General features: G+C 71.1%; 97 protein-coding genes, 2 tRNA genes, 1 pseudogene and 1 riboswitch (1 of these 101 running past the window's edge). Of the genes and pseudogenes, 41 read left to right on the top strand and 59 right to left on the bottom strand.

Going from position 1 to position 113,740, the window contains the following annotated elements; all coding sequences use genetic code 11:
- The 4 genes from ACFVQ0_RS12785 to ACFVQ0_RS12770 form a co-directional block, all read right to left on the bottom strand.
- Positions 1–139 carry the beginning of a DUF952 domain-containing protein gene (locus tag ACFVQ0_RS12785; protein WP_390087202.1) on the bottom strand. 218 nt of this gene lie to the left of the window's left edge, so the window shows 139 of its 357 coding nt (coding positions 1–139); it begins with the start codon at positions 137–139; its stop codon lies off the left edge, out of view.
- Between the two features lie 30 nt (positions 140–169).
- The gene (locus ACFVQ0_RS12780; RefSeq protein WP_390087200.1) at positions 170–1,516 is read right to left on the bottom strand and encodes a choice-of-anchor A family protein; all 1,347 of its coding nucleotides are present in this window, start codon (positions 1,514–1,516) and stop codon (positions 170–172) included.
- Between the two features lie 192 nt (positions 1,517–1,708).
- The gene (locus ACFVQ0_RS12775) at positions 1,709–2,710 is read right to left on the bottom strand and encodes an NAD-dependent epimerase/dehydratase family protein (RefSeq protein WP_390087805.1); all 1,002 of its coding nucleotides are present in this window, start codon (positions 2,708–2,710) and stop codon (positions 1,709–1,711) included.
- 121 nt (positions 2,711–2,831) lie between these two features.
- Positions 2,832–3,785 (bottom strand): LysR family transcriptional regulator, encoded by a 954-nt coding sequence (locus ACFVQ0_RS12770; protein WP_390087198.1) that lies wholly within the window; start codon positions 3,783–3,785, stop codon positions 2,832–2,834.
- Between the two features lie 278 nt (positions 3,786–4,063).
- On the opposite strand from ACFVQ0_RS12770, the gene snpA reads away from it, so the two are divergent.
- On the top strand, positions 4,064–4,735 hold the full coding sequence (snpA, locus tag ACFVQ0_RS12765; protein WP_390087196.1) for a snapalysin: 672 nt from the start codon (positions 4,064–4,066) through the stop codon (positions 4,733–4,735).
- 69 nt (positions 4,736–4,804) lie between these two features.
- Here the strand turns inward: snpA and ACFVQ0_RS12760 are convergent, their stop codons facing one another.
- The 5 genes from ACFVQ0_RS12760 to ACFVQ0_RS12740 all read right to left on the bottom strand — a co-directional run bounded on the left by ACFVQ0_RS12760 (position 4,805) and on the right by ACFVQ0_RS12740 (position 9,687).
- Positions 4,805–5,161, bottom strand: coding sequence for a GntR family transcriptional regulator (locus ACFVQ0_RS12760; RefSeq protein WP_390087803.1), 357 nt, complete (start codon positions 5,159–5,161; stop codon positions 4,805–4,807).
- A gap of 2 nt (positions 5,162–5,163) precedes the next feature.
- On the bottom strand, positions 5,164–6,147 hold the full coding sequence (locus ACFVQ0_RS12755; protein WP_390087194.1) for a DUF1648 domain-containing protein: 984 nt from the start codon (positions 6,145–6,147) through the stop codon (positions 5,164–5,166).
- 164 nt (positions 6,148–6,311) lie between these two features.
- Complete coding sequence (locus ACFVQ0_RS12750) at positions 6,312–6,980, bottom strand: DUF6304 family protein (RefSeq protein ID WP_390087192.1); 669 nt, start codon at positions 6,978–6,980, stop codon at positions 6,312–6,314.
- 160 nt (positions 6,981–7,140) lie between these two features.
- Positions 7,141–8,184: a family 2 encapsulin nanocompartment cargo protein polyprenyl transferase gene (locus ACFVQ0_RS12745; RefSeq protein WP_390087190.1), complete on the bottom strand. Its 1,044-nt coding sequence runs from the start codon at positions 8,182–8,184 to the stop codon at positions 7,141–7,143.
- A gap of 96 nt (positions 8,185–8,280) precedes the next feature.
- Positions 8,281–9,687 (bottom strand): family 2B encapsulin nanocompartment shell protein, encoded by a 1,407-nt coding sequence (locus tag ACFVQ0_RS12740; protein WP_390087188.1) that lies wholly within the window; start codon positions 9,685–9,687, stop codon positions 8,281–8,283.
- 175 nt (positions 9,688–9,862) lie between these two features.
- On the opposite strand from ACFVQ0_RS12740, the gene ACFVQ0_RS12735 reads away from it, so the two are divergent.
- From ACFVQ0_RS12735 to ACFVQ0_RS12720, 4 genes and pseudogenes are all read left to right on the top strand, one after another.
- Entirely contained in the window at positions 9,863–10,312 is a 450-nt protein-coding gene (locus ACFVQ0_RS12735; protein WP_390087186.1) for an RrF2 family transcriptional regulator, read from the top strand.
- 109 nt (positions 10,313–10,421) lie between these two features.
- Positions 10,422–11,617, top strand: a pseudogene (locus ACFVQ0_RS12730) (globin domain-containing protein).
- A 148-nt stretch (positions 11,618–11,765) separates the two neighbouring features.
- A complete protein-coding gene (locus ACFVQ0_RS12725) occupies positions 11,766–12,356 on the top strand; it encodes an N-acetylmuramoyl-L-alanine amidase (protein WP_390087184.1) in 591 nt (196 codons plus the stop codon).
- 60 nt (positions 12,357–12,416) lie between these two features.
- A complete protein-coding gene (locus ACFVQ0_RS12720; protein ID WP_390087182.1) occupies positions 12,417–13,382 on the top strand; it encodes a 1-aminocyclopropane-1-carboxylate deaminase/D-cysteine desulfhydrase in 966 nt (321 codons plus the stop codon).
- On the opposite strand, the gene ACFVQ0_RS12715 is transcribed toward ACFVQ0_RS12720, so the two are convergent.
- Positions 13,361–14,959 carry a Na+/H+ antiporter gene (locus ACFVQ0_RS12715; RefSeq protein WP_390087180.1) on the bottom strand — a complete coding sequence of 533 codons (1,599 nt, stop codon included), beginning with the start codon at positions 14,957–14,959 and terminating at the stop codon, positions 13,361–13,363. The two genes, ACFVQ0_RS12720 and ACFVQ0_RS12715, sit on opposite strands and share 22 nt — an antisense overlap.
- A gap of 35 nt (positions 14,960–14,994) precedes the next feature.
- Between ACFVQ0_RS12715 and ACFVQ0_RS12710 the strand changes: the two genes are divergently transcribed.
- The 3 genes from ACFVQ0_RS12710 (at position 14,995) to ACFVQ0_RS12700 (ending at position 16,878) form a co-directional block, all read left to right on the top strand.
- The gene (locus ACFVQ0_RS12710; protein WP_390087178.1) at positions 14,995–15,255 is read left to right on the top strand and encodes a UBP-type zinc finger domain-containing protein; all 261 of its coding nucleotides are present in this window, start codon (positions 14,995–14,997) and stop codon (positions 15,253–15,255) included.
- A 232-nt stretch (positions 15,256–15,487) separates the two neighbouring features.
- Complete coding sequence (locus ACFVQ0_RS12705) at positions 15,488–15,901, top strand: anti-sigma regulatory factor (protein WP_014048265.1); 414 nt, start codon at positions 15,488–15,490, stop codon at positions 15,899–15,901.
- Positions 15,898–16,878: an RNA polymerase sigma factor SigF gene (locus ACFVQ0_RS12700; RefSeq protein ID WP_371630524.1), complete on the top strand. Its 981-nt coding sequence runs from the start codon at positions 15,898–15,900 to the stop codon at positions 16,876–16,878. The genes ACFVQ0_RS12705 and ACFVQ0_RS12700 overlap by 4 nt, the downstream gene beginning before the upstream one ends.
- 14 nt (positions 16,879–16,892) lie before the next feature.
- On the opposite strand, the gene ACFVQ0_RS12695 is transcribed toward ACFVQ0_RS12700, so the two are convergent.
- Complete coding sequence (locus ACFVQ0_RS12695; RefSeq protein ID WP_390087801.1) at positions 16,893–17,306, bottom strand: hypothetical protein; 414 nt, start codon at positions 17,304–17,306, stop codon at positions 16,893–16,895.
- 235 nt (positions 17,307–17,541) lie between these two features.
- Here ACFVQ0_RS12695 and ACFVQ0_RS12690 point away from each other — a divergent pair, with 235 nt between their 5' ends.
- Together ACFVQ0_RS12690 and ACFVQ0_RS12685 are read left to right on the top strand one after the other, a co-directional pair.
- Entirely contained in the window at positions 17,542–18,510 is a 969-nt protein-coding gene (locus ACFVQ0_RS12690; protein ID WP_390087176.1) for a diacylglycerol/lipid kinase family protein, read from the top strand.
- 318 nt (positions 18,511–18,828) lie between these two features.
- Positions 18,829–19,086, top strand: coding sequence for a WhiB family transcriptional regulator (locus ACFVQ0_RS12685; protein ID WP_003953983.1), 258 nt, complete (start codon positions 18,829–18,831; stop codon positions 19,084–19,086).
- A gap of 176 nt (positions 19,087–19,262) precedes the next feature.
- Here ACFVQ0_RS12685 and ACFVQ0_RS12680 read toward each other — a convergent pair whose 3' ends face one another.
- The gene (locus tag ACFVQ0_RS12680; RefSeq protein ID WP_390087800.1) at positions 19,263–20,729 is read right to left on the bottom strand and encodes a sensor histidine kinase; all 1,467 of its coding nucleotides are present in this window, start codon (positions 20,727–20,729) and stop codon (positions 19,263–19,265) included.
- Between the two features lie 355 nt (positions 20,730–21,084).
- Positions 21,085–22,155, bottom strand: a complete 1,071-nt coding sequence (locus ACFVQ0_RS12675; RefSeq protein WP_390087174.1) for an SIS domain-containing protein — start codon at positions 22,153–22,155, stop codon at positions 21,085–21,087.
- A gap of 226 nt (positions 22,156–22,381) precedes the next feature.
- Between ACFVQ0_RS12675 and nagB the strand changes: the two genes are divergently transcribed.
- Positions 22,382–23,167, top strand: coding sequence for a glucosamine-6-phosphate deaminase (gene nagB / locus ACFVQ0_RS12670; RefSeq protein WP_390087172.1), 786 nt, complete (start codon positions 22,382–22,384; stop codon positions 23,165–23,167).
- 130 nt (positions 23,168–23,297) lie between these two features.
- On the opposite strand, the gene ACFVQ0_RS12665 is transcribed toward nagB, so the two are convergent.
- The 4 genes from ACFVQ0_RS12665 to ACFVQ0_RS12650 form a co-directional block, all read right to left on the bottom strand.
- The gene (locus ACFVQ0_RS12665) at positions 23,298–24,854 is read right to left on the bottom strand and encodes a glycoside hydrolase family 3 protein (RefSeq protein ID WP_390087170.1); all 1,557 of its coding nucleotides are present in this window, start codon (positions 24,852–24,854) and stop codon (positions 23,298–23,300) included.
- A gap of 6 nt (positions 24,855–24,860) precedes the next feature.
- Positions 24,861–25,691, bottom strand: a complete 831-nt coding sequence (locus tag ACFVQ0_RS12660; RefSeq protein ID WP_390087168.1) for a carbohydrate ABC transporter permease — start codon at positions 25,689–25,691, stop codon at positions 24,861–24,863.
- Positions 25,688–26,680 carry a carbohydrate ABC transporter permease gene (locus ACFVQ0_RS12655; RefSeq protein WP_390087166.1) on the bottom strand — a complete coding sequence of 331 codons (993 nt, stop codon included), beginning with the start codon at positions 26,678–26,680 and terminating at the stop codon, positions 25,688–25,690. The genes ACFVQ0_RS12660 and ACFVQ0_RS12655 overlap by 4 nt, the downstream gene beginning before the upstream one ends.
- Before the next feature lie 98 nt (positions 26,681–26,778).
- On the bottom strand, positions 26,779–28,062 hold the full coding sequence (locus ACFVQ0_RS12650; protein WP_390087164.1) for an extracellular solute-binding protein: 1,284 nt from the start codon (positions 28,060–28,062) through the stop codon (positions 26,779–26,781).
- Between the two features lie 281 nt (positions 28,063–28,343).
- On the opposite strand from ACFVQ0_RS12650, the gene ACFVQ0_RS12645 reads away from it, so the two are divergent.
- The 6 genes from ACFVQ0_RS12645 (at position 28,344) to ACFVQ0_RS12620 (ending at position 35,607) form a co-directional block, all read left to right on the top strand.
- Positions 28,344–29,114 carry a GntR family transcriptional regulator gene (locus tag ACFVQ0_RS12645; RefSeq protein ID WP_328698124.1) on the top strand — a complete coding sequence of 257 codons (771 nt, stop codon included), beginning with the start codon at positions 28,344–28,346 and terminating at the stop codon, positions 29,112–29,114.
- A 310-nt stretch (positions 29,115–29,424) separates the two neighbouring features.
- The gene (locus ACFVQ0_RS12640) at positions 29,425–29,631 is read left to right on the top strand and encodes a DUF3311 domain-containing protein (protein WP_037787228.1); all 207 of its coding nucleotides are present in this window, start codon (positions 29,425–29,427) and stop codon (positions 29,629–29,631) included.
- Entirely contained in the window at positions 29,628–31,256 is a 1,629-nt protein-coding gene (gene mctP, locus ACFVQ0_RS12635; protein ID WP_390087163.1) for a monocarboxylate uptake permease MctP, read from the top strand. Before ACFVQ0_RS12640 ends, mctP begins: the two co-directional genes overlap by 4 nt.
- A gap of 107 nt (positions 31,257–31,363) precedes the next feature.
- A complete protein-coding gene (locus tag ACFVQ0_RS12630) occupies positions 31,364–31,876 on the top strand; it encodes a GNAT family N-acetyltransferase (RefSeq protein WP_390087161.1) in 513 nt (170 codons plus the stop codon).
- A 40-nt stretch (positions 31,877–31,916) separates the two neighbouring features.
- A riboswitch (cobalamin riboswitch) is annotated at positions 31,917–32,054 on the top strand.
- 140 nt (positions 32,055–32,194) lie between these two features.
- A complete protein-coding gene (locus ACFVQ0_RS12625) occupies positions 32,195–34,591 on the top strand; it encodes a ribonucleoside-diphosphate reductase subunit alpha (protein ID WP_390087159.1) in 2,397 nt (798 codons plus the stop codon).
- Positions 34,591–35,607: a ribonucleotide-diphosphate reductase subunit beta gene (locus ACFVQ0_RS12620; protein ID WP_390087157.1), complete on the top strand. Its 1,017-nt coding sequence runs from the start codon at positions 34,591–34,593 to the stop codon at positions 35,605–35,607. Before ACFVQ0_RS12625 ends, ACFVQ0_RS12620 begins: the two co-directional genes overlap by 1 nt.
- A 5-nt stretch (positions 35,608–35,612) precedes the next feature.
- Here the strand turns inward: ACFVQ0_RS12620 and ACFVQ0_RS12615 are convergent, their stop codons facing one another.
- Positions 35,613–35,825, bottom strand: coding sequence for a hypothetical protein (locus tag ACFVQ0_RS12615; protein ID WP_390087155.1), 213 nt, complete (start codon positions 35,823–35,825; stop codon positions 35,613–35,615).
- 81 nt (positions 35,826–35,906) lie between these two features.
- On the opposite strand from ACFVQ0_RS12615, the gene ACFVQ0_RS12610 reads away from it, so the two are divergent.
- Together ACFVQ0_RS12610 and ACFVQ0_RS12605 are read left to right on the top strand one after the other, a co-directional pair.
- On the top strand, positions 35,907–36,881 hold the full coding sequence (locus ACFVQ0_RS12610; RefSeq protein ID WP_390087153.1) for a helix-turn-helix domain-containing protein: 975 nt from the start codon (positions 35,907–35,909) through the stop codon (positions 36,879–36,881).
- 90 nt (positions 36,882–36,971) lie between these two features.
- A complete protein-coding gene (locus ACFVQ0_RS12605; RefSeq protein ID WP_390087152.1) occupies positions 36,972–38,888 on the top strand; it encodes a family 20 glycosylhydrolase in 1,917 nt (638 codons plus the stop codon).
- Between the two features lie 52 nt (positions 38,889–38,940).
- Here the strand turns inward: ACFVQ0_RS12605 and ACFVQ0_RS12600 are convergent, their stop codons facing one another.
- The 9 genes from ACFVQ0_RS12600 to ACFVQ0_RS12560 form a co-directional block, all read right to left on the bottom strand.
- Complete coding sequence (locus ACFVQ0_RS12600) at positions 38,941–39,672, bottom strand: D-Ala-D-Ala carboxypeptidase family metallohydrolase (protein WP_390087150.1); 732 nt, start codon at positions 39,670–39,672, stop codon at positions 38,941–38,943.
- A 161-nt stretch (positions 39,673–39,833) separates the two neighbouring features.
- On the bottom strand, positions 39,834–40,481 hold the full coding sequence (gene def / locus ACFVQ0_RS12595; protein ID WP_390087148.1) for a peptide deformylase: 648 nt from the start codon (positions 40,479–40,481) through the stop codon (positions 39,834–39,836).
- A gap of 106 nt (positions 40,482–40,587) precedes the next feature.
- Entirely contained in the window at positions 40,588–41,580 is a 993-nt protein-coding gene (locus tag ACFVQ0_RS12590; RefSeq protein ID WP_328695642.1) for a hypothetical protein, read from the bottom strand.
- A 90-nt stretch (positions 41,581–41,670) separates the two neighbouring features.
- Positions 41,671–42,906 (bottom strand): HD-GYP domain-containing protein, encoded by a 1,236-nt coding sequence (locus tag ACFVQ0_RS12585; RefSeq protein ID WP_390087146.1) that lies wholly within the window; start codon positions 42,904–42,906, stop codon positions 41,671–41,673.
- Entirely contained in the window at positions 42,903–44,315 is a 1,413-nt protein-coding gene (locus ACFVQ0_RS12580; RefSeq protein WP_390087144.1) for an HD-GYP domain-containing protein, read from the bottom strand. Before ACFVQ0_RS12580 ends, ACFVQ0_RS12585 begins: the two co-directional genes overlap by 4 nt.
- A gap of 146 nt (positions 44,316–44,461) precedes the next feature.
- Complete coding sequence (rsrA, locus tag ACFVQ0_RS12575) at positions 44,462–44,782, bottom strand: mycothiol system anti-sigma-R factor (protein ID WP_073737027.1); 321 nt, start codon at positions 44,780–44,782, stop codon at positions 44,462–44,464.
- On the bottom strand, positions 44,779–45,435 hold the full coding sequence (locus ACFVQ0_RS12570; RefSeq protein ID WP_018105559.1) for a sigma-70 family RNA polymerase sigma factor: 657 nt from the start codon (positions 45,433–45,435) through the stop codon (positions 44,779–44,781). The genes rsrA and ACFVQ0_RS12570 overlap by 4 nt, the downstream gene beginning before the upstream one ends.
- Positions 45,436–45,708: 273 nt before the next feature.
- On the bottom strand, positions 45,709–46,296 hold the full coding sequence (locus ACFVQ0_RS12565) for an alpha/beta family hydrolase (RefSeq protein WP_390087798.1): 588 nt from the start codon (positions 46,294–46,296) through the stop codon (positions 45,709–45,711).
- Between the two features lie 167 nt (positions 46,297–46,463).
- Complete coding sequence (locus ACFVQ0_RS12560; protein WP_390087142.1) at positions 46,464–47,279, bottom strand: SOS response-associated peptidase; 816 nt, start codon at positions 47,277–47,279, stop codon at positions 46,464–46,466.
- A gap of 65 nt (positions 47,280–47,344) precedes the next feature.
- Here ACFVQ0_RS12560 and ACFVQ0_RS12555 point away from each other — a divergent pair, with 65 nt between their 5' ends.
- The 4 genes from ACFVQ0_RS12555 to ACFVQ0_RS12540 all read left to right on the top strand — a co-directional run bounded on the left by ACFVQ0_RS12555 (position 47,345) and on the right by ACFVQ0_RS12540 (position 50,950).
- Positions 47,345–48,058, top strand: a complete 714-nt coding sequence (locus tag ACFVQ0_RS12555) for a M50 family metallopeptidase (RefSeq protein ID WP_390087140.1) — start codon at positions 47,345–47,347, stop codon at positions 48,056–48,058.
- Positions 48,059–48,168: 110 nt separating this feature from the next.
- A complete protein-coding gene (gene aroA / locus ACFVQ0_RS12550; RefSeq protein WP_073737032.1) occupies positions 48,169–49,509 on the top strand; it encodes a 3-phosphoshikimate 1-carboxyvinyltransferase in 1,341 nt (446 codons plus the stop codon).
- Positions 49,510–49,512: 3 nt separating this feature from the next.
- Positions 49,513–50,529: a ribosome small subunit-dependent GTPase A gene (gene rsgA, locus ACFVQ0_RS12545; protein ID WP_073737033.1), complete on the top strand. Its 1,017-nt coding sequence runs from the start codon at positions 49,513–49,515 to the stop codon at positions 50,527–50,529.
- Between the two features lie 97 nt (positions 50,530–50,626).
- On the top strand, positions 50,627–50,950 hold the full coding sequence (locus ACFVQ0_RS12540) for a DMT family transporter (RefSeq protein WP_384130565.1): 324 nt from the start codon (positions 50,627–50,629) through the stop codon (positions 50,948–50,950).
- Between the two features lie 82 nt (positions 50,951–51,032).
- Here ACFVQ0_RS12540 and ACFVQ0_RS12535 read toward each other — a convergent pair whose 3' ends face one another.
- The 3 genes from ACFVQ0_RS12535 to ACFVQ0_RS12525 are packed head-to-tail and all read right to left on the bottom strand — an operon-like array spanning position 51,033 to position 55,055.
- Positions 51,033–53,102 (bottom strand): dipeptide ABC transporter ATP-binding protein, encoded by a 2,070-nt coding sequence (locus ACFVQ0_RS12535; RefSeq protein ID WP_390087137.1) that lies wholly within the window; start codon positions 53,100–53,102, stop codon positions 51,033–51,035.
- The gene (locus ACFVQ0_RS12530) at positions 53,099–54,046 is read right to left on the bottom strand and encodes an ABC transporter permease (protein ID WP_390087136.1); all 948 of its coding nucleotides are present in this window, start codon (positions 54,044–54,046) and stop codon (positions 53,099–53,101) included. Before ACFVQ0_RS12530 ends, ACFVQ0_RS12535 begins: the two co-directional genes overlap by 4 nt.
- Before the next feature lie 25 nt (positions 54,047–54,071).
- Positions 54,072–55,055, bottom strand: a complete 984-nt coding sequence (locus ACFVQ0_RS12525; protein WP_390087134.1) for an ABC transporter permease — start codon at positions 55,053–55,055, stop codon at positions 54,072–54,074.
- Between the two features lie 237 nt (positions 55,056–55,292).
- On the opposite strand from ACFVQ0_RS12525, the gene ACFVQ0_RS12520 reads away from it, so the two are divergent.
- Positions 55,293–56,981 carry an ABC transporter family substrate-binding protein gene (locus ACFVQ0_RS12520; protein WP_390087132.1) on the top strand — a complete coding sequence of 563 codons (1,689 nt, stop codon included), beginning with the start codon at positions 55,293–55,295 and terminating at the stop codon, positions 56,979–56,981.
- Here the strand turns inward: ACFVQ0_RS12520 and ACFVQ0_RS12515 are convergent.
- Entirely contained in the window at positions 56,974–57,702 is a 729-nt protein-coding gene (locus ACFVQ0_RS12515; protein ID WP_390087130.1) for a TetR/AcrR family transcriptional regulator, read from the bottom strand. The two genes, ACFVQ0_RS12520 and ACFVQ0_RS12515, sit on opposite strands and share 8 nt — an antisense overlap.
- A gap of 120 nt (positions 57,703–57,822) precedes the next feature.
- On the opposite strand from ACFVQ0_RS12515, the gene hisN reads away from it, so the two are divergent.
- A complete protein-coding gene (gene hisN, locus ACFVQ0_RS12510; RefSeq protein WP_390087129.1) occupies positions 57,823–58,623 on the top strand; it encodes a histidinol-phosphatase in 801 nt (266 codons plus the stop codon).
- Between the two features lie 196 nt (positions 58,624–58,819).
- The gene (locus ACFVQ0_RS12505; protein WP_390087128.1) at positions 58,820–59,221 is read left to right on the top strand and encodes a cyclic nucleotide-binding/CBS domain-containing protein; all 402 of its coding nucleotides are present in this window, start codon (positions 58,820–58,822) and stop codon (positions 59,219–59,221) included.
- 66 nt (positions 59,222–59,287) lie between these two features.
- Here the strand turns inward: ACFVQ0_RS12505 and ACFVQ0_RS12500 are convergent, their stop codons facing one another.
- Positions 59,288–60,757 (bottom strand): catalase, encoded by a 1,470-nt coding sequence (locus tag ACFVQ0_RS12500; protein ID WP_390087126.1) that lies wholly within the window; start codon positions 60,755–60,757, stop codon positions 59,288–59,290.
- A gap of 151 nt (positions 60,758–60,908) precedes the next feature.
- Here ACFVQ0_RS12500 and ACFVQ0_RS12495 point away from each other — a divergent pair, with 151 nt between their 5' ends.
- The 4 genes from ACFVQ0_RS12495 (at position 60,909) to ACFVQ0_RS12480 (ending at position 64,410) form a co-directional block, all read left to right on the top strand.
- Entirely contained in the window at positions 60,909–61,328 is a 420-nt protein-coding gene (locus tag ACFVQ0_RS12495) for a Fur family transcriptional regulator (protein WP_311303346.1), read from the top strand.
- Positions 61,329–61,547: 219 nt separating this feature from the next.
- Positions 61,548–62,366 carry an ABC transporter ATP-binding protein gene (locus tag ACFVQ0_RS12490; RefSeq protein ID WP_390087124.1) on the top strand — a complete coding sequence of 273 codons (819 nt, stop codon included), beginning with the start codon at positions 61,548–61,550 and terminating at the stop codon, positions 62,364–62,366.
- On the top strand, positions 62,363–63,232 hold the full coding sequence (locus ACFVQ0_RS12485; protein WP_390087122.1) for an ABC transporter permease: 870 nt from the start codon (positions 62,363–62,365) through the stop codon (positions 63,230–63,232). The genes ACFVQ0_RS12490 and ACFVQ0_RS12485 overlap by 4 nt, the downstream gene beginning before the upstream one ends.
- A gap of 32 nt (positions 63,233–63,264) precedes the next feature.
- Positions 63,265–64,410, top strand: coding sequence for an ABC transporter substrate-binding protein (locus ACFVQ0_RS12480; RefSeq protein ID WP_390087120.1), 1,146 nt, complete (start codon positions 63,265–63,267; stop codon positions 64,408–64,410).
- Between the two features lie 83 nt (positions 64,411–64,493).
- Here ACFVQ0_RS12480 and ACFVQ0_RS12475 read toward each other — a convergent pair.
- The 4 genes from ACFVQ0_RS12475 to ACFVQ0_RS12460 form a co-directional block, all read right to left on the bottom strand.
- Positions 64,494–64,567, bottom strand: a tRNA-Met gene (locus tag ACFVQ0_RS12475).
- 68 nt (positions 64,568–64,635) lie between these two features.
- The gene (locus tag ACFVQ0_RS12470) at positions 64,636–66,699 is read right to left on the bottom strand and encodes a sel1 repeat family protein (protein WP_390087118.1); all 2,064 of its coding nucleotides are present in this window, start codon (positions 66,697–66,699) and stop codon (positions 64,636–64,638) included.
- Between the two features lie 213 nt (positions 66,700–66,912).
- Positions 66,913–66,986, bottom strand: a tRNA-Met gene (locus tag ACFVQ0_RS12465).
- Between the two features lie 52 nt (positions 66,987–67,038).
- The gene (locus tag ACFVQ0_RS12460; protein ID WP_390087796.1) at positions 67,039–70,017 is read right to left on the bottom strand and encodes a UPF0182 family protein; all 2,979 of its coding nucleotides are present in this window, start codon (positions 70,015–70,017) and stop codon (positions 67,039–67,041) included.
- A gap of 127 nt (positions 70,018–70,144) precedes the next feature.
- Here ACFVQ0_RS12460 and ACFVQ0_RS12455 point away from each other — a divergent pair, with 127 nt between their 5' ends.
- Complete coding sequence (locus ACFVQ0_RS12455) at positions 70,145–70,714, top strand: PPA1309 family protein (RefSeq protein WP_390087116.1); 570 nt, start codon at positions 70,145–70,147, stop codon at positions 70,712–70,714.
- A 24-nt stretch (positions 70,715–70,738) separates the two neighbouring features.
- On the opposite strand, the gene ACFVQ0_RS12450 is transcribed toward ACFVQ0_RS12455, so the two are convergent.
- From ACFVQ0_RS12450 to ACFVQ0_RS12435, 4 genes are all read right to left on the bottom strand, one after another.
- Positions 70,739–71,827: a PDZ domain-containing protein gene (locus ACFVQ0_RS12450; protein WP_390087114.1), complete on the bottom strand. Its 1,089-nt coding sequence runs from the start codon at positions 71,825–71,827 to the stop codon at positions 70,739–70,741.
- Between the two features lie 146 nt (positions 71,828–71,973).
- The gene (locus ACFVQ0_RS12445; protein WP_073737049.1) at positions 71,974–72,162 is read right to left on the bottom strand and encodes a hypothetical protein; all 189 of its coding nucleotides are present in this window, start codon (positions 72,160–72,162) and stop codon (positions 71,974–71,976) included.
- Between the two features lie 128 nt (positions 72,163–72,290).
- Positions 72,291–72,752, bottom strand: a complete 462-nt coding sequence (locus tag ACFVQ0_RS12440) for a molybdenum cofactor biosynthesis protein MoaE (RefSeq protein WP_390087113.1) — start codon at positions 72,750–72,752, stop codon at positions 72,291–72,293.
- Between the two features lie 107 nt (positions 72,753–72,859).
- A complete protein-coding gene (locus ACFVQ0_RS12435; RefSeq protein WP_390087112.1) occupies positions 72,860–74,128 on the bottom strand; it encodes an SDR family oxidoreductase in 1,269 nt (422 codons plus the stop codon).
- Positions 74,129–74,318: 190 nt separating this feature from the next.
- Here ACFVQ0_RS12435 and ACFVQ0_RS12430 point away from each other — a divergent pair, with 190 nt between their 5' ends.
- Together ACFVQ0_RS12430 and ACFVQ0_RS12425 are read left to right on the top strand one after the other, a co-directional pair.
- Complete coding sequence (locus ACFVQ0_RS12430; protein ID WP_390087111.1) at positions 74,319–75,776, top strand: zinc-dependent metalloprotease; 1,458 nt, start codon at positions 74,319–74,321, stop codon at positions 75,774–75,776.
- The gene (locus ACFVQ0_RS12425; protein WP_390087110.1) at positions 75,773–76,324 is read left to right on the top strand and encodes an NUDIX hydrolase; all 552 of its coding nucleotides are present in this window, start codon (positions 75,773–75,775) and stop codon (positions 76,322–76,324) included. Before ACFVQ0_RS12430 ends, ACFVQ0_RS12425 begins: the two co-directional genes overlap by 4 nt.
- A 72-nt stretch (positions 76,325–76,396) precedes the next feature.
- Here ACFVQ0_RS12425 and ACFVQ0_RS12420 read toward each other — a convergent pair whose 3' ends face one another.
- From ACFVQ0_RS12420 to ACFVQ0_RS12405, 4 genes are all read right to left on the bottom strand, one after another.
- Positions 76,397–77,152 (bottom strand): AIM24 family protein, encoded by a 756-nt coding sequence (locus tag ACFVQ0_RS12420; protein ID WP_390087108.1) that lies wholly within the window; start codon positions 77,150–77,152, stop codon positions 76,397–76,399.
- A 19-nt stretch (positions 77,153–77,171) separates the two neighbouring features.
- Complete coding sequence (locus ACFVQ0_RS12415) at positions 77,172–77,852, bottom strand: AIM24 family protein (RefSeq protein WP_024492722.1); 681 nt, start codon at positions 77,850–77,852, stop codon at positions 77,172–77,174.
- Positions 77,853–77,863: 11 nt separating this feature from the next.
- Positions 77,864–79,519, bottom strand: a complete 1,656-nt coding sequence (locus ACFVQ0_RS12410) for a TerD family protein (RefSeq protein WP_390087106.1) — start codon at positions 79,517–79,519, stop codon at positions 77,864–77,866.
- Between the two features lie 107 nt (positions 79,520–79,626).
- Positions 79,627–80,250 carry a M48 family metallopeptidase gene (locus ACFVQ0_RS12405; protein WP_390087104.1) on the bottom strand — a complete coding sequence of 208 codons (624 nt, stop codon included), beginning with the start codon at positions 80,248–80,250 and terminating at the stop codon, positions 79,627–79,629.
- A 187-nt stretch (positions 80,251–80,437) separates the two neighbouring features.
- Here ACFVQ0_RS12405 and ACFVQ0_RS12400 point away from each other — a divergent pair, with 187 nt between their 5' ends.
- On the top strand, positions 80,438–81,583 hold the full coding sequence (locus ACFVQ0_RS12400; protein WP_390087102.1) for a ThiF family adenylyltransferase: 1,146 nt from the start codon (positions 80,438–80,440) through the stop codon (positions 81,581–81,583).
- 41 nt (positions 81,584–81,624) lie between these two features.
- Entirely contained in the window at positions 81,625–83,058 is a 1,434-nt protein-coding gene (locus ACFVQ0_RS12395; RefSeq protein WP_390087100.1) for an ABC1 kinase family protein, read from the top strand.
- A gap of 170 nt (positions 83,059–83,228) precedes the next feature.
- On the opposite strand, the gene ACFVQ0_RS12390 is transcribed toward ACFVQ0_RS12395, so the two are convergent.
- The 4 genes from ACFVQ0_RS12390 to ACFVQ0_RS12375 form a co-directional block, all read right to left on the bottom strand.
- Positions 83,229–83,552 (bottom strand): hypothetical protein, encoded by a 324-nt coding sequence (locus tag ACFVQ0_RS12390; RefSeq protein ID WP_390087794.1) that lies wholly within the window; start codon positions 83,550–83,552, stop codon positions 83,229–83,231.
- A 32-nt stretch (positions 83,553–83,584) separates the two neighbouring features.
- The gene (locus tag ACFVQ0_RS12385; RefSeq protein ID WP_311303362.1) at positions 83,585–83,953 is read right to left on the bottom strand and encodes a WhiB family transcriptional regulator; all 369 of its coding nucleotides are present in this window, start codon (positions 83,951–83,953) and stop codon (positions 83,585–83,587) included.
- A gap of 173 nt (positions 83,954–84,126) precedes the next feature.
- On the bottom strand, positions 84,127–84,462 hold the full coding sequence (locus tag ACFVQ0_RS12380) for a hypothetical protein (protein ID WP_390087098.1): 336 nt from the start codon (positions 84,460–84,462) through the stop codon (positions 84,127–84,129).
- 167 nt (positions 84,463–84,629) lie between these two features.
- Positions 84,630–86,819, bottom strand: a complete 2,190-nt coding sequence (locus tag ACFVQ0_RS12375; RefSeq protein WP_390087096.1) for an ATP-dependent DNA helicase UvrD2 — start codon at positions 86,817–86,819, stop codon at positions 84,630–84,632.
- Between the two features lie 255 nt (positions 86,820–87,074).
- Between ACFVQ0_RS12375 and ACFVQ0_RS12370 the strand changes: the two genes are divergently transcribed.
- Entirely contained in the window at positions 87,075–87,317 is a 243-nt protein-coding gene (locus ACFVQ0_RS12370; RefSeq protein ID WP_024492713.1) for a mycoredoxin, read from the top strand.
- A gap of 151 nt (positions 87,318–87,468) precedes the next feature.
- Positions 87,469–88,293: a phosphotransferase gene (locus ACFVQ0_RS12365; RefSeq protein ID WP_390087094.1), complete on the top strand. Its 825-nt coding sequence runs from the start codon at positions 87,469–87,471 to the stop codon at positions 88,291–88,293.
- Between the two features lie 44 nt (positions 88,294–88,337).
- On the opposite strand, the gene ACFVQ0_RS12360 is transcribed toward ACFVQ0_RS12365, so the two are convergent.
- The 4 genes from ACFVQ0_RS12360 to ACFVQ0_RS12345 form a co-directional block, all read right to left on the bottom strand.
- Positions 88,338–89,171 (bottom strand): bifunctional 5,10-methylenetetrahydrofolate dehydrogenase/5,10-methenyltetrahydrofolate cyclohydrolase, encoded by an 834-nt coding sequence (locus ACFVQ0_RS12360; protein ID WP_390087793.1) that lies wholly within the window; start codon positions 89,169–89,171, stop codon positions 88,338–88,340.
- A 286-nt stretch (positions 89,172–89,457) separates the two neighbouring features.
- Positions 89,458–90,402 carry an NAD(+) diphosphatase gene (gene nudC / locus ACFVQ0_RS12355; protein ID WP_311303367.1) on the bottom strand — a complete coding sequence of 315 codons (945 nt, stop codon included), beginning with the start codon at positions 90,400–90,402 and terminating at the stop codon, positions 89,458–89,460.
- 44 nt (positions 90,403–90,446) lie between these two features.
- Entirely contained in the window at positions 90,447–91,841 is a 1,395-nt protein-coding gene (locus ACFVQ0_RS12350) for a dipeptidase (protein ID WP_390087092.1), read from the bottom strand.
- A gap of 10 nt (positions 91,842–91,851) precedes the next feature.
- Positions 91,852–95,289, bottom strand: coding sequence for a UvrD-helicase domain-containing protein (locus ACFVQ0_RS12345; RefSeq protein WP_390087090.1), 3,438 nt, complete (start codon positions 95,287–95,289; stop codon positions 91,852–91,854).
- Between the two features lie 163 nt (positions 95,290–95,452).
- On the opposite strand from ACFVQ0_RS12345, the gene ACFVQ0_RS12340 reads away from it, so the two are divergent.
- On the top strand, positions 95,453–96,382 hold the full coding sequence (locus ACFVQ0_RS12340) for an SAM-dependent methyltransferase (protein WP_390087088.1): 930 nt from the start codon (positions 95,453–95,455) through the stop codon (positions 96,380–96,382).
- A 24-nt stretch (positions 96,383–96,406) separates the two neighbouring features.
- Here ACFVQ0_RS12340 and ACFVQ0_RS12335 read toward each other — a convergent pair whose 3' ends face one another.
- Positions 96,407–99,787 carry an ATP-dependent helicase gene (locus tag ACFVQ0_RS12335; RefSeq protein WP_390087086.1) on the bottom strand — a complete coding sequence of 1,127 codons (3,381 nt, stop codon included), beginning with the start codon at positions 99,785–99,787 and terminating at the stop codon, positions 96,407–96,409.
- Positions 99,788–100,089: 302 nt separating this feature from the next.
- Positions 100,090–100,506 (bottom strand): MGMT family protein, encoded by a 417-nt coding sequence (locus ACFVQ0_RS12330; protein ID WP_390087084.1) that lies wholly within the window; start codon positions 100,504–100,506, stop codon positions 100,090–100,092.
- A 221-nt stretch (positions 100,507–100,727) separates the two neighbouring features.
- On the opposite strand from ACFVQ0_RS12330, the gene ACFVQ0_RS12325 reads away from it, so the two are divergent.
- From ACFVQ0_RS12325 to ACFVQ0_RS12315, 3 genes are all read left to right on the top strand, one after another.
- On the top strand, positions 100,728–103,457 hold the full coding sequence (locus tag ACFVQ0_RS12325; protein ID WP_390087082.1) for a lysylphosphatidylglycerol synthase domain-containing protein: 2,730 nt from the start codon (positions 100,728–100,730) through the stop codon (positions 103,455–103,457).
- A 77-nt stretch (positions 103,458–103,534) separates the two neighbouring features.
- Positions 103,535–105,139 carry an alpha/beta hydrolase gene (locus ACFVQ0_RS12320; protein ID WP_390087080.1) on the top strand — a complete coding sequence of 535 codons (1,605 nt, stop codon included), beginning with the start codon at positions 103,535–103,537 and terminating at the stop codon, positions 105,137–105,139.
- 81 nt (positions 105,140–105,220) lie between these two features.
- Positions 105,221–106,804 (top strand): alpha/beta hydrolase, encoded by a 1,584-nt coding sequence (locus tag ACFVQ0_RS12315; RefSeq protein WP_390087078.1) that lies wholly within the window; start codon positions 105,221–105,223, stop codon positions 106,802–106,804.
- Between the two features lie 65 nt (positions 106,805–106,869).
- On the opposite strand, the gene moeZ is transcribed toward ACFVQ0_RS12315, so the two are convergent.
- From moeZ to ACFVQ0_RS12290, 5 genes are all read right to left on the bottom strand, one after another.
- Entirely contained in the window at positions 106,870–108,048 is a 1,179-nt protein-coding gene (gene moeZ / locus ACFVQ0_RS12310) for an adenylyltransferase/sulfurtransferase MoeZ (protein WP_311303375.1), read from the bottom strand.
- A gap of 85 nt (positions 108,049–108,133) precedes the next feature.
- Positions 108,134–108,976, bottom strand: coding sequence for a spherulation-specific family 4 protein (locus tag ACFVQ0_RS12305; RefSeq protein ID WP_390087076.1), 843 nt, complete (start codon positions 108,974–108,976; stop codon positions 108,134–108,136).
- Positions 108,964–109,929 carry an NAD-dependent epimerase/dehydratase family protein gene (locus tag ACFVQ0_RS12300; protein ID WP_390087074.1) on the bottom strand — a complete coding sequence of 322 codons (966 nt, stop codon included), beginning with the start codon at positions 109,927–109,929 and terminating at the stop codon, positions 108,964–108,966. Before ACFVQ0_RS12300 ends, ACFVQ0_RS12305 begins: the two co-directional genes overlap by 13 nt.
- Before the next feature lie 177 nt (positions 109,930–110,106).
- Positions 110,107–111,138 carry a hypothetical protein gene (locus ACFVQ0_RS12295; protein WP_390087791.1) on the bottom strand — a complete coding sequence of 344 codons (1,032 nt, stop codon included), beginning with the start codon at positions 111,136–111,138 and terminating at the stop codon, positions 110,107–110,109.
- Between the two features lie 547 nt (positions 111,139–111,685).
- Complete coding sequence (locus ACFVQ0_RS12290) at positions 111,686–113,557, bottom strand: glycosyltransferase (protein WP_390087789.1); 1,872 nt, start codon at positions 113,555–113,557, stop codon at positions 111,686–111,688.
- Positions 113,558–113,740 lie beyond the last annotated feature (183 nt).

The following is a 113,740-nucleotide window of genomic DNA, read 5'->3' as shown; positions in this document are numbered from 1 at the left end:
CGGGGAGCTGGTGGCGGAGCGAGCAGTGGATGAAGCCCTCTTCCTGCAGGGTGCGGCCGCGGGTGGACATCTCGTACGTCCCGATCCCGCGGGCCGCCTCCCACAGCGGGCCTTCGGTGAGGTGCAGAATTTCGGCCATGGAACAAAACTAGGCCAGCCAAGTGGCGTCTCAGCCGCGTCGGCGCGTCCTGCGTGCCATCAGTGTGGCCGCCGATCCCGCGACCAGCAGCGCGGCCGCGATCCCGCCGATCACCCATTCACCGCCGCGCGAACCCGTGTTCGGGAGTTCTCCTCCCGGGTGGGGCCGGTGCGGCCAGGAGTGGGTGGGGGTGGGCCTGGGCGCGGGGGTCGACTCCGACGGCGACGGTCCCGGCGTACCCGTGGGGGTGGGGGTCGGGGTGGGGGTCGGGGTCGGAGAGTCCGTGGGCGTCGGGGTGGGGGTGGGAGTGGGTGAGTCCGTCGGGGTCGGCGAGGGCGACGGCTCCGCGTCGCAGTCCGGCAGATCGCCGTTGAACGGATAGGCGTGCAGCTCCTGGCCGCCCGATTCGCCGGCCGAGGTGTGCGTGAGCGAACCCGCGCTGTAGAAGCGGCCGTTGGTTCCGCTGACGTCCAGCCGCGTCTGGCTCGACTGCTGGCCGATCAGCACGCTGCCCTGGAACTGACCGGTTCCCCCCAGCCCGATCTGCGTGGCGTCGGGGAAGTTCCACAGCAGGTTCTCGCGGAGGCCGGACTGCGGCAGCGACCCCATGTACGTACTGATGCTGCGGGTCGTCCCGTACACGTTGACCAGCACGGTGGCGCCGTCCGGGACACCGTTGAAGACGATGCCCTGGTCGCCGCCCGTGCCGGACGCGATATCGGCGTCCAGCGCGAAGACCTGGAGCGGCGAGGTGCCGTCGCCCGTGAACACGGTCTCCGAACCGTTGTTCACGGTGGTTCCGGTCACCGGGCGGCGGTGGTCGGCGTTGTCGTCGTACGCGTAGCAGTGGCTGGCCTCGGTGAGCTGGCCGCGCAGGTCCGCGTAAGGGGCGATCGCGTCCGGGTCGCTGATCGGGGCCGTGTCCGGTTCGACGGTGCCGCTCAGCGTCTGGGCGTACCGGACGCGTCCGGTGTTCGCCATCTCCTCCGCGAGCAGCCGCTGACCGCTCGCGATCGTCAGGTCGCCGCCGACCGTCAGGTAGTCGCTGCCGTTGGGCGGCGGCACCCGTGAGCCGACGCCCGCGACGCCGACGTCGTAGATCTGCGAGGCGCCCGCCCGCTTGTTCACGTCGAACCGGCCGAGAGTGACGATCTTCCCCTCCGCTTCGGCCGCCGCCTCCCGGACCAGGTAGTCGCCACCCACGTAGATGTTGATGTTGCTGTCGTGGTTGACCACGGGCCCGTTGTTCGGGTCGCTCCAGTCGGTGGGGCAGTCGTCGCCCAGACACGGTCCGAGTCCGCCGGGCAGCGGATCAGCGGCGGCGACGGGCGCGATCGCCCCCACCATGGCCGCCGCTGCCGCCACCGTCACCGCCACGCGGTGAGTTTTACCGCTTCTACGCGCTTTTGTTCCCATACAGCGCAATATGCAGGTTTATTGAGTGCTTATCACCTGTGCCACGCCGGTCGGCCGCCCCCTTCCGCCGACCGCCCGGCCCGGTCGTCCCCGGACGGCGGCCCGGAACGGACCGGCGGGTGCCGGGGGCGACGCCCGGACGATGACGCGCCGTCAGCCCGTCAGCAGCTTCGCCTCGGTCTGCGGATCGAGGCCGACCGCCGGGCGGTCGGGGCGCAGCGGCACGCTGCCGCCCAGTTCGCACAGCCACCTCCAGGTGTCCTCGACCGTCTCCCCGACCGGCCGGCAGCGCAGCCCGGTGGCGTGCGCCCGGCTGACATCGCCCTGGTGCAGGGTGTCGTACAGCTCCCCCGGCGGCAGCCAGACCGGCAGGTCCGACCAGGGCTCGACGCCCGCCGCGAGGATCGTCTCCGCGTCGGTCCAGCGCAGCTCGGCATCGGAACCGGTGACCCTGACACAGGCGTCGAGCAGCTCCCCCATCGTGGTGTGCCCGGGTCGGCTGACCAGGTTGTACGGTCCGTGCAGTCCGCGCCCGGCGGCGTCCAGCAGCCAGCCGGCGAGGTCGCGGGCGTCGATGTACTGAAGGGGCAGGCCGGGTGTCCCCGGAGCCAGTACGGGTCCGCCCCTGGCGATCCGCGTCAGCCACCAGGGCAGCCTGCCGACGTTCTCCCAGGGGCCGATGATCAGCCCCGCGCGGACGAGCAGTGCCCGGTCGCCGAAGGCGTCCAGCGCGGCCAGTTCGCCCCCGCGTTTGGCCAGGGCGTACGAGACGTGGCCACCCGCGTCCGGTGAGGCGCCGTCCACCACCGGACCGTCCTCGGGCAGACCCGCCGGGGCCGGGTAGGCGTAGACGGAGCGGCTGGAGACGTACGCGTACCGCGCGGCCCGGCCCGCGAGCAGCCGGGCCGCGTCCCGTACGGCGGAGGGGGCACCGCTCCAGGTGTCGACGACCAGGTCCCAGGTGTACGGGCCGTCCGCCGGCCCACCGGCGGTTTCGAGCGCGGCCAGGCCGTCCGCCGCGGTGCGGTCACCGAGCAGTTCGGCCGTACCGGGCGGCGGCTCGTGGTGGCCCCGGTGGAAGACCGTGACCTCCCAGCCGCGCGCGAGCGCCTCCTCGGTGACGGCCCGGCCGACGAATTCGGTACCACCCAGCATCAGAAGCCTCATGGGCCCGACTCTGCCTCCCCGCGCCCCCGGACCGGAACCGGCCTCGCTCTGGGCTGAATCGGGCCCGGTCGCAGCGGTAGGCCGGGTCGCGGGGTGTTCCGGTACGCGCTCAGGAGGAGCGGGCGAGCGGGCTCCGGTTGCGCAGGAGCCACTGGTGGTAGCCGTCGACCTGCCGGGCCGCCTCCCGGTAGGCGGCCTCCAGTTCCGCGTACACCGCCGCCATGTCGGCGCCCGGCCGGGAGACCAGCAGCAGCCGGACGGCGAGCGGGTCGTCGCGCAGCGGGCGGATGGCCATGTCGTCGCGCGGGCCCGAGGTCGGCTGGCAGGGGGCGACCGCCTCGCCGAGGACGACGAGGGAGGCCGCGGTGAGGTAGTCACCGTGCAGCACGGTCGGCGCGACACCGGCCGCGCCGAACACCCGTCGCAGGCCGTCCCATTCGCCGTCCACCGTGGGATCGACCATCCACCGGTCGGCCGCCAGGTCGGTCAGGTCGACGACGGGCAGGGCGGCGGCCGGGTGGTCGCGGGCCATCGAGATGAACTGCGGTTCGCGGTCCAGGAGCACCCGTTGCACCAGGCCGTCCGGCACGTACAGCGGGCAGCCCTCCACCTCGTGCACGAAGGCGACGTCGAGCCGGCCCGCCTCGACCGCGCGCAGCAGCGCGTGGGCGGACACGTCGACCCGCAGCGTGATGTCCGTGTCCGGCAGCCGGATGCGCAGCCTGCGCAGCCAGCCGCCGATGACCCGGCTGGCGGTGCAGCCGATCCGCAGCCGGGGGCCGCCGGACCGGGCCGCGTCCGCCTCCGCCTTGGCGTCGGTGACCAGCGCCCGCATGCCGTCCACGAGCGGACGGGCCCGGCTCAGGACGGCGTGGCCGAGCAGGGTGGGGCGGCAGCCGGTGCGTTCGCGGCTGAACAGTTCGGCGCCGAGGGAGTTCTCGATCCGGCGCAGCTGGGTGGTGAGCGAGGGCTGGCTCACGCCCAGCCTGCGGGCCGCCCGGTGCAGGCTGCCGGTGTCGGCGATGGCGCACAGCGCCCTGAGGTGCCTCACCTCAAGCTCCATACCGCCGAGAGTAGGGCGGCGGCGCCGTGCCGCACCAGACGCCCCAACCCCATCAAACTCCTGTAATTCAGCGGTAGGTGGAACGCCCGACACCGTTTGTGCCCGCTCGCTTCATCGCGTCCTCGCCCAGCCTTCGGGGCCGGGTGATAGGGCGGCGCTATCGCCTGTTGGCATCATCCGCCGGGGCTCGGATTCGCCCACACTCTCTCCGTACCGCCCCCGTCCGAGTCCGATCATCGGACGGGTTCCTCGGACAGGTAACTGGTAGGAGACCCCCCATGAGACACCCCAGGACCGTCATGTCGGCCGTGGTCGGCCTCGGCTTCGGCCTCGCCGCCGCGCTGGGAACCGCACCCGCGCTCGCCTCTGCCGCTCCCGCACCTGCCTCTTCCGCGCCGGCCCCCCACGTCGCGTACACCTCCCACTCCGGATCGCACGAGAGCGCCGCCGCCAACAAGGCGTTCTTCGAGGCGGTCACGAAGTCGGTGGCCGAGAAGCGGGCCGCCCACCCGGGCGTCCAGTCGGTCACCATCGTCTACAGCACCGCAAACGCCCCCAGCTTCCGCACCCAGATAGCCAACAGCGCGTCCATCTGGAACAGCTCGGTCTCCAACGTCCGGCTGCAGGAGGGGTCCAACGCGGACTTCACCTACTACGAGGGCAACGACCCGAGCGGCTCGTACGCCAGCACCGACGGACACGGCAACGGCTACATCTTCCTGGACTACGCGCAGAACCAGCAGTACGACTCGACCCGCGTCACGACCCACGAGACCGGGCACGTGCTCGGTCTGCCGGACGACTACTCGGGTCCGTGCAGCGAGCTGATGTCGGGCGGCGGCCCCGGCCCGTCCTGCACCAACCCGTATCCGGACGCCAATGAGCGCAACCAGGTCAACTACCTCTGGCAGAACGGCTTCGCGGCCGCGCTCGCCCGCAGCGGTTCCTGACCGCACCCCGCACGGACAGGGGCCATCCCGCAGGACGGGGGTGGCCCCTCGCGCTTCCGCCCGGAACCGTCACCGGTCCAGTTCGGTACGGACGAGGGCCAGCAGTTCGTCATCCGTCATCCCGAGCTCACGTGCACCACCGACCATCTCGCGTACCCGGTCCAGCAATCTGGCCCGGTGCGGGGAGACGCCAGAGGCGATCATCGCGCCGCGGCCCCGGCGCAGCTCGATCAGCCCCTCTTCGCGCAGTCTCTGGTAGCCGCGCAGCGCCGTGTGCACGTTGATGCCCAGTGTCTCGGCGAGGACCCGGGCGGCGGGCAGCCGCTCACCCGGGCCGACCGTACCGTCGGCGACGGCACGCCGCACGCAGGCGGCGATCTGGTCGCCTAGCGGCACGGTGGAGGTGGGATCGACCCGGAAAAGCATGGTCATTTTTCCGTTCGACGCTGATCGACGAGGGTGTTGAGCAGTGCCGCGGCGGTCGCCGAGTCCTCGACGGTCACCGCGAACTGCCGTCCACCGGACAGGTCCGCCACGATTCCCTCACCGGACCGGATCATGACTCCGGTACGGCCGGGCTGGATCCGGTAGCCCCAGCCGCCGTATTCGGCCAGGGGATTGATCTTACGGCTGTCCGCCGTCTCGATCCGGTCGAGCGGGATCCTTATCCGCGGCCACGGCAGCACCCCGGAGACGGTGAGGCCGCGCCGGTCCACCGTGACGTACGGGCGGGCGAAGACCGCGAGGAGCACGCCGATCACGAGAGCCGGAATCGCCGCGATCGCGTAGCCGGTGAACAGCAGGACGATCCCGCCTCCGATCAGGACGAGCGGGATCAGCGGCAGCCACCAGGCCCCGGCGTTGCGCGCCCACCCCGCGATCTCTCCGTCGGCCAGCTCGATCCGGTCGCCGCCGCCGGCCGGACGACGGGCGGCCGGTGCCTCCTCACGCGGGAGGAGGGCGGCGAGCAGCAGCCCGAGTCCGAAGGCGAGCGCGGCGACTCCCACGCCCGCGGCCAGGTGCCACAGCGGGAACGAGACGTCCTGCGCCCGGCCCCGCGCGTCCTGGGCGGCATCCACGTTGACGAACAGGACGGCCGCCATCAGGTAGCCGAGGCCCCCGGCGACGGCATAACCACTCGCGACGACCTTCCTGGACGAGGGGCCGGTGAACTTCCCCGCGACCGCCATCAGCACCCACAGGGCGCCCATCCCGGCCAACAGCACCACGACGATCGCGATGTACGAGCCCCGGCTCGCATAGTCGTCCACCTTGCCGTCGCCGACGAAGTGGCTGGCCATCTGCGCGGGCAGGCGGTCACGCCAGGTCGCGAACAGGATGAGGTCGACAGCGAGGGCGAGTACGAACGGCAGCGCGGTGAGGGCCACGCGGCCCATGTTTCTACGGTTCATTAAAACCTCCATTGTTTGCATGCTAGTAGAACAATGGAGGTGCGGCAATGGCGTGGGCCGTGGGGAGCGGAATCGGGCAGCGGGCAATGCGGAGCCCGCCTGACGGTGACGCGCTGTCAGGCGGGCTCGGTGTCGATCCGGTGCGGGTTGTGCCGAGGCGTCGGTCAGGCCGGTTCGAGGGGGAACGCTCCGCGGTGTCCGGTGCCCGCGCCGGCCGTCGGCCTGGGCTCGAACTCCGGGCAGCTGTAGGTCTCCTGGACGAATCCGCTGCGCCGGTCCCAGAGGTCGAGGACATCGTCCTCCCCGTCCGCCCCCCGGTAGGCCTCCTTGGCACCCCGGAAGCAGGCGAGGCCGCCGGAGAGACCTCGGCCGGGCGCCGGGAAGTAGTCCGAGAAGGCGCAGGCGATACAGGTCTGGAGCCGGACCCCGGGCGGAAGGGCCCGCTGGATAGTGGCGAGCGCGGAGCCGAAGTCGCTCTCGGCCCGGTGGGACCGGAAGCCCGCTCCGCCGAACCGCAGCTCCAGGTAGAGGTACGGATCCGGCCGGCGCAGCGACAGCAGGCAGCTGAGCCGCGCCTGTTCGGGCACCCCGTCCGCGACGACCGGGAACGGAAGGTCCCATTCCAGGACGCAGTCGTTGAGCACCCCGTCCACCAGGGCGAACTTCTCCCCCTGGTCCGGCGCGCCCGCCGAGGGGCGGAGCCCGTCGAAGCTCTCGCCCTCGAAGTCGACTCCCCTGATACGGATGCGGAGTTGCTGTCCGTCGGTGGTGAGGATGACGGCATCGGATCCCTGCCGGTCCCGGTACCACCCTGCCCACGACTCATCTGTCATGGGCAGGGACTGTAGCCCGTGCCTCGGACACTCCCCCTGCCGCCCTCCACTTCCCCGCACTTCCCCGCACGAGGCCCGTGACCTCGGCCGATCATCGCCCTACCGCGTCACACCCCTCCGCTCCTCCGCTTGTCGGCTCCCCGCTCCTTCGCTCCTTCGCTCAGTGGGTCCGGCGGGTGACGAACTCCGCCAGGGCCAGAAGGTCGCCCGCCGCGGACAGGTCGGGCACCGCGCGGGACAGGTGGTGCACGGCCCGCGCCATCCGGTCCGCCGCGCAGATCTGCGCCCAGTCGCGTCCGCCCGCCCGGTCGACGGCGTCGGACGCGCGGCTCACCTCGCCGACCGTGTTCATCGGCCCGCGGTAGAGCGCGGCCAGCTCCGCGGCGGCCGGGGTGCCGGAGGTGAGCGCGGCGACCACGGGCAGCGACTTCTTGTGGGCGGCGAGATCGGCCCCGACCGGCTTCCCCGTCTGGGACGGGTCGCCCCAGATACCGATGAGGTCGTCGATGAGCTGGAAGGCCAGCCCGGCCTCACGGCCGAAACCGTCCAGGGCGCCGACGGCACGCTCGTCGGCGCCCGCGTAGAGCGCGCCCAGCGCGCAGGCGCAGCCGAGCAGCGCGCCCGTCTTGGCCGTGGCCATGGTGAGGCACTCGTCCAGCGTGACCTCCTCCGGGCCCCGTTCCTCGAAGGCGCAGTCGGCCTGCTGGCCGGCGCACAGTTCGATGACGCAGGTCGAGAGCCGGGCCGAGGCGCGCGGCGAGACCGCTCGGGCGTCCTCGGCCAGCAGCCGCTGGGCCAGGGCCAGCATCGCGTCGCCCGCGATGACGGCGTCCGGGATGCCGAACACCGTCCAGGCGGTGGCGCGGTGACGGCGGGTCCGGTCCTCGTCGATGACGTCGTCGTGGAGCAGGGTGAAGTTGTGCGCCAACTCCACGGCGACGGCCGCCCGCACGGCGTCCCTGGGGTCACCCCCGAGCGCCCGGGTGGCGGCCAGCACGAGCGCCGGCCTGATCGCCTTGCCCGCACCGCCGTCGGCGGTGCTCCCGTCGGCGTGCTGCCAGCCGAAGTGGTACATGGCGACGCGCCGGATGGATCCGGGCAGCGACGCGACCGCTGCCCGCAGGTGGGGGTCGACGAGGGATCGGGTGTACTCCAGCAGAGCCGCGGCCTCGTTGCCCTCGGTCGCGGCGTCGGTACGGGTCATGGTCAATCGGTCACCCCGGTCGTTGCCGTCCCGGCCCGGACGCTGTCGCTCCGGGCCGGGACGTGGGTGGTTGCTGTGACTGCTGAGGGCCGCGGCCTAACGCCAGCGGCTTACCTCGACGTTCTCCAGGACACCGAGGGCGTCCGGTACCAGTACGGCCGCCGAGTAGTAGGCCGTCACGAGGTAGGAGATGATCGCCTGCTCGTCGATCCCCATGAAGCGGACCGACAGGCTGGGCTCGATCTCGTCGGGGATACCTGTCTGCTGGAGCCCGACGACGCCCTGCTCGGCCTCACCGGTCCTCATGCAGATGATCGAGGTGGTGCGGGCGTCACTGACCGGGATCTTGTTGGACGGGAAGATCGGAACCCCGCGCCAGGTCGCGATGCGGTGGCCGCCGACGTCCACGCTCTCCGGGACCAGTCCGCGCTTGCTGCACTCCCGGCCGAAAGCGGCGATGGCGCGGGGGTGGGCCAGGAAGAGCTTCGATCCACGGCGGCGCGAGAGCAGTTCGTCCATGTCGTCCGGGCTCGGCACGCCGTCGTGGGGCTGGAGCCGCTGACCGTAGTCGCAGTTGTTGAGCAGGCCGAACTCGCGGTTGTTGATCAGCTCGTGCTCCTGGCGCTCGCGCAGCGCCTCGACCGTGAGCCGCAACTGCTGCTCGGTCTGGTTCATCGGCTGGTTGTACAGGTCGGCGACCCGGCTGTGGACCTTCAGCACGGTCTGCGCGACGCTCAGTTCGTACTCGCGGGGCGCTGCTTCGTAATCGACGTACGTGTGCGGGACGAGCGCCTCCCCGACATGTCCCGCGGACAGGTCGATCGCCGCCTCGCCGTAGTTGTTGGTGCGCTGCTGCGGGATGGCGAGCAGTCCGGCGAGATGCTCGCGCAGCGATTCGGACCGTTCGGCGAGGTTGAGCACATCGGCGCGCCGCAGCGTCAGTACGGTGCAGTTCGTGACGGCGCGGGCCGTGTACTCCCAGAGGGCGTCGCCCTCGATGAGGGAGTGGTCGCCGAAGTAGGCCCCGTCGGCATGCACCCCGAGCACCGTCTCGTCGCCGTAGGGGCCGGTGCCGATCTTCTCGACCTTGCCGTGCGCCAGCAGGAACACCCGGTCCGCCGCGTCACCGGCCGTGGCCAGGAGCTGTCCGGCGGGGACATCGCGCTGCTCGCACCTGCGGGCCAGCTCTGCCAGCGCCTCCTCGTCCGCGAAGTCCCGCAGGGCCGGGAGTTCACCGAGCTCGGCGGGGATGACCGCCACCCGGTCACCGGTCTGTACGAAGGTCACCCGGCCGTCACCGACCGAGTAACTCAGCCTGCGGTTCACCCGGTATGTGCCGCCCTGCACCTGGACCCACGGAAGCATCTTCAGCAGCCACCGCGAGGTGATCTCCTGCATCTGCGGGGCGGACTTGGTGGTCGTCGCGAGGTTCCGCGCGGCTGCCGTGCCAAGACTCTGCTGCGGCGGCACCTGCGCGTTCTGAACCTCTTCACCAACGGACATCTGACGTCCTCTCCATCATCGGCTGACCTGCTGAAGAAGCCTTTCAGCACGTGACTCGGCGCGCCATTACACAAAAGAGTGTGACTAATCGGGCTTTGGGCTGGGCACAACGCTGCGCGATGTCCGTGGAGCGGTTAATTTGCATCTCGAATGCCAATTATCTACCGTGACGGCCATGCGGCTGACGAGATTCACCGACGTGGCGCTGCGCGTACTGATGCGCCTGGCCGTCGTGGAGAACGAGGATCCGCCGACCACCCGCGAAGTGGCGGCGGCCATGCGGGTGCCCTACTCCCACACCGCGAAGGTCGTGGCCCGGCTCCAGCACCTCGGCCTGGTCGAGGCGCGACGGGGCCGCAACGGCGGGCTCACCCTCGCCCCGGGCGGCCGGACCGCGTCGGTCGGCGGGCTCGTCCGCGAGCTGGAGGGCCCCGGCGACGTCGTCGAATGCGAGGGCGCCACCCCCTGCCCGCTGCGGTCGGCGTGCCGGCTGCGCGGGGCGCTGCGCGAGGCGGCGGAGGCCTTCTACGCCACGCTCGACCCGCTCACCGTCGCGGAGCTCGTCGCCTCCCCCACCGGGCCGCTCCTGATCGGCATCAGCGCCGGCCGGCCGCCCGGCGACTGAACCGCACCCGGCCCGCACCCGGCCCACAAAGACCGCCCCCTCCGGCCCCATCCGGACCCGAACCCAAAAATACGCATCTCAGATACCAATTCAAGAACGAGGAGTCACGATGCTCTCCGAGCAGTCGACCGCACCGTCCGTGCCACCCTGCCCGCCGTCGGCGCGGCCATCGGAGACATCGCGGACCTCTTCTACCGCAAGCTGTTCGACGCCCACCCCGAGCTGTTGCGCGACCTCTTCAACCGGGGCAACCAGGCTTCCGGCGCCCAGCGCCAAGCGCTCGCCGGTTCCATAGCCGCCTTCGCGACGCGGCTGGTCGAACACCCGGACACCCGCCCCGACGTCATGCTCGGCCGCATCGCGCACAAGCACGCCTCGCTCGGCATCACGGCCGCCCAGTACGACGTCGTCCACACCCACCTGTTCGCCGCCATCGCCGAGGTCCTCGGCGACGCCGTGACCCCGGAGGTCGCCGCCGCCTGGGACGAGGTCTACTGGCTGATGGCCAACGCCCTCATAGCGATCGAGGAGCGGCTGTACGCGCGGCAGGGAGTGCTCGCCGGTGACGTCTGGCGGGACTGGGAGGTCGTCTCCCGGACCGAGGAGACCGAGGACGTCGCCACCTTCCGGCTGCGCCCCGCCGACGGTGCGCCCGCCCCCGGCTTCCGCCCCGGCCAGTACGTCTCCGTGCGGTGCGAACTCCCGGACGGGGCGCGCCAGATTCGTCAGTACAGCCTCTCCCGCGCCCCCGGCTCCGCGCTCCGTTCGATCACCGTCAAGCGGGTGCACGGCGGCGGCGCCCCGGACGGCGAGGTCTCGCGGCAGCTGCACGAACGGGTCCGGCCGGGCGACCGGCTCCAGGTCTCGGCCCCGTACGGCGATCTCGTGCTGGACTCCGCCGGCGCCCCGCTCCTGCTCGCCTCCGCGGGCATCGGATGCACCCCGATGCTCTCGATGCTGGAGCACCTGGCGAACGACGGGCACCGCACCCCGGTCACCGTCGTGCACGGCGACCGCTCCCCCGACGACCACGCCCTGCGCACCGACCACGCCACGCTCACCGGCAAACTCCCCGACGCCTCCGCGCACTTCTGGTACGAGCACCCCGAGCCGGGCCACCCCGCGAACCGCACGGGCCTGGTCGACCTCACAGAGCTGGCCGTATCGCCGGGCACCCACGCCTACCTGTGCGGCCCGCTGCCCTTCATGCGGTCCGTGCGCACCCAGCTGCTCGCCAAGGGCGTCCCGGCCGCCGCCATCCACTACGAGGTGTTCGGTCCCGACCTGTGGCTCGCCCGGGACTGAACCGGGTCCGGTGCTCGCGGAATTGACCGGATCGGCTCGCACACCGCCCGAACAGAGCCCCTTCAACAACCCATGACCCGCTCGGGGCCCCGGTTGCCGGGTAGAAGCGCTCTACGGGCATATCCCCCCACGCACAAAGGAGTCGGCCATGTCCTCACCCATGTCCGCGAGCACCTTCCTCGCCGCCCTGAAGGACGAGGGGCTCACCGTCGTGCAGGTAGGCGACTGGCGAACCCACAACCGCAACCAGCAGGGCGACTGGGGCCCGGTCAACGGCGTGATGATCCACCACACCGTCACCAAGGGCACCGACGCCACCGTCCAGCTCTGCCGCGACGGCCACAGCGACCTGCCGGGGCCGCTGTGCCACGGCGTCATCGCCAAGGACGGCCGCGTCCACCTGGTCGGCTACGGCAGGGCCAACCACGCGGGCCTCGGTGACGACGACGTACTGCGCGCCGTCATCGCGGAGAAGAGCCTGCCGCCGGACAACGAGGCCAACACCGACGGGAACCGGCACTTCTACGGCTTCGAGTGCGAGAACCTCGGCGACGGGAAGGACCCCTGGCCCGACGTCCAGCTCGAAGCCATCGAGAGGGCCGCGGCCGCGGTCTGCCGCCATCACGGCTGGACGTCCAGGTCGGTCATCGGGCACCTGGAGTGGCAGCCGGGCAAGGTCGACCCGCGCGGCTTCACGATGGACGATATGCGCGCCCGGATCCATGACCGCATGAAGTAGCCGCCCGGACCACGCCCACCACCTGGCACGTCCACCGGCGGGCACGCCCACAATGGGGACATGCCCGCCACACCGCCCGGTCCAGCCGGTCCAGCCGGTCCGCCCGGTCTCTCCCGGCTGCGGCCGGTGCTGCCGTCACCCCTGCAGCCGGTCGAGGACGACCGCTTCGGCCGGTACGGCGTACGGCTGCTGCTCAAGCGCGACGATCTGATCCACCCGGATCTGCCGGGCAACAAGTGGCGCAAGCTCGCACCCAACCTGCTCGCCGCCGCCGGACGCCCCGTGCTGACGTTCGGCGGGGCGTACTCCAACCACCTGCGGGCCACGGCCGCCGCGGGGCGGCTGCTCGGCTTCCGTACCGTCGGCGTCGTCCGCGGCGACGAGCTGGCCCACCGGCCGCTCAACCCCTCGCTGGCGCGGTGCGCGGCCGACGGGATGCGGCTGCACTTCGTGGACCGTACGACCTACCGCGCCAAGGCCGATCCAGAGGTCCTGGCCGGGCTGCTGAGCGCCCACGGCGCCTGCGAGGTCATCCCGGAGGGCGGCAGCAACGCCCTGGCCGCACAGGGCTGCACAGAGCTCGGGCGCGAGCTGCGCGGACGGGCCGACGTGGCGGCGGTGGCCTGCGGCACCGGCGGCACCCTGGCGGGCCTCGCCGCCGGGCTCGCGCCGGGGCAGCGCGCGCTCGGCGTCCCCGTCCTGCGCGGCGGCTTCCTGGGCGACGTGGTACGCGACCTCCAGCGGGAGGCGTTCGGCGGACCGGCCGGCGACTGGTCCCTGGACGAGCGGTTCCACTTCGGCGGCTACGCCCGTACCACTGACGCCCTGCACGCCTTCGCGGACGACTTCGAGGACCGGCACGGGCTGCCGGTCGAGCGGCTCTATGTGGCCAAACTTCTCTACGCGCTCACGACGCTGGCCGGGGAGGGCGCGTTCCCCGCCGGAAGCTCGGTCGCCGCCGTGATCACCGGGCGCCCGGACCCGGCGGAACCGCCCGGCGCCCCTCAGTCCGACTCCTCCCGGTAGGCCGCCGCCTCCTCCAGGTCGAGGCGCCTGAGCAGGGTCCGCATCATCTCGTCGTCGATGCCGCGCTCGTCCCGCAGCCGCACGAAGACCTCGCGCTCGGCCTCGATCATCTCGCCGGCGAGGCGCCGGTAGGTGTCGTCCGCCGACTCCCCCGTCACCGGGTTCGGCGCCCCCAGCCGCTCCCACACGGCGTTGCGGCGCCGCTCCAGAACGGTGCGCAGCCGGTCGGTGAGCGGCTGCGGCAGCCGGTTGCGCTCGTCGGAGAGCAGCTCCTCCAGCCGCGCCTCCGCGGCCGTGGACGCCTCGCTCTGCGCCTGCGCCTCCGCGAGGGTCTCGGCCTGCCGGTCGCGCCCCGGGAGCCTCAGGACGCGCACCAGGAGCGGCAGGGTGAGCCCCTGGATGACCAGGGTGCCGATGACCGTGGTGAACGTCAGGAAGAGCACCAGGTTGCGGGCCGGGAAGTCCGCGCCGTCGGCCGTGACCATCGGGATGGAGAACGCGATGGCCAGCGAGACGACGCCGCGCATCCCGGCCCATCCGACGATGAGCGGCGCGGTCCAGTCGGTCCCGGTCTCCCGCTCCCTGATCCGTTTCGACAGCCACCGGGGCAGATAGGTCGCCGGATAGACCCAGATGAACCGGACGACGACGACCGCCAGGAACACCGCCACGGCGTACCAGAGGGCGTCCGCGACGGCGTACGTACCGAGCCCCTTCAGTACGAAGGGCAGCTGGAGGCCGATCAGGGCGAAGACGGCGGACTCCAGGATGAAGGCGACCATCTTCCAGACCGCGGCCTCCTGGAGCCTGGTCGCGAAGTCGACCTGCCAGGACCGGTGGCCCAGGTAGAGCGCGACGACGACCACCGCGAGCACTCCGGAGGCGTGCACCCGTTCGGCGGCCGCGTACGCCACGAACGGGATCAGGAGCGACAGGGTGTTCTGGAGCAGCGCCTCCTTGAGGTGGGTGCGGAGCCAGTGCAGCGGCACCATGAGCACCAGGCCGACCGCGACGCCGCCGACCGACGCGAGGAAGAACTCCCCGATCCCGGCGCCCCAGCTCATCCCCTCGCCCACGGCCGCCGCGAGGGCCACCTTGTAGGCGGTGATCGCGGTGGCGTCGTTCACCAGGGACTCGCCCTGGAGGATCGTCGTGACCCTGGCGGGCAGGCCGACCCGGCGGGCGATGGCCGCGGCCGTCACCGCGTCCGGCGGGGCGATCACGGCGCCCAGCACCAGTGCGGCGGTGAGCGGGAGATCGGGCACCAGCCGGTAGGCGAGCCAGCCGACCGCGACGGTCGCGAACAGCACGTAGCCGACGGAGAGCAGTGCGACGGGGCGGAGGTTGGCCCGCAGGTCGAGGTAGGAGCTGTCGACGGCGGCGGTGTAGAGCAGCGGTGGCAGCAGGAGCGGCAGCACGATGTGCGCGTTCAGGGTGTACGTCGGCACCCCGGGCACGTAGCTGCCGATCAGTCCCATGGCCACCAGCAGCAGTGGGGCCGGCACCGGGGTACGGCGGGCCAGCCCCGCCACCGCCGCGCTCGCCGCGACCAGTGCCACCAGTGGCAACGCGTCCATCTCACGGTCCTCGCATCCGTCGTAACCTGGCAATCATGAGTGAGTGCCCGCACGTATCAGATCTGCCGCGCCCCGAGCCCGCACCCCTCAGTGACGCCTGTCTCGAATGCCGGGCAGCGGGCACCCACCCGGTGCAGCTGCGGCTCTGCCTGGTCTGCGGCCATGTCGGCTGCTGTGATTCGTCACCGTTGCAGCACGCCACGACGCACTTCAAGGAGACCGGTCATCCGGTGATGCGGAGCTTCGAACCCGGTGAAAGCTGGCGTTGGTGCTTCGAGCACGGTTCGATCGTCTGACGTCTGGGTACGTCAAACCGGCGCCTGTTGTTCGTAATTGACCGCCGCAGACCTCTAGCCACTGTGTGTACTCGTGGGCTTACCATGAGTGACAGTCATGGGACGGGGTCTTGGCGACACGGCATCATGGATCGCGATAGCGTCGCCGGACCAAGAACCGAAGACGTACCGCATGGCTCCGGGGGACTCTTCCCGGATCCTCGAATGAGTTTGTGCCACCTTGGAGGTGAGGGTGTCCCAGATCGCAGGCGAGCCCGGGAATCAGGACTTCGTGGAAGTCCGGCTGCCCGCTGCGGGTGCCTACCTGTCGGTGCTGCGTACGGCCACGGCCGGCCTCGCAGCGCGCTTGGACTTCACTCTCGACGAGATCGAGGATCTTCGCATCGCGGTCGACGAGGCCTGCGCGATCCTGCTTCAGCAGGCCGTGCCCGGCTCCGTCCTCAGCTGCGTCTTCCGTCTCATCGACGACTCACTTGAGGTGACGGTATCGGCCCCCACGACGGACGGGCGGGCCCCGGAGCGTGACACCTTCGCCTGGACGGTGCTCTCGGCACTGGCGGGGAAGGTCGACTCCACGGTCGCCGACGACCGGACGGTCAGCATCAGCCTGTACAAACAGCGCGGCGCGGGACCCGGGCCGGCGTGAGCAACGGGAACGGGGACGGTCCGGTGCGGGACGAGACGATCCGACCAGGGGTGGTGCACGCGGCAGGCATCCCGGACCAGCAGGCCCTGACTCATCCGGTGGATGAGGCGGACCTGCCCCGTGCGGTGGACGGGGCGGACGGGCCCGCCGGCCGTACGGTCGCGGTGGAGCAGTCGCAGGCGGAGCGGGCAGGCCAGATGAGCGAGCACAGGCACCACGATCCACACGACCGCAGCGGGGCGCGGGCGTTGTTCATCGAGCTGGGCAAGCTCCCCGAGGGCTCGCCCGAGAAGGCCGAGCTGCGCAATCGGCTGGTCCGGATGCATCTGCCGCTCGTGGAGCACCTGGCCCGCCGGTTCCGCAACCGGGGCGAGCCGCTGGACGATCTGACCCAGGTCGCCACGATCGGCCTGATCAAGTCGGTGGACCGGTTCGATCCGGAGCGGGGTGTCGAGTTCTCGACGTACGCCACGCCCACGGTCGTCGGCGAGATCAAGCGCCATTTCCGTGACAAGGGCTGGGCGGTGCGGGTGCCGCGCCGCCTCCAGGAGCTGCGGCTGTCGCTGACCACGGCGACCGCGGAGCTGTCCCAGCAGCACGGCCGTTCGCCCACGGTGCACGAGCTGGCCGAGCGGCTCGGCATCTCCGAGGAGGAGGTGCTGGAGGGGCTGGAATCGGCCAATGCCTACAGCACGCTCTCCCTGGATGTGCCGGACACGGACGACGAGTCCCCCGCGGTCGCGGACACGCTCGGCTCGGAGGACGAGGCGCTGGAGGGCGTCGAGTACCGGGAGTCGCTCAAGCCGCTGCTGGAGGACCTGCCGCCGCGGGAGAAGCGCATCCTGCTGCTCCGGTTCTTCGGCAACATGACCCAGTCGCAGATCGCGCAGGAGGTCGGCATCTCACAGATGCACGTCTCACGACTGCTGGCCCGCACGCTGGCACAGCTGCGCGAGCGGCTGCTCGTCGAGGAGTAGCCGGGCGGTACGCGTCAGGCGGCGGTGCCCCTGCCGGACTCCGCGTCGGGCTCCGGCTCGGGCTCCGCGCCCGGCCGGCGGATCCCCAGGGCGCCGATCGTCGTCGGCCTGGCCAGCTGGTACAGCGCCGTCAGCGACACCGCCGCCAGGACGATCCCGGCGGGGATCAGCACACCCTGGGACCGCAGCAGCGTCCACGCCACCGGCAGCGCGATGATCTGGGTGATGAGGGCGGGGCCCCGGCTCCAGCTACGCCGCAGCAGCAGCCCACGGGCGGCGAACAGCGGGATCAGCCCGAGCGCGATCAGCGTCAGACCGCCCATTTCGGCCTGCTGCGGGCTCTCGGGGCGGCCGAGCAGCCCCATGACCAGCATGTAGATTCCGCCGATGACGAGGGCCGCGCCCTCCAGGGCGTTGAGTCCGGCCACGAGCGTGATCCTGGCCGGCTTCGGCGGTTCGGCCAGAGGCATCGGCGAGGGCGCGTTCTCCTGAGTACTCACCCATGCAGATTGGCACTCCGGAGCCGCGAACGCGAAGCCGGGGTCGTGAATCCACCGGAACGCGCCGGCCGCGATCGGCCCACCGCGCCCGGACCGTCACCCTGCGTGAAGTTCATCGGGCAGGACTTCAGGCCGATACCCCGCGGTAGGTAGTCTGGCGGACATGCGCGCACTTCTTGTGGTCAATCCAGCTGCTACCACCACCAGTGCCCGCACCCGTGATGTGCTCATCCACGCGCTGGCCAGCGAGATGAAGCTGGAGGCCGTGACCACCGAGTACCGGGGGCACGCCCGCGACCTGGGACGCCGCGCCGCCGACAGCGACGACATCGATCTCGTGGTGGCGCTCGGCGGTGACGGCACGGTCAACGAGGTCGTGAACGGCCTGCTGCACAACGGCCCCGACATCGACAACCTGCCGAAACTCGCCGTCGTGCCCGGCGGCTCCACCAATGTCTTCGCGCGCGCCCTCGGGCTGCCCAACGACGCGGTGGAGGCGACCGGCGCCATCCTGGACGCGCTGGCCAACCGCACGGAACGCACCGTCGGACTCGGCCTGGCGGCCGGCACCCCGGACACGGAGGACGAATCCGTGCCGGAACGCTGGTTCACCTTCTGCGCCGGCCTCGGATTCGACGCGGGCGTCATCGGCCGGGTCGAACAGCGACGGGAACAGGGAAAGCGTTCGACCCATGCCCTGTACGTCCGCCAAGTACTGCGCCAATTCCTTGAAGAACCCCACCGGCGGCAGGGAACGATCACGCTCGAAGTGCCCGGACAGGATCCGGTCACCGATCTCGCGCTCTCCATAATCTGCAATACGGCACCCTGGACCTACCTGGGGAACCGCCCGATGTACGCCTCCCCCAAGGCATCGTTCGACACCGCCCTGGACGTCCTTGGCCTGCAACGACTGTCGACGGCGGCGGTCACCCGGTACGCGACCCAGCTGCTCACTTCGAGCCCCGAGAAGGGACCGCGCGGTAAGCACGCGGTTTCACTGCATGACCTCACAGACTTCACCTTGCATTCAAAGGCACCACTGCCCTTCCAGATGGACGGTGACCACCTGGGGGTGCGCACAAGTGTGACGTTCACAGGCGTACGCCGTGCACTGCGTGTGATTGTGTGAGCGGAAGGGACCAAAGTCCTTTAACTCGAACGTTTGGACTGGCTTCCACCCTCTAGAAGTACGGCTGTGACCTAGCCGACACCGAGGAATCAAAAAAAACTTTCCTGTAGGGGTTGTATCCGCAGCCGAGGTTTGCGAATCTCTACATGGCGATCGGGACGGCCCGCAACAACGGCCTCCACTGAGAGCCAGAACCCCTCCTCACTTCACAGGACCACAACCAGTTCATCTGGGCGTCGGCCCGACACCTGTGGGGGGATTCGTGAAAGCGTTCACATTCACAAGCCACAGTACGTATACCAAGGAGAGGTAGCAGCCATGGACTGGCGTCACAACGCCGTTTGTCGTGAGGAAGACCCGGAGCTGTTCTTCCCCATCGGCAACACCGGTCCTGCGCTGCTGCAGATCGAGGAAGCCAAGGCCGTCTGCCGTCGCTGCCCCGTCATGGAGCAGTGCCTGCAGTGGGCGCTTGAGTCCGGCCAGGACTCGGGCGTCTGGGGTGGCCTCAGCGAGGACGAGCGCCGCGCAATGAAGCGCCGCGCCGCTCGCAACCGGGCGCGCAACGCCAGCGCCTGACCGACGCCACCGCTACGAACCTGAGCCTGGCGGCGCGTACAGAGCGTACGCATCACCCCGCCCTCCCCCGAGTCGCAGCGCGCAGTACCCCCGAAGCGCATGCTTGACCAGAGAGCCCGGACCGTTCACCAACGGTCCGGGCTCTCTGCTGTGCCGTGCGTTCTGAGCGGCGGCCGCTACTTGTCGGCGCGGACCGGGATGTCGAGGATGACCTGGGTGCCGCGTTCCGGCGCCGGCACCATGCCGAACGTCCCGCTCAACTCGCCCTCCACCAGCGTCCGCACGATCTGGAGCCCCAGATTGCCGGTGCGCTGCGGGTCGAATCCCTCGGGCAGCCCGCAGCCGTCGTCCTGGACGGTGATCAGCAGCCGCGCCTCCGCGGGCGAACCGCCCCGGACCGCGGAGACCTCGACCGTGCCCGACTCGGCGACGCCGAAGGCGTGCTCCAGGGCGTTCTGCAGCACTTCGGTGAGGACCATCGCCAGCGGAGTGGCCACTTCCGCGTCCAGGATGCCGAAGCGTCCCGTCCGACGGCAGGTCACCTTGCCCGGCGAGATCTCCGCGACCATGGCGATGACCCGGTCCGCGATCTCGTCGAACTCCACCCGCTCGTCCAGATTCTGGGACAGCGTCTCATGCACGATGGCGATCGAACCGACGCGCCGTACCGCCTCGTTGAGCGCCTCGCGGCCCTGCTCCGAGTCCATCCGGCGGGCCTGCAGCCGCAACAGGGCCGCCACCGTCTGGAGGTTGTTCTTCACCCGGTGGTGGATCTCCCGGATGGTGGCGTCCTTGGTGATCAACTCGCGCTCGCGGCGGCGCAGTTCCGTGACGTCCCGGAGCAGGACCAGGGAGCCGATCCGGACCCCCTTGGGCTTGAGCGGGATCGCCCGGAGCTGGATCACCCCGCCCGTGCACTCGACCTCGAACTCACGGGGCGCGTAACCGCTGGCCAGTTTGACCAGGGCCTCGTCCACCGGGCCCCGGGAGGGCGCGAGTTCGGCGGTGATCCCGCCGAGGTGCTGTCCGACCAGGTCGGAGGCGAGGCCGAGGCGGTGGTAGGCGGAGAGGCCGTTGGGGCTGGCGTACTGGACGACGCCGTCCGCGTCGAGCCGGACCAGCCCGTCACCGACCCTCGGAGAGGCGTCCATGTCGACCTGCTGGCCGGGGAACGGGAAGGACCCGGCGGCGATCATCTGGGCCAGGTCGGAGGCGGACTGGAGATAGGTGAGCTCCAGCCGGGACGGGGTGCGGACGGTGAGCAGATTGGTGTTGCGGGCGATCACACCGAGCACCCGGCCCTCCCGGCGTACGGGGATCGACTCGACCCGTACCGGAACCTCCTCGCGCCACTCCGGGTCGCCCTCGCGCACGATCCGGCCCTCGTCCAGCGCCGCGTCCAGCAGCGGGCGGCGGCCGCGCGGCACCAGGTGGCCGACCATGTCGTCCTGGTAGGAGGTGGGGCCGGTGTTGGGCCGCATCTGGGCGACGGACACATAGCGGGTGCCGTCGCGGGTGGGGACCCAGAGGACCAGGTCGGCGAAGGAGAGGTCGGAGAGCAGCTGCCACTCCGAGACCAGCAGATGGAGCCACTCAAGGTCGGTGTCACTCAGGGCGGTGTGCTGGCGGACGAGGTCGTTCATGGAGGGCACGCGTGCGAGCGTACCTGTGGATGCGGACAGGTACCGAACCGGACGGCCCCGCCCCGCGTGTGGGGAGGAGGGCCGGAAATTACCGTCTCCCATGCATGGACAGGCATGAATGGTCTAGTCCACAATGCAGAGGACAGAACCTCCGCTCTCCCCGCACAGGAGAGCGGAACGAGGTACCCGCGCTCTCTGCCCTGACTGCGCCGGCACCTCTCCCCGGGCCGGGGGCACCGCACACCGCCGGCCCGACTGGCCGCCTCCGGGCGGTCTTACTCCGGGCTGCGGTGCTGGTCGGGCTGAGGGTCCCGACCCGGCGCCGTGGCCCGCGGGTGTTTCCGGGGGGCGGCTCTCAGTGCGTCTCCGTGACCTTCGCCAGTGCGCGCGGGGCGTCCGGATCCTGACCCCGGGCGATCGTCACCTCGTACGCCAGCATCTGCAGCGGCAGGATCTCCAGGATCGGCTGGACCTCCTCCGCGACCCCGGCGGTCGGCAGCACGAACCCGGCGGACGCCGCCCGCACCTGGGCCTTCGGGCCGACCACGAAGAGGTCGGCGCCGCGCCCGCGCAGCCGGTCGAGCACCGGCTGGAGGGCCTCGCCGCCCCGGCCGTCGGTGACCACGGCGATCACCGGGGAGATGTTGTCGACCATGGCGAGCGGGCCGTGCAGCAGATCCGCGCCGGAGTAGGAGAGAGCAGGGATGTAGCTCGTCTCCATCAGCTTCAGGGCGGCTTCCTTGGCCGTCGGATAGCCGTAGCCGCGCGAGGTGATGACCATGCGCTCGGCGAAGCGGTAGCGCGACGCCAGGGCTTTGACCTCGTCCCTGCGGGCCAGGACCGCCTCCGCCAGCTCCGGCAGGATCGCGGCCGCCTCCCCGTCGCCGCCGCGCAGCCCCTCCACGAACAGGTACAGCGACAGCAGCGAGGCGGTGTACGTCTTGGTGGCCGGCAGCGCCTTCTCCGGGCCCGCCAGGATGTCGATGTGGTACTCGGAGACCGCGGCGAGCGGCGAGTCCGGGTTGTTGGTCACCGCCAGCGTCACCGCGCCGGCCTCCCGCGCGGCCCTGGTGGACGCGACCAGGTCGGGCGAGCCGCCGGACTGGCTGACGGTGATGACCAGGACGTCCCTGAGGTCCGGCTTCGCGCCGTACGCGGTGGTGGTCGACATCGAGGCCAGACCGCAGGGCAGCCCGAGCGTGATCTCGATCAGGTACTTCGCGTAGAGCGCGGCGTTGTCCGACGTGCCTCGGGCGGTGAGCAGGACGAAGCGCGGCCCGCGCGCGGCGATCTCGGCCGCCACCGCGCGGATGGCGGGGGCTCCGTCGTCGAGGATGCGGCGGAGCATCGCGGGCTGCTCGGCCATCTCGCCGGACATGATCCGGCCGGGCAGATCGCCCTCGTCTGCCGGGTAGGTGGCGGACATGTCTGGTGCCTCCCGGTGATGTGCCGATGCGTCGACTGGGACGCACCAAGTCGAACACGGGGCACCGAGGGGCCGCCAGCGGACGGCACCCGGCGGGATTGCGGACGCGCCGGCCGCCGTTCTTCCGACGGGTGCCCGGGGGCTTCGTCCGGGTGGGCGAGGTCTGCTAGATTAGGACTTTGATTGGTCTATACCACATGATTCACTCCAGATCGGCAGGCCCCGCGTGGAAGTTGTCATCGTCCCGGACGCCAAGGCAGGCGGCGAACTGATCGCGGGGGCCATCGGCACCCTGCTGAGCCGTAAGCCCGACGCCCTTCTCGGCGTTGCCACCGGCTCGACCCCGCTGCCCATCTACCAGGCACTGGCGGACAAGGTCCGCTCGGGCGCCGTGGACGCCTCGCGCGCCCGCATCTGCCAGCTCGACGAGTACGTCGGGCTGCCGGCGGGCCACCCGGAGTCGTACCGCTCCGTCGTCCTGCGCGAGGTCGTCGAGCCGCTCGGTCTCTCCGAGTCCTCGTTCATGGGCCCCGACGGCTCCGCGGAGGACGTCCAGGCCGCCTGCGAGGCGTACGACAAGGCGCTCGCCGAGGCCGGCGGGGTGGACCTCCAGCTGCTGGGCATCGGCACCGACGGGCACATCGGCTTCAACGAGCCGTGCTCCTCGCTCGCCTCCCGTACCCGGATCAAGACGCTGACCGAGCAGACCCGGGTCGACAACGCGCGCTTCTTCGACAACGACATCACGCAGGTGCCGCACCACGTGATCACCCAGGGAATCGGCACGATCCTGGAGTCCCGTCACCCGATCCTGCTCGCGACGGGCGAGGGCAAGGCCGACGCCGTGGCGGCGACGGTCGAGGGCCCGGTGGCCTCGGTCGTGCCCGCGTCGGCGCTGCAGCTGCACCCGCACGCGACGATAGTGGTCGACGAGGCGGCGGCGTCGAAGCTGAAGCTGGCGGACTACTTCCGCGCCACGTATGCGGCGAAGCCGCTGTGGCAGGGGATTTAGTCCTCTGCGGTACGCGAGAGGGGCCGGGCACCTGGTGGTGTCCGGCCCCTCTCGCGTGTGTGCGGGTGCGTCGTGGTGGACGCCTTGTCCTCAATCGCCGGACGGCTTGATTTGGCGTGAGGTGCTGTCCTCAATCGCCGGACGGGCTTGATTTGGCCGATGCGATCGTTTCTGCCGCTGCCAGGCCGCAGACCCGGGCGGCTCCGTGGGTGGCGATGTGGAAGGCTCCCCGGGGTTCGGCCTGGGGAACGCCCATCTCGACCACGATCGTGTCCGCACGCGCCGCCAGCAGCGCGTCCAGGGCCTCCGTCATCCACGGGTGACGGTGCGCGTCGCGGACGACCGCGACGACGCGCCGGTCCCCCGCCGCCCGCAGCACGTCGGCGGCGAGGTTCTCGTGCTCGCTGCCGTACGTGTCCGTACCGGTGCCCGGCACCAGCCGGGCCAGTTCGGCGGCGACGCCCCAGGGGGTCTCGTCCCCCACCGCGATGTTCGCGACCGGGGTGAGCGCGGCGACGTACGCCGGGCCGGTGAGCGGTTCGGCCGGGCCGGTCACCACGAGCGCGCGGCGCGCCGCGACCAGGCCGATGTCGGAGCTGATGCGCGTGCTGTCCCCGGTGCCGGGCGCGGTCCCCTCCTGCACTGCCGCGCCCGGCTCCGGGACAGCCCCCCTGGCCCCCTGCGTCCAGGACGCGAGGGACCGTACCCGGGCGGCGGCGTCGGCGAGCCGCTCCTCGGGCAGTTCACCGGCACGGACCGCCGCGACCAGCGCGTCGCGCAGCCGGAGCACCGTGCTGTCGTCGTCGAGGCCGCCGCCGACACAGAGCGCGTCGGCGCCCGCCGCGATCGCGAGGACCGAGCCGCGCTCGATCCCGTACGTCGAGGCGATGGCCTGCATCTCCACGGCGTCGGTGACGATCAGGCCGTCGTAGCCCAGCTCCTCGCGCAGCAGACCGGTGAGAATCTGCGGGCTCAGCGTCGCCGGGCGGTGCGGGTCGAGCGCGGGAAGCAGGATATGCGCGCTCATCACCGATTTGGAACCCGCCGCGATCGCCGCCCGGAAAGGCACCAGTTCACGGGCGTGCAGGGTCTCCAGGTCCACGTCGATGCGCGGCAGCGCGTGGTGCGAGTCGACCGCGGTGTCGCCGTGCCCCGGGAAGTGCTTGGTGCAGGCGGCGACCCCGGCGGCCTGGAGGCCCTCGATGTACGCGGCGGTGTGCCGGGCGACCAGCTGCGGGTCCGCGCCGAAGGACCGTACGCCGATGACCGGGTTGCCGGGGTTGGAGTTGACGTCCGCGGACGGCGCCCAGTTGAGGTTGACGCCGCAGTCCGCGAGCCGGCGGCCCAGCTCCTGGGCGACGGCGCGGGTCAGCGTGGTGTCGTCGACGGAGCCGAGCGCCAGGTTGCCGGGGAAGGAGGAGCCGTGCCGCACCTCAAGCCTGGTGACGTCGCCGCCCTCCTCGTCGATCGCGACGAGCACGTCGTCGCGTTCGGCGCGGAGCTGGGCGGTGAGCGCGGTGAGCTGTCCGGGCGTCTCGATGTTGCGGCCGAACAGCCCGACCGAGGAGAGGCCTTCACCGATCCGGCGCAGCAGCCAGTCCGGTGCCGTGGTGCCGGTGAAACCCGGCTGCAGGACGGCGAGTGCGTCGCGGGTGACGGTGTCCGTGGTGGATACGAGGGTGGTCATGGTGCGTTATCCCTTCACGGCGCCGTCGGTGAGACCGCTGACGGCCTTGCGTTGCAGGAAGACGAAGAGGATCAGGATCGGGATCGCGAAGATCGAGGCCGCCGCCATGGTGGCGCCCCAGTCGTCGCCGAACTGGCTCTGGAACTGGGAGAGCCACAGCGGCAGCGTCTTGGACTCGGGGTCCTTGTTGAGGATGAGAACGAGCGGGAATTCGTTCCACGCCGTGATGAAGCCGAAGAGCGAGGTCGCCATGAGACCGGGGGCGAGCAGCGGCAGGATCACCTTGACGAACGCCTGCGGGCGGCTGCACCCGTCGACCATGGCGGACTCCTCCAGCTCCTTGGGCACGGCGGCGACGTAGCCGCGCAGCGTCAAGATGGTGAAGGGCAGCACCATGACCATGTAGAAGAGGGTCAGCGGGACCAGGCTGTTGAGCATGTCCGCGTCGCGGACCAGCATGTAGATCGCGATGACCATGACTTCCCACGGGGCCATCTGCGCGATCATGAAGACCAGGATCATGCTCTTGCGGCCCTTGAACCGCATCCGCGCCAGGGCGAAGGACGCGAAGAGCGCGATGATCAGCGAGAACACGACCGCGAGCAGCGTGACGGTCAGCGAGTTCCTGACCAGGGTGAGGAAGTTCGGCGCGTTGTAGGCCGTCTTGAAGTGGTCGAACGTGACGTCGGTCGGGAACCAGACCGGCGTCTCGGTGATGATGTCACCGGTCGGCTTGAACGCCGTGCTGAACATCCAGTAGACGGGGAAGACGAAGGCGGCGAAGAGGACGATCGCCGTTGCGTTGGGCCAGATGCGGCCGAGCAGTGAGCGCTTCACAGCTCGTCCTCCTCTTGCTTGAGAACGATGCGGAGGTAGTACGAGGTCAGCCCCAGCATGATCAGGATGGTGAGCAGCGAGATCGCGGCGCCCATGCCGTAGTGCTGGTTTCCGACCCCTTCGACGAAGGCGTAGATCGGCAGCGTCTCGGTGAGGCGGTTGGGGCCGCCCTCGTTGATGGTGAAGAGCTGCGGGAACGCCTTGAACACCCAGATGACCTCAAGGAAGGTCGTGGCGTAGAGGAAGGGCCGCATGAACGGGAACGTCACCTGGGTGAAGCTCTTCCAGTTGCCGGCGCCGTCGAGCGAGGCGGCTTCGTACAGTTCCTTGGGGATCGTCGTGGTGGCGGCGTAGAGGTTGATCGCCACGAAGGGGATCGACTGCCAGACGATCAGCAGCCCGACCACGAAGAACGTGGAGAACTGCGAGCCGGTCCAGTTGTAGTCGGCCATGGAGTGGAAGCCGATTTTGTCGAGCACGTAGTTCACGACACCGAACCGAGAGGCGAAGAGCCACTGGTAGACGGTGGACGCGGCGACGACGGGCATGGCCCAGGCGAGCACGAGGCCCAGCATCAGGGTCAGCCGCATCCGCTTGCCGAGGCGGGCGAGCAGCAGTCCGATCAGCGTGCCGAACAGCATGATCAGCGCGACGTTGACGCCGGTGAAGATGATGGTGCGGAGGGTGACCCGCCAGAAGTCCTCACCGCCGAGGATCTCTTTGTAGTTCTTGACACCGTTCCATTCGGTGGCGTGCCGGATCATCTGCCCCATGTTGAGGTTCTGGAACGACAGCATGCCGTTCTTCACCAGGGGATAGCCGAGGAGGAGCGCCGTCACGGCGAGCGCGGGCACGAGCAGCAGATAGGCCGCGGCCCCCGCGCCCAGCTTCCGCCTGCGTCTCCCGCCCGGTGCGGCGGGTGGCTGCCCGCCGTGCCCCCGGCCTGTGGCTGTCTTGGCCACGTCCGACGGATTGGTCTCTACTGCCATGCTCGTCATCACTTCCAACAGAGCCCTACAGGAACGGTGCGTACAGCCGGGGCGGCGGGTGGATGCCCGCCGCCCCGGAGTGTGTCGCGCTGCTGCTACTACTGCTGCTGGCTCAGGCGCTTGTTGAGCTCGCCCTCGACCTTCTTGGCGGCATCGGCGGACGACTTACCCTGCAGGACCATCGTCATGTAGGACTTGATCGGGTTCGGCGGGTTCTCGACGGGCGCCCACTCGGGGATCAGCGGCGTCGTGCCACCGGACTTGGCCGCGGCGGGGCCGGCGGCCTCGGCCGCGGGCTGACCCACGGCGAACTTCTGCATGGCCTCGGACTTCGGGGTCCAGCCGGCCTCCTTGACGAGAGCGCCGTCGTTCGCCTCGCTGAGGGCGATCCGCAGGAACTCCTTGGCGAGGTCCTGCTTCTTGCTGCCCGCGGCGACGGCGAAGTTCGAGCCGCCGAGGAAAACGCCCTCGGGCTTCTCCGCGGTCTCACCGGGGATGGTGAAGAAGCCGATGTCCTTCTCCAGCTTCGGGTTGGCCTTGATGGCCGTACCGGCCTCGTAGCCCATCGCGATGATGGCGCCGGTCTTGCCCTTGGCGAAGACCTCGGCCTGCTGCGGGGTGGCCTCGTCCTTGTCCTTGGGGGCCTTGGAGTAGGACTGGTACTGCTTGTACACGTCCATGGCCGCGGCGACCTTCGGGTCACCCAGGTTGGAGACGTACTTGTCGCCTTCCTTCTTGACCGGCTCGACGCCCTGGCCGACGAGCAGACCGTCGAAGAAGTACCAGTTCTGGCCGGGCAGGTAGATCGGCTCGGCGTCGCCCTTCTTCTTGATGGCGTCGAAGGCCTTGAAGAGGTCCGCGCGGGTCTTCGGCGTCTCGGTGATACCGGCGTCCTTGAAGACCTTCTTGTTGTACATGACGACGCGGTTGCCGAAGTACCACGGCAGGGCGTACTGCTTGCCGTCGAAGACGGAGGGGGCGTTGACCGAGTCAGGCCAGTCGCCGCCGATCTCCTTCTTGACGTCACCGAGCTCGGCGAGACCGCCGGTCTTGGCGTACGCGGGGGTCTGGGTGTTACCGATCTCCAGCACGTCGGGCGGGTTGGACTCGGAGAGGGCCGTGGTGACCTTCTGCTGAATACCGTTCCATTCCTGGACTTCGATCTTCAGCTTGGCCTTGGTCTTCTTCTCGAACTCGTCGGTGACCGTCTTGGTCCAACCGGGCGGGTTCGAACCGGACATCGTCCAGACCGTCAGGGTCTGGCCCGCGTATCCTTCCGCACCGGCCTTCTTGCCGTCGCCGCTGTCGTCGTCAGAACCACAGGCCGCCATGCCGAACACCATGCCCGCGACGCCGATCGCCGCGATGAGCTTGCGCTTCACGCCACCCTCCTCAGGGATGCTGCAACCCCCGCCCACCGCGTGAATAACGTCGACGAGTACTACTGGGGCTGGAACCTGGTCTTTAATGGTTTAGACCAGTACCGGGAGCTTGGCCTAGACCTTTAGGGGTGTCAAGGGTGTATAAGAAGTGCACTCGCGTCCGTTATAGGACCGACATCTGAGGGAGGGCGACGAGCCGTGACCGGACCGTGCCACCATGTGAGCCGCGACAGACGGAGGAGCCGGTGACGGCAGCAGCGCAGCAGTCGGGAAGGCGGACCATGGGCGTCGACGGGGGCAGTGCGGAGAACGAGACGGGCGCGAGCGCGGGCACGCGTACCGCACGCGTCCCGAAGTACTACCGGCTGAAGCGACATCTCCTCGACATGACGGACACGATGCCGCCCGGCACCCCGGTGCCGCCGGAACGGACCCTGGCCGCCGAGTTCGACACCTCGCGCACCACCGTGCGCCAGGCGCTCCAGGAGCTGGTCGTCGAGGGCCGGCTGGAGCGCATCCAGGGCAAGGGCACCTTCGTGGCCAAGCCGAAGGTCTCGCAGGCCCTGCAACTCACCTCGTACACCGAGGACATGCGCGCCCAGGGGCTGGAACCGACGTCCCAGCTGCTGGACATCGGCTACGTCACGGCCGACGACACACTCGCCGGGCTCCTCGACATCACCGCCGGCGGCCGCGTGCTGCGGATCGAGCGGCTGCGGCTGGCGAGCGGTGAGCCGATGGCGATCGAGACCACCCACCTCTCGGCCAAACGCTTCCCGGCGCTGCGCCGTTCGCTGGTGAAGTACACCTCTCTCTATACAGCCCTGTCCGAGGTGTACGACGTCCGGCTGGCCGAGGCCGAGGAGACCATCGAGACCTCGCTCGCCACCCCGAGCGAGGCCGGACTGCTCGGTACGGACGTGGGCCTGCCGATGCTGATGCTGTCCCGGCACTCGCTGGACGAGCAGGGCGAGCCGGTCGAGTGGGTCCGCTCGGTCTACCGGGGCGACCGCTACAAGTTCGTGGCCCGCCTGAAGCGCCCGCTGGACTGACCGCGTCCGCCGGACCGACCGCACCCGTCGGGCTGACCGCGACAGGCCCCCGACAGCCCCCGTGGAACCGCTTCCACGGGGGCTGTCCCGTGTCCGGAGCAGTGGCTTCGTACCACCATTGGTCTGCACCACTTCACCGTTGCCGGACCGCAATGCGGACAGGGGGTGACGCTGGCCGGGACCCTCGCCTAGATTTCCTGCGCATTACATCGGTGATCAGCGAGGGGACGGAGTCGCCGCCATGCCGGAAGAACCAGAGGGAAAGCCAGCGGACCCAGGAGCAAAGCCATCCACGGTCACACCCGTGCGGGTGGTCATCGCCCTCTGTCTCATCGCGCCGTTCGTGGCGATGCTCTGGGTGAGTTCGTACGCCAAGATCGACCCGACCTTCATCGGCATCCCGTTCTTCTACTGGTACCAGATGCTCTGGGTGCTCATCTCGACCGCGCTCACGATGATCGCGTACAAGCTGTGGCAGCGTGACCAGCGCGCCCGCAAGGGGGGTGCGTCCGCATGAAGGACGGCGTGAACGGCATCGCGCTCGGTGTCTTCATCTTCTTCTTCCTGGCCGTCACGGTCGTCGGCTTCATGGCCGCCCGCTGGCGCAAGGCGGAGAACGAGGCCAGCCTCGACGAATGGGGCCTGGGCGGACGGTCCTTCGGCACCTGGGTCACCTGGTTCCTGCTCGGCGGCGACCTCTACACCGCGTACACCTTCGTCGCCGTGCCCGCGGCGATCTACGCGGCCGGTGCGGCCGGCTTCTTCGCGGTGCCCTACACCATCCTGGTGTACCCGCTGATCTTCACCTTCCTGCCGCGCCTGTGGTCGGTCTCGCACAAGCACGGCTACGTCACCACCTCGGACTTCGTCCGCGGCCGGTTCGGCTCGAAGGGGCTGTCGCTGGCCGTCGCGGTCACCGGCATCCTCGCCACCATGCCGTACATCGCGCTCCAACTCGTCGGAATCCAGGCGGTGCTGGACGTGATGGGCGTCGGCGGCGGCGAGAACACCCACTGGTTCGTCAAGGACCTGCCGCTGCTGATCGCGTTCGCGGTGCTCGCCGCGTACACGTACTCCTCGGGGCTGCGCGCGCCCGCGCTGATCGCGTTCGTCAAGGACGGGCTGATCTACCTGGTCATCGCCGTGGCGATCATCTACATCCCGATCAAGCTCGGCGGCTTCCACGACATCTTCGCCGCCGCGCAGGAGAAGTTCAACGGCCCGCCGGGAGGCAAGCCGACCGGTGCGCTCGCGCCCGGCGTGGACGGCCAGTGGGGTTACGCCACACTGGCGTTGGGCTCGGCGCTGGCGCTCTTCATGTACCCGCACTCGATCACGGCGACGCTCTCCAGCCGCAGCCGCAACGTGATCCGCCGCAACACCACGATCCTGCCGCTGTACTCGCTGATGCTGGGCCTGCTCGCGCTGCTCGGCTTCATGGCGATCGCCGCCGGGGTCAAGGTGGACAACGGCCAGCTGGCGATCCCGCAGCTGTTCGAGGACATGTTCCCGGACTGGTTCGCGGGCGTGGCGTTCGCCGCCATCGGCATCGGCGCCCTGGTCCCCGCGGCGATCATGTCGATCGCGGCGGCGAACCTGTTCACCCGGAACATCTACAAGGACTTCCTGAAGCCCGACGCGACCCCCGCCCAGGAGACCAGGGTCTCCAAGCTGGTGTCGCTGCTGGTGAAGGTCGGCGCGCTCGCCTTCGTCCTCACCATGGACAAGACGGTCGCGATCAACTTCCAGCTGCTCGGCGGGATCTGGATCCTCCAGACGATGCCGGCCCTGGTCGGCGGCCTGTTCACCCGGTGGTTCCACCGCTGGGCGCTGCTCGCCGGCTGGGCGGTCGGCATGGTCTACGGGACGGCCGCCGCCTACGGGGTCGCCAGCCCCACCCAGGCGCACTTCGGCGGGTCCTCCAAGGAGATCCCGGGCATCGGTGAGATCGGCTACATCGGTCTGACGGCGTTCGTCCTGAACATCGTGGTGACCGTCGTCCTCACCTTCGTCCTGAACGCCGTGAAGGCACCTGCCGGGCTCGACGAGACCTCTCCCGCCGACTACACCGCGGACGCGGGCGACCCCGGCGTGAAGACGGAGCTCCCGCCGGCCACGGCCGGGGCCCCGGGCGGTCACTGACCGAGGCGTACGGGCCGCCGCACCCCGCCTGCGAGGGGTGCGGCGGCCCGTACGCGCGTCGTGAACCCCGTGCAGCCGCCGCACCCCGGTGCGGCAGACTTCCCCGCATGGACATAACCATCAGGCCGGTCGAGCCCGCCGAGTACGCCGCCCTCGGCGAGATCACCGCCGAGGCCTATCTCGGGGACGGGCTGCTGGACTACGGCGACGACGATCCGTACCTGGTTCAGCTGCGCGACGTCCCCCGGCGGGCGGAGGAGGCCGAGGTGCTCGTCGCGGCGGACGCCCGGGGCCGCGTCCTCGGCGGGGTCACCTACGCGCCGCCGGGCAACCGCTGGGCCGATATCGCGACGGCCGACGAGGCCGAGTTCCGGATGCTCGCGGTCTCCCGGGAGGCCCGTGGGGCAGGGGCGGGCGAGGCGCTCGTCCGGGCCTGTATCGACCGCGCACGGGCCACCCCGGGGGTCACCGGCATCGTCCTGTCGACGCAGCCGGCGATGCGCGGCGCCCATAGGATCTACGCGCGCCTCGGCTTCGTCCGGACCCCGGAGAGGGACTGGTATCCCATCGAGGGGCTCTCGCTGCTGACGTACCGCCTGGAGTTCCCGGCGGTCTCCTGACAGTCACGCGACACAACATGTGGGGGCTGCCTCATCCGGCGGCCCCCACATGTATGCTCGTGCTCGCTGTCGCCGCAGGGAAATCCGGTGCGAATCCGGAACTGTCCCGCAACGGTGTGATCGGTGCGCTTTTGCGCACCCCCGAGTCCGAGGACCTGCCGACAGCGCATCCGGCTCGACCGAACTGGATGCCCAGACGTCCGGGCCTCGTGGATGGGCCGGTGGACGCCGCACGGAGTGCTGCCCTGACCGGGCCCCGCTCCGCCCGGCTGCCCCCGCTCCCCCGTCGGCCCAGAGCCGAGCGAGGGAGAGCACCACGTGACCATCGCGCCAGCCGATCCGGTTTCAGCGGCCGAATCAACGGGAACCACGAGCGACGGACCGGGCACCGCACTGCTGCGGACCCTCACCGAGCTCACCGCGGATCTGCCCGACACCGACCCCGGACGCGTCGCCGCCGCCGCGCTGCGCGGCCGCAACGCCCGGTCGGACGAGGCCGAGCTGCGCTCGCTGGCCACCGAGGCCGCCGCGGGTCTGATCTCCGAGGACCCCGCCTACTCCCGGCTCGCCGCCCGCCTCCTCACCCGCTCCATCGCGGACGAGGCCGCCGGGCAGGGCGCGACGTCCTTCTCCGCCTCGGTCGCCGTCGGGCACCGCGAGGGCCTGATCGCGGACCGCACCGCCGAGTTCGTGACGCTGCACGCGGCCGCCCTGGACGCCCTGGTGGGACAGGCGCTCGCCGACGGCGCCGACGACCGCTTCGGCTACTTCGGACTGCGCACCCTGCACAGCCGCTACCTGCTGCGCCACCCGATCACCCGCCAGGTCGTCGAGACCCCGCAGCACTTCATGCTGCGGGTGGCCGCCGGGCTCGCGGAGGACAACTCCGAGCGGGCGCTGGACGAGGTCGCGGCCCTGTACCGGCTGATGAGCCGGCTGGACTACCTGCCCTCCTCCCCGACGCTCTTCAACTCCGGCACCCGGCACCCGCAGATGTCCTCCTGCTACCTGCTGGACTCGCCGCTGGACGAGCTGGACTCGATCTACGACCGCTACCACCAGGTGGCGCGCCTGTCCAAGCACGCGGGCGGCATCGGCCTCTCGTACTCCCGCATCCGCGCGCGCGGTTCGCTGATCCGGGGCACCAACGGGCACTCCAACGGCATCGTGCCGTTCCTGAAGACGCTCGACGCCTCCGTCGCGGCGGTCAACCAGGGCGGCCGGCGCAAGGGCGCCGCCGCCGTCTACCTGGAGACCTGGCACGCGGACATCGAGGAGTTCCTTGAGCTGCGCGACAACACCGGTGAGGACCAGCGCCGCACGCACAACCTGAACCTGGCGCACTGGATCCCGGACGAGTTCATGCGCCGGGTGGACGCGGACGGGACCTGGTCGCTGTTCTCCCCGGCCGACGTGCCCGAGCTGGTCGACCTCTGGGGCGACGCGTTCGACGCCGCGTACCGGGCGGCGGAGGCCAAGGGCCTGGCCCGCAAGACGATGCCGGCCCGTGAGCTGTACGGCCGGATGATGCGGACCCTCGCGCAGACCGGCCAGGGCTGGATGACGTTCAAGGACGCCTCCAACCGGACCGCGAACCAGACCGCCGAGCCGGGCCGCGTGGTGCACTCGTCCAACCTGTGCACGGAGATCCTTGAGGTCACCGACGACGGCGAGACGGCCGTCTGCAACCTGGGCTCTGTCAACCTCGGCGCGTTCGTCGAGGGCGGCACGATCGACTGGGAGCGGCTGGACGCCACCGTGCGCACCGCCGTGACCTTCCTGGACCGGGTCGTGGACATCAACTTCTATCCGACCGAGCAGGCCGGGCGCTCCAACGCCCGCTGGCGGCCGGTGGGCCTGGGTGCGATGGGTCTCCAGGACGTCTTCTTCCAGCTGCGGCTGCCGTTCGACTCCGCCGAGGCACGCGCGCTCTCCACGAAGATCTCCGAGCGGATCATGCTCGCCGCGTACGAGGCGTCCTGCGAGCTGGCCGAGCGCTCCGGCCCGCTCCCCGCCTGGTCCGAGACGCGGGCCGCGCGCGGCGTGCTGCACCCGGACCACTACGACACCGAGCTGAACTGGCCGGAGCGCTGGGACGCGCTGCGCGCCCGCGTCGCGAAGACCGGCATGCGCAACTCGCTGCTCCTGGCCATCGCCCCCACCGCCACCATCGCCTCGATCGCGGGCGTGTACGAGTGCATCGAGCCGCAGGTCTCCAACCTCTTCAAGCGCGAGACGCTCAGCGGTGAGTTCCTCCAGGTCAACGCCTACCTGGTGGACGAGCTGAAGCGGCTCGGCGTGTGGGACGCGCGGACCCGTGAGGCGCTGCGCGAGGCGAGCGGCTCTGTGCAGGGCTTCGCCTGGATCCCGGAGGACGTGCGGGCGCTGTACCGCACGGCGTGGGAGATCCCGCAGCGCGGACTGATCGACATGGCGGCGGCCCGTACGCCGTTCCTGGACCAGAGCCAGTCGCTGAACCTGTTCCTGGAGACGCCGACGATCGGCAAGCTCTCCTCGATGTACGCGTACGCCTGGAAGCAGGGGCTGAAGACGACGTACTACCTGCGCTCGCGCCCGGCGACCCGGATCGCTCGTGCCGCGTCCGGCCAGACGGCGGCCGCCGCCCCCATTCCCGTACAGCAGGCGACCGCTCCCGACGCGGACGCGATCGCCTGCTCCCTCGAAAACCCCGAGTCCTGCGAGGCCTGCCAGTAATGAGCACCAACGAGAACAAGAACCTGCTGGACCCGGGCTTCGAGCTGACCCTGCGGCCCATGCGCTACCCGGACTTCTACGAGCGCTACCGGGACGCGATCAAGAACACCTGGACGGTGGAGGAGGTCGACCTCCACTCCGACGTCGCCGACCTCGCCAAGCTGTCGCCGGGCGAGCAGCACATGATCGGGCGGCTCGTCGCGTTCTTCGCGACCGGTGACTCGATCGTCTCCAACAACCTCGTGCTGACGCTGTACAAGCACATCAACTCCCCCGAGGCGCGGCTGTACCTGTCGCGGCAGCTCTTCGAGGAGGCCGTGCACGTCCAGTTCTATCTGACGCTGCTGGACACCTACCTGCCCGATCCGGACGACCGCGCGGCGGCCTTCGACGCGGTCGAGGAGATCCCGTCGATCCGCGAGAAGGCGCAGTTCTGCTTCAAGTGGATGGACTCCGTCGAGACGATCGACCGGCTGGAGACGAAGGCCGACCGCCGCCGCTTCCTGCTGAACCTGATCTGCTTCGCGGCGTGCATCGAGGGGCTGTTCTTCTACGGCGCGTTCGCCTACGTGTACTGGTTCCGCTCGCGCGGACTGCTGCACGGCCTCGCCACCGGGACCAACTGGGTCTTCCGTGACGAGACCATGCACATGAGCTTCGCGTTCGAGGTGGTGGACACCGTCCGCAAGGAGGAGCCCGAGCTCTTCGACGACGCCCTCCAGCAGCAGGTCACCGACATGCTGAAGGAGGCCGTCGAGGCGGAGCTGCAGTTCGGCCGCGACCTGTGCGGCGAGGGGCTGCCGGGCATGAACACCGAGTCCATGCGCGAGTACCTGGAGTGCGTCGCCGACCAGCGGCTCGCCCGGCTGGGCTTCCCCGCGGTGTACGGATCACAGAACCCGTTCTCGTTCATGGAGCTCCAGGGTGTCCAGGAGCTGACGAACTTCTTCGAGCGCCGCCCGTCGGCGTACCAGGTGGCGGTCGAGGGCACGGTCGGCTTCGACGACGAGTTCTGAGCCCGTCAGATCCTCGCCCAGCTCCTCACGTACGGACGCCGTGCGGCCTTCACCGGCTGCGCGGCGTCCGCCGTTTCCGGTGGTGCGGTTCTCCGGCTCCGTTCCGCGTCCCGGAGCTCGCGGTTGATGCGGAGTTCGCGGGCGATCCCGATCAGCGCCGGGAGCAGGACGAGGGTGATAACAGCGGATATGCCCAGGACGTTCTGGAATGTGTTCATGCCTCTACTCTCGTCCTTGCCGACAGAATCCGTCAGTGGCAGGACTGTCATAGAGCATCGAATTACTGCCACACTGGGGGCATGCTGAAGAATGTCGCGGTCCTGCTGCTCGGTGAGGTCCACCCCTTCGAACTCGGCGTGCTCTGCGAGGTGTTCGGCCTCGACCGCAGCGACGAGGGTCTTCCGGTGCAGGATTTCGCCGTGGTCTCCGCCGAGGGCCCGGTGCTCCCTACCCACGCGGGGTTCACCATCAGCACCCCGTACGGCCTCGACCGCCTGGAGGAGGCCGACCTCATCGCCGTGCCGGCCAGCGGCCAGGCAGCGGACCGGGAGTACCCGCAGGAGGCCCTGGACGCGCTGCGCCGGGCCGTGGACCGCGGCGCCCGGGTGCTGAGCGTCTGCTCGGGGGCGTTCGTGCTGGGGGCGGCCGGGCTGCTGGACGGCCGCCGCTGCACCACGCACTGGCGCCACTCCGACGCGCTGGCCCGCCGCTTCCCGCAGGCCGTCGTCGAGCCCGATGTGCTGTACGTGGACGAGGGCTCCGTCATCACCTCCGCGGGCACGGCCGCGGGCATCGACGCCTGTCTGCACCTGGTCCGCCAGGCGTACGGGCCCGCCGCCGCCAACGCCATCGCCCGCCGCATGGTGGTGCCGCCGCACCGGGACGGCGGGCAGGCGCAGTACATCCAGCGGCCGCTGCCCCGGGGCCGCTGCGACACGGTCGGTGACACCCTCGTATGGATGGAGCGGCATCTGAACGAGGAGATGACCATCGAACAGCTCGCCGCCCAGGCGCACATGTCGCCGCGCACCTTCGCCCGGCGCTTCCAGCAGGAGACGGGCACCACGCCCTACCGCTGGCTGCTGCGTCAGCGGGTGCTGCTGGCACAGCACCTCCTGGAAACATCGGACGAGACGATGGACACGATCGCGGGACTGGCGGGCTTCGGGAACGCCGCAGCCCTGCGCCACCAGTTCGTACGCTCCTTGGGCACCACGCCGAACGCGTACCGCAGGACCTTCCGCGGACCGTCGGAACTGACCGAAGTCGCCTGATACCGGCCGCGTTGACATCCGATCATTCGTCCAACCCTTTGCCGCACCTGTCCATGGACCGCGCCCCGGCGGGCGGGCCAGGCTCTGACGATGGACATCCGGACGGCAAGACGAAGGACCATCGGGGCCGTGGTGGCCGCGCTCGCCGCCACACTGCTGCCCTGGCAGAGCGCCGCCGCCGTGGACGGACCGGCCGCCGCTCCGCCACCGGAGGTGCTGCCCTCGCTGCGGCAGTGGCAGCCCGGCGAGGGGGAGTTCACCCTCACGGACCGGGCCAGGATCGTGCTGGAGGGGGTACGGGAGCAGCGCACCGCGGACGACGCGAAGAGGTTCGCGGGCGAGCTGAAGGGCGGCGCCCCGGTGTCCAGGGGCCGGGCCAGGTCCGGCGACGTGGTGCTGCGCCAGGACGCCTCCCTGAAGGGGGCGCTGGGCGCGGAGGGCTACCGGCTCGATGTCGGGGACCGGGTCACGGTCACGGCGGCGACCTCCACGGGGGTGTTCTACGGTTCACGCACCGTGCTCCAGCTGCTGAACGACGACGGCCGCGCCGCCCGTGGCTCGGCGACCGATGTGCCCGCGTACCGGGAGCGCGGGGTCGGGGTCTGCGCCTGCTACATCAACGTCTCGCTCCCCTGGTTCGAGCGGCTGATGAAGGACATGGCCTCGCAGAAGCTCAACCAGCTCTGGATCGAGGCGAAGGTCAGGAGCGACACCGACCCCGAGTCGGCGTTCTGGGGGTACTACACCAAGCCGCAGATCCGGTCCCTGGCCGCGATGGCGAAGAAGTACCACATCGAGCTGGTGCCGGAGATCAACTCCCCCGGCCACATGGACACCTATCTGGAGAACCACCCCGAGCTCCAGCTCAAGGACAAGGACGGCGTCGCCTCACCGCCCCGGCTGGACATCTCGCGGCCCGAGGCGCTGACGTACTACACGTCCCTGGTCGACGAGGCCCTGAAGGTGTGGGACACCCGTACCTGGCACATGGGCGGCGACGAGTACATGATCGGGTCCTCGTACCCGGACTATCCGCAGCTCCAGACGGCCGCGACAGCGAAGTGGGGTGCTTCGGCCACCCCCGACGACCTCTTCGTCGACTTCATCAACCAGGTCAACGCGCATGTGAAGGCCGGCGGCCGGTCGCTGCGGATCTGGAACGACGGGCTGCTCGGCCACAACGGCGCCGTGCCGCTGGACCGCGACATCGCCGTCGAGCACTGGCTGGGCGGCGGCGCCATCCAGCAGCCGTCGGAGCTGCTGGCCGAGGGCCGTCCGGTGATGAACTCCGCGTACTCCCTCTACCTGGTGCGCGGCGGCTTCACGATGGACACGCGCAAGCTGTACGAGAGCGACTGGACGCCGCTGAGCTTCGAGGGCGAGACGCTGCCGGCCACGGCGGCGAACCTGACCGGCGCGAAGATCAGCCTCTGGCCGGACAGTGCGGCCGCCGAGACCGAGAACGAGGTCGAGGCGAAGGTCTTCATGCCGCTGCGCTTCATCGCCCAGGCCACCTGGGGCGGCCCGAAGCCGAGTGGGACGTACGCCGGTTTCGAGGCGCTGGCCCGGCGCATCGGTCACGCGCCCGGCTGGGCGAACACCGACCGCGCCCCGCTGGCCGACGGCACCTACCGGCTGACAGCGGGCGCGAAGGCGCTCGCGCCCGGCGCGGACTCCGGAGTGTCCCTGACCAGGGGCGCGACGGATGGCTGGACGCTGACCGCGACCGCCGACGGGTACTACACGGTCCGCTCGGAGCGGACCGGGACGTGTCTGGACGCGGTACGCGGGAAGAAGTACCTGGGTGCGCCGCTGGAGGTGGGTGCGGAGCTGTCGCTCGGGACCTGCTCGGCAGGGGTGCGCACCCAGCGGTGGCAGCTGGACACCGGGGCCGGTGCGCTGGTTCTGCGCAACGCCGTCTCGCAGCTCCGGCTGACGGAGCGGGCCGGGGACGGCGCCGCGGTACAGACGACGGGCGGGACGCGCCTGACAGCGAAATCCGCCTGACGCGCGACTGTGGGGCCCGCCGTGATGGCGGGCCCCACACGTGTGCCGGAGGTCAGATGCCGCAGTTCGGCGCCGACCAGAAGTGGCTCGGGCCCTGGTTCACGTGGACGTGGTCGTTGTGGTCCGGGTACCCCGGGCCGAGGATGCCGTTGAACCCGTGGTTGCGGGCCTCCTTGGCCAGGGTGCAGAAGGCGATGCCGCCGAGGTCGGCCGCGTCACCGTACAGGTGCCGGCTGTTCGAGGCGCCACCGACCGAACTGTTGCAGGACGTGGAGCGGAAACCGCTGTTGATGGTGATGGGGTGGTCGCCGAGCGCGTGGCGCAGCGCCTCCAGTTTCCACATGGTGCTGAGCGCGTTGGCCTTCGCCGTTCCCGCCGCGACCGCGCCACCGGCCCAGGTGCTGTTGCACTTGTTGAGTTCGGCGTAGGTGAAGTGGACCGGCGTGCAGTCGTTGTCCTGGAGGGCGTAGAGCTTGGCCTGGGTGGCCGGACCCGCGACGCCGTCGGCGGCCAGCCCGTAGGCGGCCTGGAAGCGCTTGACGGCGGCTGTGGTGGCCGGTCCGTAGGAGCCGTCGACGGCGAGTACGGAGTTGTACCCGGGGTATCCGGCGACCCTGATCTGGAGCTGGACGACATCGTTGCCGGTCGCGCCCGGCGAGAGGGTCCGGGTCCAGGTGTAGCAGCCGTCGGCCTGGGCGGTGCCCGCCGTGACCACGGCCCCGCCCAGCGCGAAAGCCATGGTCATGACAAGGCCGAGCAGGAGTCTCGCGGAACGTCTGAGCATGGGGGCTCCCTACCACGACGAAGGTGTGGACAGAGAGACTGTCGGACGAGTCGACGCGCGTCAACTACGCCCGGGAGAAGGCAGGTTGACGGGAAGGAGAAACAGCGGGGCCCTGCCCCGGCGTACCGGAACAGGGCCCCGCGAAGCTGCGCGCGCCGGTGTCAGTCGTTCGGCACGACCTCGTAGCGCGGGGTGTTCTCCTCCATCTGCCGGAGCGCGTCCTTGCGGTCGCGCTTGGAGAGCCGGTCGATGTACAGGTACCCGTACAGGTGGTCCGTCTCGTGCTGGAGGCAGCGGGCGAAGTAGCCGTTGCCCCGCACCTTGACCGGGTTGCCCTTCGCGTCCTGTCCGCGCACCACCGCGTAGTCCGGGCGGGCCAGCGAGGCGTACGCCGTCGGGACCGAGAGGCAGCCCTCGTTGGCGTCGTCCAGGACGCGCTCCTCGGGGGCCAGCTCCTCCAGCACCGGGTTGCAAATGACGCCGGTGTGCCGCACCCCGTCGTCGTCAGGGCAGTCGTAGACGAAGACCTTGAGGTCGACGCCGATCTGGTTGGCGGCCAGGCCCACGCCCTCCGCCGTCCGCTGGCTGGCGAACATGTCGTCGATCAGCGTGGCCAGCTTGTCGTCGAACTCCGTGACGGCCTTGCACTCCTTGTGCAGGACCGGATTGCCCACCACCGTGATCGGGCGCGAGGTGCCGCGCTCGCGGTAGGCCGCCTCGCGCGCCTCGCAGTCCTCGGTGTCGACGAGAAACCCCTCGTCGTCGACGCCGTCGACGCTGATCTGCTCGTCCGTCTGCTCCTGCGCCATGTCCGCCGTACGCCTTCCTCACAACCTGAGACCCGGGATCCGCGGCTCGCGAGGACCCGGGCACCCGAGCACCGGAATCGGTGCGCGTACAGCCTACGGGTACGGGTCAGCAGACCTCTTCCAGATCCCGCCACTCCCGGCTGTCCGGGCTGTCCGCCACCCAGCCGTCCAGCAGCCCGCGCACCAGCCCGGCGGGCGCCGCAAGCCCGCACTCACGCTCCGGTACCCACAGCTCACCGGCGGTGCGGTGGCCCAGCGGGCCGGGGTGGCCCGGCTCGCTGTGGTCGTGCGGGTCGAGGTGTTCGCCGTCGCCCTCGTCGCTCTCCATCCGGCTCTCCGAGCAGGCCCGGCAGAGCAGCCGGACGGACGACGACCAGTCCTCCGCCGCGAAACCGGCATCGGACGCCAGCTGCTCCAGGGCGTCCCGGTCCGCCTCCGTGGCGGCTTCGAGGAGCACCACCCAGGTCGGCACCGGGGACGGCGCCCACAGCTCTATCTCGTCGAACACGGGGTACGAGGGCCCGGCCGCGGTGATCCGCTCGCCGTTCGGCACCCCGTCGTGCAGCACGACCTCGCCCCAGCGCCGCCCGGAGGACGGCAGCGGGATCGACAGCACTTCCATCCTGGCCGGATCCAGCCTGCGGCCCCACACGACCTCGGCCTCGCCCTCCGGCGACAGCCGCACGGCCGCGCTGCCCAGGTCCATGCCGACCGGCTCGCTGTTGGAGGCGGGGGTCTGCTGCCCGCCTCCGGGCACTCTCAGCCCGTACGCCTGCCAGGCCCGGCGCGCCAGCGGCCAGTCCTGGAGCGCGGTGGCGGCGATCCCGACGTTCCACCAGTCGGGAGCGCCGGACTCCTTGTCGAGCAGCGCGACGGCCCGCAGCCCGGCGGCCCGCGCCTGCTCCCAGTCATGCCGGAACTTGTGCAGCAGCGCCAGGTTGAACCATGACTCGGAGAGCCAGGGCTCCAGATCCGCCGCACGCGTCAGCAGCGCGCCCGCGTCCTCGTACCGGCCGTCGCCGATCAGCGTGAACGCGCGGTCCGTGGCCTGCCGCCAAGAGGCGGAGGGCCGATGCCGTACCTTCCCGAAGATCCTCACGATTCCCGCCTGTCCCGACTGGACACCCTCGTTTTCCGCTCTCTTCGCATCCAACCATGCCCGACCGGACGCCCGCTCATTACCCATGGGTTACCCAGGTGGGACGGGGGTCAGACCGTCCCTGGCCAGAACCCGGGCGAGGGATTCCACGACCTGGGGCTGAAAGTCGTGGCCGGTCCCGAGCCTGAGCCGTTCCAGCGCGCCGAGCGGCCCGCCGGCGCTCTCCCCGCACAGGTCGTCGTACGCGTTGACCGCCCTGACGATCCTGGCGGACAGCGGCTGCTCGCGGAAGGGGTCGGCCTGCCGCTCCACCACAACGGCCACCTTCGCGTCCACCCCGGTCTGGCGGACCACGGCCCCGCCGAGCAGGGCGATCCGGCGCTGCTCCGCGGCGGGCAGCGTGGCGGTGGCACCGTCCGGGACCGGGTCCACGAGCGAGAGCTGGCCGATGTCGTGCATCAGGGCCGCGTACTCCAGGACCGTGAGCTCGGGCCCGGAGAGCCCCAGCTCACGGCCGACGGCCGTGCAGAGCTCCGCCACCCTGCGGGCATGGCCGTGCGGGGTGTATCCGGCGATCTCGGTGGAGCGGGCCAGCGAGGCGATGGTCTGACGGTAGGTGGTGCGCACGGCGACGAACCGGCGGAAGGAGAGCTGCGTGAGCAGCAGCGGTACGCACAGGACGGGCAGCGCCCACAGTCCGGCCGCCGCGACCCCGAGCGCCATGACGGCCCCGGTCGCGCAGACCGCGGAGCCGATGCCCAGCAGGGCCCGCAGCTCGTCGCGGAGCAGCGGGCCGTACGGGACGGGGGTGCCGGCCCGCAGCAGCAGGGCGCCCAGCACCGCGTCGCACAGCGCCGTGAGGCCGAGCAGCACGAGCAGGAAGGCCGCGTAGTAGGGCCCGTCACCGAACCAGTTCTCCGACCGGCCGGAGTTGTAGAGCGGCTGGAAGCACACGGCCGCGAAGGCGACGGTCAGGACGCGGCGGGCCAACTGGTCGGGGCCGGGCCCCCGGCCGCGTGCGACATGGGGCACGGAGGCGACGAGCTGGGCCGCGACGAGCACGGCGATCACCTGGAGGGCGTCCTGCCCGGTGGGCTCCCCGCCGCTGCGCCCGAGCAGGGCGTACGCGAGGGCCCCGGCGGCGCCGAGCGGTGCGGGCTCCCGTTCTCCGGGGAGGGCGCCCCAGCGGGCCAGCTCGCCGATGGCGATGAGCACACCGAAGGCGAGGGCGTGGCCGGGGTCGTGGAGCCCGTGCCAGAGGGTGTGGGCGAGCGCGGCGGCGGTGAGCGCGAGGGCGGCGGCGCGCACGGCCGGGGTGGCGTTCACCGCTCGGACGCGCCGATGTCGAGCCCGTCAGGCGATGGCGGCGGAACCGGGTCCCCGGCGGCCGCGGGACCGGCGCCCCGGCCCTCGCCGCGCGCCCCCGGTACCTCCGCGCCCGTCACCGTCACGGCGGACGAGACCCAGCCGTGCCGTTCCAGGCCGCGGGCCAGCGCCCGCACCATCTGCGGATCGAACTGGGTGCCGGCGCAGCGTTTGAGCTCCTCCACGGCAGCCGGCACCGGGCGCCCCCGCCGGTAGGACCGGGTCGAGGTCATCGCGTCGAAGGCGTCGGCCACCGCGACGACGCGGGCGAACTCGGGGATCTCGCGGCCGGTGAGCCCGTAGGGGTATCCGCTGCCGTCGAGCCGTTCGTGGTGGTGCAGGATCGCGGCCCGCGCCTCGCCGAGGAAGCCGATGCCGCGCACGATCTCGTGCCCGTACTCCGGGTGCAGCTCGATGATCCGGCGCTCCTGCGGGGTCAGCGGCCCGTCCTTGCGCAGGACCCGGGTCGGTACGCCGAGCTTGCCGACGTCGTGCAGGATGCCGGCGAACCGGAGCACTTCGACGCGGTCCCTGGCCATGCCCAGCTCGTCGGCGATCAGCACGGAGGCGCGCCCAACCCGCTCGCTGTGGCCCCGGGTGTAGGTGTCCTTGATGTCGACGGCCTGTACCAGGGCCCTGATCGTGGCGCGGTGCGCGGCGTGCTCGCGGTGGTACTGGGCGAACACCCAGCAGGAGATGTACATCGGCAGCAGGACGAAGAGCGCGGCCAGCGGCCCGTACGAGCTGTTCCACAGGACCGCCATCATCAGTCCGGCGAGGCCGTGCACGAGGTGCGGGCCGAGCGCGCGGGGCAGCAGTCCGGCCCAGGCGCGCCGGACGGGCAGTTGTTCGGCGGCGGCCAGGATCGAGCCGTCCAGCGCGCTCAGCACCAGGCTGAAGGCGAGGGCGGCGGCGCAGGCGGGCAGCAGCGCGTACGGGAGCTCCGGCAGCCGCCCGGCTCCGGAGCCGCCGAGCGCGGCGGGCCCGCCGAGCAGGGCGTGGACCCGGGAGGCCGCCCAGACGGTGAGGGCGAGCTGGGCCGCCCGCCAGACGCGGCGGGCGGCGGCCGGGGGGTGCTCCACCCGGCCGGCGAACGAGCCGGGTATCGCGACCAGCGCCGCGGCTCCCGGCGGCAGCAGGAAGGCGGCCGCGAGGAGCAGCGGAAAGAACGATCCGGCACTGATCGGCAGGGTGCTGCCGAAGAAGGGCCATCGGCCGGGGAGCTCGCACAGCAGGTAGACCCCGGTGAGCAGGGCGAGGGTGGTCCACGGGGTGCCCGCGCCGGGACGCAGGGCGGGCAGCACGCAGAGTGTGGCGCAGAGTGCGACCGCCAGGATGTACGCCCGCGCCACGCCACGTGTGGCTCTCACCCGATCCGCCCGCCCCCAGGTCGCGTCCGCGACGGTCTCGCCGGTTCGCGGACACTCCCCGGCATCACCAATGGAGGCGCCAGGCTAACGAGTTGGGGGCGGCGGCTCAGGGGGGACGGCCGCGATTAGCACGTTCGGGTGATGCGTCAGTCCTTGGCGGCGGCCGGCAGCTCGCTGTCGGAGACCGTCACGTCCTGCTCGGGGACCGCCTGGCCGGAGCGGATCAGGTCGATCCGCCCCATCACCTTGGACCGCAGGTCGGTCGGTACGTCGTCCTGACCGCAGCAGCGCTTCACCAGCTTCTTCACGGCCTGTTCGAGGCCGTACTTCTCCAGGCAGGGAGAGCACTCACCGAAGTGCGTCTCGAACTTGGTGCAGTCGCTGTCGGGCATCTCCCGGTCGAGGAACTCATAGAGGTGGTCAAGGACCTCTGAGCAATCCGTCTCGTGCGGCTCTCCGCAGCTCATGAGCCCGAGCCTTTCCGATCGTCCGACTCACCGGCGCCCGCCGGCACGAGCCCGCGGTCACGGGCGTAGTCCTCCAGCATGCCGCGCAGTTGACGGCGGCCCCGGTGCAGTCGGGACATCACCGTACCGATGGGTGTCCCCATGATGTCCGCGATCTCCTTGTAGGCAAAGCCCTCGACATCGGCGAGATAGACCGCGATGCGGAACTCTTCGGGGATCGCCTGCAGCGCGGACTTCACATCGGAGTCGGGCAGGTGGTCGAGCGCCTGGGACTCGGCCGAGCGCAGACCGGTCGACATGTGCGACTCGGCGCGGGCCAGCTGCCAGTCCTCGATCTCCTCGGCGGCACTGCGCTGGGGTTCGCGCTGCTTCTTGCGGTACGAGTTGATGAAGGTATTGGTGAGGATGCGGTACATCCACGCCTTGAGGTTGGTCCCCTCACGGAACTGGTGGAAGGAGCCGTACGCCTTGGCGTACGTCTCCTGGACCAGGTCCTCGGCGTCCGCGGGGTTGCGCGTCATGCGCAGCGCGGCCGAGTACATCTGGTCGAGGAAACCGAGGGCATCGCGCTCGAAGCGCGCGTTGCGCTCGGCGGTCGTCTCCTGCGGGCGGCCGTCGTCGGTCCCTGTGTCGGTCCCAGTGACCGGACCCACCTCCTCCAACGCTGTGGCGGAGCCGAAACCGGACCCGCTCGAATCGGAGAATAGTCGACCTTGGTCCGGCGCGGGCTGTCGATCCGATCCGCTCAGTGCCCGCTCGGAAGTGGTCTTGGCCGCATGCAGCACCGTCCACTCCAGGTCAGCGGCGTTCGAGCGACGCGGGCAGATGGTCGAACCCATGCGACGGACTCCCTCTCCACATACGACGTTGGTGTACCGACATCCCGCACAACAGCGGCCCCTCGCCCAACATTCCCGGGTGCCGCGTCAGACGATTCCGGCCAGCCATCCGGTGACCGCGGAGGTGAGGATCTCCATCGCCTGATCCTCGGTCACCCCGGAGCGCTTGGGTACGGCGAAGCCGTGGTCCCCGTGCGGCACCTCGGTGATCCGGTACTCCCCCGGAGGGAATTCGGCGGGCCTGCCGAACGGGTCGTTGCCGCCCTGGACGACGAGCGTGGGCAGGCCGGAGGCCAGCAGCTCGTCCGCGCGGGACTTCTCCGGGCGGCCCGGAGGGTGCAGCGGGAAGCTGAGCGCGAGGACCGCGCGGGCGCCGAGTCCGGCAGCCGTGCGGCAGGCCACCCTGGCCCCGGCGCTGCGCCCGCCGGCGACGACCGGGAGCCCGGTGGCCGCCAGGATCGGCCACAGGTCGCGCCAGCCGGTGTCCAGGGTCTTCGGGGCGGGCGCGAGCTTCTTCCCGGCAACCCGCCAGGGCTGCTCCACCAGAGCGACGCTCACTCCGTGGGCGGGCAGTACGGCGGCCAGCGCCCGCAGGTCCCGGGCCTCGATGCCGCCGCCGGCCCCGTGGCCGAGGGCGAGCAGGAGACGGGGCTCACTCGCGGGCAGCCAGCTGATCCGGGCGGTCCCCGCCCCGGTCTCGACCGTCTCTGTGCGAGGGGCCTTCTCTGTGCGAGGGGCCTTCTCTGTACGAGGGGCCTTCTCTGCGTGGGGTTCCTTCTCGGTGGCGTTCACGCCTCCATCCAACCAACCCGCGGCGGGCCGGCCGGGGTCCGGCGCGTGGCTCAGAACAGCGTGCCGACCTCGGGCGCGGCCAGCTCGTCCATCAGCTCGGGGCCGTTGTTGCGGACGTTGCTGACGGCGGTGGCCACCGGGTAGGCCCGCATCAGCCCGCCGGGCGGGGGCGCGAGCAGGCCCCGCAGCTCCTCCAGATCGGTGCGGGAGGGGTCCAGCCAGTCGTCCCAGCGGTCCGGGGTGAGCATCAGCGGCATCCGGGGGTGGATGTCGGCGAGCGCGGCGGGGCCCTCGGCCGGGGCGACGGCGAGCGGGCTCGTCTCCGCCTCCGTGGTGATCACCGAGCAGGTCACCCACCAGGCCTGCGGATGGTCGTCCGGCAGGGTGCGGTCGCGCCAGAACTCGTAGAGCCCGGCCATCGCGAAGACGGAGCCGTCGGCGGGGGTCACGAAGTACGGCTGCTTGCGCGGCCGCTTCTTGCGGCCCTTCTCCTCCAGCTGCCGCTCCTCGCTGCCGGTCACCCACTCGTAATAGCCGTCGGCCGGCAGGATGCAGCGGCGCGAGACGAAGGGGCGGCGGAAGGACGGCTTCTCGTGCACGGTCTCGGCGCGGGCGTTGATCATCCGGGCGCCGCCCTCCGGCGATTTGGCCCAGGAGGGGACGAGCCCCCATTTCAGTGCGCGCAGCTGGCGAACCGGACGCCGGTCATCCGCGTCTTTCACCGGACGCTCCAGTACGGCGTAGACCTCCTTGGTCGGCGCCACGTTGTAGTCGGGCTCCAGGGTCTCCGCCGGTTCCCACTTCTCCACATGGAAAAGTCCGGTCAGATCCTCGGGCCGCCGACTCGCTGCATACCGTCCGCACATAAGTGCCAGACTGCCACGACCGTCATCCCGACCGGACGTCAATACCGCAAGGAGCCGCCCGCGCCATGGACAGCACCGATCTCGGCAATCTCTGGGACCGCGTCTTCGGCACCCAGCCGGCCCCCGAGCAGTGGCTGGTCGTGGTGACCGCCACGGCCGCGCTCATCGCTGTCGTGCCGAACGTCATATGGCGGCTCACCCGCAACGCGATCACCATCGCCCACGAGGGCGGTCACGGGCTGATCGCACTGCTCAGCGGCCGTCAGCTGTCGGGCATCCGGCTGCACTCGGACACCAGCGGGCTGACGGTGAGCCGGGGCAAGCCGACCGGCATCGGCATGGTCCTCACCGCGGCGGCGGGCTACACCGCGCCGCCGCTGCTCGGGCTGGGGGGCGCCTGGCTGCTGGCCGCCGGCCGGATCACGCTGCTGCTCTGGCTGGCCACGGCGCTGCTCGCGGTGATGCTGGTGATGATCCGCAATGTGTACGGGGCGCTGACGGTGATCTTCACCGGTTCGCTCTTCCTGCTGATGTCGTGGCTGGCCTCACCCGACTGGCAGTCGCTGTTCGCGTACAGCGCGGTCTGGTTCCTGCTGCTGGGCGGCGTGCGTCCGGCGTTCGAGCTCCAGTCCAAGCGGCGGCACGGCGGTGCGCCGGACTCGGACGCGGACCAGCTGTCCCGGCTGACGGACGTACCGGCGGCGCTGTGGCTGTTCCTGTTCCACGCCGTGTCGCTCTGCTCGCTGATCGGCGGCGGGCGCTGGCTGCTGGGTCTGTGACCCGCGGCCGGTCGCGGGGGCGCCACGCCCTTTACCACTCCTGCGTTACGTCCCGGTTTCCACTTATTTGATCAAGATCCGGGTTTGCGGGGAGCCATTAAAGTGAGCCCATGACCGAAAGTTCCGTGCACCCCGCCCTCTGGCCCGCCCCCCACGCGAGCGGAGCCGTCGACGCGACCGTCACCGTGCCCGGATCGAAGTCGGTCACAAATCGCGCCCTGGTGCTGGCCGCGCTCTCCTCCGAGCCCGGCTGGCTGCGCCGGCCGCTGCGCTCCCGCGACACCCTGCTGATGGCGGACGCGCTGCGCGCGATGGGCGTCGGCATCGAGGAGACGGTGTCCTCCAGCTCCTCGGTCGCGGGCGGCCCGGACGGCTCCGGCGAGGCCTGGCGGGTCATCCCGGCGGGGCTGCACGGCCCGGTCACCGTCGACGTCGGCAACGCGGGCACGGTCATGCGCTTCCTGCCCCCGGTGGCGGCCCTCGCGGACGGCCAGGTCCGCTTCGACGGCGACCCGCGCTCCTACGAGCGCCCGCTGACCGGGGTGATCGACGCCCTGCGGGTGCTGGGCGCCCGGATCGACGACGACGGCCGGGGTTCGCTGCCGATGACGGTGCACGGCGGCGGCGCGCTGGACGGCGGCCCCGTCGCGATCGACGCGTCCTCGTCCTCCCAGTTCGTCTCGGCGCTGCTGCTGTCCGCGCCGCGCTTCAACCAGGGCGTGGAGGTGCGCCACACCGGCGCCCGGCTCCCGTCCATGCCGCACATCCGGATGACCGTCGACATGCTGCGGGCTGTCGGCGCCCAGGTCGACGAGCCGGAGACGGGCGGCGAACCGAACGTCTGGCGGGTCTCCCCCTCCGCCCTGCTCGGCCGCGACCTGACCATCGAGCCGGACCTCTCCAACGCCCAGCCGTTCCTGGCCGCCGCGCTGGTCACCGGCGGCCGGGTCACCGTGCCGGACTGGCCGCAGCGCACCACGCAGCCCGGTGACGCGCTGCGCGAGATCTTCACCGCGATGGGCGGCAGCTGCGAATTGACCGAGCAGGGGCTGACCTTCACCGGATCGGGCCGGATCCACGGCATCGACGTCGACCTCGGCGAGGTCGGCGAGCTGACCCCGGGCATCGCGGCGGTCGCGGCCCTGGCCGACTCCCCCTCCACCCTGAGCGGCGTGGCCCATCTGCGGCTGCACGAGACGGACCGGCTCGCCGCGCTCACCAAGGAGATCAACGAGCTGGGCGGCGAGGTCACCGAGACCGCCGACGGCCTCCACATCCGGCCGAGGCCGCTGCACGGCGGTACCTTCCATACGTACGACGACCACCGGATGGCCACCGCCGGGGCCGTCATCGGCCTTGCCGTCCCCGGAGTGGAGATCGAGAACGTGGCGACAACCGCCAAGACCCTGCCCGACTTCCCGCAGATGTGGACCGGAATGCTCGGGGCCTGAGACATGCGCCGCTACGGCAAGAACCCCGACGAGGACGACATCCGGGTCCGCCCCAACCGCAAGGGCAACCGGCCCCGTACGCATACCCGCCCCAAGCACGAGGACGCCGAGGACGGCATGGTCCTCACCGTCGACCGCGGCCGCCTCACCTGTCTCGTCGAGGGCCGCACGGTCATCGCGATGAAGGCCCGTGAGCTGGGCCGCAAGGCCGCCGTGGTGGGCGACACCGTCTCCATCGTCGGTGACCTCTCCGGCGACAAGGACACCCTCGCCCGGATCGTCCGGATCGGTGAACGCCGCTCGGTACTGCGCCGGACGGCCGACGACGACGATCCGTTCGAACGCGTGGTGGTCGCCAACGCCGACCAGCTCGCGATCGTCACCGCGCTGGCCGATCCGGAACCCCGCCCGCGCATGATCGACCGCTGTCTGGTCGCCGCGTACGACGGCGGGCTCTCGCCCCTCCTGGTGCTGACCAAATCCGATCTGGCCTCCCCGGACAAGCTGCTGGAGGCCTACACCCCGCTGGGCGTGCCGTTCATCGTCACCAACCGCGAGGAGCTGGAGAACGGCGACGCGGCGGAGCGGGTCCGCGAGCAGCTGAACGACCGGGTGACGGCCTTCGTCGGGCACTCCGGTGTCGGAAAGACGACGCTGGTCAACGCCCTGGTGCCGAAGGACAGACGGCGTACCACCGGGGTCGTCAACGCGGTCACCGGGCGCGGCCGCCACACCACCACCTCCGCGCTGGCGCTCCCGCTGCCGGACTACCGGGGCTGGGTGATCGACACCCCCGGCGTCCGCTCCTTCGGCCTGCACCACATCGACCCGTCCCGGGTCATCAACGCCTTCCCCGACCTCCAGCCCGGCACCGAGGAGTGCCCGCGCGGCTGCACCCACGACAGCCAGCAACCGGAATGCGCGCTGGACGCCTGGGTGGCGGCCGGGCACGCCGATCCGGCCCGGCTGGACTCGCTGCGCCGGCTGCTCTCCACCCGGGAGCGACGCGAAGGCGACTGATCCGGGTACGTTTGCGATCACTCGCCACCGGTAAGTGCATAATCACGAATCACGCCCGGCGTAAGAGGCGGTCACCGATGCGGGAGGGGCACTGACGATGGCGTGGCTGCTGGTCGTGGTCGCGGGACTTCTGGAGACGGGCTTCGCCGTCTGTCTGAAGCTCTCGCACGGCTTCACCCGGCTCTGGCCGACCATCGCGTTCTGCATCTTCGCGCTCGGCAGCTTCGGTCTGCTGACCATGTCGCTGAAGAAGCTCGACGTCGGGCCCGCCTACGCGGTGTGGACCGGCATCGGCGCGGCGGGCACCGCCATCTACGGCATGATCTTCCTCGACGACGTGGTCTCCACGCTCAAGCTGATCTCGATCTCGCTGGTGATCCTCGGCGTGATCGGTCTCCAGCTCTCGGGATCCTCGCACTGAGCGCACTGAGCGCACTGAGCGCACTGAGCGCACTGAGCGCTCTGACCGCTCTGACCGCTCTGACCTCACCGGCCTCGGTGGCTCAGGCGGGCACGGCCTTCTGGGGGAAGTGGCAGGCGGCCGTGTGGCCCGTCCGGTCCAAGACCGGCACCTCGCTCTCGCAGCGCCCCCGCTCCTGCCCGTCCAGCTCCGCGTAGACCGGGCAGCGCGAGCGGAACCGGCAGCCCTCGTGGAGCCGGGTCGGACTCGGCGGGTCGCCCGGCAGCAGGATCCTGGCCCGCCGGCGCTCCCGCTCCGGGTCCGGCAGCGGCACGGCCGACAGCAGTGCCCGGGTGTACGGGTGCGCCGGGTGCTCGAAGACCTCCTCCGCGGTGCCCGACTCGACCGTGCGGCCGAGGTAGACCACGCTCACCCGGTCCGCGATGTGCCGCACCACGGAGAGATCGTGCGAGACGAAGAGGTAGGCGAGCCCCAGCTCGGCCTTGAGCCGCTGGAGCAGGTTGAGGACCCCGGCCTGCACGGACACGTCGAGCGCGGACACCGGCTCGTCCAGCACCAGCAGTTCGGGTTCGACGGAGAGCGCGCGGGCGATCCCGACGCGCTGGCGCTGTCCGCCCGAGAACTCGTGCGGGAACCGCCCCGCGTGCCCCGGTTCGAGGCCCACCTGCGCGAGCAGTTCGGGGATCCGCCGTGCCACGGTCGCCCGCTCCGCGCGCTGGGCGCGCAGTGGTTCGGCGACGATGTCCCCGACCGTCATCCGGGGGTCGAGGCTGGCCATCGGGTCCTGGAAGACGATCTGGACCCGGCTGCGCAGTGCCTTGCGGTCGCGCTTGGAGAGTCCGTCGAGCGAGCGTCCGAACAGCTCGATCTCACCTCCCTCGGGGCGGACGAGGTTCAGCAGTTCGAACAGGGTGGTGGATTTCCCCGAGCCGGACTCACCGACCAGGGCGAGCGTCTCACCGGCCCGGATGTCGAGGTCGACGCCGTCCACCGCGTGGATGCTGCCGACGCGCCGTTTGAACGCGGTGCCCTTGAGGACCGGGAAGGTCTTGGTGAGCCCGGTGACGCGCAGCACCGGGTCGCCGGGCGGCCGGGAGCGGGCCGGGATCGCCGGTACGGGGAAGACCTCGGCCGGGGAGAGCTCGCGGCCGGCGATCTCGTCGGCGCGTACGCAGGCGGCGAGATGCGCGTCTCCCGCGCCCCCTGCCAGTGGCGGTTCCGCGACCGTGCAGCGGTCCTCGGCCAGCGGGCAGCGCGGCGCGAAGGCGCAGCCCCGCGGCAGCCGGCCCGCCGCGGGCGGGGAGCCGGGGATGGGGACCAGCACGTCGGACGGGCCGTCGAGCCGCGGCACCGCGCCGATCAGCCCGAGGGTGTAGGGCATCCGGGGGCGCCGGAAGAGCTCCGCCGCCGGTGCGGTCTCCACGATGCGGCCGGCGTACATCACCGCGACCCGGTCGGCCGCCCCGGCGATCACCCCGAGGTCGTGGCTGACCAGGAGCAGCGCGGCGCCGGTCTCCCGCTGGGCGGTGCGCAGGACGTCCAGGACCTGCGCCTGGACGGTGACGTCGAGGGCGGTGGTCGGCTCGTCGGCGACGATGACGTCCGGGTCGTTGGCGATGGCCATGGCGATCATGGCGCGCTGCCGCATGCCCCCGGAGAACTCGTGGGGGAAGGCCTGCGCCCGGGTCCGGGGTTCGGGTATGCCGACGAGGTCCAGCAGGTCCACGGCCTCGGCGCGGGCGCGTTCGCGGGAGACGGTGCGGTGGGCGCGGATGGCCTCGGCGATCTGGTCGCCGATCCGGTACACGGGGGTGAAGGCGGAGAGCGGGTCCTGGAAGACCATGCCGATGCGGTTGCCGCGTACCGACGACAGCAAGCGGTCGTCCGCCCCGACGAGCTCGGCCGCCCCGCTCCCGTCGGCGCCGGCCCCGAGCCGGACGGATCCCCGTACGCCCGCGCCGGACGGCAGCAGCCCCATCACGGCGAGGGCGGTGGCCGACTTCCCCGACCCCGACTCCCCCACCAGGCCGAGCACTTCGCCCCTGCGCAGGGTGAAGCCGACACCGCGCACGGCCGCGACGCCGCCGAAGTCGACGGCGAGGTCCGTCACTTCCAGTACGTCGGTCGTGTCCAGTACGTCGGTCGTGCTCATCGACTCTTCTCCCTCTTGTTCTTCTTCTCTCTGTTCTTCTTCTCTCTTCCGCCGGTCGGGTCGAGCGCGTCGCGCAGTCCGTCACCGGCCAGGTTCACCGCGAGGACGAAGACGATGAGCAGCCCGGCGGGGAAGAAGAACATCCACGGGTACGTCACCGCGCCGCCGGTCGTGGAGGCGATCAGCGTGCCGAGCGACACGTCGGGCGACTGCACCCCGAAGCCGAAGTAGGAGAGTGCCGTCTCACTCATCACGGCCCCGCCGACCGCGATGGTCGCGTCGATGATGAGGAAGGAGGCGACGTTCGGCAGGATGTGCCGCCAGATGACGCGGAAGGGGCCGACGCCCATGTACCGGGCGGCCTGGACGAATTCGCGTTCCTTGAGGGAGAGCGTCATCGAGCGCACCACCCGTGCGGTGATCATCCAGCCGAAGACCGCGAGCAGCCCGACGAAGGCGATCCAGCCGCCGCGCAGCCTGGGCGAGATGATCGCGATGATCAGGAAGGCCGGGAAGACCAGCAGCAGGTCGATGCCGAACATCAGCAGCCGGTCCGTCCAGCCGCCGAAGTAGCCCGCGCAGGCACCGGCCAGGGAGGCGAGCACGGTCGAGAACAACGCCACCATCAGCCCGATCAGCAGCGACTTCTGGAGTCCGCGAACCGTCTGGGCGAAGACGTCCTGGCCGATCCGGTTGGTCCCCCACCAGTGCCGGCTGTCCGGTCCTTCGCGCAGCGCGGTGTAGTCGATGTGGGTGTAGTCCCAGTGGCTGATCAGTGGTCCGGCGAAGGCGAGCACGAAGAGCAGCAGCAGGACGGCCCCTCCGGCGAGCGCCCCGCGGTTGTGTACGAAACGGCGCAGCACCACGCCCGCCCGGCCGGCCGGGCGGGGCGGCTCGGCTCCCCCGGCGGCGGCGTCCGCGGCGGTCTCTATGACAGCGGTCATGACAGTCGTACTCCTCGGAGGGTGTTCAGGCGTTCCGGATGCGCGGGTCGAGCGCGGCATGCAGAACATCCGCGAGGAAGCCGGACAGCAGGACCATCACGGCGGCGAACACATTGACGGCGACGACGGAGTTGACGTCGTTCTTGCCGACGGACGAGACGAACCACTCGCCCATCCCGTGCCAGCCGAAGATCGTCTCGGTGAAGGTGGCGCCGGTGAACAGGGCCAGGAATCCGTAGCTGAAGTACGTCGACATGGGGATGAGGGCGGTGCGCAGGCCGTGCTTGAAGAGGGCGGTGTTGCGGGTGAGTCCCTTGGCCTGGGCGGTGCGCAGGTAGTCGGAGCCGAGGACGTCGAGCATGGTGGAGCGCTGGTAGCGGCTGTAGCTCGCGATGGTGCCGAGTGCGATGGAGACGGTGGGCAGCAGCAGGTGCACCGACCGGTCCTTGAGCACGGTCCAGAATCCGGAGTCCACTCCGGGGCTCTTCTCGCCGGTGAACTTGATGACGTCGCTGCCGGTGCGCTGGTTGAACCAGATGGCCGCGATCTTCAGCAGGACGGCCAGCAGGAACACGGGCGTCGACAGGAGGACGAAGGAGAGCACAGTGGTCAGCCGGTCGGAGAGCCGGTACTGACGGATGGCGGTCCAGGCGCCCGCGAGCACGCCGATCACGGTCCCGAGCACGGTGCCGAGCAGCAGCAGCCGCAGGCTGACCCCGATCCGGCGCCCGAACTCCTCCCCCACGGAGGTGCCGTCGATGGTCTGCCCGAGGTTCCCGTGCGCGACGTGCCCGGCCCAGGTGGTGAAGCGGGAGAGCAGCGGCTGGTGGTCGTTGACCCCGAGCGCGGTGAGGTGGTGGTCGACGGAGACCGGCGACAGCGGCGGTTGCCGCCCCTCGTAGTACGCGCGCGGGTCGAGCGCCAGTGAGGCCAGCAGATACGAGAGACAGACGGCGGCCAGCAACAGGACTACGTAGTAGGCGAGTCGCTTGGCCAGGAACGCGGCCACTGGTGTTGGTCCTTTGCTGGGGCGTTCAGGAGTCGGGCGAGGGGATCGCCACCGCGGCAGGCTCCATCGGTGCAGGTGGTCAGGGTGCGGGACCAGCTTGCCGGTTGATTGTTGCGGCCATGCAAAGAAAATATGAAAGCACTCCGGCTGCCCTCCCGCCGTGCCCGTGGATGGATCTACGGTCTGCGGAGCCTGTGGCCCCGATCGGGCCGCACCGAACCGGAGGAATGAAGCCCGATGCGCAGAACCACCCTGATCGCCATCGCCGCAGCCGTGTCGGCCACCCTGGCGGTGAGTGGCTGCGATTCCTCCGACGGGGACGGAAAGGCGCCCAGGAAGCAGGCGGCGCCCAAGGCCGACGGGCAGAGCATCAACGCCCACCCGGCGAGCGACCTGAAGCAGGGCGGGTCACTGCGGTTCGGCATCGATCAGTGGATCACGCAGTACAACATCAACCAGGTCGACGGCCAGCAGGGCGACGCCCAGGACATCATCACGGCTGTGCTCCCCGATCTGTTCGACTCCGACGCCAAGGGCGCGATCCACGCCAACCCGGACTTCCTCGTCTCTGCGAAGGTCACCTCGACCAGCCCCCAGGTGGTGGAGTACCAGCTCAACCCGGAGGCCAAGTGGTCCGACGGCAAGCCGCTGGGCTGGAAGGACTTCCGGGCCCAGTGGAAGGCGCTGAACGGCTCCGACGACGCCTACGAAGCCGTCGACACCTCGGGCTACGAGCAGATCTCCAAGGTCGAGCAGGGGTCCGGCGCGCACGGCGTGAAGATCACCTTCTCCTCGCCGTACGCCGACTGGCAGCGCCTCTTCGACCCGCTGTACCCGGCCCCGTACATCGACACCCCGGAGAAGTTCAACAAGGGCTGGTCACAGAAGGCCCTGGTGACCAGCAGCGCCTTCAAGGTCGGCAGGTACGACAAGACCGCGCAGACCATCACCCTCGTCCCTGACCCCAAGTGGTGGGGGGACAAGCCGAAGCTGGATTCGGTCGTATACCGCGTCATCGACTCCGCGGCGAAGACCGAGGCGTATCTCAACAAGGAGATCGACCAGGCGCCCGCCCTGCTTCCCGAGGACTACAAGCGCCTGGTCAAGGCCCCGGACACCGACATCAGGCGAGGAGCGCGCTGGGACGAGGTGCACATCACCCTCAACGGCGGCCGCGGTCCGCTGAAGGATCTGGGGGTGCGTCACGCCGTCTCCGCGGCGATCAACCGCGACGGCGTCAACGAGAGCTTCAGCAAGGACCTCTCCTTCGAACTGAAGCCGCTGAACAACCACTTCTTCATGCCCAACCAGGAGGGGTACCAGGACAACTCCAGCGAGTTCGACAAGTACGACCCCGAGAAGGCGAAGAAGCTGCTGGACGCGGCGGGCTGGAAGGACCAGGGAGAGGGCAAGCCGCGCACCAAGGGCGGCAAGCAGCTCACGCTCGACTACACCCTGAGCGCGGGCTCCACGTCGTCCGCCACGGACCAGGCCGAGCTGGTGCAGCAGATGCTCGGCGCGGTCGGGATCAAGGTGAACATCAAGCAGGTGCCCGCGAACGACTACTTCAATAAGTTCGTCAACACCGGCAACTTCGACATCGTCAGCTTCCGCAACGTCGATGCCGTCTACCAGACGATGCTCACCCCCGTCTTCATCAGTCCCAAGGGGAAGAACCTCTTCCAGAACTTCGGTTCGGTCGGCTCCCCGAAGGTCGACGCGCTGCTGACGAAGGCCGCCGGAACCACCGACCACGCCGAGGCCGTCAAGCTGTACAACGAGGCCGACGTCGAGATCTGGAAGCTCGGTCACTCCATCGAGCTCTACCAGCGCCCGCAGATCAACGCGGTCCGCAAGGGCCTGGCCAACTTCGGCGCGTCCGGGCTGGGCAGCACGGACTACGCCAAGGTCGGCTGGCTCAAGTGACCTCCGCCCCCGTCGCACCGTGACCGGTTCCGGCAGCCGCACGCGCGGCCCGCTCCACCACGTCCCGCACCAGCGGCACCCCGTCCCCCGCCGTCCCGTCCCCCGGCACCTCGGGGGACGGGGGCACCAGGGCGTACGACAGGGCGAGTCGCAGCACGAGTTCGCAGGTCGCCGCCAGCGCCGCGGGGTCACGCGGCGGGCTCCCTCCGTCATCCAGCGCGGCCACCACACGGTCCCTGATCCGGTCGAGCAGTTCGGCGGGCGTCGGCGGCCCGGGGTCGGCCCGGCGCCGCGCCGGGACGAGCGCGCCGGGCGGCGGGGTCGGGCGGGGCGGCCGGATGGGGTGACGCCGATGGCGCTGGTGGGGCTGACAGGGCTGGTGGGGCGGGCCCGGTAATCGGTCCCCCCAGCAGCCGGTGAGCAGCCCCCGGACCAGGTCGTCCTTCCGGGTGGCCCGGACCGTCCAGGCGGCGGTGGCGGCCAGCTTGTCGCCATTGCCGCTCGCTGTCCGCAGCGCCCGTTCGACACCGGCCAGATAGGTGTCGGCGGCCCGGCCGACCAGAGCGCGGGCCAGGCCGTCCTTGCCGCCGAACTCGTTGTGGAGGGTCTGCCGGGAGACTCCGGCGGCGGCTGCCACGTCGACCATCCGTACGGCCCGCCAGGGCCGGGTGGTCAGGGCCGCGCGGGCGGCGTCCAGCAGTGCTTCTCGCGCTGTCGGCATCGTTGCCTCCCACGCCGGGGCCTGCGTTTCAGAGTTGACGCGCTCCCCCGGACTGTCAAGAGTTCAAGCAGCGTCGGGGCCATGTGGCCCCGTTCACCAGCGGTCGATACTGTGACGGTCATGCCCGACTACCACGATGATCTGCGCCTTGCCCACGTGCTGGCCGACGCCGCCGACGCGACGACGATGGACCGGTTCAAGGCCCTGGACCTCAAGGTCGAGACCAAGCCGGACATGACGCCGGTGACCGAGGCCGACAAGTCCACGGAGGAGCTGATCCGCGGCCACCTCCACCGGGCCCGCCCGCGCGACGCGATCCTGGGCGAGGAGTTCGGGGTCGAGGGGACCGGCCCCCGGCGCTGGGTGATCGACCCGATCGACGGCACCAAGAACTACGTACGCGGTGTGCCGGTCTGGGCGACGCTGATCTCGCTGATGGAGGCGGGCGAGGACGGCTTCCAGCCGGTCGTCGGCCTGGTGTCCGCGCCCGCGCTGAACCGGCGCTGGTGGGCGGCGAAGGGCGCGGGCGCGTTCACCGGCCGCAGCCTGACCTCTGCGTCCCGGCTGCAGGTCTCGAAGGTCGAGCGGATCGCGGACTCCTCGTTCGCGTACTCCTCGCTGACCGGCTGGGAGGAGCAGGGCCGGCTCGACGGCTTCATGGATCTGACCCGGGCCTGCTGGCGCACCCGTGGGTACGGGGACTTCTGGCCGTACATGATGGTCGCCGAGGGATCGGTCGACATCTGCGCGGAGCCGGAGCTCTCGCTCTGGGACATGGCGGCGAACGCGATCATCGTGGAGGAGGCGGGCGGCCGTTTCACCAGCCTGGACGGGGTCCCCGGACCGGGCGGCGGCAACGCGGCGGCCTCGAACGGAACGCTCCACCACGAACTGCTGGGTTATCTGAACCAGCGCTACTGACCGTGCCGGACCGGGCCGTACGGCGCTGAGCAGGCGCACCGGCCACCGGAGGGGCGTGCCGCACCACCGCACGCCCCTCCGATGATCTTCACCACCCCTTGTTGCCACCTCTGATCGGTGCGACTCTGAGAGTCCCCCCGCTTGTGAACTTGTGAACCGACTCACAGAGTCGCTCACGAAGGAGGTGGCTCCCTTCATGCTCGTACGTGACGCCATGAGCACGGTGGTCCTCACCATCGGCCCCACCCACACCCTCCGCCAGGCAGCGCGGCTGATGTCGGCGCGCCGGATCGGAGCAGCGGTCGTCCACGACCCGGACACCTGCGGTCTCGGCATCATCACCGAACGCGACATCCTCAACGCGGTCGGCTCCGGCCAGAACCCCGACGTCGAGACCGCCGCCGGCCACACCACCACCGACGTGGTCTTCGCCGCACCGGCCTGGACCCTGGAGGAGGCGGCCGAGGCCATGACCCACGGCGGTTTCCGGCATCTGATCGTGCTGGACGACAACGGCCCGGTCGGCGTCGTCTCCGTGCGCGACATCATCCGCTGCTGGGCGACGACAGGCCGCCACCCCGCGGCCCTGGTCGGCTGAGGTGGGCATACGGAACGGCCGGCCGGCCCCCGTGCGGGGGAACCGGCCGGCCGGGGCAGGCGGCTGTCAGCCGCGGAGGGCCTGGACCGCCGCTTCCAGCCGCTTGCCGAAGTCACCGTCGGCCTGACGGAAGTTGTTGATCGCGCGCTCGGCTATGTCGTCGCGCGAGACCTTCGCGATGAACCCGGCGAGGTTGTCGATCAGCCGGGCCTTCTCGTCCTCGGAGTAGAGCCGGTAGAGGTTGCCCGCCTGGACGAAGTCGTCGTCCTCCGCGTGCGCGGCGGCCTCGTGGGTGCCCGTGGAGCCGGTGACCTGGGTGGGCTCCCAGAGCGGGCGGCCGGTCTCGACCGGGCCCCCGAAGCTGTTCGGCTCGTAGTTCTTGGCGCCCTTGTGGCGGCCGTCGTAGAGGTAGCCGTCCCGGCCGTGCGTCCGCGCCTCGGCGGCGTGCGGGCGGTTCACCGGCAGGTGATCGGCGTTGATGCCGACCCGGTAGCGGTGCGCGTCGCCGTACGCGAAGAGGCGGCCCTGGAGCATCTTGTCCGGGGACGGGCCGATGCCGGGAACGAAGTGCGCGGGGCTGAAGATCGACTGCTCGGTCTCCGCGAAGACGTTGTCCGGGTTCCGGTTCAACTCCAGCCTGCCGATCTCGACCGGCGGGTAGTCCTCGTGCGGCCACACCTTGGTGAGGTCGAACGGGTTGAAGCGGTAACCGGCCGCCTCCGCCGCCGGCATGATCTGCACCTGCACGGTCCAGGACGGGAACTCGCCGCGCTCGATGGACTCGCGCAGATCGCGCTGGTGGCTGTCCGGGTCCTCGCCGGCCAGCTTGTTGGCCTCGTCCTGGGTGAGGTTCTTGATGCCCTGGTCGGTCTTGAAGTGGTACTTGACCCAGAAGACCTCGCCGGCCTCGTTGTTCCACTGGTAGGTGTGCGAGCCGTACCCGTTCATGTGGCGCAACGTGGCGGGGATGCCCCGGTCACCGAAGAGCCAGGTCACCTGGTGGGTGGACTCGGGCGACAGACCCCAGAAGTCCCAGACGTTGTCCGCCTCCTGCGAGCCGGTGTACGGGTCGCGCTTCTGGGTGTGGATGAAGTCGGGGAACTTGATGGCGTCCTTGATGAAGAACACCGGGGTGTTGTTGCCGACGAGGTCGTAGTTGCCGTCCTCGGTGTAGAACTTCAGCGCGAAGCCGCGGGGGTCACGCACCGCGTCGGCGGAGCCGAGGTTGCCGGCGACGGTGGAGAAGCGCAGGAACGTCTCGGTCTGCTTGCCGACCTCGGAGAGGAACTTCGCCCGCGTCCACTGCGAGACGTCGCGGGTCAGCGTGAACGTGCCGTACGCACCGGCGCCCCGGGCGTGCACGATGCGCTCCGGGATGCGCTCACGGTTGAAGTGCGCGAGCTTCTCCATCAGCGACTGGTCCTGCACCAGCACCGGACCGCCGATGCCGGCGGTCTGGCTGTTCTGGTTGTCGGCGACCGGCGCTCCGGTCTCTGTGGTGAGCGGTCCCTGCGTCACGTGCGCCTCCTGCGTCATTCCTGCACATTCGTCATGTCGTCATGCCGTGCACAGCCTGTCCCCTGGCCTGCTTCAAACATGATCCTACATTGGACTTAATCCAAGTCAAGCAGGCATCCAGAGTCACACCAGTTCGGAACAGGACCCCTCCACTGCTAGGCTTGGCCTCATGAGTGACCTGCTGGAACGACTTCGTGGACGCGGCTGGCGCATGACCGCACAGCGGCGCGTCGTGGCCGAGGTGCTCGACGGGGAGCATGTACACCTGACGGCCGACGAGGTGCACGCCCGCGCCGTCGCCAAGCTGCCCGAGATCTCCAGGGCCACCGTCTACAACACGCTGGGCGAGATGGTGACGCTCGGCGAGGTCATCGAGGTCTCCACCGACCGCCGGGCCAAGCGGTACGACCCGAACGCGCACCGCCCCCACCACCACCTGGTCTGCGCCACCTGCGGCGCCATCCGCGACGTGCACCCGGCGGGCGACCCGCTGGCGGACCTACCGGCCGGCGAGCGCTTCGGCTTCACGATCTCCGGAGTCGAGATGACGTACCGGGGCATCTGCCCGAACTGCGCCGCGGCCGCCTGACGCCGCCCGCCCGCACCCAGGGCCGGGCGCCCCGGCCCCCGTAGCGCCCCGCGCCCTCGGCCCCGCACCGGAGACCCCGGCGCGGGGCTTCTTCCGTCTGCCCGCGGTACTGACCTCCGCGCACCCCCTTCCCGAATCTGACGGGTCGTCATATCGTCATCGGCGATCACCGCCGCCCCGCGGCGGCTCCGCACCTCGAACACGTACGAGGAGAGACCCGTGGGAGACCCGCACCCGAACCCACCCCCCGCGCCACCGCCGTCCACCGACGCCCCCAAACTCCGCGCCCGCTCCCTGTCCCGCTCCTTCGGACGGGGGTCCAAGGCCCTGGCCGCCCTCGGGCCGGTCGATCTCGACATCCTGCCGGGCGAGTTCGCCTGCATCGTCGGCCCGTCCGGCTGCGGCAAGTCCACCCTGCTCAGGATCGCGGCCGGACTGCTGCGCCCCAGCGCCGGCGAGCTGTCCATCCGTACGGCAGCGGCCCGGCCCGCCGCGATGATCTTCCAGGACTACGGGATCTACGACTGGAAGACCGTCCTGGCCAATGTCCGCTTCGGTCTGGACATCCAGCGCGTCCCCCGCAAGGAGGCCGACGCCAGGGCGCACGACTGGCTGTCCCGGATCGGGCTCGCCGAATTCGCCGGCGCCTACCCGGCGGCGCTCTCCGGCGGGATGCGCCAGCGGGTGGCGATCGCCCGCGCGCTCGCCGTCGAGCCCGAGATCCTGCTGATGGACGAGCCCTTCGCCGCGCTCGACGCCCAGCTGCGCACGATCCTCCAGGACGAACTGCTGGAGCTCACCCAGACCACCCGCACCACCACCCTCTTCATCACGCACAGCCTGGAGGAGGCGATCGTGCTCGGGGACCGGGTGCTCGTGATGTCCGCCCGCCCCGGCCGGATCATCGCCGAGCACCGCCCGCCGTTCGAACGGCCGCGCACCGGCGACATCCGCTCGACACCGGAGTTCACCGCGCTGAAGAGCGAGTTGTGGGATCTGCTGCGCGGCGAGGTCCGCGGAGAGGCGGCCCTGGCATGAGCACTGCCGTGAAGTCCGCGCATGACGAGGAGCAGGTGCTGGTCCGCAGGCCGGGGCCGCAGGAACTGCACCCCGTACGCACCCACCGCAGGCGCCGAACCCTGGAAATCACGCTCGCCGTCGCCGTACCGCTGCTCCTGGTGCTGCTCTGGCAGCTGGCCGCCGCCCAGTCCTGGATCGACGACCGGGTCTATCCCGCGCCCTCCACGATCTTCGCGGACGGCTGGGACCGGGCCGCCGACGGCGATCTGTGGCCGGATGTGTGGGCCACGCTCAAACGGGTGCTCGGCGGCTATGCGATCGGCACGGTCGCGGGCTACGCGCTCGGCCTGCTGATGGGTTCGCTCGCCCTGGTGCGGGCGGCGCTGGAGCCGTTGCTCGACGCCCTGTACGTCGTACCCAAACTGGCCCTGCTGCCGGTCTTCCTCAACATGTTCGGCCTCGGCGAAGGGCCGCAGATCGCCCTGGTCGCCGCCACCGTCTTCTTCTTCGTCTGGATCTCGACCATGGCGGCCGTGCTCGCCGTCCCCGTCGGCCACCGGGACGCGGGTCAGGTGTTCGGCGCCTCGCCCTGGCAGATGTTCCGGCACGTGCTCCTGCCCGCGTCGCTGCCCGCGGTGCTGGTCGGCGCGCGGATCGCGGCCGGGGTGGCGGTGCTGGTCATCGTCGCGTCGGAGCAGATCGCGGCGGCCGACGGACTGGGCCACCTGATCTTCGACTCCCGGGCGCTGTTCCAGAACGACGTGATGTTCGTCGGCATCGTCTGCGTGGCGGTGCTCGGCGTCGTCTTCTCCGAAGTGGTCCGGATCGCCGGCCGGCTGCTCACGCCCTGGGCCCCGCGCGACCGGGGGCGCAGCCAGTCGTGAACCGCAAACCTCGTTCCTCGTACGGAGGCACTGTGCGCACACGTACCCCCTTCACCCGCACCGTCGTGCTCGTGGCGGCATCCCTGCTCGGCGCGGCGGGCTGCGCCGGGAACGACTCGTCCGGCGACGACTCCGCCGCCGCCGCGCCCCGCACCGTCAAGCCCGTCGCGGGCTGCGGCGCCGGGAGCTGGACCGACCCCTCGGACCTGGCCCCCGACCGCAAGCCCGCCCGCTGCGACAAGGGGGCACCCGCGCCCCGCCCGCTGGCGAAGAAGCGGAAGATCGTGCTGGCCACCGGCACCCTGAGCGCGGAGTACGTCGCTCCGCTCCAGGTCGCGGTGGCCAAGGGCGAGTTCGCGAAGGAGGGCCTGGACGTCCAGCTGAAGGTGCTCCCCACCCCGGACGCCCTGCCCCTGCTCGCCAAGGGCGACGTCGACGCCCAGTGGGCGGCGCCGGAGGTCGCGGTGATGAACGGCATCAACGGCGGCTTCGACATCAAGTGGGTCGCGGGCAACTTCTCCCCCGACCCGACGTCGAAGAGCGGACTGTGGGTGCGCCTCAAGGACGGCGAGAGCGCCGATCACGTCGACATGGCGGGCCGGAAGCTCGGCACGATGATCGGCAAGGGCTCGGTGATCGCCTACCCGATGGACACCTCGCTGAAGAAGCACGGCGGCGGGCTCGACAAGATCAGCTTCCAGCAGCTCGGCTCCGCGGACGTGCTCACCGCCCTGCAGAACGGGGGCGTGGACTCCGCCTGGCTGCTCGACCCGATCTGGCGCAAGGTCGACGGCGACAAGAAGTTCGCCTTCCTCGGCGGCCAGCCCGCCGGTGAACCGCTCGGCGGTCTGCTGTTCGGCCCGACCCTGCTGAACAAGGACCCGGACGCGGGCGTCGCCTTCCTGCGGGCCTACATCCGTACGGTGAACACCTACTTCGCCGGCGACTACAAGTCCGACCCCGCCTTCGTCAGCGAGCTGGCCGGGCTGATGAAGACCGACGAGGCCACCCTGCGCTCGACACCGTCGATGCGGATGGACTGGGAGATCCGCGAGGGCACCACGGACCGGGTGCAGAAGGCGTACGCCGACTCGGGCGTCGAGACGGGCACACCGGTACCGGAGGAGAAGGCCGTGGACCGTGCGATGTACAGCGAGGCCGTGGGCCACAAACCCTGAGCCGGGCCGCCTCGTGCGCGCGGAGGGGGACGGACATGCGCAGAGGGCCGGATCCTCGAAAGGATCCGGCCCTCTGTCTTTAGTAGCGGGGACAGGATTTGAACCTGCGACCTCTGGGTTATGAGCCCAGCGAGCTACCGAGCTGCTCCACCCCGCGCCGTTGTGATCCCTACATTACGTCACCCCTCCGGACCAGCGCAAATCCCTTCCCGGGCCCGCCCCCGCCTACGCGGTCAGCTCCTGATGCAGCGCCTCGCGCAACCGCGCGGCCCGCTCCGAGACCTCCGCCGGTCCCAGCTCGACCGCCCGCGCACACCACCGCTGCCCCTCCGTGAGCTCACCGCGGCGCGCGGCCAGCAGGGCCAGGCGCAGGGCGGCCCGCCCGTGCCCGTCGTTCGCGGCGCGGCTCCACCAGAGCGCCGCCTCGCGCTCGCTGCCCTCGCGGGCGAGCAGCAGACCGAGGTTGAAGGCCCCGTTGCGGCTGCCCGACTCGGCCGCCTCCCGGTACCAGCGGCCCGCGCTCTCCACATCGCCCCGGGACGCGGCGAGCATCCCGACGCGCACCTGGGCCCGGCGGTGCCCCTGCTCGGCGGCGCGCTCGTACCACTCCTCGCACTCGGTCTTCTCGGGCATCGGCTCCCCCAGGGCGGGCGGCCCCGGCGGCGGCAGCCGCGAGTCCAGCACCCCGGCGAGCCGGAAGGCGGCCTCCGCGCTGCCGCCACCCGCGGCGCAGCGCAGGTGGCGCTCCGCCTCCCGCTCCTCGCCGTGGTGCAGCAGCGCCATGCCGACCTGGAGCGCCGCCTCCGTGTGGCCGGCCGCCGCCGCGCGCTCGTACCAGAGCAGCGCGGCCCGGTCCTCGTCGCGCCCGGCGTGCAGGATGCCCAGGTTGAACGCGGCGTCGACGCTGCCCGCCTCGGCCGCCTTGGAGAACCACGGCTCGGCGCCGGTCGCGTCGCCCGCCTGGAGCAGGAGCACGGCCAGCGCGTTGGCGGCCTCCCGGTGACCGGCGTACGCGGCGCGCCGGTACCACTGCTCGGCCTGCGCCGTACGGTCCTGGGCGGCGCAGAGCAGCCCGAGGTTGTACGCGCCGTTGACGTCACCGGCGTCCATGGCCGCGCGGTACCAGCGCTCTGCGGTCTGCTGCTCGCCGCGCGCCGCGTGCAGCGCGCCGAGGGCGTTGGCGGCGTTGCCGTCGCCCTCCTGCGCGGCACGCAGCCACCACACGGCCGCGCTCTCCCGGTCTCCGGCGTCCCGGAGCAGGAAGCCGAGCGCGCAGGCGGCCCGCGCCTCGCCGGCCTTGGCCGCGATGAGGTACCAGCGGCCCGCCTCCTTGAGCTCGCCGCGCTGCTCCAGGATGGCGCCGAGGTGCAGGGCGGCGCGCCGGTGACCGCGCGCGGCGGCCTGCCGGTACCACTGCTCGGCCTCACCGACCCGGCCCGCTTCGGGCCCGGCGACCGGGCTGTCGTCCTTGCGCACGGCCGCCCGGCGCCCGGTGGTGTACGTCCCGTCGTCCGCTGCGGTGCGGGGACGGGGTCCGCCGGGGGCCGGTCGGCCGAACGCGTCGTGCGAGCCGTCCGCCGCGTTGCGCTCCACCATCCGCGCCAGCCGGTACGCGGCCTCTCGGTGGCCCTGCTCCGCCGCGGCGCGCAGCCAGCGCTCGGCGCCGACGTCGCTGCGGTGCTCCAGCAGATCCGCGAGGGCGTACGCCCCCAGCGCGTGGCCCTGCTCCGCGGACTGGCGCAGCCAGTACTCGGCGCCCGGATCGTCGCCGCGCTCGCGGTAGTGGCGCCCGAGGGCGTGCGCGGCCGCGGCGGAGCCGGCGACGGCGGCGATCCGCCACCAGTCGGCCGCCTCGTCCGGGTAGCCGCGCTGGTGCAGCAGAACACCCAGGTTGTTGGCCGCCGCGCGGTCACCGTCGGCGGTGGCCGCGCGCAGGTAGGTCTCGGCGCCTGCCAGATCCCCCCGGCGCAGCAGCAACGCGCCGAGGACGCTCATCGACGCGGTGTCCCCGGCGTCGGCGGCACGACGGTGACGCGCCTCGCTCTCGGCGTTGTCCGCACTCTCTGCGGTCTCCGCGCCCTCGGCGTTCTCCACGCCGTCCGCGGACTCTGCGGGCTCTGCACTTTCGACGGTCGCGGCACACTCCGCAGTCTCGGCGGTCTCGATGTAGTCGTTGTACCGTGCGGCGGCGGCAAATGCCACATCCAGCACGTTATCCGCCGGATGGGCGTGACGCTGACCAAACCGCCCTGTCTCCAACAGAGTTGCCCTGTCCCCCATAAATACCATCGTCGCACCACCTGTAACCCGCGTACACCTGGTATATCGCGGCCAGAGAGGTCACTTCAGCGTTTTGTCGACTTGCCCACAGAGAGACAAGTCAAACACGCCCTTCCCCAACTGGTGCCCCATGAACCGCACTTCACGCCGACTCCACGGAAAAGTCACGACGGCACGGCGAAGGCCCGGATCCTCGAAAGGATCCGGGCCTTCGTCTTTCAGTAGCGGGGACAGGATTTGAACCTGCGACCTCTGGGTTATGAGCCCAGCGAGCTACCGAGCTGCTCCACCCCGCGCCGTTGTGTTGAAACCGTACCACGGTGCGGAGGTGGAGCTTTACCGAGTTACTCAGCCACCACTGTCGGCCTTGTCGGTCTTATCGGCCTTGTCCGCGTTATCAGCTTTATCAGCCTTATCGACCTTATCGGCCTTGTCCGACGTGTCCGCGTCGCTGGGGCTGCCGGACTTGGGCTGCGCGGCGGCCGCCCGCTGCAGGGCGTCCTGCAGATCCGTCTGGGCCTTGCCGTAGGCGGTCCAGTCCTGCTTCTTCAGGGCTGCCTCACCTTCCGTGTAGGCCTCCTGAGCGTCCGCGATCGCCTTCTTCAGCGCGGCGTCACCGGTGGCCGGCGGCTGCGTGGTGTCACCCGGTGGTCGCGTGTTCTCGGCCGGCGGCTGACTCGTATCGGAGTCGTCCACACCGAAGACCGCGTTGAGCGCCTCCCCGAGACTGTTCTCGAAGACGATCTTCGACCCGTACGAGGCGGCGACCTTGCGCAGCAGCGGATAGTTCTGCGTGCCACCGCGCGTGTACACCGGCTCGATGTAGAGGAAGCCCCCTTCGAGCGGCACCGTCAGCAGGTTGCCGTACTCGATGTCGGAGTCGGTGCCCTTGAGGTTTCTCACGAACTCGGCGACGTCGTCGTTGCCGTTGAGCTCACTCTGTACCTGGCCGGGCCCCTTCACCGTGGTGGTGACTCTGAGCAGTCTTATCGTGCCGTAGTCCTTGCTCGACGCATCGGCGTCCACCGCCATGAACGCCCCCAGGTCGGGTCGCCCCTTGGGAGTGAACGTCGTCGTCAGCGAGAACTTCTGAGCCTTCTGGTCCGGCATCTTTATGCTCAGGTAGTACGGCGGGACGGCACCGGACTCCTTGTTGGTCGGGTCGTCCGGGACCTGCCACGCGTCACTGCCGCTGTAGAACTGGGCGGGGTTCTCCACGTGGTAGCGGGTCAGCAGCTCCCGCTGCACCTTGAACAGGTCCTGCGGATAGCGCAGGTGGTCCATCAGGTCCTGGGGGATGTCCGCCCGGGGCTTCACGGTCCCCGGGAAGGCCTTGCGCCAGGTCTTGAGGATCGGGTCCTTGGTGTCCCACTCGTAGAGCTTGACCGTGCCGTCGTACGCGTCGACGGTGGCCTTCACCGAGTTGCGGATGTAGTTGACCTGGTTCTGCTGGGCGACGACGGCACGCTGGTTGGTGGTCAGCGAGTCGGCTGTGGTGTCACCCAGCGTCGTACGCGAGGCGTACGGGTAGCCGTTGGTCGTGGTGTACGCGTCGACGACCCACTGGATGCGGCCCTTGACCACGGCCGGGTAGGCGTCGCCGTCGATGGTCAGCCAGGGAGCGACCGCCTCGACCCGCTCCTTGGGGGTGCGGTTGTACAGGATCCGCGAGCCGTCGCCGATGGCTCCCGAGTACAGGATCTGCGGTTCGCTGAACGCCACCGCGTAGGCGGCGCGGTTGAACGCGTTGGAGAGACTGACCCCGCTCTTGCCCTTGTAGCTGGTGGTCTTCTCGCCGTCCTCCTCGTAGTCGAGCTCCTTCTGGGGCCCGCCGACGATGGAGTACTGCTCGGTCTTCTCGCCGTAGTAGATCTCCTGCTGGTACGAGCCCAGCTCACCGGTGGTCGGCAGGCCGGACTCGGTGAAGTCGGGAGACCCCTTCGGGTTCTTGCCGGTCGTGGTGCCCCGCGCGGCGATCGCACCGTAGCCGTGGGTGTAGGTGAAGTGGTCGTTGATCCAGTTGCGCTTGGGGATGCCCTGGAGGTTGAGCTCGCGCAGACCGATGACCGTGTCCTGCTCCTTGCCGGCCTCGTCCTTGTAGCGGTCGACATCCAGCGTCTTGGGGAACTGGTAGTAGTTCCTCTTCTGCTGGAGCTGCTGGAAGGCCGGGGAGACGACGTTGGGGTCCATCACCCGGTAGCTGGCCGCGGCGTCCGCGCTGGCGCGGAGCTTCGTCTCGTCCTCCGTGGTGCTCTTGCCCGCGTAGTCGTCGACCTGTGCGTTGTCGATGGCGTAGGCGTCACGCGTGGCGTCGATGTTCTTCCGGATGAACGGGGCTTCCTTGGCCTGCTCGTTCGGCTGGACCTGGAACTTCTGCACGATCGCCGGGTAGAGCCCGCCGATCAGGATCGCGGAGAGGACCATCAGCCCGAAACCGATCACCGGCAGCTGCCAGGTGCGGCGCCAGAGCGTCGCGAAGAACAGCACGGCGCAGATCGCGGCGATGCAGAACAGGATCGTCTTCGCCGGGAGGTAGGCGTTGGCGTCGACGTACCGCAGGCCCGTCCAGTTGTCCGTGGCCTTGAAGTCGCTGGACTTCACGGCCAGCCCGTAGCGGTCGAGCCAGTACGCCACGGCCTTCAGCGCGACGAAGATGCCGAGCAGCACAGAGAGATGGCCGGTGGCCGCCCCCGTCGCCCGCGCGCCGGGGCTGGTGATGCGCAGCCCGCCGTACAGGTAGTGCGTCAGCGCGGCGGCGACCAGTGAGAGCACCGTGGCCGCGAAGCCGAAGCCCAGCAGGAAGCGGTACCAGGGCAGGTCGAAGGCGAAGAAGGAGACGTCCAGATGGAACTGGGGGTCCTTCTGCCCGAACGACACGCCGTTCACGTACATCAGCCAGGTACGCCACTGACCGGAGGAGGACGCTCCGGCGATCAGACCGACGAGCGCGGTGATCGCGAGCAGCACCCACTTCTTGTACGGGGCGAGGCTCATCCGGTAGCGGTCCAGGCTCTGCTGTTCCAGCGACATCGCGCTCAGCGGCGGCCGGAGCCGGTGCGCGAGCCAGATGTTCACGCCGACGGCCACGGCCATCAGCACTCCGAAGACGAGGAACAGCCCGATCTTGGTCCACAGGGTGGTGGTGAAGACGGATGAATACGCGACCGACCTGTACCAGAGCCAGTCCGTCCAGAACCCCGCGAACATGACGAACGCCATGGCGAGGATCGCCAGGACGCCCAGTGTCATGAGCAGGGTTCGGGCGCGCCGGGACGGGCGGCCGACTCTGATCCGTGGCCCTGTCGGGCCTCCGCCGCGGTCCGGCATCTGGAAAGCCAACGTGCGCACCTCAAAGTTCGCGGTCGTGTTGAAGGGGCCCCGCGATCGTAGAGCCCACCTATGCAACTTACTGAGGCTTTACCTAGTTCCCGTTCCCGGGGCGGAAGGAGGCAGGATGTTGTCCATGTCCAAAGTTTCCCCCTCAGGCCCTCCGATGGCCGCGAGCCCGCTCACTGTCGCGGTGCTCGAAATCGACGAATACATCTCCGGTCTCGGCTGGGATCAGCCGGCCCGCCTCTTCGCGCTCGTCGACACCGCCCGGCTGCGGGTCCAGGAGCCCGGCCTCGCCGCCCAGCTGGGCCTCGACGGCGACGGCTCGAAGGCCGCCGCACTCACACCTATTGAGCAGGAGGAGCTTCCCGCGGGTACCGCGCTGGACGAGTTCCTCGCCACGATCGCCTGGCCGGACGCGGTGGTCGGGTGCGCGATGACGGTGGAGCGGCTGATGCTGCCGCCGTCCGCGGAGGCCTCCGTCCCCGAAGGTCTCGACGACGCCCAGCTGACCGAGTGGGTCGCCAAGCACCCCGACCGCCAGGAGGTGCGGATGACCGTGGCCGTCCTGCGGGACGGTGCCCGGGAGTCGGCCGTGCGGCTGCGGGAGAAGGACTCCCCGAACGAGGTGCTGACCGGCGCCGGTCTGGTGCCGGGGCTGGCCGAGGCACTGGCCGCGACCTTCGAGTCCTGACAGACCGGCCGGTGCGGGGTCCGGTCAGCCTGCCGAGCAGCTCGGCAGGCCGGCCGTGTCCCCCGAGCCGATCCTGTCCAGCGACTTCTTGGCGTCGTCGATCGTCTTCACCCGCACCAGGGTGAGTCCGTCGGGGGTGTCGGAGGCGGCCGACTTGCAGTTGTCGTCCGGGGTCAGGAAGTAGCGCGCGCCGGCGTTGCGCGCGCCGACCAGCTTCATGTTGATGCCGCCGATGGGGCCGACCTTGCCCTTGTCGTCGATCGTCCCGGTGCCCGCGACGAACTTTCCGCCCGTCAGCTGTCCCGGGGTGAGCTTGTCGATGATGCCGAGGGAGAACATCAGACCGGCGCTCGGGCCGCCCACGTCGGCGAGCTTGATGTCGATGTCGAACGGGAAGGTGTGGTCCGTCCCCGCCTGGATGCCGACGATCGCGCGGTTCTCCTTGGGGGCCTTCGCGGTGGTGAGAGTGATCTTCTCGGTGCCCTCGGGCTCCTTGCCGGACTTCTCGGCCGCCGCCGCGGTCTTGGCCGGGACGACCGTGAAGGTGACGTCCTGGCCGGGCTTGTGCCGGGTGACGAGCTTCGCGACGTCCTCCGGCTGCTTGACCGCCGTACCGTCGACGGCCTTGATCACGTCGCCGGCGTGCAGCTTGCCCTGTGCCGGGCTGTCCTTGACGACCGTGGAGACCACGACCCGCGAGGAGACCGGGATGCCGAGTTCGGTGAGGGCCGCGACCTTGGCGCTCTCCTGGGACTGACTGAACTCCTCGGCGTTCTCCTGCGTCGACTGCTGCTCGGTCTTGCCGTCCGGGTAGAGCGTGTCGTGCGGTACGACCAGGCTGTCGTGGCCCAGCCACCCGTAGACGGCCTCGACGAGGTTCATGTTGTAGTCGGCGCCGGTCACCCTGACCGTCGTCATGTTGAGGTGCCCGGAGGTCTTGTACGTCTTGTGCCCGGTGATCCGCAGTACGGGGTCCCCGTCGACCTCACCCAGCGTGTTCACGGTCGGCCCGGGGGACATCTCCGAGTACGGCACCTTGATCACCACACCCGCGCAGAGCAACGCGATCAGAACCAGGGTGGAGGCGAGCATCGTCGCGGTTCGGCGTGGCATGGAACGACAGTACGGGAAGGGTCTGTATGTCCACCGCCGGGGCCGGTCCGTACGAGGTCCGGAGCGGGGCTACAGAAATGGCGCCGGCGGGCCTCGGCGGACGAGGCGGCTCCACGGATTGGCGACCGCGTACGTTCGGCGTGGCGTCAGACGTTCGATATCTGCTCGACCGGTTCCGAACCGGAGTCCGACTTCTCCATCGCCTCACGGAACCTGGCATAGCCGGCGAGCTCGGTTACATCGCCGGTGGTGCGATTACGGGCGGCCCAGCTTCCCCATATCGCCGCACCGAACGCAGCGAAAAGCGGAATCAACAACCAGGCGAGTGCTGCCATGACGACCTCCCTGCCTCATGAGCAACCGCAACTGACCGATCAGCAGATTAACCATCTGCAGAGCCAACGCTCACGGCAGGGGTGCGGTTACGCAAATCGGGGGGAAGCCCACCCGGCGGGGTTTGCGCTCAGCAGGCGCCGACCCACTCCTCCGTACCGTCCGAGAAGCGCTGGTGCTTCCAGATCGGAACCTCGTGCTTGAGGTCGTCGATGAGCCTGCGGCAGGCCTCGAAGGCCTCCGCGCGGTGCGGGCAGGAGACCGCCACGACGACGGCGAGATCTCCCACCTCCAGTTCACCCACCCGGTGGACGGCGGCGAGCGCACGGACCGGGAAGTCACCGGCCACCTTCTGCGCCACCCGGCGCATCTCGTCCTGCGCCGAGGGGTGGCACGAGTAGCCGAGGGCCCCCACGTCCTGGCCACCGTCGTGGTTGCGCACGGTGCCCACGAAGAGCGCGGTGCCGCCGGCGGCGTCGTCGCCGACGGCACGGAAGACCTCGTCCAGCGACAGCGGCGTGTCGCGGATCTCCAGCAGCCGGATCGGGTCCGGTGCCGCCTGCTCGCCGGGGTGGTCATACATAGGTGCCATACGGACCATCGTGCCGTACCGCTCCGGCGTCACGGAATAGCGCAATCCGCTGGTCGGCGGCCGTCACCCTTGGAGCCTCCTACAGACGGGCGGGCCGGGGAGCCGCGCTAGATGCGGCGGCGCGCCTTGCGGGCGCGCCGCACCAGGGCGGCGGTACCGAGCAGCGCAACGGTCGCACCGGCGGCACCGGCCGCGGTGGCGTCCTTGCGGCCGAGCCGGCGCCCGGCGAGGGTGTGCCGTCCCTCCACCTCTTCGAGGAGCGCGGCGAGCACCTCCTCGTTGGTCCAGCTCGGGCGCCAGCCCGCGTCGTGCAGCCGGCTCACGCTCACCACCCAGGGGTGCATCGTGTACGCGAGATCGCCCGCGGGGGACGGGGTGAGGCCGATCCGGTGCAGCCTGGCGGCGGCGCCGAGCGCGACGGCGGACGGCAGCTCCATCCGGCGGACGCCGCTGATCTCCTCGACCTCCTCCTGTTCGAGCCAGCCGTCGCAGCCGACCGCGAACTCCCCGTCGATCTTCTCCAGCGCGGCGTACTCCAGCGCCGTGACCAGATCGTCCACGTGGCAGAACTGCCAGGTGGGATGCGATCCGGCGACGACCAGGAGGCGCGGTGACTCAAAGTAACGGGTCAGCGCGGTATCGGTGCCGCCGACGAGCACCGTGGGGCGCACCACCGTGACGTGGAGCCCGGGGTGGGCGCGGGGCGCGCGGCGACCGAGCCGTTCGATCTCCAGCAGGTCCCCGACGCCGGTCGCCTCCGCGGTGGCCCGCAGCTCGGCGTCCTCCGCCAGCGGGATGTCGTTGTCGGGCAGCGCGCCGTAGACCATCGCGGAGGTGCACAGCACGACCCGGTGGACGCCGACGGCCGCGGCGGCGGTCAGCACGGTCTGGGTGCCGCGCACGTTGTACGCGGTGCGGGCGGCGGGGTCGGTCTCCAGGTCGAGGTCGAGCGCCAGGTGCACCACGACGTCGGCGCCCCGGAGCTTCTCCGCGATCGCCGGGTCACGGACGTCGAGGATGTGCCAGGTCGCCTCCGAGACCTCTCCGCGGCGCTCGTCGATGGCGACGACCTGCTTGATCTCCTCGGAGGCCGCGAGCCGGGCCGCGAGCAGCTCTCCGACACCGGTGGCGGCTCCGGTGATGGCCACGACGGGCCCTCGGCTCCTGGAACGGCCCACGACGGCCTTGTCCCCGGCCTTGATCTTGGCCGTGGCGCCGGTGGCCCGGTTCTCGGCGGTTCTGCTCTCGGTCGTGCCCTGCGGCTTGTCCTGCGGGTCGTTCTGCGGCTCGTTCTGCGACTTCTTCCGCGACTTGTTTTCGGGCTGCGGGTCGGCCAGGTTTCGCGCTGCGCGAACCTGCGGATCTGGGGAACTCACCGGGCGTCTCCAGCGGTTGTCTTCAGTACGTACCCGAATGACGCGTACGTACCAGGTGGCGTCCATCCTGCCGCAGGCCGGGAGCAGGCGGAGCACTGAGGCCCTGAGCGGACTTGGTGTCTACGCTGGATGGTGATGTCGGGCAGTCGCCGTCGGTTCCCTCCGGCGGCCCTAGGAGCCGAGGAAACCCGTGAGTGACACCCCATTCGGATTCGGCCTTCCGCCGGAGGAGCCGGACGACGGCGACCATGGCAAGAAGAAGGACCCCACCGGAGGTGGGCAGGGTTCGGGCGGTCCGGCGAACCCGCTCGGCTTCGGCCCCGGCGCGGGCGGTGACAACCCCTTCGCCGCGATGTTCGGTTCGATGAACCCGAACGACCTGGGCGCCGCCTTCCAGCAGCTCGGCCAGATGCTGAGCTACGAGGGCGGTCCCGTGAACTGGGACATGGCCAAGCAGATCGCCCGCCAGACCGTCTCGCAGGGCAACGCGGACGGCACGAAGGACGCGAGCGTCGGCCCGTCCGAGCGTGCCTCGGTCGATGAGGCGCTACGGCTGGCGGACCTCTGGCTGGACGGCGTGACGTCCCTGCCCTCCGGCTCCGTCTCCACCGTGGCGTGGAGCCGTGCGGAGTGGGTCGAGGCGTCCCTCCCCGCCTGGCAGAAGCTCGTCGACCCGGTGGCCGAGCGTGTCGGCCTCGCCATGGGCGATGTGCTCCCGGAGGAGATGCAGGCGATGGCGGGCCCGCTGATCGGCATGATGCGGTCGATGGGCGGCGCGATGTTCGGCCAGCAGATCGGACAGGCTGTCGGGGTGCTCGCCGGCGAGGTGGTCGGCTCGACCGACATCGGGCTGCCGCTGGGCCCGGCCGGCAAGGCCGCGCTGCTGCCGCTGAACGTCGAGCGGTTCGGCAAGGACCTGAGCGTGCCGCAGGACGAGGTGCGGCTGTACCTGGCGCTGCGCGAAGCCGCTCACCAGCGGCTCTTCGCCCACGTGCCGTGGCTGCGCTCGCATCTGTTCGGCGCCGTGGAGGGCTACGCGCGCGGCATCAAGGTCGACACCAGCAAGCTGGAGGACGTGGTCGGCCAGTTCGACCCGTCGCAGCCCGAGCAGCTGCAGGAAGCCCTTCAGCAGGGCATGTTCCAGCCGGAGGACACCCCGGAGCAGAAGGCCGCCCTGGCCCGGCTGGAGACGGCCCTCGCGCTCGTCGAGGGCTGGGTGGACGCGGTGGTGCACGAGGCCGCGAAGTCCCGGCTGACCTCTGCGGACGCGCTCCGCGAGACGATGCGCAGGCGGCGCGCCTCCGGCGGTCCCGCCGAGCAGACCTTCGCCACGCTGATCGGCCTCCAGCTGCGTCCGAGGCGGCTGCGTGACGCCTCGCGGCTGTGGGCCTCCCTCACGGACGCACGGGGCCTCGACGGACGCGACGCGCTGTGGGAGCACCCCGACATGCTGCCGACCGCCCACGACCTGGACGATCCGGACGGCTTCGTGCACCACGAGCAGCTGGACTTCTCCGAGCTGGACAAGATGCTCGGCGAGGCCGCGAACGGGCCGCAGAAGCCCGCCGCCGGTACTGATGGCAAGGACGACAGCGCCACGGACGGCGACGACACCCCCGGCGACGGCAAGGACGACACCGAAAAGTGAGCCTGCACGACGACGCCGTTCTCGTACTGAAGAACTACGGGACCGGTGCGGACAGCGTCCAGGAGGAGCTGCGCCTGGCCTACCTGGACCATCTGTCGCTCCACCCCGACGGCATGTGGAAGGCCTGCGGAGCCGGGCACCTCACGGCAAGCGCGCTGGTCGTGGACCCGGAGCACGGCAAGGTGCTGCTCACCCTGCACCGGAAGCTGCGGATGTGGCTGCAGATGGGCGGTCACTGCGAGCCCGGGGACGCCTCGCTGGCCGGGGCGGCGCTACGAGAGGCCGCGGAGGAGTCCGGCATCGCCGGCCTGACGCTGCTCGGGGGCGGCCCGGTCACCCTGGACCGGCACCCGATCCCGGCGCCCTGCAACTGGCACCTCGACGTCCAGTACGCGGCGCTGGCGCCCTCGGGCGCCACGGAGCGGATCAGTGACGAATCGCTGGACCTGCGCTGGTTCACCTACGACGAGGTCTCCGAGGTCGCCGACTCCTCGGTGGTGCGTCTGGTGGAACGTACGCGGGCAGCGCTGGACGGCGTCGTCCGGTAACGGAGCCACGGCAGCACGGGTAAGGGGCGGCCTCCAGGGAGGCCGCCCCTTACCGGTCGCACCGGGCGCGGCTCAGTTCCAGGCGTTGTTCTGGTTCTGGGCGTGGACGCCCTGCTGGCCCATGCCGTACTGGGCGGCCAGCCCCTGGCCGATCTGGGCGCTCTGCGGCGGCAGCACCTCGCTCGGCTGGACCAGGGCGAAGCCCTGTCCGAGGAAGCTGAGCTCCCAGCCCTCTCCGGTGTTGCCGCGTCGGCGCATGACGCCGGAGGAGTGCGTCTGGGCCTGCATCTGCACGCGCAGCGAGCTTGACCAGGCGACGACGGCGTCCGCGTCCGCGTTGACGTACTTGTCGGGCGTGACCTGCATCATCAGGGGCTGGCCCGAGGTCATCAGGGCGACCTTGCCGCTGCCCGAGATGTTGAGCTGGTACTTGCCGGTGCCCGAGATGCCGTACTGGCTGTCCACCGCGATGACCTCGGTGTGGAGTGACGAGTCGAGTGCCAGGACGTAGGCGCTGTCCACCGTCATGCCGTCGCGGTCGACATCCACCACGTGCACGTACTGCGCCAGGTTGGCGAGGTAGACGGTGCCCTGGCCCGAGCACCGCATCAGGTCGAGGCCCTCTCCGGTGCTCGCGCGGGCCCGGCGCTGTCCGTGCGACTGGTACTCGCCGTCGAACTCCATCAGTCCCTGGTAGGCGACCATGGCGCCCTTGCGGGCGAGGACGTCGTCGTGGCCGGTCAGCGAGACCCGCAGGAGCTGCGGGTTCTGGACCGCGTACCGGTCCTGGGACGGCTGTTCCGTGTAGCTGAAGAGCGGACTCTGCATGGTGTGTTCTCCCTCCCCGTCAGTTCCGGACCCGCAGGCGGTCGGTACTGTCCTCGCTCGGCTGGACGACGACGATCCCCTCGCCGGAGAAGGCCATCTGGAACGCCTCTCCGCTGCCCCGCCCGATGAGCGAGGAGGCCTTGAAGCTGCGCTTGCCCTTCACCTTGAGGTTCGGGGACCACGCCACCAGGGCGTCCGGGTCGACGTACGTCTCGTCCTCGCCGCGACCGCAGTCGACGACGATCGGCGTGCCGCGGGAGGTGATGGCGACCCATCCGGTGCCCGAGACACAGACGTTCCACAGACCCTGCCCGGCGAACTTGGCGAGGCCCTTGACACGTTCGACACCCCAGGTGAGATGGGCGTCGAAGGCGAGGAGATTGGTGCCGTTGACCGAGAGGGAATCGTTGTTGAGATTGATGACGACCACGTCCGCGCCGTAGTCAGCGAGGTAGAGCAGCCCGTCACCGGAGCACTTCATCACGGGCGTGCCCTCGCCGGTGATCCACTGCGAGGCCATCTGGCGGACGGCGGGCGGGTTGGGCTCGTACTGGATGAAGCCCTCGTACGCCACCATCGAGCCGGTGCGCGCGTACAGGTCCTGGCCGGTGGCCATGGCCACCTTCAGCATCGAATGGCCGTGGTTCTCCATCCGGGCCGTGACGGGGGTCGGGGCGTAGCCCGCGAGTTGCTGATTCATGACGGGCTCCCTCAGACCTCGTAGGGCTGGACGACGATGAAGTTGCCGGGTGCGCCCCGGAACTGGAGGTTCACGGTCTCTCCGCTGTGTCCGGGGTAGGCGTTGCGGCGCAGCCGGACCTGGCTGGAGACGATCACCTGGGACGCCGACGACCACGCCACGACGGCGTTGCAGTCGGCGAAGGTGGTCGGGGTGACCGGCAGAACCACGGGGGTGCCGTGGGTCTTGATGACGATGGTGCCGGTGCCCTGGAACTGCATGGTGAACAGGGCGCCGCCGGGAATGCCGTGGCCCTCGATCCTGCGGACCTCGTACTGAAGCGACTCGTCGAAGGCGAGCACGTTCTCCGAGGAGACACAGATACCGTCGCCCTGGAGTTCGACGGCGTGCAGATGGGCGCCGTCCTCGGCGAGGAAGACCTGTCCCCGGCCGGTACAGCGCATCAGCTGCATTTCCTGGCCGGTGGCGTTGCCGACGATCCGGCCGGCGAAACCGGCTCCCTTGTAACTGAAGTCGACCTTGCCCTGGTACATCACCATGCTGCCCTGCCGGGCCAGCACCGGTGAGCCGCCGCTCATGGTGAGATCGACCCGCATGAGCTTGCCGTTCTGCGCGGTCCAGCGCTGGCCGGTGGCCGTCTCCTTGTACGGCTGGAGCGCGGCCAGAAGCCCTGCCCCGGTCTGCGGCGCCCCTGTCGGCACACCCTGTGGCATGCCGCCCTGCATGCCGGGAGGCTGCTGCCCGTACGGAGCGGGCGGCTGCTGGCCGTACGGTGCGGGAGCCGGCTGGCCGTACGGTGCGGGAGCCTGTCCCGGCACCTGCCCGAACTGCGCTTGCTGGGGCGGCTGCCCCGGCTGCTGCCCGTACGGAGCGGGCGGCGGTGGGGGCGGCGGAGGCACGCTGCCGCCCTGCGGGGCCATCGGTGCGACGATGGTGGGCGCGGCGTGCATCTGCTGCTGCGGAGTGGGCGCGGCCGGCGCGCCGAAGGACGGTGCGGGCTGCGGGGCCTGTGGTGGTTGTGGGGCCTGCGGTGCTTGTGGGGCGGCCGGGGCACCGAACGCTGGAGGGGGCGCCGCGGCTTGGGCGGGCGGGGCAAACGACGGGGCGGCGGACTGCGGCTGCGGAGCCGCGGGCTCCTCTTCCGCGACCTCGCCTCCGAAGTTCTTCAGCAGCGCCTCAAGACCGCCGTCGAAGCCCTGGCCGACGGCGGCGAACCGCCAGACGTCCTTGAGGTAGAAGTCACCCAGCATCACCGCGCGCTCGGTGGTGAACTCGGAGCCGGTGAAGGCGTACCTGACGACTTCCTCGCCACCCGCGACGATCCGGATGTACCCGGGGCCGACCTGCGCCATCTGTCCGGCGCCGTCCAGCGTCGCGGTGAACGACAGTTTGTGGATGTTTGCCGGAACGCGGTCCAGAGTCACGCGGAACGACTCGGTGTCACCGGCCTGGGCGCCCAGGAGCTGAATGGACTCCTCGGGCGATTTCGGCTGGTTGAAGAAGATGAAATACCGGTCGTCGGAGAGCTGCTCATTGGCATCGAGGCCGAAGCAGCTGATGTCAAAGGTCAGTCCCGGGCCGGCGATCTGCACACCTACGTACAGGTCCGTCCCCGGTGTGAGATCGCTGATCTTGGCCTTGTGGCCGCGTTGGAATTCCCTGGCCATGCGTAACGACCGTCCCCCATCCGGATCCTGAATGCGTCGCGTCAGGCTAACCGCAAAGTCCCGCCCCGGACCAAGCCGGTACAGACCCGGTACAGAATCGCCGAACGTCACTCGCCCCGGGCAGCGGGCAGATGCGGCAGCCGGTCGGCCGCCACCACCCCTTCGAGATAGCCGCGCGCCCGCTCGGTACGGGGGTAGGCGTCCAGGAGCCGCCAGAACCGCGGACCGTGTCCGGGCACCAGGAGATGGGCCAGCTCGTGGACGAGCACATAGTCGACGACGTACTCCGGCATGCCCTGAAGCCGGTGCGACAGGCGGATGCTGCCCTCGGCCGGGGTGCAGGACCCCCACCGGGTGTTCTGGTTGGTCACCCACCGGACCGAGACAGGTCTGGCCCGGCCGTCGAAATACTGCGCGGACAGCCGCTCCGCCCGCTCGGCGAGCTCGCTGTCACCGGGAACGCGCCTGCTCTCCTGGGCGGCCAGCTTGTCGAGCATGACGCCCACCCAGCGCTGCTCCTCGGCCTCGGACATCCGGGCGGGGATCAGCACGATCGTGCGGTCGCCCTCCCGGTAGGCGGAGACCGTTCTGCTGCGGCGGGAGCTCCGGCGGACCTCGACCGCGCTCGTCGTGGAGCCGCGGGGCGGGTGGTCTGCCGCGCTGCGCTGCTGGATTCCGGCGCTGTGCGCGGGGGTCTCCCCGGCGAGGCCGGGTGACGGGTCGGCGGGCACAGCACGACGTTACCCGTTGCCGGTGGGGGAAGTCCCGTCTCCCGAACGGTTCACGCATGATCCGCCACACGGCGTGCACCATTTGAACGACTAATACCCCCCGCCTGTGGATAACTTTTCACCCGCTTCGGCGGCGCGCTGCATTCTGGCAATGGATCTCACGCAGACGCACAGACCGGGGGAAGCCGTGCATCCGATGTTGAAACCCGCACTGCGCCGCGCATGGCGCGGCAGCGGCACCGTCCAATTCGGTGTGACACCCGCACACGCGGTGAAGGTCGGCCCGACGGACATCGCGACGGGCTGTTTCATGGAGCTCCTCGACGGAACACGCGGGATGCCGCTGTTGCGCGAGGAGGCCAGGTCGCTGGAGCTCACCGAAAGCCAAGTGGACACGCTCGTGGCCCGATTGCTGGACGCGGGACTCATCGACGACGTACGGGCCGGCGGCCCGGAGACCGACGCGTTACGGAAACGGGCGGACGCCATGGAGCGTCACCGGCCCGACCTGGCATCCCTCTCGATCGTCCATCCCGAGCCCGGCGGCGGGATGCGCCGGCTGGCCGCCCGCCGCTCCATGCGCGTCCAGGTAAGAGGAGCGGGCCGGGTCGGTGCAGCCATCGCCGCGGTGCTCTCCGGATCCGGGGTGGGCCACGTCGAGGTCCTGGACGGCGGCAGCGTCGAGCCCGGCGACATCTCGCCGGGGGGCCTGCCGCCCTCGGCGTCAGGAGAGCGCCGGGACACCTCAGCCAGACAGCTGGTCCGGCGCTCGGCTCCCTCTCCCGCGCCGCGGGCGGCCCAGCTGTCGGGCCCGCCCGCGAACGGCGGGCCGGGCCTGGCCCTGATCGTGGTGGCGCCTCGCGAGAGCCTCTCCGCCTACGTCCCCGATCCGCGCACCGCCGAGCCATGGGTCGCCTCCGGCACACCGCATCTGTACGCCGGGGTGATCGAGGCCACCGGATTCGTCGGCCCCCTGGTGCTGCCGGGCGGCACGGCGTGCGCGGGATGCCTCGATCTGCACCGGCGCGACCGGGACCCGCAGTGGCACCGGATGCTGGCTCAGTGGCAGTCCGGCCGGCGCACCGCCGTGCAGGCCTGCGATCTGGGCCTGGCGACCGCGGTGGCGGGTCTGGCCGCCGCCCACGCCCTGGCCTTCCTCGACGGGGAGCTGCCCGCCTGCACCGGGGCCCGGTGGGAAGCCGCACTGCCGCTGTTGGACTGGCGGTCGGAGCGGATCCGGGCGCACCTCGACTGTTCCTGTGGAGCGGGTGGGCACACTGAGGGGGTGCGCACCTCCGGGGCCGGCACGGCGCACGACACAATGGCCGGGTAGCCGCCGCACGCAGCGCGGCAGTCTGGGATTTGGAGGGGCATATGTCTGATCTTCCCCGGAAGGCGGTCACCCGAACCGCCAAGCTGGCCGCGCTGCCTTTGGGGTTCGCGGGCCGCGCCACCTGGGGGCTGGGCAAGCGCATCGGCGGGAAGTCCGCGGAGCTTGTCGCCCGGGAGGTTCAACAGCGCACCGCCGACCAGCTCTTCAAGGTGCTGGGCGAGCTGAAGGGCGGGGCGATGAAGCTCGGGCAGGCGCTGTCCGTCTTCGAGTCCGCACTGCCGGAAGAGGTCGCCGGCCCCTACCGCGCGGCCCTCACCAAACTCCAGGAGGCCGCACCTCCGATGCCGAACAGCACGGTCCACGCGGTGCTGGCCGAGCGGCTCGGCGAGGACTGGCGGGAGCTGTTCCTGAGCTTCGAGGACAAGCCGTCGGCCGCCGCGTCGATCGGGCAGGTGCACCGGGCGGTATGGCACGACGGGCGCGACGTCGCGGTGAAGGTGCAGTACCCGGGTGCCGGGGAGGCGCTGCTCTCGGACCTGACCCAGCTCAGCCGGTTCGCCCGGCTGCTCGGCCCGCTGGTTCCGGGCATGGACATCAAGCCGTTGATCACGGAGCTGCGTGACCGGGTGTCGGAGGAGCTGGACTACGAGCAGGAGGCGCAGTCGCAGCGGGAGCACGCGGAGGAGTTCGCGGACGATCCCGATGTCGTGGTCCCCGGCGTTGTCCACCAGTCCGATCAGGTGCTGGTCACGGAGTGGATCGACGGTGTGCCGCTGGCCGATGTCATCGCCGACGGAACCGCGGAGGAGCGGGACCGGGCCGGTCAGCTGCTGGCCCGGTTCCTCTTCTCCGGCCCCGCGCGCACCGGACTGCTGCACGCCGACCCGCACCCGGGCAACTTCCGGCTGCTGCCCCCGGACCCGGCCGAGCTGACCGGCCCGGCGGACACCGGGGCCGATCGGTGGCGGCTCGGGGTCCTCGACTTCGGGACGGTGGACCGGCTGCCGGGCGGACTGCCGCAGACCATCGGGAACTCGTTGCGGCTGACGCTCCAGGGCGACGCGGACGCGGTGTACGAGCTGCTGCGCGAGGAGGGGTTCGTCAAGGATTCGGTCGACCTCGCCCCGGACGCGGTGCTCGACTACCTCCAGCCGATCATCGAACCCGCGCTGGTGGAGGAGTTCGCCTTCAGCCGGGGCTGGATGCGCACTCAGGCCGCCCGGATAGCGGATCCGCGTTCTCCCGCCCACCAGTTGGGCAAGCAGCTGAATCTGCCGCCCTCCTATCTGCTCATACATCGCGTGACGTTGAGCACGATAGGGGTGCTGTGCCAGCTCGGCGCGACGGTCCGGCTGCGCGAGGAGCTCGAATCCTGGCTGCCGGGGTTCCTGCCGGGGGAAGAGGAGGAGCGGGCCGAAGCTGAGTGGGCCGAGGAGGAGTGTTCCGGGGACGCTCCGTCGGAACTCGCCACGTAGCGGGCGGCCGGTCACCCACCGGTCGGAGTCGACACGCCCACCACGCAGAACGGCCTCGGGGCCGGTCCGCGTGGACCGGCCCCGAGGCAGGGGTGGTGATGTCAGTGCTGCGTTCTGTGCTGCTTCTTTACTGCTTCTGCCCTGCTCCGATCAGTGTGTGACCGCTCGGATCAGTGCATGACCGCCATGGCGAGCGCACGCCGGGCACGCATCGAGGCGCGCTCGGCCCGGCGCTGCATCCGCCGCGCGGAGACCAGGCGTACGGCCTGACGTTCCGCGTCGGCTTCCCGCAGGCGGTCGTGCATATGAGCACGAGCCAGGGCTTCTGGGATGAGTTGCATCTCACGGGTCCTGTTCTGACGCGAGTCGTTCGCGCCGATGATGGTGACGTCCGGTGTCGCGGAGCCGACGGGCTCCCTCGTGGGGATGGTCATTGGTTCCTGGTTTCGGGGATCGTGGGTGTGGGGGCGGTCGATGGTTCCGATGCGCTTCATGGGTTTGGGGGCCGTGACCCCCAGGCCGGCGATCACGCCGCGACCGGGTTCTTGCGCGGACGGCCACGCGGCCGCTTGCGAGCAACGACGACGCCCTGGATGAAGAGCTCGCCACCCCAGACGCCCCACGGCTCGCGACGCTCTTTGGCGCCGGCGAGACAGGCCTCGACGAGCGGGCAGGTGCCGCAGAGGGACTTGGCGTACTCGACGTCCGCCGGGGACTCGGCGAAGAAGACCTCGGGGTCGTAGGAACGGCACGGGACGGGTACGCCGAGGTTCTCGATGGCGTCGTCGAGCGCGGTGAGCGCAGTGAGCGGGGTCAAGGTGGAGTCCTCCGTGAGGCCGGGCGGGGGGATCGTTTCGGAAGGCGGTACGGACGGGGCGTGCGCTTCGAGTTGCACGGTGGTGGTGTCCTCGTCTGGTCGTTTCCGGCCTGTTGGCCGGGGGGCGGCTGGTACCAGGTGTTGCTTGTCCCGAGGCTCCTTCGTGCTGTCTCGTCCGTTTGGACAAAACAAAAGGGCCGCGGATCCCGAGTGGGGTTCCGCGGCCCTGAAGGCGCCGGCCTGATCGTCGATCAGGCTGGATCTCTCCAGGGTTCAGGCCCACGGAAGGCCCACATCGAGTGGTGGTGCGTCGTCTGCTTCGTGACTCCGGCTTCCGCTCCCGCACCGACGGCCGCAAAGGCATAGGCCTGGGCCTGTCCCTTCGCTACTGCTGCTGTCGGTGCCTGGGTCGGTCGCTCATTACGCTCCCGCTCGGGAAGGCTCACCAGGGACAGCGGGCTGACGGCGGAAATGCCGGACATACCGGTGCCACGCAGGGAAGACGTCGAAGAGCAGGCGAGGCCGAGCGAGCAGGCGGAGACGACCGAGAGATCGGTCATTTTCTTGGTCTCAATGGTGCTGATCACTACAATCGCCTCCTCTCGGCGTCTAGGGCGGACCGACCGAGCCGGTCCTACGTATTCGGGATAAGTACAGCACAGGATCAGGGCTTCAGAGAAGTCGCTGTTCCCGTGGTTAAGAACCTATGGTGACTACTGGGGCAGGCGCAAACTATTTTTTCGACGAGTTTTTCTCACACCTCCTCGTCGCCCTCCGCAGGCTGCTCCACCCCGTCCCCACCTGCGCAGATGTCCAGCACCGCGCCGCCGAACCGGCCCAGCTTCCGCGCGCCGACCCCAGGGATCCCGGCCAACTCGCCCTCGCTGGCGGGCACGGCCTCCGCGATCGCCATCAGCGTCTTGTCGGTGAACACGCAGTAGGCGGGCTGGCTGATCTCCTGCGCCCGGATTGCGCGCCAGTCGCGCAGCCGCTCGTACAGCGCCTCGTCCATGTCCGACGGGCAGTCGTCACAGCGCATCAGCTTCATCTCACCGGCGTCGGTGAGCGTTCTGCCGCACACCCGGCAGAGCGCGGGCCCGCGCCGCTTGCGCCGGGCCGCCACCGGCCGCTCGATGCCGCCGCCACCGCCCGCCGCGCTCCTGGAGCCCAGTGCCGCGGACCCCGGGCGCAGCCCGTTCAGGAAGCGGCTCGGGCGGCGGCCGGACCGGCCGCCGGGCGAACGGGCCAGCGACCACGACAGCGAGAGGTGGAAGCGCGCCCGGGTCACGCCGACGTACAGCAGCCGGCGCTCCTCCTCGATCTGCTCGTCCGTCTTCGCGTAGGTGATCGGCATCATGCCCTCGGTCAGTCCGACCAGGAACACGGCGTCCCACTCCAGGCCCTTCGCCGAGTGCAGCGAGGCCAGGGTGACTCCCTGGACCGTGGGGGCGTGCTGGGCCACGGCCCGCTCGTCCAGCTCGGCGACCAGATCGGAGAGGGTCGCGCCGGGCCTGGCCCGTTCGAAGTCCTCCGCGAGCCTGACCAGGGCGGCCAGGGACTCCCAGCGGTCGCGCACCGCGCCGGAACCGGCGGGCGGCTCGCTCCGCCAGCCCTTGGTGGACAGCACCGCGCGGACCTCCGCGGGCAGCCCCCGCGCATCGTCCAGCAGGGAGTCGTTGCCCCCGGCTCTGGCCGCGCCGCGCAGGGCGACGCCCGCTTCCCGTACCTCCGCGCGCTCGAAGAACCGCTCCGCTCCCCGCAGCTGGTACGGCACCCCCGCGTCGGCCAGGGCCTGTTCGTAGACCTCGGACTGGGAGTTGACCCGGTAGAGCACGGCGATCTCGCCCGCCGGGACACCGGCCGCGATCAGGTCGCGGATGCGGCGGGCGGTGCCTTCGGCCTCCGCCGGCTCGTCCGCGTACTCCGTATAGGCGGGCTCCGGGCCGCGCTCGCGCTGCGAGACCAGTTCGAGCCGGTGCTCGGCGGCCCTGCCCCGGGCCTGGCCGAGCAGGCCGTTGGCCAGGTGGACCACCTGCGGCGTGGAGCGGTAGTCCCGGACGAGCTTGACGACGGTGGCCCCGGGGTGGCGGGTGCGGAAGTTCAACAGGTGGTCGGGGGTGGCCCCGGTGAAGGAGTAGATCGTCTGGCTGGCGTCGCCCACGACGCAGAGGTTGTCCCGGTCGCCCAGCCAGAGGTCGAGCAGCCGCTGCTGGAGCGGGCTGACGTCCTGGTACTCGTCGACGACGAAGTGCTGGTACTGCCGGCGCACGTGGTCTGCGATGTCGTGCCGGTCCTGGAGGATGCCGACGGTCAGGAGCAGCACATCCTCGAAGTCGATGACCGTGCGGTCCCGCTTCAGCTGCTCGTACATCGCGTAGACCTGCGAGATCTCGGCGGGATCGCGCGGGGCGTCGCGCTGGGACTTGGCGACCACGGCCGGGTAGTCGGCGGGCACGGTCTGGGTGACCTTGGCCCATTCGATCTCGCTCGTGACATCGCGCAGCTCGTTGCGGTCGAGCCGGATGTTGCAGCGGGCGGCCGCCTCTGCCACCAGCTGGACCTTGCGCTCCAGCAGCCGGGGCAGATCGCCACCGACAGCTTTCGGCCAGAAGTACTGGAGCTGGCGCAGGGCCGCGGAGTGGAAGGTCCGCGCCTGCACGCCGCCCGCCCCGAGCTGGCGCAGCCGTCCCCGCATCTCGCCGGCGGCCCGGTTGGTGAACGTGACGGCGAGCACACTCGTCGGCTGGACTATCCCGGCGCGCACCCCGTAGGCGATGCGGTGCGTGATGGCCCGCGTCTTGCCCGTACCGGCTCCGGCCAGCACGCACACCGGACCCTGCAGGGCCGTGGCGACCTCGCGCTGTTCGGGGTCGAGCCCGTCCAGGACGGCGTCGGCGGAGTCGGGGACCTGAGGGAAGAGGGTGGAATGCGTTGCTGATGTCACCCCGCCATGCTGCCAGGTCGAAAGAGGCGAACGCGGAAGTTGTCCACAGGGGTGACGCATCCGTCGTACTAATACGGGGCGGTGTACTGATACGGGGCGGTGCGGGAATGGCCGCCGGGTTGCGTACGTTCCCTATTCGTGCGGTAACGCACATCCCGGCTCGTGGGTGCGACGTGGCTCTTGGGTACGACGGACGAGACCGTGACGGGATGTGGCGGGATTGCCGCGACCGAAGAGACAGAGGAGCGCCAAGACATGCCGGGCACTGTGACGATGTACAGCACCACGTGGTGCGGATACTGCCGTCGGCTCAAGGGCCAGATGGACCGCGAGGGCATCGCGTACACCGAGATCAACATCGAGCACGACCCGGAGTCGGCGGCCTTCGTCGAGAAGGCGAATGGCGGGAACCAGACGGTCCCGACCGTTCTCTTCCCGGACGGTTCGACGCTGACGAACCCCTCGCTGGCCCAGGTGAAGCAGGCGCTCGGCGCCTGACCGGCCTTGACGCACCCGACCCCCGACCGGCCCGCCGCCGGACCGGGGGTCTTCGCGTATCCGCCCGCACGCGTATCCGCCCGCACACGTATCCGCCCGCCCGCACCCGTATCCGCCCGCGCGAGGCCGGGTCGTAGGTAGCGTGACCGGCATGACGACCAGGGGCGGGGCGGCCGGCGGGGCGGACGGCGAGGCGTTGCACGGAGGCATGGCGAACGCGGGCGCCGTCTTCCGCCGGGGTGAGCTGGTGGACCGGCCCGCCCCGCCCAACGCCCCCGCCCTCCACGCCCATCTCCGCGCGCTCAGGGAGCACGGCTTCGACGCGGCTCCGACTCCCGTCGGCCTCACCGCCGACGGCCGCGAGCAGCTCACCTTCCTTCCTGGCGAGGTGGCTCTGCCACCGTTCCCGGACTGGGCCCTGACGACAACCGCCCTCGAATCGGTCGGGAGACTGCTGCGCCGCCTGCACACGGCGAGCGAGGCCGCCGGGGCCGGTGCGGACGTCGACTGGCCGCAGGATCTCGCCGACCCGGCGGGAGGGACGATGCTGTGCCACAACGACGTGTGCCCGGACAACGTGGTCTTCCGCGACGGCCGGGCCGCCGCCCTGATCGATTTCGACCTGTCGGCTCCGGGCCGCCCTCTCTGGGACCTCGCGATGGCTGCCCGCTACTGGGTGCCCATGCTCGATCCGGTGTCCGCGGCCGACCTGTATCCCGGCGGGCCGGATGTGTGCGCTCGGCTGCGGATCCTCGCCGACAGCTACGGCCTCCCGGCGGCGGAGCGGGCCGCGTTGCCGGGGGTGGTCGAACAGGCCACGGAGGTCTGCCGCGGCTTCGTCGCCCGCCGCGTGGCCGACGGTGATCCTGTCTACCTCCAGGCACTGGCCGACCGTGGCGGTTGGGAGCGCTGGGACCGCGTGCGGGCCTGGCTGGCCGTTCGGCGCGAAGCGTTCACGGCCGCTCTGACCGACTGACGTGCAGCGGCGCGTTCGGGATTCTCACGCGCCGCTGCACGCGGTCAGCCCAGGCCGAGCTGGCGGGACGCCGCCGCCACCGTCTGTTCGAGGAGGACGGCGATGGTCATCGGGCCGACTCCGCCGGGGACCGGGGTGATCAGGCTCGCGCGCTCGGCCGCTGTCTCGAAATCGACGTCACCGACGTTGCCCTCGTTGTAGCCCGCGTCGATCACCACCGCGCCGGGCCTGATGTCCGCGCCGGTGATGAAGCGCGGCCTGCCGACCGCGACCACCAGGACCTCCGCCTGCCGGACAATCGAGGAGAGGTCCGCGGTGTGCGAGTGGCAGTACGTCACCGTGGCGTTGCGGCCGAGGAGGAGCATTCCGGCGGGCTTGCCCAGGATGGCGCTGCGTCCCACGACCACCGCGTGCTTGCCCGCGAGGCCGACCTCGTACGCGTCGAGCAGCCGCATGATGCCGCCGGGGGTGCAGGAGACGAATCCGGGGAGGCCGAAACCCATCGCCGCGAAGGAGTGCATGGTGACCCCGTCGACGTCCTTCTCCGGGGCGATCGCCTCGAAGGCGGCCCGTTCGTCGATGTGCGGGCCCATCGGGTGCTGCAACAGGATGCCGTGGACTCCCGGGTCGTTCGACAGCGCGGTCACCGCCGCGACCACATCCGCCGTGGTGGCGTCGGCGGGGAGCGCCACGTGCCGGGACTCGATGCCCGCACGCGCGCACCGGTTGCGCTTCATCTTGACGTACGTCACGGACGACGGGTCCTCACCGACGAGGACGGTGGCCAGGCAGGGCGGTGTTCCGGTGCGCAGCCGGATCTCCGCGGCCGCGGCGGTGGTCTCCTCGACGCTCCGGCGGGCGAGGCCGGTGCCGTCCATCAGCTGAGCCGTGCTGGTCGGGTTCACGTGGTACTCCTGGGCGCTGGGGCGATCGCGTCGGCCGACGGGCCGCGGGAATCGCGGGATCGTGGTCGGTCGCCCAGGCGCACGGCTCCGGCAGCCCCATGGACTGCCGGTGTTCTCTGCGGCCGCTCCCCGGTGGTGCTCCACCTCAGCGCCAGTCACGGCCCGCACCCACTGTAGAGGGCGCGCGGCCGGACTCGGGAGTGCGGACGCGAGCGGGGAGTGCGGACGTACTCCCCGCTCGCGCGTCCTCGCTCCGGTGTCAGCCGGCGCTGCGCGGCCTCGGGAGGGGCTTCCCGTACCAGATCTCGATCAGCCGGGCCGCGATCGAGATGCCGAACGGGGGCAGGATCTCGCCCGACTCGAAGGCGGCCGTCAGGTCCTCGCGGGAGAACCAGCGCGCCTCCTCGATCTCCTCGCCGTCGACGTTGATCTCGTACGTCGTGGCCCGTGCCATGAAACCGAGCATCAGGCTGGACGGGAAGGGCCAGGGCTGGCTGGCGACGTACTCGACCTCGCCCACCGTGATGCCCGCTTCCTCGAACACCTCGCGCGCCACGGACTGCTCGATCGATTCGCCCGGCTCGACGAACCCGGCCAGGGTGGAGAAGCGGCCCTCCGGCCAGTGGACCTGGCGGCCCAGCAGGGCACGGTCCTGGTCGTCGGTGACGAGCATGATCACGGCCGGGTCGGTGCGCGGGTAGTGCTCCGCGCCGCAGGCCTGGCAGCGGCGGATGTGTCCGGACGCCGCGATGACCGTGCGTTCGCCGCAGCGCGAGCAGAAGCGGTGCAGCCGCTGCCAGTTCTCCAGTGCCACCGCGTGCACCATCAGCCCGGCGTCGCGGGCGCCGAGGAGCAGCCCGGCCTCGCGCAGCCCGGCGGGGCGGGCCGACTGGTCCATGCGGCCCGGCAGGGAGTCCTTCTGCAGGGCGAAGTAGCTGACGCCGTCCTCGTCGGTGCCGAGGAAGTAGCGGTGGGTCTCGGTGACGGGCGCCTCGAAAGCGGGGGTCATCACGATTTCGGTGCCGTCGTCGGTGTCGTCGATCAGCACCTGCCCGCCGGACACGACGAAGACCCGGGTCGTCGGGTGGCTCCACGCCGCGGCCAGCCAGGCCTCGTCGAGGCGGTGGTGCGCGGCGCGGTCGATGCCGCTGGGCGCGGTCAGACCGATGGGCCGGTCGGTGGTGGCGTTGTCGAAGGTGCTCACAGGTGCTTCCTACTCCCCCGGGATGGATCGGGTGTTCAGAGGATTCAGCGGAGTGCGGCCGCCAGTTCGCTCCAGAGGTGGGCGGTGGTCTCCACGCCCTTGAGCAGCAGGTCGAGTTCGACCTTCTCGTTGGGCGCGTGCCAGCCGTCGGACGGTACGGAGATGCCGAGGAAGAGGACGGGGGCGCCGAGCACGTCCTGCAGGTCCGCCGCGGGTCCCGAGCCTCCTTCGCGGGTGAAGAGGATCTTCTTGCCGAAGGCCCGTCCCATGGCGCGGGCGACGGCCTGCAGGGCGGGGTGGTCGAGCGGGGTGAGGCAGGGGCGGGTGGCGGGGAGGAAGGTGATCCGGTGGCCGATTCCGGCCGGGACGCGGGCCTCTGCCCAGGCCCGTACGGCCTCCTGGATCCGGTCGGGCTCCTGGCCCGCGACCAGCCGGAAGCTGATCTTGACCTGGGCGGAGGACGGGATGATCGTCTTGCTTCCGGCGCCCTGGTATCCGCCGCCGATGCCGTTGACCTCGGCGGTGGGGCGGGCCCAGACGCGCTCCAGGGTGGAGTAGCCCGCCTCGCCGGACGCGGCCTGCGACCTGGCGGTGCGCAGCCAGGTGGCCTCGTCGAAGGGGAGCGCGGCGAAGAGTTCGCGTTCGGTGCCGGTCAGTTCGGTCACGCCGTCGTAGAAGCCGGGGACCGCGACCCGTCCGTCCGCGTCGTGGAGCGCCGCGACGAGCCGGGCGATCTCGGTCGCCGGGTTGGGGACCGCGCCGCCGAACGAACCGGAGTGGATGTCCTGGCCGGGGCCGCGCAGCTCGATCTCGCACTCGGCCAGGCCGCGCATGCCGGTGCAGACGGTCGGGGTGGTCTCGTCCCACATGCCGGTGTCGGAGACGATCACGGCGTCCGCGGCGAGCCGGTCCGCCCGCTGCTCGACCAGCGCGCGGAAGTGCGGGGAGCCCGACTCCTCCTCGCCCTCGACGAGCAGCTTGAGGTGCACGGCGGGGCTGGTACGGCCGGTGGTGGCGAGGTGGGCCCGGACGCCGAGCGTGTGGAAGAACACCTGGCCCTTGTCGTCCGCCGCGCCGCGCCCGTACATCCTGCCGTCCCGGATCACCGGCTCGAACGGCTCTGTGTGCCAGCCGTCCTCGCGGGCGGCGGGCTGCACGTCGTGATGTCCGTACACCAGGACCGTGGGGGCGTCGGGATCGTCGGACGGCCACTCGGCGTAGACGGCGGGGGCGCCGTCCGTCTCCCAGACCTCGGTGACCGGGAAGCCGGTCTCCTTGAGCTTGGCGGACAGCCACTCCGCGCTGCGCCGTACGTCCCCGTCGTGCTCCGGCTGCGCGGATACGGAGGGAATGCGCAGCCACTCCGCGAGGTCGTCGAGGAAGGCCGCGCGGTGCTGCTCGGTGTACGTACGGACGGCGCTGTCCGGGGTGTCGCTCATGACCTTCAGCTTATCCGTCCGTCGGAGGTGGCTCGTCCAGGAGGATGCGCTCCAGCTCCCGGCGGCCCGGGAGGCGCCCTGGACGGACGCTCTCACCGGTGCGGACGAAGAGGAACGTGGCCGAGACGTCGGTGAGCGGCAGTCCGTGCAGTTCGGCCCAGGCGAGGCGGTAGACGGCGAGCTGGAGGGGGTCGGCGGTGTTGGTGCGGCTGGTCTTCCAGTCGACGATCTCGTACGTGTCCCCGGTGCGGTACACCGCGTCGATACGGCCCCGGACGATCCGGCCGGCCAGCGTGATCTGGAACGGCGTCTCGACGCGGTACGGGGTCCGGCGGGCGTACGGGGTGCGCTCGAAGGCCTCCTTGAGCAGCGCGAGATCGGCCTCGTCTGCGATCTCGGCGTCACTGTCCTCGCCGCCGGGCAGCTCGTCGGGGCCGAGCATGGGCAGCGGCAGTTCCTCGAAGCGGGACTCGACCCAGGCGTGGAAGCGGGTGCCCCGGCGGGCGGCGGGCTGCGGGGGCCGGGGCATGGGCCGGGCCAGCTCCTGGGCGAAGCCGTCCGGGTCGTCGGCCAGGCGCATCAGCTGGGTGGCGGAGAGCGAGGCGGGGACGAGGACGTCACGCACGGTGGCGCGGGCCCGGCGCAGCTCCCCGGCGAGGGCGTCGAGGTCGCGGTCCCAGGAGGCGAGGGTGCGGGACTCCTCGGGGGTGAGGCGCGCGGGGACCCGCTCGGGCAGCCGGGCCGCGGGGATGTGGGGGGCGGCGTCGGCCGGGGGCACGTCGTCGCCATCGGGGAAGGGCGCGTCGTCCAGGAAGGGGTCGTCGTCCGGGAAGGGGTCGTCCTCGGGGAACAGCTCGTCCTCGAAGGGCGGCTCTTCCGGCGGATCCGGCCGCTCCGCCGCCGGGTGCGCGTCATCCGCCGGCCCCGCCCCGGCCAGTGCCGTCAGGTGGGCCATCACCGTCTCCGCGGCGGCCCTGCGGCGGGTCAGCGCGGTGTCGTCCAGCGGCAGCGGCCAGGCGTGGTCGGCCGCCGACTCGGCCAGGGCGGGGTTCTCCTCGTCCTCGGCCGGCTCGTCCGCCCAGACCTCGATCTCGCCGTGACCGGCCACGCAGTGCTCGTACAGCGCGTGCAGGAAGCCGGACGGGCCGCGCGTCTTCTTCTGGGTGGGGCCCCACCAGTGGCCGGATCCGAGCAGCAGGGTGCGGGGGCGGGTGAAGGTGACGTATCCGAGGCGCAGCTCCTCGGTGTGCTGGTGCTCCTTCATCTCCTCCTTGAAGCCCTTGAGGCCCTTGGCGTCGAAGGAGTGGATGACGGGCAGGGTGGCCGTGTCGCCGCGCAGGGCGTGCGGGAGGACCTTGGACTGGGAGGTCCAGGCATCGCGGGACTGGCCGCTGGGGAACTGGCCGCCGACCAGGCCGGGGACGGCGACGACGTCCCATTCGAGGCCCTTGGACTTGTGGGCGGTGAGGACCTTGACGGTGTTCTCGCCGCCGGGCAGCGCGTTGTCCAGGCCCTTCTCGTACTGCGCGGCGGTGCGCAGGAAGCCGAGGAAGGCGAGGAGCGTGGCCTCACCGTCGACGGCGGCGAAGCGGGCCGCGACGTCGAGGAAGTTGGCGAGGGTCTCGCGGCGGCGGGCGGCCAGGGCCTGCGGGGAGGCGGAGAGCTCGACTTCGAGTCCGGTGGCGCTCAGGACCCGGTGCAGTACGTCCATCAGGGGGTCGGCGAGCGAGCGGCGCAGTTCGCGCAGTTCGGTGGCGAGGCGGGCGAAGCGGACGCGGGCCTCGGTGGAGAACGGCAGCCGGTCGTCCCCCTCGCCCCCGGAGCCGAGGAAGGTGTCCAGGGCGTCGGCGAGCGAGATCACCTCGGCCGGGTCGACGCCCTCGACGGCCTCCGCGAGGCGGCGGTCGGGGTCGAAGTCCTCGTCGTCGCCGTGGGAGGCGCGGTGCACCAGGAGGCGGGCGCGGCGGCCGAGCAGCGCCAGGTCGCGGGGGCCGATCCGCCAGCGGGGGCCGGTGAGCAGCCGGACCAGGGAGGCGTTGGCCCCCGGATCCTGGAGGACCTCGCAGACCGCGACGAGGTCCGCGACCTCGGGGAGGTGCAGCAGCCCGGACAGGCCGACGACCTCGACCGGGATGTCCCTGGCCACCAGTGCGGCCTGGATCTGCGGGAAGTCGCCGGCGGTGCGGCACAGGACGGCTATCTCGCCGGGTGCCTTGCCGGTCCGCACCAGGTGGGCGATCGAGTCCGCGAGCCAGTCGATCTCCTCTGTGTGGGTGCGCAGCAGGGCGCAGCGGACGAGACCGTCGCGCTCGGCGCCGGGGGCGGGGCGCAGTGCCTCGACGCCCTCGTGCATGGCGCGCAGGGGTTCGGCGAGGCCGTTGGCGAGGTGGAGGAGGCGGCCGCCGCTGCGGCGGTTCTCGCTGAGGGAGTAGCGGGTGGCGGGGGCGCCGTCGGCCTGTGGGAAGTGGCTCGGGAAGTCGTCGAGGTTGGCCACGGAGGCGCCGCGCCAGCCGTAGATGGCCTGGCAGGGGTCGCCCACGGCGGTGACCGCGTGCCCGGTCGACGTGCCGTCGGGGCCGCTGCCGAAGAGGGCGGAGAGCAGCAGGCGCTGGGCGACGGAGGTGTCCTGGTACTCGTCGAGCAGGACGACCCGGTACTCCTCGCGCAGGATCGCGCCGACCTCGGGGCGGGTGAGGGCGAGCTGTGCGGAGAGCGCGATCTGGTCGCCGAAGTCGAGGAGGTCGCGGCTCCGCTTCGCCTCGCGGTAGCGCCGGGTCAGCGAGAGGAGCTCGCGGCGGGCCTCCGCCGTCTCGGGGATCTTGCGCAGTTCGGCGTTGCTGAGCTTGGCGCTCTCCAGCTCGCGGAGCAGCTCCGTGTCGTACTCCGCGAGCTGTTCGGGGCGTACGAGATGCTCGGCAAGCTCGGCGTCCAGCGCCAGCAGATCGCTGACCAGCGTGGGAAACGACCTGGTCAGGGCCGGGTACGGGCCGGGGGCGTCGCGCAGCACGCGGGCGGCGAGCTGAAAGCGGGTGGCGTCCGCGAGGAGGCGGGTGGTGGGTTCGAGCCCTATCCGCAGCCCGTGCTCGGTGAGGAGCCGCCCGGCGAAGGCGTGGTACGTGGAGATGCTGGGCTCGCCCGGCGGGTCGTCCGGATCGATGACCTCCGGATCGGTGACGCCGGCCGCGACCAGGGCCTTGCGGACGCGCTCCGCCAGCTCGCCGGCCGCCTTGTTGGTGAAGGTGAGGCCGAGGACCTGTTCGGGGGCGACCTGTCCGGTCCCGACGAGCCACACCACCCGGGCCGCCATCACCGTGGTCTTCCCCGACCCGGCCCCGGCGACGATCACCTGCGGGGCGGGCGGCGCGGTGATGCACGCCGTCTGCTCCGGGGTGAAGGGGATCCCGAGGAGCTCCTTGAGCTGCTCGGGATCGGTGAGGTGCGAGGACACTCCACAGAGGCTAACCGGCCACGCCGACAACCCACGAAGCCGTGGGCGGGCGGGCGCCCCGCGGGGCATCGGCGCCCGCGTTCCGCCGGCTGGCGGGCCACCAGCCGCGGGGAACCGTCTAGATTGACGCCAGTCGCATCAACAGCCTTACGAGGACGGTCACATGAGCGCCGACATCCCGGCCCCCGCAACCGGCTCCGGAGCGCCGGACGCCACCGCCGAACTCCGGAAGCGAATAGACACCACGAAGGCGCACCCGGCCCGCGTCTACGACGTCTTCCTCGGCGGCAAGGACAACTACCCCGCCGACCGCGAGGCGGCGGCCATGGCGCTGAAGGCCAATCCGCGCGGGTACCTCACCGTGCGGCACAACCGGGACTTCATGCGGCGCGCGGTGACGCTCGCGGCCAGAAACGGCGCCCGGCAGTTCCTGGACATCGGCACGGGGCTGCCGACCCAGCAGAACGTCCACCAGATCGTGCAGGGCATCGCGCCCGACGCGCGGGTCGTGTACGTGGACAACGACCCGGTGGTGCTGGTCCACGCGCAGGCCCTGCTCACCAGCGGGCCGCAGGGCAGCACCGACTACATCGAGGCGGACCTGCGCGACCCCGCCAAGATCCTCGGAGCCGCCCGCCGCACTCTCGACTTCGACCGGCCCGTCACCCTGGTGCTGGCTGCCGTCCTCCACTTCATCGAGGACGAGGAGGCCATTCCCATCGTCAGGCAGCTCGTCGACGCCATCCCGTCGGGCAGCCATCTCGTGCTGAGCAACGTCAGCTCGGATCTCAACCCCGAGCAGGTCGGCCAGGTGACGAAGGCCTTCAAGGAACGCGGCTTCTCCATGGTCCGCCGCTCGCGGGCCCAGGTGGAGCGCTTCGTGACCGACAACGGTCTGGAGCTGCTCGACCCCGGCGTCGTCCCGGTGCACCGCTGGCGTCCGGAGCAGGTCACCGACCTGCCGGAGGCCGCAGAACCCGACCGGGAGTTCGTGGCGAGCCTGGACGTCCTGGACCGGACGCGCTACCAGGACATCAACGACGTCACCGACGCGGACGTCAGTGTGTACGGGGTGATGGCCCGCAAACCGTGACGGTCCGGGGCCGGGCGCGCCCGCTCACTCCAGGACCTGCCGCCCCTCCGGCTGGGCACTGCACGAGGCCCTGAACGCGCAGTGGGTGCAGTGCTGGCCGGTCGTCGGGGTGAACCGTTCGTCCAGGACCCGGCCCGCGGCGGTCGCCAGCAGGTCCGAGACCCATTCGGTGTCCGGCGGCTGCTGGGCCTGCACCTTGGGGACGGCGTCGCCGCCCTCCTTCTTGGGCGCGGGCTGGCGCAGCTGTACGAGTTCGGCGCCGCCGGACTCCGGGCGTTCGCCGTCGAAGACGTCGTCGACCGCGCCTTCCCTGACGGCCAGCTGGTACACGGCGAGCTGGGGGTGGCGGGCGACCTCCTCCTTCGTCGGGGACTGCTTGCCGGTCTTGAAGTCGACGACGTAGGCACGGCCGTCCGCGTCCCGTTCCACCCGGTCCATGGAGCCCCGGATGCGCACCTCGTACTCCCCCGCCTCCAGCGTCACGTCGAAGTCGTGCTCGCTGGCGGCCGGGGTGCGGCCGGTGCGGTCCATGACGTGCCAGCGCAGGAAGCGCTCCAGGGCGACGCGCGCCTGTTCCTTCTCCTGCTGCGACTTCCACGGGGCGTCGAAGACCAGCCCGTCCCAGACCGAGTCGAGCCGCTCCATGAGGACGGCCAGATCGGCGGGCGTCCGGCCGGAGGCCACCTCGTCGGCGAGTACGTGGACGACGTTGCCGAAGCCCTGGGCGGCGGTCGCCGGGGCGTCGGCCTTCACCTCGCGGCCCAGGAACCACTGGAGCGCGCAGGTGTTGGCGAGCTGGTCGAGCGCGCTGCCGGACAGGGCGACGGGCTGGTCCCGGTCGCGCAGCGGGACGGCCGAGCGGGTCGGCTCGTACAGGCCCCACCAGCGGTAGGGGTGGGCCGACGGCACGAGCGGCTGCCCCTCGTCGTCGGTGAGCGCCGCGAGCCGGGCGAGGCGGTGGGCGGCCTCCTCGCGCAGGGCGTCGGACGCGCCGGGGTCGACGGTGGTGGCGCGCAGCTCTGCCACCAGGGCTGCCACGGCGAGGGGGCGGCGCGGGCGGCCGGTGACATCGCGGGGCTCGACGCCGAGTTCGGTGAGGAAGCGGGACGGCTGGTCGCCATCGTCGGCGGGTGCCTTGACGGCGGTGACGACGAGCCGTTCGCGGGCGCGGGTGGCGGCGACGTAGAACAGCCGGCGCTCCTCGGAGAGGAGTGCGCCGGGGGTGAGGGGTTCGGCGAGACCGTCGCGGCCGATCCGGTCCGCTTCGAGCAGCGAGCCCCGGCGGCGCAGGTCGGGCCAGAGGCCTTCCTGCACCCCGGCGACGACGACCATCCGCCACTCCAGGCCCTTGGACCGGTGCGCGGTCATCAGCCGTACGGCATCGGGCCGGGCGGAGCGCCTGGAGAGGGTGTTGGCCGCGATGTCCTGGGCGTCGACCTCCTCCAGGAAGTTGAGCGCGCCGCGCCCGCCGGTGCGCTCCTCCGCGCGGGCCGCCGTGTCGAACAGGGCGCAGACCGCGTCGAGATCGCGGTCGGCGTTGCGGCCGCCGGCGCCGCCCCGCAGCGCGGCCCGCTCCAGCCTGCCCGGCCAGGGGGTGCCGGACCACAGCTCCCACAGGGCCTCCTCCGCGGTGCCGCCGCCCTCCAGGAGTTCGCGCGCCTTTCGCAGCAGGGCGCCGAGACGCTGAGCGCCGCGGGCGTACGCCGGATCGTGCGTGACGAGCCGTTCCGGCTCTGCCAGCGCGCGGGCCAGCAGATCGCCGGAGGGCGCGGGCACCCGGTTCCCGGTGGCGCGCTCCTCGTCGCGCAGGGCCCGGCCGAGCCGGCGCAGGTCGGCGGCGTCCATGGAGCCGAGGGGGGAGGCGAGGAGGGTCAGCGCGGTCTCGGTGTCGAGCCAGGCCGCCGGGGCGGGGGGCACGGATTCCGCGTCCGCCCCGGGTTCTGCCGGGGATTCCGCCCCTGCCTCCGCCTCCGCGTTCCGGCGGAGCGCCGCCGTGGCCACCGTGCGCAGGGCGGTCAGGAGCGGGGCCACCGCGGGTTCGTGGCGCAGGGGCAGGTCGTCGCCGTCGACCTCCAGCGGAACGCCCGCCGAGGTCAGGGCCCGGCGCATCGCGGGGATCGTGCGGCCGCCGGCCCGGACCAGCACCGCCATCTCGTGCCACGGCACCCCGTCCTCCAGATGCGCCCGGCGCAGCAGGTCCGCGATGTTGTCGAGCTCGGTGGAGGCGGTCGGGTAGGTGTACGTCTCGACGGTGCCGCCCTCGTGGACCGCGCCGAGTTCCCGGTGGGCGCGGACCTTCGCGGAGGGCAGCCGGGACAGCGGCATCCGGCGGGTGAGCAGCCGGGTGGCCGCCAGCAGCCGGTCCCCGGAGCGGCGCGAGGTGGTGAGGACGCCGACCGGGGCCGGGGCGCCGTCCGCCCGCCGGAAGACCTCGGGGAAGTCGAGGATGCCGTTCACGTCGGCGCCCCGGAAGGCGTAGATCGACTGGTCCGGGTCACCGAACGCGATCAGGTCCCGGCCGCCCCCGCCGCCCGGGGTGCTCCCCCGGTTCCCGGCCAGCGCGTGCAGCAGCCGCACCTGCGCCGGGTCGGTGTCCTGGTACTCGTCGACGAACACCACGTCGTACTGGCCGGCCAGCAGCGCGGACACCTCGGGGCGCTCCGCGAGCAGCACCGCCCGGTGGACCAGCTCCGCGTAGTCCAGCACCCCCTGGGCGTCCAGCACGTCGAGGTACTCGGCGAGGAACTCGGCGGCGGCGCTCCAGTCGGGGCGGCCGGTGCGCCGGGCGAAGTCCGCGAGGGCGTCCGGGCCGAGGCCCAGTTCACGGCTGCGGGCGAGCACCGCGCGCACCTCGTCCGCGAAGCCCCTGGTGGTCAGGCAGGCCCGCAGCTCGTCGGGCCAGCGGATGTGGGCGCGCCCCTGCTTCTCCAGGTCGAGCTGGCCGGCCAGCAGATCGCGGACCGTGACGTCCTGCTCCGGACCGGAGAGCAGCCGCAGCGGGTCCGCGAAGAGATCGGCGTCCTGATGGGCGCGGACCAGGGCGTAACAGAAGGAGTGGAACGTGGTGGCCTGCGGGCTGCGGACGGCGCCGAGCCGGGCGGCCATCCGGTCGCGGAGCTCGACGGCGGCCTTGCGGCTGAAGGTGAGGATCAGGATGCGGGCCGGCTCCGCGCCCCGCGCGACGTGTGCCGCGACGCTCTCCACGAGCGTGGTGGTCTTGCCCGTGCCCGGTCCGGCGAGGACCAGCAGCGGCCCGCCGGGGTGGTCAACCACCGCGCGCTGCGCCGCGTCCAGGAGAGGGGGGTCCACGGAGCCCGGCGGGGTACGCACCAGCCGGTACGCGCCCGTGGTCCCACGCCGTGCCTGACGGTGCGGACTGTGCCGGGTGGTGGAGGAGGAGCTCACGTGGGTCGCCGGTCCTGGTGGGTGTGCTGATGGTGAGGGCGCGGCAGCTGCCGCGAACTGACGACGCTACTCCCGCGGCGGGCCCGATCGTGGCGGTACGGATGCGGGGATCGTCACGTTCGGCCCGGACGGCGAACCCGGTCGGGGCGGCCCGGACCACAGCGGACGTGCCGAGGCCGGCGCACTCCGCGCGGACGGCGCACGCCCGGCGGGCAGCGGGCTCCGCGCGCCGCGCGCGTCACGCTTCCCGTACGCCGTACGGGCCCGGCTCCGCACGATGGGCCGCCGGATGGCCGAAGCTGTCAGGTGTGAGCACCCCCGCCGTCCGCTCCCGGACCGCCCGTCACGCCGTCCGACCCGGCGTCCGCCGCCGCGCCCGGCACTCCGTCCCACCGCGCCCGTCTCATGTCCAGGCGCGGAACGTGACCGTCCGCACTGGCCGGGGCCTCGCGCAGCGGGGTGTTCTCCGCCCGGTAGTGGTTCAGCGCGCGCAGCTCGTGGCCGGGCAGCAGCGTCCCGTCGGAGCGCACGACGCGCCACCACGGCACCGCCGACCCGTACAGCGCCATGGCCCGGCCGACCTGACGCGGGCCGCCGTCCCCCAGCCACTCCGCGATGTCGCCGTACGTCATGACGCGGCCGGGCGGGATCAGCTCTGCGACGTCGAGCACGCGCTCCGCGTACTCCGGCAGCGCGTCACTCGTCGGGTTCTCGCTCATCCGGCCCATCCTGCCGTACGCCACCGACAGCGCGGCCGATTCCGTGTCCGGCCGCACACACAGCGTGCGGAGGCCGGGAAAGGGGCGTATCTTGCGCTTCGCGCGCCCCTGCATCGCACCCTGATGCCCTCCTCCGTCCAGAGGCCGTGCCACCATCATCCGGGCGGTGACCGGTGATACGAGAACACGAAGACCAATCAGAGGCGACGAAGGAGCAGGGCGTGCAGCCACCGAAGGCGGCCGACGCCTCTGATGCCGAGCCGCACCCGGAAGAGGGCCGGCCGGACTCCGACACCGGTACGGAGAGTCCTTCCGGGAGCCCGGCCGGTTCGACGCTGTCGACCTCGGAAGAGGACCTGTCCGAGCGCGTTTCCGGGGACGAACCCCTGCTCCCCGCCCGGGTGCACCGTCCCTCGGATCTGCTGCGTCTCCTCATCGGCGTCCTGGCGATCGTCGTGCTGTTCTCCGTCGCCGCGTTCGCCCACGGCACGACCACCGGTCTTGAGGAGGACATCAACAAGGGCACCGGCCAGGCGCCCGACGTGCTCATCAAGATCGCCGGCCTGGTCTCCAGCATCGCCGTCCTGCTCGTGCCGGTCGCCTTCGCGATCGAGCGGCTGATCAAACGCGACGGGCTGCGGATCGCGGACGGTGTGCTGGCCGCCGTGCTCGCCCACGGAGTGACGCTCGCGGCGGATCTGTGGGTCGCCAAGACCGCCTCCGGAACGATCCAGGACGCCCTGACCCAGCCGGCGCCGGGTGACGCGCTCACCGATCCCGTGCACGGCTATCTCGCTCCGGTGATCGCCTATATGACGGCGGTCGGGATGGCGAGACGGCCGCGCTGGCGGGTCGTGCTGTGGGTGGTGCTGCTGCTCGACGCCTTCGCCATGCTGGTCGGCGGCTACACGACACCGCTCTCGATCATCCTCACGGTGCTGATCGGCTGGACGGTGGCGTACGGCACGCTGTACGCGGTCGGCTCGCCGAACGTCCGGCCGACCGGCCAGCACCTGATGGCGGGTCTGCGCCATGTCGGCTTCCACCCCGTCAACGCGATGCGCGCCGACGACGCCCCCGACTCCGGCGACCAGAACGACCGGGGCCGCCGCTACCTGGTCTCCCTGGAGGACGGGCCGCCGCTCGATGTGACGGTCGTCGACCGGGAACAGCAGGCCCAGGGATTCTTCTACCGGGTGTGGCGCAGGCTCACCCTGCGCGGGATCACCCAGCGGCGGTCCATCCAGTCGCTGCGCCAGGCGCTGGAGCAGGAGGCGCTCCTCGCGTACGCGGCGATCGCCGCCGGGGCCAACGCGCCCAAGCTGATCGCCACCTCCGAGCTGGGTCCCGACGCCGTGATGCTGGTGTACGAGCACATCGGCGGGCGCTCCCTGGACGCGCTGGAGGACGCCGACATCACCGATGACCTGGTGCGCGACGCCTGGCGCCAGGTGCAGGCGCTCCAGTCCCGGCGGATCGCGCACCGCAGGCTCACCGGCGACGCCCTGCTGGTGGACCGTTCCGGCAAGGTGTTCGTCACGGACCTGCGCGGCGGCGAGATCGCGGCCGGCGATCTGGTGCTCCGGATGGACGTCGCCCAGCTGCTCACCACCACCGGTCTGCGGGTGGGCGCGGAGCGGGCGGTGGCCGCCGCGCTCGCGGTCGTCGGCCCGGACACCGTCGCGGACTGCCTGCCGCTGCTCCAGCCGATCGCGCTCAGCCGCTCCACCCGGGCGCATCTGCGCAGGCTCGCCCGGGAGCGGTCGCAGCGGGAGCGCGAGGCGGTGCTCGACGCGTCGGACGCGGCGAAGCGGGCCCGTACCCAGGCCGCGGAGAGCTCCGGGGACGCGGACCGCAAGGCCGCCCGCAAATCGCTGCGGACCGAGAAGCAGGCCGAGAAACGGGCCATGGACGACGCGCTGGACGAGGCGCGCGAGGAGGATCTGCTCACCCTGATCCGCCGGGAGGTGCTGCTGATCCGGCCGCAGGCCCCGGTCGAGCCGGTCCGGCTGGAGCGCATCAAACCGCGCACCCTGCTCAGCTTCATCGCGGGCGCCATCGCCGCGTACTTCCTGATCTCGCAGGTCACGGAGGCCGACTTCGGTGCGGTGGTCGAGCAGGCGGAGTGGGGCTGGGTGGCGGCCGCGCTCGGCTTCTCCGCGCTCAGCTACGTCGCGGCGGCGATGAGCCTGCTGGGCTTCGTGCCGGAGCGGGTGCCGTTCGGCAAGACGGTGCTGGCGCAGATCGCCGGGTCGTTCGTGAAGATCGTGGCGCCCGCCGCGGTGGGCGGTGTCGCGCTGAACACCCGGTTCCTGCAACGCTCCGGCGTACGCCCGGGGCTCGCGGTCGCGAGTGTCGGTGCCTCGCAGCTGTTCGGCCTCGGCTGCCACATCCTGCTGCTCGGCGCCTTCGGCTATCTGACCGGCACCGAGAAGACCCCGTCCTCGCTCACCCCGTCCAGGACCGTGATCGCGGGGCTGCTGACGGTCGCCGTGCTGGTGCTGGTCGTGACGGCGATCCCGTTCCTGCGGAAGTTCGTGGTGACCCGGGTGCGGTCGCTGTTCGCCGGGGTCGTACCGCGCATGCTCGACGTCGTACAGCGGCCGCAGAAGCTGCTCACCGGCATCGGCGGGATGCTGCTGCTCACCGGCCTGTTCGTGATGTGCCTGGACGCGTCGGTCCGGGCGTTCAGCGGCCCGGACACCCCGCACCTCAGCTACGCGAGCATCGCGGTGGTCTTCCTCGCCGGTAACGCGCTGGGTTCTGCCGCGCCGACCCCGGGCGGTATGGGCGCGGTCGAGGGCGCGCTGACGCTGGGTCTGATCGCGGTCGGCCTGCCGAAGGAGGTCGCGGCCCCGGCGGTGCTGCTGTTCCGGCTGATGACCCTGTGGCTGCCGGTGCTCCCCGGCTGGATCTGCTTCAACCACCTCACCCGCAAGGGCGAGCTCTAGGAGTTGTCCGGGCCGCCGGCCACCCGCTTGGACCGGTGCCCCGTGCACCTTCCCCGTCGCCGCCGCACGATGGAGCGATGAGGACCTCCCCTGCCCTGCGCGCCGCGGCCCTCGCCGCCACCGTGACCGTGCTGCTTCCGCTCACCGGCTGCTCGGACGGCGGTGACAACGACGCACCGGACCGCTCGCAGGGTTCGCCGCACCCGGCGAACGCCGCCGCGAGCCCGGGTCCGTCCGCCCTCGCCACCCAGCAGCTGACGTGGAAGCGCTGCCCCGCCCCGTCCCAGGCGGAGGGCGGCGGTGCCGCACCCTCGCCGCTGCCCGGCGGGGCCGTCTGGGAGTGCTCCGTCATGAAGGTCCCGCTCGACCACGCCAAACCCTCCGGCGCCACCATCGGCCTGGCGCTCATCCGCGCCAAGGCCATGGACCAGAAAAAGCGGATCGGCTCCCTCATCTTCAACTTCGGCGGCCCCGGCGCCTCCGGCGTCGCGACCCTGCCCGCCTTCGGCACCGACTACGACAAGCTGCGCACCCGCTACGACCTGGTGAGCTTCGACCCGCGCGGGGTCGGCCGCAGCGACGGCGTGCGGTGCGAGACCGACAAGCAGCTGGACGCCCGCTACCAGGCCGACGGAACGCCGGACGACGCCGCGGAGGAGAAGGCGTTCATCGACGACACCAAGGCGTACGCGGCGGCCTGCGAGCAGAACTCGGGCCGGGAGCTCCCCTTCGTCGGGACGACGAACGCCGCCCGCGACATGGACCTGATGCGCCAGGTGCTGGGCGACCACCAGCTGCACTACTTCGGCATCTCGTACGGCACCGAACTGGGCGGCGTCTACGCGCACCTGTTCCCCAAGAACGTGGGCAGGTCGGTGCTGGACGCGGTGGTGGACCCGACCGAGGACGCCGAGCAGTCCTCGCTCGGCCAGGCCAAGGGGTTCCAGCTCGCGCTGGACAACTTCGCAGAGGACTGCGCGAAGCGGGGCGACGCCTGCAAGCTGCCGGGTTCCGACGCCGACGGGATCGAGCAGGGGATCTCCGACCTCCTGGACCGGCTGGAGAAGCACCCCGTGGCCGGACTCGGCGCACGTAAGCTGACCGAGACCCAGGCCACCACCGGCATCGCGGCGGCCCTGTACTCCAAGGAGACCTGGCCGCTGCTGGAGCAGGGCGTCGACGAGGCCGACGGCGGCAGCGGCGGACTGCTGCTGGCGCTGGCCGACTCCCTCAACGGCCGCTCCGACAACGGCCACTACGACAACTCCGCCGCGGCCAACACCGCCATCAGCTGCGCCGACTCCAAGGAGCGGTTCACGCTGGAGGAGACCAGGGCGAAGCTCCCCCGGTTCCGCGAGGCCTCACCGGTCTTCGGTGACTACCTGGGCTGGGGTCTGATGGCGTGCACCGAATGGCCGGTGGCCGGTGTCTGGACGCACCCCGATGTCAGCGCCCCCGGCTCGGCCCCCCAGCTGGTCATCGGCAACACCGGTGACCCCGCGACCCCCTACAAGGGCGCGAAGGCGATGGCGGAGGAGCTCGGCAAGGGCGTCGGCGTGGAGATGACGTACAAGGGCGAGGGGCACGGCGCGTACAACAGCGGCAACGCCTGCGTGCAGAAGGCGGTGGGCGGCTATCTGCTGGACGGCAAGGTCCCGGCGGCCGGAACGGTCTGTGGGTAGGCCCCTCCCGGCGCCGTCCTACCATGGGCGAACTGCCGACCTGGCAGGGCGGAACACGGGGGACACAGGGGAGGGACTCACGTGGTCTCATACGTACGGGCCGGGGCGCTGGCCGCCGCCGCGCTGCTGCTGACGGGGGCGCTCGCGGGCTGCGACGACGGTACGGACGACAAGCCCGGCAAGGCGGCGGACGGCGGTACGGCCGGCTCACCGTCCGCCACGGCCCCGTCCACCGCGGACGGGAAGCCCGCGCGGCTCCCGGCCCTGCCCGGCTCGCTCACCTCGCAGCACCCGGACTGGAAACGCTGCGGAGCCCCCGAGGGCGGGACCGCACCCGGTTCGGACTGGCGCTGCGCGACGGTCCGCGTCCCGCTGGACTACGCCAAGCCGGCGGGCGACACGATCGGGATCGCGCTGATCCGCAAGGAGGCGCGCGACAAGGGCCGGCGCCTCGGCTCGATGCTGTTCAACTTCGGCGGCCCCGGCGGCTCCGGCGTCTCCATCCTGCCGCGCGCCGCCGGTTCGTACGAGAAGCTCAACACCCGTTACGACCTGGTGGGCTTCGATCCGCGCGGGGTGGCCGGGAGCGCCGGGGTGCGGTGCCGCTCCGACCAGGAGCAGGAGGACGCCGCCCGGAAGGTGGATATGACTCCGGACACGGCGGCGGAGGAGGCGGCGTTCTTGAAGGACGGCGCGGACTTCGGCGCCGGCTGCGAGCGCCGCTCGGGGAAGGTCCTGCCGTTCGTCGGCACATCGAACGCCGCCCGCGACATGGACCTGATCCGCGAGGTGCTCGGTGACCGGAAGCTGACCTACTTCGGCATGTCGTACGGGACGGAGCTGGGCGGCACGTACGCCCACCTGTTTCCCAAGAACGTGGGGCGCGCCGTCCTGGACGCCGTCGTCGACCCCACGGCGGACACCGTCGGGCACGCCCGCAACCAGGCGATCGGCTTCCAGCGGGCGCTGGAGAACTACCTCAAGGACCGCGGCCAGGACCCGAGGACGGGCACCCGGCGCATCGCCCGGCTGCTGGCGGAGATCGACAAGAAGCCGCTGCCGACCGGCACGTCCCGCGAGCTCAACGAGTCGCTGGCGATCACGGGCATCGTGATGCCGCTCTACTCCAAGGAGAGCTGGCCGGTCCTGACCCAGGCGCTGGACGAGGCGGAGAGCGGCCGGGGCAGCATCCTGCTCCAGCTGGCCGACTCGTACAACAGCCGGGACGAGAAGGGCCATTACGGCACCGAGAGCCACTCGCAGCGGGCCATCTCCTGCGCGGACAGCAACGCCCGGCCGACGGCGGCCGACGCGAAGGCGCTGCTGCCCGAGTTCGAGAAGCTGTCGCCGGCCTTCGGGGCCTTCCTGGCCTGGGACACCGCGGGCTGGTGCTCGGGCTGGCCGGTGAAGGGTGAGCGCGACAACCCGGAGGCGAGCGCTCCGGGCGCCGCTCCGATCCTGGTCGTGGGGACGACCGGCGACCCGGCGACCCCGTACGAGGGTGCCCGGAAGATGGCGGACGAGCTGGGCAAGGGCGTCGGCGTGCTCCTCACCAACAAGGGCGAGGGGCACGGCGCCTACGGACAGAACACCTGCGTGACGTCGACGGTGGACACGTACTTCCTGGACGGGAAGGTCCCGGCGGACGGCAGGACCTGCTCGTAGCGGAGCACGGTGGATACGCCGAAGGGGCCGGCCCGCACGATGCGGACCGGCCCCTTCGCAGCGTTCTAGTACACCGGCTTCTCGGGCTCGATCTGGTTGACCCAGCCGATCACGCCGCCGCCGACGTGCACCGCGTCGGCGAAGCCCGCCGACTTGAGGACCGCGAGGACCTCGGCGCTGCGGACACCGGTCTTGCAGTGCAGCACGATGCGCTTGTCCTGCGGGAGGTCCTGGAGGGCGTTGCCCATCAGGAACTCGTTCTTCGGGATCAGCTTCGCGCCGGGGATCGAGACGATCTCGTACTCGTTCGGCTCGCGGACGTCGATGATCTCGATCTTCTCGTCGCCGTCGATCCACTCCTTGAGCTGCTTGGGAGTGATCGTGGAGCCGAGCGCCGCCTCCTGGGCCTCCTCGGACACGACGCCGCAGAAGGCCTCGTAGTCGATGAGTTCGGTGACGGTCGGGTTCTCGCCGCAGACCGCGCAGTCGGGGTCCTTGCGGACCTTGACCTGGCGGTACTGCATCTCCAGCGCGTCGTAGATCATCAGCCGGCCGACGAGCGGGTCACCGATTCCGGCGAGCAGCTTGATGGCCTCGTTGACCTGGATGGAGCCGATGGACGCGCAGAGCACGCCCAGCACCCCGCCCTCTGCGCAGGAGGGAACCATGCCGGGGGGCGGCGGCTCCGGGTAGAGGCAGCGGTAGCAGGGGCCGTGCTCCGACCAGAAGACGGACGCCTGGCCGTCGAACCGGTAGATGGAACCCCAGACGTACGGCTTGTTCAGCAGCACGGCCGCGTCGTTGACGAGATAGCGGGTGGCGAAGTTGTCCGTGCCGTCCACGATCAGGTCGTACTGGGCGAAGATGTCCATCACGTTCTCGGCTTCGAGCCGCTCCTCGTGAAGGATCACGTTCACCAGGGGGTTGATCCCCTGCACGGTCTCCTTGGCCGACAAGGCCTTGGACTTGCCGATGTCGGCCTGGCTGTGGATGATCTGGCGCTGCAGGTTCGACTCGTCGACCTCGTCGAACTCCACGATGCCGAGCGTTCCGACACCGGCGGCGGCCAGGTACATGAGGGCCGGCGAGCCGAGACCGCCGGCGCCCACACAGAGCACCTTCGCGTTCTTCAGCCGCTTCTGCCCGTCCATCCCGACATCGGGGATGATCAGGTGGCGGGAGTACCTGCGGACCTCGTCGACGGTGAGCTCAGCAGCTGGCTCGACCAGGGGTGGCAGCGACACAGGAACCTCAACAATGCAGGTGGTCGGTTTCTACGTACTTCGACTACGTACGGTTGTTCTTGCCGTAACACTGCCACGCCCCCTCTCATTCCGAGATACCAGGTCCGATCCGCGAGACGATTTCGTCCCAGTAGCTGGGCAGCGTCGCGAATGGATCGGTTTGTCCACGCCTGTGCGCCGGATCCGCCGCCCCGGTGCGGTCGGTGAAGAAGATCGTCCCGGCGCCCTGCCAGCGCGCGATCCGCATCGCCTCCTCCAGATGGCTGCGCGGGACGCCGTGGACGAAGTGCGCGAACCGGTCGGGCGGGTAGGCGGCGGTCCACTCCGCCACCTGCGACCAGCGGTAGTCGGTCCACGGGCCGCGGAAGGTGACGAGCTGGTCGGCGGCCTCCGCGTAACCGGGGTACGGGTGGGTGTCGTGCCCGAGCACCAGGTGCCCGCCGTCCCGCGCGCTGTCGCCGTCCGCCAGGAGCGCGGCGAGCGTGCTGGTGAGCCGGCGCACCGCCGGGAGGCCGGGGCGGTCGGCCGGGCAGCGGTCGAGGTAGAAGCCGTCGACGCGGTACCAGTCCAGGAAGGACCGGGCGTCGGTGAGCAGCTCGTCGAACGGCCGGTTGCCGAAGGCCAGATCGAGCCGCCCGAGCAGCCGTCCGGCCGAGGCCCGTACGGCGTCCAGCGCCTCGTCGCCGTGCACGGCCCGCTCACGGGCGTTACGGAGCCGGCCGGCGGCCTCCAGACAGTGCGGGTCGGGACGGCTGCCGGGGCCGTTGTCGATATCGAGGACGGCCCAGTGCAACGGGGTGCCGGGGCGGGCCAGCTCGGCCCATTCGACGGGTGCGAGCAGCGGGTGCGCGTAGCCGGGGACGCCGAAGCCGAGCCGCTCCGCGCCACTGGTGCGGCGGGCCGTTCCGCTGCTGGTCAGATGCGGCACGCCGCCTCCATCCAGATGTCCGCGAGGGACTCCTCCAGATTGATCCGGGGGCGCCAGCCGAGCCGGTCCCTTGCCGTGCGGACGTCGGCCTGCTGCCAGGCACCGCAGCCGTCCGGGTAGGGCGAGGGGGTGGCCGAGAGGTGCTCCATGACCGATTCGGCGGAGGTGCGGGGGGCGCCGATGGGCAGCCGGGCGGGGGGCGTGTCCAGCTCGTGGAGCGCGCCGGCGTACCCGGCGACCTTGGCCAGTACGGCGGCGGCGTCGCGCAGGCGCACGGCCCGGCCGGTGCCGATGTTGACGACGCCCTGGGCGGCGGAGAGCGAGGCGGCGTGCACGGCGCGCGCGACGTCGCGCACATCGACGAAGTCGCGCTGCACGCCGAGGCCGCTGAGCTTCAGGTCGCCGTCACCGGACTGCATGGCGCGGCGCATCGCCTCCGCGAGCCGGCCGAGCGGGGAACCGGCCGGGGTGCCGGGGCCGACCGGCGAGAAGACCCGCAGCACCACCGCGTCGAGGCCGGAGCCGAGGACGAGTTCGGTGGCGGCGAGCTTGCTGACGCCGTACGGGCCGCCGGGGCGCGGGATGGCGTCCTCCGCGGTGGACGAGCCGGGCTGCGAGGGCCCGTACTCGGAGGAGCAGCCGACCTGGACGAGCCGGGCGGTGCAGCCGCTGCGCCGCATCGCCTCGCAGACGGTGGCGACGGCGACGGTGTTGTGGCGGGTCAGGTCGCGCGCCCCGCCCCGGGTGGCGCCCGCGCAGTTGACGACGACTCCGGGGTGGACGGCGTCCAGGAAGCGGGTGAGGGCTCCCGGGCTGCCGCTGGCGAGGTCGAACCGTACGTCGGCGTCGTCACCGCGGCCGAGCGCCGTGAGGTGTACGGCCGGGTCGGCGAGCAGCCGGTCGGCGACGAACCGGCCGAGGAATCCGTTGGCTCCGAGCAGCAGCACCCTCATCGTGCGCCCCCTGGGTGCCGACGGCGGGCTGCCGGTGCGAGGTATTGGGGGGTCATGTCCGGTGTCTCCTTGAGGCAGTTGCGTACGGTGCGGAAAGGGACCCGCGGCGTCGGCTCCGCGGGGCGTCTGTGGTGCGTGACGGTGTGTCGTGGTGCGTCGGTGGTGCGTCGTGGTGCGTCAGGCGGCGGTGTGGGCGGAGGCTCGGGAGAGCGCGACGGTGGCGGTGGTCAGCAGGCCGAGCGCGGCCGCGCCGCAGGCCACGGCGGGGACGGCCCCGGCGCCCGCCGCCGCCACGAGGGCGTCGACGGGCCGGGCGAGGGGGTGGAGGCCGGGCAGCCGCCCGGCCAGGACCAGGGCGGGGGCGGCGGCCTCGACGGCGCAGGCGGCGGCGAGTCCGGTGGTGGCCGGTTCGGGGAAGCCGTGGACGGTGAGGAGCCGGGCCAGCAGGAGCAGCACCCCGAGTCCGGCGGCCCCGACGGGGGCGCCGCCCCCGGTCCCGAGTCCGGCCAGGTACAGCAGCCCGGTCACGGCGCAGAGGAAGAGCGCGACGGCGCCGAACAGCAGGGGGCGCACGCCTGCCGCGAACTCCTCCAGTGCGCGGCTGCCGTGGAGTTTGCGGTGCGCGTGCATGGAGAAGAGGTGCGCGCACCAGGCGGCCGGGGCGACCGAGACGGCGAGCCCGAGCAGCGGCGCCGGGGTGAGGTCCCAGGGGCCTTCCGGTCCACCGCTGAGCACCTGGTGGAGGAGGGCCTCGCCGTACAGGGCGTAGCCGAGCAGCCAGCAGCCGTACAGGTTGGCGGTTCCCGTGGCGCGGCCGCCGGTGGAGAGCGGCCCCGTGCGCAGGGCGACGGCGAGCCCGACGAACGCGAGGAGGGCGCCGCCGCTGCCGATGGCGAGCCGCGCCCCGCCGCCGAGCACCCCGTCGGTGAGCCGCAGCGTGAGCAGGGTCGCCAGGCAGGCGGCGCCGGGCAGCAGCGCCCGGAGCGACCACGCGGCGCGCGTCCGGACGTCACGCGCCGGGGCGGAGAGCACGGCGACGGGCTCCCGCGCGGTACCCGGCACCCGGGCGAACAGCTCCTCCGCGAGCGAGAAGACGTCGCGGTGCCGGTAGCGGGCGGCGGTGCGGTCGGTGACGCCGTGGGCTTCGAGCCCGGCGGCGATCTCCAGCGGGTCGACGGCACGCTCGCAGAGTTCGCGGTGCCGGTGCATGAGCGACTTCACCGGGTCGGCGGGACCGCGCCGCCCGGTGCTGAGCTTGCGCACCGGGGCGGCGTGCGCGATCTCGGGGGCGCGGGTGGGGGGCGCGCAGGACGTGGGGGGTTCGGAGGACGGGGAGTGCTCGGAGGACGCGGAGTGTTCGGCGGGCTCGGCGTGCGCGGTCGGTTCGGCGTGCACGGTCGGTTCGGCCGGCGGGGTGGGCTCGGCGGGCTGGGGCACGTGCTCCGGAGGGCCTTGAGTGGACGGCTCGGGGCGCTCGGGTGCGCCTTGGTCCGGCGTCTCGGCGGGGGCGCTGCCCGCCGTCTCCGCCGTCTCCGCCGGGGCGGTCCCGTCCGTGTCCAACGTGGCGGACAACGCGGCGGTTCCGGCCGGTGGACCGGGGACGAGCGCTCGCGAGCGGGGGTCCCAGCCACTTCCGGTGGCCGGTGCGCCGGGTACCTCGGTCGGGCGGCCCATCGTCGTTCCTCCGTGCTCCTCACCGGGGGCACCGGGCAGCCCGGTCCGGTCTGTACGGCGGCCCGGTCCGGCCGCTCTCTGCTCACGCATCGCCGTCCCCCGCTCCGCGCGCCCCCGCGCAGACCCCGCTCCCGGCCCAGCTGGGTGTGCGCTCGGCCGGTCCCGGGGCGAGGTCTTCGTCCAACTCGGGCCACAGGCTCAGGACATGGGCCTCCGGTGGGGTGGCGAAGGGGCGCGGCCCGGCGTCCTCGTTCGCTGTCGCCGCGTCCCTGCGCACCGGCGCCCGAGCGATCAGCTCCAGGTAAATGCCGCGAAACGCCGCGAGGTTCTGTTCGACCGTGAAGAGTTCGAGCGCGCGGGCGCGGGCGGCCGCGCCCAGGCGCGCACGGCGCTCGGGGTCGCGCAGCAGCGCCAGGCAGGCGTCCGCGAGCGCCCGGGGGTTGCGCGGGGGCACCACGAGCCCCGTCCCGCCGATGACCTCGACGACCGCGCCGACGTCCGTGGAGACCGTGGCCCGGCCGCAGAACATCGCCTCGACCAGGCTGATCGGGAAGCCCTCGACCACGCTGGAGAGCACCACGATCCCGCCGGCCGCGTACGCCTGGGCGAGGTCGGGGACCTCGGCCCCGCCGATCTCCTCGAAGGAGACCGGGTTGTCGCCCACGGCGTGCGCGTCGGCGGCCTCGTCCGGGAAGAGCTGGGCGGCGAGCGCCCGGCACTGGGCGAGGTAGCCGGCGCCCTCCGGACCCTGGGCCGCCGCGCCGATGATCCGCAGCCGGGCGTCGGGCTCGGCCCTGCGCACCTCCGCGAAGGCGTGCAGCAGGGCGACCAGGTCCTTGGCGGGCTCGATCCGGCCCACCCAGACCAGGGTGTCCGGGCCGCCGTCGCCCTCGGTCTCGCCCAGCGCCGCGAACCGGCCGGACTCCATACCGGGGTAGACCGTGCGCACCTTGGCGGGGTCCGCGCCGCAGCGCTCCTGCCAGCGGCGGGCGTGGGTGTTGCCCGGGGTGATCAGGGCGGCCTGGCGGTACACCTCGGCGGCGAGCCGGCCGTGGAAGTTCGAGAGGAGGGCGCGCACCGGCGCACTGAGCGGGGTGCCCGCCGCCGCGAGGTAATGCGACCGCAGACGCACGGAGTGCTCCGTGACCAGCAGCGGCACACCGAAGAAGCGTTTGGCCAGCAGACCCGGCAGAGCGGCGGCGCCTCCGGAGGTGGCGTGGCAGAGGTCCACGGCACCGAGGCTCTCCTCGTCGTACCAGTCGAGGGAGAGCGGGCGGAGCACCCGGTCGAGTTCCGCGGCGAAGGCGAGGAGGTCGGGGACGGTGGCGGCCTGGACAGTGCGGCCGGTGCCGGGCGCGCGGCAGGCCGCCTCCAGGATCCGTACCGCGGCCTCGGAGCGGAGCGCGGCGGGAAGTCCGCCGTGCTCGCAGGCCAGTTCGGCCAGACCGTAGAGCCCGTCCGTGAACCGCGCGTCATCGGTCAAACGCGCGTCGTCGGCGGACCGCGCGCCCCCGCCGGTCAGCAGCCGCGCCTCCTCGACGAACCGGGCGTCCTCGGCGGGCCGCTCGTCCCCGGGGCCGTCGCCCCGCTCGGCCAGGGGCGCGCCCGTGGCGCAGACCGCGGTCGCGAGCGCCGTGAAGTGGGTGGTGAAGCGCCGTCGTTCACGCCGTCCGTAGGAGTGCGCGCCCCCGCCGGTCAGCAGTCGCGCGAGCAGTCCTCTGGGGACGTGCAGGCCCAGGGCGTCCTCGTCGGCGGTCCACAGCGGCGCCGTCCGTACCCGGCTCACCTGGAGGGGGAGCTGGACCCAGCCGCGCGCCTCCTGTTCGGCGTCGCGGCTCAGCGCGAAGAGATCGAACTCGTGTTGCGAAAGTCCCCGCACCAGACGGTCGCACCAGAGTCTGGACTCACCGGTCGCATACGGATAACCACCGTCGGTGAGGAGTCCGATCCGCACGAGCACACCCCCGATCTCCCTTGTGGGCGGCCACCGTTGGATCGGCGACTCGCAGCGGGACGACCGTAAGCGGATACGCCGGTGGTGGGGGGGGGGGGGGGGGGGGGCCCCCCCCCGACGGGGGGCCCCGCCCGAACCAACAAACCCCAGAAAGAGACCGCCCCCCCCCCAGACGGGGGCGAA

The organism is Streptomyces sp. NPDC057900, assembly GCF_042887885.1.
Classification (GTDB): Bacteria; Actinomycetota; Actinomycetes; order Streptomycetales; family Streptomycetaceae; genus Streptomyces.
This window is presented reverse-complemented; position numbering and strand designations above follow the sequence as displayed.

Excerpts from the sequence above, each read along its gene's own strand:
- ACFVQ0_RS12775 (WP_390087805.1), bottom strand. The coding sequence starts at position 2,710 with ATGCTGGGTGGTACCGAATTCGTCGGCCGGGCCGTCACCGAGGAGGCG.
- ACFVQ0_RS12770 (WP_390087198.1), bottom strand. The coding sequence starts at position 3,785 with ATGGAGCTTGAGGTGAGGCACCTCAGGGCGCTGTGCGCCATCGCCGAC.
- snpA (WP_390087196.1), top strand. The coding sequence starts at position 4,064 with ATGAGACACCCCAGGACCGTCATGTCGGCCGTGGTCGGCCTCGGCTTC.
- ACFVQ0_RS12760 (WP_390087803.1), bottom strand. The coding sequence starts at position 5,161 with ATGCTTTTCCGGGTCGATCCCACCTCCACCGTGCCGCTAGGCGACCAG.
- ACFVQ0_RS12755 (WP_390087194.1), bottom strand. The coding sequence starts at position 6,147 with ATGAACCGTAGAAACATGGGCCGCGTGGCCCTCACCGCGCTGCCGTTC.
- ACFVQ0_RS12750 (WP_390087192.1), bottom strand. The coding sequence starts at position 6,980 with ATGACAGATGAGTCGTGGGCAGGGTGGTACCGGGACCGGCAGGGATCC.
- ACFVQ0_RS12745 (WP_390087190.1), bottom strand. The coding sequence starts at position 8,184 with ATGACCCGTACCGACGCCGCGACCGAGGGCAACGAGGCCGCGGCTCTG.
- ACFVQ0_RS12740 (WP_390087188.1), bottom strand. The coding sequence starts at position 9,687 with ATGTCCGTTGGTGAAGAGGTTCAGAACGCGCAGGTGCCGCCGCAGCAG.
- ACFVQ0_RS12735 (WP_390087186.1), top strand. The coding sequence starts at position 9,863 with ATGCGGCTGACGAGATTCACCGACGTGGCGCTGCGCGTACTGATGCGC.
- ACFVQ0_RS12725 (WP_390087184.1), top strand. The coding sequence starts at position 11,766 with ATGTCCTCACCCATGTCCGCGAGCACCTTCCTCGCCGCCCTGAAGGAC.
- ACFVQ0_RS12720 (WP_390087182.1), top strand. The coding sequence starts at position 12,417 with ATGCCCGCCACACCGCCCGGTCCAGCCGGTCCAGCCGGTCCGCCCGGT.
- ACFVQ0_RS12715 (WP_390087180.1), bottom strand. The coding sequence starts at position 14,959 with ATGGACGCGTTGCCACTGGTGGCACTGGTCGCGGCGAGCGCGGCGGTG.
- ACFVQ0_RS12710 (WP_390087178.1), top strand. The coding sequence starts at position 14,995 with ATGAGTGAGTGCCCGCACGTATCAGATCTGCCGCGCCCCGAGCCCGCA.
- ACFVQ0_RS12690 (WP_390087176.1), top strand. The coding sequence starts at position 17,542 with ATGCGCGCACTTCTTGTGGTCAATCCAGCTGCTACCACCACCAGTGCC.
- ACFVQ0_RS12685 (WP_003953983.1), top strand. The coding sequence starts at position 18,829 with ATGGACTGGCGTCACAACGCCGTTTGTCGTGAGGAAGACCCGGAGCTG.
- ACFVQ0_RS12680 (WP_390087800.1), bottom strand. The coding sequence starts at position 20,729 with ATGAACGACCTCGTCCGCCAGCACACCGCCCTGAGTGACACCGACCTT.
- ACFVQ0_RS12675 (WP_390087174.1), bottom strand. The coding sequence starts at position 22,155 with ATGTCCGCCACCTACCCGGCAGACGAGGGCGATCTGCCCGGCCGGATC.
- ACFVQ0_RS12665 (WP_390087170.1), bottom strand. The coding sequence starts at position 24,854 with ATGACCACCCTCGTATCCACCACGGACACCGTCACCCGCGACGCACTC.
- ACFVQ0_RS12655 (WP_390087166.1), bottom strand. The coding sequence starts at position 26,680 with ATGGCAGTAGAGACCAATCCGTCGGACGTGGCCAAGACAGCCACAGGC.
- ACFVQ0_RS12645 (WP_328698124.1), top strand. The coding sequence starts at position 28,344 with ATGGGCGTCGACGGGGGCAGTGCGGAGAACGAGACGGGCGCGAGCGCG.
- mctP (WP_390087163.1), top strand. The coding sequence starts at position 29,628 with ATGAAGGACGGCGTGAACGGCATCGCGCTCGGTGTCTTCATCTTCTTC.
- ACFVQ0_RS12630 (WP_390087161.1), top strand. The coding sequence starts at position 31,364 with ATGGACATAACCATCAGGCCGGTCGAGCCCGCCGAGTACGCCGCCCTC.
- ACFVQ0_RS12620 (WP_390087157.1), top strand. The coding sequence starts at position 34,591 with ATGAGCACCAACGAGAACAAGAACCTGCTGGACCCGGGCTTCGAGCTG.
- ACFVQ0_RS12615 (WP_390087155.1), bottom strand. The coding sequence starts at position 35,825 with ATGAACACATTCCAGAACGTCCTGGGCATATCCGCTGTTATCACCCTC.
- ACFVQ0_RS12610 (WP_390087153.1), top strand. The coding sequence starts at position 35,907 with ATGCTGAAGAATGTCGCGGTCCTGCTGCTCGGTGAGGTCCACCCCTTC.
- ACFVQ0_RS12605 (WP_390087152.1), top strand. The coding sequence starts at position 36,972 with ATGGACATCCGGACGGCAAGACGAAGGACCATCGGGGCCGTGGTGGCC.
- ACFVQ0_RS12600 (WP_390087150.1), bottom strand. The coding sequence starts at position 39,672 with ATGCTCAGACGTTCCGCGAGACTCCTGCTCGGCCTTGTCATGACCATG.
- def (WP_390087148.1), bottom strand. The coding sequence starts at position 40,481 with ATGGCGCAGGAGCAGACGGACGAGCAGATCAGCGTCGACGGCGTCGAC.
- rsrA (WP_073737027.1), bottom strand. The coding sequence starts at position 44,782 with ATGAGCTGCGGAGAGCCGCACGAGACGGATTGCTCAGAGGTCCTTGAC.
- ACFVQ0_RS12560 (WP_390087142.1), bottom strand. The coding sequence starts at position 47,279 with ATGTGCGGACGGTATGCAGCGAGTCGGCGGCCCGAGGATCTGACCGGA.
- ACFVQ0_RS12555 (WP_390087140.1), top strand. The coding sequence starts at position 47,345 with ATGGACAGCACCGATCTCGGCAATCTCTGGGACCGCGTCTTCGGCACC.
- aroA (WP_073737032.1), top strand. The coding sequence starts at position 48,169 with ATGACCGAAAGTTCCGTGCACCCCGCCCTCTGGCCCGCCCCCCACGCG.
- rsgA (WP_073737033.1), top strand. The coding sequence starts at position 49,513 with ATGCGCCGCTACGGCAAGAACCCCGACGAGGACGACATCCGGGTCCGC.
- ACFVQ0_RS12540 (WP_384130565.1), top strand. The coding sequence starts at position 50,627 with ATGGCGTGGCTGCTGGTCGTGGTCGCGGGACTTCTGGAGACGGGCTTC.
- ACFVQ0_RS12535 (WP_390087137.1), bottom strand. The coding sequence starts at position 53,102 with ATGAGCACGACCGACGTACTGGACACGACCGACGTACTGGAAGTGACG.
- ACFVQ0_RS12530 (WP_390087136.1), bottom strand. The coding sequence starts at position 54,046 with ATGACCGCTGTCATAGAGACCGCCGCGGACGCCGCCGCCGGGGGAGCC.
- ACFVQ0_RS12520 (WP_390087132.1), top strand. The coding sequence starts at position 55,293 with ATGCGCAGAACCACCCTGATCGCCATCGCCGCAGCCGTGTCGGCCACC.
- ACFVQ0_RS12515 (WP_390087130.1), bottom strand. The coding sequence starts at position 57,702 with ATGCCGACAGCGCGAGAAGCACTGCTGGACGCCGCCCGCGCGGCCCTG.
- hisN (WP_390087129.1), top strand. The coding sequence starts at position 57,823 with ATGCCCGACTACCACGATGATCTGCGCCTTGCCCACGTGCTGGCCGAC.
- ACFVQ0_RS12505 (WP_390087128.1), top strand. The coding sequence starts at position 58,820 with ATGCTCGTACGTGACGCCATGAGCACGGTGGTCCTCACCATCGGCCCC.
- ACFVQ0_RS12500 (WP_390087126.1), bottom strand. The coding sequence starts at position 60,757 with ATGACGCAGGAGGCGCACGTGACGCAGGGACCGCTCACCACAGAGACC.
- ACFVQ0_RS12495 (WP_311303346.1), top strand. The coding sequence starts at position 60,909 with ATGAGTGACCTGCTGGAACGACTTCGTGGACGCGGCTGGCGCATGACC.
- ACFVQ0_RS12485 (WP_390087122.1), top strand. The coding sequence starts at position 62,363 with ATGAGCACTGCCGTGAAGTCCGCGCATGACGAGGAGCAGGTGCTGGTC.
- ACFVQ0_RS12470 (WP_390087118.1), bottom strand. The coding sequence starts at position 66,699 with ATGGTATTTATGGGGGACAGGGCAACTCTGTTGGAGACAGGGCGGTTT.
- ACFVQ0_RS12460 (WP_390087796.1), bottom strand. The coding sequence starts at position 70,017 with ATGCCGGACCGCGGCGGAGGCCCGACAGGGCCACGGATCAGAGTCGGC.
- ACFVQ0_RS12455 (WP_390087116.1), top strand. The coding sequence starts at position 70,145 with ATGTTGTCCATGTCCAAAGTTTCCCCCTCAGGCCCTCCGATGGCCGCG.
- ACFVQ0_RS12450 (WP_390087114.1), bottom strand. The coding sequence starts at position 71,827 with ATGCCACGCCGAACCGCGACGATGCTCGCCTCCACCCTGGTTCTGATC.
- ACFVQ0_RS12445 (WP_073737049.1), bottom strand. The coding sequence starts at position 72,162 with ATGGCAGCACTCGCCTGGTTGTTGATTCCGCTTTTCGCTGCGTTCGGT.
- ACFVQ0_RS12440 (WP_390087113.1), bottom strand. The coding sequence starts at position 72,752 with ATGGCACCTATGTATGACCACCCCGGCGAGCAGGCGGCACCGGACCCG.
- ACFVQ0_RS12420 (WP_390087108.1), bottom strand. The coding sequence starts at position 77,152 with ATGCAGAGTCCGCTCTTCAGCTACACGGAACAGCCGTCCCAGGACCGG.
- ACFVQ0_RS12415 (WP_024492722.1), bottom strand. The coding sequence starts at position 77,852 with ATGAATCAGCAACTCGCGGGCTACGCCCCGACCCCCGTCACGGCCCGG.
- ACFVQ0_RS12410 (WP_390087106.1), bottom strand. The coding sequence starts at position 79,519 with ATGGCCAGGGAATTCCAACGCGGCCACAAGGCCAAGATCAGCGATCTC.
- ACFVQ0_RS12395 (WP_390087100.1), top strand. The coding sequence starts at position 81,625 with ATGTCTGATCTTCCCCGGAAGGCGGTCACCCGAACCGCCAAGCTGGCC.
- ACFVQ0_RS12390 (WP_390087794.1), bottom strand. The coding sequence starts at position 83,552 with ATGAAGCGCATCGGAACCATCGACCGCCCCCACACCCACGATCCCCGA.
- ACFVQ0_RS12370 (WP_024492713.1), top strand. The coding sequence starts at position 87,075 with ATGCCGGGCACTGTGACGATGTACAGCACCACGTGGTGCGGATACTGC.
- ACFVQ0_RS12365 (WP_390087094.1), top strand. The coding sequence starts at position 87,469 with ATGACGACCAGGGGCGGGGCGGCCGGCGGGGCGGACGGCGAGGCGTTG.
- ACFVQ0_RS12360 (WP_390087793.1), bottom strand. The coding sequence starts at position 89,171 with ATGGACGGCACCGGCCTCGCCCGCCGGAGCGTCGAGGAGACCACCGCC.
- ACFVQ0_RS12350 (WP_390087092.1), bottom strand. The coding sequence starts at position 91,841 with ATGAGCGACACCCCGGACAGCGCCGTCCGTACGTACACCGAGCAGCAC.
- ACFVQ0_RS12340 (WP_390087088.1), top strand. The coding sequence starts at position 95,453 with ATGAGCGCCGACATCCCGGCCCCCGCAACCGGCTCCGGAGCGCCGGAC.
- ACFVQ0_RS12330 (WP_390087084.1), bottom strand. The coding sequence starts at position 100,506 with ATGAGCGAGAACCCGACGAGTGACGCGCTGCCGGAGTACGCGGAGCGC.
- ACFVQ0_RS12320 (WP_390087080.1), top strand. The coding sequence starts at position 103,535 with ATGAGGACCTCCCCTGCCCTGCGCGCCGCGGCCCTCGCCGCCACCGTG.
- ACFVQ0_RS12300 (WP_390087074.1), bottom strand. The coding sequence starts at position 109,929 with ATGAGGGTGCTGCTGCTCGGAGCCAACGGATTCCTCGGCCGGTTCGTC.
- ACFVQ0_RS12295 (WP_390087791.1), bottom strand. The coding sequence starts at position 111,138 with ATGCACCGGCACCGCGAACTCTGCGAGCGTGCCGTCGACCCGCTGGAG.